113 protein-coding genes (1 of these 113 only partly in view) are annotated in these 113244 nt (G+C 70.1%); 54 read left to right on the top strand and 59 right to left on the bottom strand.

The features are described 5' to 3' along the window. A protein-coding gene (locus H5411_RS05555) for a 3' terminal RNA ribose 2'-O-methyltransferase Hen1 (protein ID WP_183123174.1) crosses the window boundary here: on the bottom strand, positions 1–194 show its 5' portion. Its footprint begins 1216 nt before the window's first position; the window shows 194 of its 1410 coding nt (coding positions 1–194); its start codon is at positions 192–194; its stop codon lies off the left edge, out of view. A gap of 122 nt (positions 195–316) precedes the next feature. Then, on the bottom strand, positions 317–619 hold the full coding sequence (locus tag H5411_RS05550; RefSeq protein WP_183123143.1) for a hypothetical protein: 303 nt from the start codon (positions 617–619) through the stop codon (positions 317–319). A 279-nt stretch (positions 620–898) separates the two neighbouring features. Between H5411_RS05550 and H5411_RS48350 the strand changes: the two genes are divergently transcribed. Next, on the top strand, positions 899–1954 hold the full coding sequence (locus H5411_RS48350) for an FUSC family protein (RefSeq protein WP_183123142.1): 1056 nt from the start codon (positions 899–901) through the stop codon (positions 1952–1954). Here the strand turns inward: H5411_RS48350 and H5411_RS05540 are convergent. Then, a complete protein-coding gene (locus tag H5411_RS05540; RefSeq protein ID WP_183123141.1) occupies positions 1932–4202 on the bottom strand; it encodes an FdhF/YdeP family oxidoreductase in 2271 nt (756 codons plus the stop codon). The two genes, H5411_RS48350 and H5411_RS05540, sit on opposite strands and share 23 nt — an antisense overlap. A 213-nt stretch (positions 4203–4415) precedes the next feature. Here H5411_RS05540 and H5411_RS05535 point away from each other — a divergent pair, with 213 nt between their 5' ends. The 3 genes from H5411_RS05535 to H5411_RS05525 are packed head-to-tail and all read left to right on the top strand — an operon-like array spanning position 4416 to position 6257. Further along, the gene (locus H5411_RS05535) at positions 4416–5639 is read left to right on the top strand and encodes a PucR family transcriptional regulator (protein ID WP_183123140.1); all 1224 of its coding nucleotides are present in this window, start codon (positions 4416–4418) and stop codon (positions 5637–5639) included. Next, positions 5632–5814: a hypothetical protein gene (locus H5411_RS05530; protein WP_183123139.1), complete on the top strand. Its 183-nt coding sequence runs from the start codon at positions 5632–5634 to the stop codon at positions 5812–5814. The genes H5411_RS05535 and H5411_RS05530 overlap by 8 nt, the downstream gene beginning before the upstream one ends. Next, a complete protein-coding gene (locus tag H5411_RS05525; protein ID WP_183123138.1) occupies positions 5796–6257 on the top strand; it encodes a CBS domain-containing protein in 462 nt (153 codons plus the stop codon). The genes H5411_RS05530 and H5411_RS05525 overlap by 19 nt, the downstream gene beginning before the upstream one ends. Here H5411_RS05525 and H5411_RS05520 read toward each other — a convergent pair. From H5411_RS05520 to H5411_RS05495, 6 genes are all read right to left on the bottom strand, one after another. Next, a complete protein-coding gene (locus H5411_RS05520; protein ID WP_183123137.1) occupies positions 6238–8589 on the bottom strand; it encodes an alpha-L-fucosidase in 2352 nt (783 codons plus the stop codon). The two genes, H5411_RS05525 and H5411_RS05520, sit on opposite strands and share 20 nt — an antisense overlap. A gap of 202 nt (positions 8590–8791) precedes the next feature. Further along, positions 8792–10384 carry a glycoside hydrolase family 13 protein gene (locus tag H5411_RS05515; RefSeq protein WP_183123136.1) on the bottom strand — a complete coding sequence of 531 codons (1593 nt, stop codon included), beginning with the start codon at positions 10382–10384 and terminating at the stop codon, positions 8792–8794. Between the two features lie 47 nt (positions 10385–10431). After that, on the bottom strand, positions 10432–11301 hold the full coding sequence (locus tag H5411_RS05510; RefSeq protein ID WP_183123135.1) for a carbohydrate ABC transporter permease: 870 nt from the start codon (positions 11299–11301) through the stop codon (positions 10432–10434). Then, entirely contained in the window at positions 11298–12272 is a 975-nt protein-coding gene (locus H5411_RS05505) for a carbohydrate ABC transporter permease (protein ID WP_183123134.1), read from the bottom strand. The genes H5411_RS05510 and H5411_RS05505 overlap by 4 nt, the downstream gene beginning before the upstream one ends. After that, positions 12250–13629: an ABC transporter substrate-binding protein gene (locus H5411_RS05500; RefSeq protein WP_183123133.1), complete on the bottom strand. Its 1380-nt coding sequence runs from the start codon at positions 13627–13629 to the stop codon at positions 12250–12252. Before H5411_RS05500 ends, H5411_RS05505 begins: the two co-directional genes overlap by 23 nt. Positions 13630–13751: 122 nt before the next feature. Further along, positions 13752–14759, bottom strand: a complete 1008-nt coding sequence (locus H5411_RS05495; protein WP_183123132.1) for a LacI family DNA-binding transcriptional regulator — start codon at positions 14757–14759, stop codon at positions 13752–13754. 366 nt (positions 14760–15125) lie between these two features. Between H5411_RS05495 and H5411_RS05490 the strand changes: the two genes are divergently transcribed. The 4 genes from H5411_RS05490 (at position 15126) to H5411_RS05475 (ending at position 22663) form a co-directional block, all read left to right on the top strand. Further along, the gene (locus H5411_RS05490) at positions 15126–18713 is read left to right on the top strand and encodes a CARDB domain-containing protein (protein WP_183123131.1); all 3588 of its coding nucleotides are present in this window, start codon (positions 15126–15128) and stop codon (positions 18711–18713) included. A 273-nt stretch (positions 18714–18986) separates the two neighbouring features. Then, complete coding sequence (locus H5411_RS05485; RefSeq protein WP_183123130.1) at positions 18987–19268, top strand: DUF1905 domain-containing protein; 282 nt, start codon at positions 18987–18989, stop codon at positions 19266–19268. A gap of 116 nt (positions 19269–19384) precedes the next feature. Next, complete coding sequence (locus tag H5411_RS05480) at positions 19385–20407, top strand: LLM class flavin-dependent oxidoreductase (RefSeq protein WP_183123129.1); 1023 nt, start codon at positions 19385–19387, stop codon at positions 20405–20407. A 144-nt stretch (positions 20408–20551) separates the two neighbouring features. Then, positions 20552–22663, top strand: coding sequence for an acyltransferase family protein (locus H5411_RS05475; protein WP_183123128.1), 2112 nt, complete (start codon positions 20552–20554; stop codon positions 22661–22663). A gap of 221 nt (positions 22664–22884) precedes the next feature. Here the strand turns inward: H5411_RS05475 and H5411_RS05470 are convergent, their stop codons facing one another. Continuing rightward, positions 22885–23094, bottom strand: coding sequence for a CsbD family protein (locus tag H5411_RS05470; protein WP_183123127.1), 210 nt, complete (start codon positions 23092–23094; stop codon positions 22885–22887). Between the two features lie 184 nt (positions 23095–23278). Here H5411_RS05470 and H5411_RS05465 point away from each other — a divergent pair, with 184 nt between their 5' ends. From H5411_RS05465 to H5411_RS05445, 5 genes are all read left to right on the top strand, one after another. Further along, on the top strand, positions 23279–23740 hold the full coding sequence (locus H5411_RS05465; protein ID WP_183123126.1) for an Asp23/Gls24 family envelope stress response protein: 462 nt from the start codon (positions 23279–23281) through the stop codon (positions 23738–23740). 61 nt (positions 23741–23801) lie between these two features. After that, entirely contained in the window at positions 23802–24308 is a 507-nt protein-coding gene (locus H5411_RS05460) for a hypothetical protein (protein ID WP_246368802.1), read from the top strand. Between the two features lie 3 nt (positions 24309–24311). Next, a complete protein-coding gene (locus tag H5411_RS05455; RefSeq protein ID WP_183123125.1) occupies positions 24312–24704 on the top strand; it encodes an Asp23/Gls24 family envelope stress response protein in 393 nt (130 codons plus the stop codon). Positions 24705–24807: 103 nt separating this feature from the next. Further along, a complete protein-coding gene (locus H5411_RS05450) occupies positions 24808–25335 on the top strand; it encodes a DUF6286 domain-containing protein (RefSeq protein ID WP_183123124.1) in 528 nt (175 codons plus the stop codon). Further along, on the top strand, positions 25332–25904 hold the full coding sequence (locus H5411_RS05445; RefSeq protein WP_183123123.1) for an Asp23/Gls24 family envelope stress response protein: 573 nt from the start codon (positions 25332–25334) through the stop codon (positions 25902–25904). The genes H5411_RS05450 and H5411_RS05445 overlap by 4 nt, the downstream gene beginning before the upstream one ends. 48 nt (positions 25905–25952) lie before the next feature. Here the strand turns inward: H5411_RS05445 and H5411_RS05440 are convergent, their stop codons facing one another. The 4 genes from H5411_RS05440 to H5411_RS05425 form a co-directional block, all read right to left on the bottom strand. Further along, entirely contained in the window at positions 25953–26447 is a 495-nt protein-coding gene (locus tag H5411_RS05440) for a nitroreductase family deazaflavin-dependent oxidoreductase (RefSeq protein ID WP_183123122.1), read from the bottom strand. Between the two features lie 27 nt (positions 26448–26474). Further along, positions 26475–26990 carry a pyridoxamine 5'-phosphate oxidase family protein gene (locus tag H5411_RS05435; RefSeq protein ID WP_183123121.1) on the bottom strand — a complete coding sequence of 172 codons (516 nt, stop codon included), beginning with the start codon at positions 26988–26990 and terminating at the stop codon, positions 26475–26477. A gap of 7 nt (positions 26991–26997) precedes the next feature. Then, positions 26998–27654: a TetR/AcrR family transcriptional regulator gene (locus H5411_RS05430; RefSeq protein ID WP_183123120.1), complete on the bottom strand. Its 657-nt coding sequence runs from the start codon at positions 27652–27654 to the stop codon at positions 26998–27000. A 110-nt stretch (positions 27655–27764) separates the two neighbouring features. Next, on the bottom strand, positions 27765–28700 hold the full coding sequence (locus H5411_RS05425) for an NADP-dependent oxidoreductase (protein ID WP_183123119.1): 936 nt from the start codon (positions 28698–28700) through the stop codon (positions 27765–27767). 128 nt (positions 28701–28828) lie between these two features. Between H5411_RS05425 and H5411_RS05420 the strand changes: the two genes are divergently transcribed. From H5411_RS05420 to H5411_RS05395, 6 genes are all read left to right on the top strand, one after another. Further along, complete coding sequence (locus H5411_RS05420) at positions 28829–29338, top strand: MarR family winged helix-turn-helix transcriptional regulator (protein ID WP_183123118.1); 510 nt, start codon at positions 28829–28831, stop codon at positions 29336–29338. Positions 29339–29382: 44 nt separating this feature from the next. Beyond that, complete coding sequence (locus H5411_RS05415) at positions 29383–30027, top strand: helix-turn-helix transcriptional regulator (protein WP_183123117.1); 645 nt, start codon at positions 29383–29385, stop codon at positions 30025–30027. Between the two features lie 32 nt (positions 30028–30059). Beyond that, positions 30060–30527, top strand: a complete 468-nt coding sequence (locus tag H5411_RS05410; RefSeq protein WP_183123116.1) for a DUF3291 domain-containing protein — start codon at positions 30060–30062, stop codon at positions 30525–30527. 109 nt (positions 30528–30636) lie between these two features. Next, on the top strand, positions 30637–31116 hold the full coding sequence (locus H5411_RS05405; RefSeq protein ID WP_220816551.1) for a DoxX family protein: 480 nt from the start codon (positions 30637–30639) through the stop codon (positions 31114–31116). 46 nt (positions 31117–31162) lie between these two features. Next, a complete protein-coding gene (locus tag H5411_RS05400; protein WP_183123115.1) occupies positions 31163–32395 on the top strand; it encodes a hypothetical protein in 1233 nt (410 codons plus the stop codon). A gap of 121 nt (positions 32396–32516) precedes the next feature. Next, positions 32517–33110: a dihydrofolate reductase family protein gene (locus tag H5411_RS05395; protein WP_220816567.1), complete on the top strand. Its 594-nt coding sequence runs from the start codon at positions 32517–32519 to the stop codon at positions 33108–33110. Positions 33111–33323: 213 nt separating this feature from the next. Here the strand turns inward: H5411_RS05395 and H5411_RS05390 are convergent, their stop codons facing one another. Next, entirely contained in the window at positions 33324–34310 is a 987-nt protein-coding gene (locus tag H5411_RS05390; RefSeq protein WP_183123113.1) for a nitroreductase family protein, read from the bottom strand. A 420-nt stretch (positions 34311–34730) separates the two neighbouring features. Here H5411_RS05390 and H5411_RS05385 point away from each other — a divergent pair, with 420 nt between their 5' ends. Then, positions 34731–35195, top strand: coding sequence for an SRPBCC family protein (locus H5411_RS05385; RefSeq protein WP_183123112.1), 465 nt, complete (start codon positions 34731–34733; stop codon positions 35193–35195). Here H5411_RS05385 and H5411_RS05380 read toward each other — a convergent pair. Together H5411_RS05380 and H5411_RS05375 are read right to left on the bottom strand one after the other, a co-directional pair. Then, a complete protein-coding gene (locus H5411_RS05380; RefSeq protein ID WP_183123111.1) occupies positions 35186–36766 on the bottom strand; it encodes a phytoene desaturase family protein in 1581 nt (526 codons plus the stop codon). The genes H5411_RS05385 and H5411_RS05380 overlap by 10 nt on opposite strands. 4 nt (positions 36767–36770) lie before the next feature. Next, positions 36771–37841 (bottom strand): NAD-dependent epimerase/dehydratase family protein, encoded by a 1071-nt coding sequence (locus H5411_RS05375; RefSeq protein WP_183123110.1) that lies wholly within the window; start codon positions 37839–37841, stop codon positions 36771–36773. Between the two features lie 257 nt (positions 37842–38098). On the opposite strand from H5411_RS05375, the gene H5411_RS05370 reads away from it, so the two are divergent. Together H5411_RS05370 and H5411_RS05365 are read left to right on the top strand one after the other, a co-directional pair. Next, positions 38099–38428, top strand: a complete 330-nt coding sequence (locus H5411_RS05370; RefSeq protein ID WP_183123109.1) for a hypothetical protein — start codon at positions 38099–38101, stop codon at positions 38426–38428. 98 nt (positions 38429–38526) lie between these two features. Then, positions 38527–39351: a DUF72 domain-containing protein gene (locus tag H5411_RS05365; RefSeq protein WP_183123172.1), complete on the top strand. Its 825-nt coding sequence runs from the start codon at positions 38527–38529 to the stop codon at positions 39349–39351. Between the two features lie 23 nt (positions 39352–39374). On the opposite strand, the gene H5411_RS05360 is transcribed toward H5411_RS05365, so the two are convergent. Next, positions 39375–40139, bottom strand: a complete 765-nt coding sequence (locus H5411_RS05360; protein ID WP_183123108.1) for a helix-turn-helix domain-containing protein — start codon at positions 40137–40139, stop codon at positions 39375–39377. A gap of 74 nt (positions 40140–40213) precedes the next feature. Here H5411_RS05360 and H5411_RS05355 point away from each other — a divergent pair, with 74 nt between their 5' ends. Then, a complete protein-coding gene (locus H5411_RS05355) occupies positions 40214–41155 on the top strand; it encodes an amidohydrolase family protein (RefSeq protein ID WP_183123107.1) in 942 nt (313 codons plus the stop codon). Between the two features lie 306 nt (positions 41156–41461). On the opposite strand, the gene H5411_RS05350 is transcribed toward H5411_RS05355, so the two are convergent. Then, the gene (locus H5411_RS05350) at positions 41462–41713 is read right to left on the bottom strand and encodes a RidA family protein (RefSeq protein ID WP_312877686.1); all 252 of its coding nucleotides are present in this window, start codon (positions 41711–41713) and stop codon (positions 41462–41464) included. Positions 41714–41846: 133 nt separating this feature from the next. Next, entirely contained in the window at positions 41847–43316 is a 1470-nt protein-coding gene (locus H5411_RS05345; RefSeq protein WP_183123106.1) for an FAD-dependent monooxygenase, read from the bottom strand. A 100-nt stretch (positions 43317–43416) separates the two neighbouring features. Between H5411_RS05345 and H5411_RS05340 the strand changes: the two genes are divergently transcribed. Beyond that, positions 43417–44064 (top strand): TetR/AcrR family transcriptional regulator, encoded by a 648-nt coding sequence (locus H5411_RS05340; RefSeq protein ID WP_183123105.1) that lies wholly within the window; start codon positions 43417–43419, stop codon positions 44062–44064. Between the two features lie 7 nt (positions 44065–44071). Here H5411_RS05340 and H5411_RS46935 read toward each other — a convergent pair whose 3' ends face one another. After that, positions 44072–44368 (bottom strand): hypothetical protein, encoded by a 297-nt coding sequence (locus H5411_RS46935; protein ID WP_220816549.1) that lies wholly within the window; start codon positions 44366–44368, stop codon positions 44072–44074. A 241-nt stretch (positions 44369–44609) separates the two neighbouring features. Here H5411_RS46935 and H5411_RS05330 point away from each other — a divergent pair, with 241 nt between their 5' ends. Beyond that, positions 44610–45035 (top strand): hypothetical protein, encoded by a 426-nt coding sequence (locus H5411_RS05330; protein WP_183123104.1) that lies wholly within the window; start codon positions 44610–44612, stop codon positions 45033–45035. 191 nt (positions 45036–45226) lie between these two features. Next, a complete protein-coding gene (locus H5411_RS05325) occupies positions 45227–45745 on the top strand; it encodes a hypothetical protein (protein ID WP_183123103.1) in 519 nt (172 codons plus the stop codon). Between the two features lie 213 nt (positions 45746–45958). Here the strand turns inward: H5411_RS05325 and H5411_RS05320 are convergent, their stop codons facing one another. From H5411_RS05320 to H5411_RS05310, 3 genes are all read right to left on the bottom strand, one after another. Then, the gene (locus H5411_RS05320) at positions 45959–46516 is read right to left on the bottom strand and encodes an isochorismatase family protein (protein WP_183123102.1); all 558 of its coding nucleotides are present in this window, start codon (positions 46514–46516) and stop codon (positions 45959–45961) included. 19 nt (positions 46517–46535) lie between these two features. Next, positions 46536–46976, bottom strand: a complete 441-nt coding sequence (locus H5411_RS05315) for a MarR family winged helix-turn-helix transcriptional regulator (RefSeq protein WP_183123101.1) — start codon at positions 46974–46976, stop codon at positions 46536–46538. 68 nt (positions 46977–47044) lie between these two features. Beyond that, positions 47045–48391: a CynX/NimT family MFS transporter gene (locus H5411_RS05310; protein WP_183123100.1), complete on the bottom strand. Its 1347-nt coding sequence runs from the start codon at positions 48389–48391 to the stop codon at positions 47045–47047. A gap of 98 nt (positions 48392–48489) precedes the next feature. Between H5411_RS05310 and H5411_RS05305 the strand changes: the two genes are divergently transcribed. The 3 genes from H5411_RS05305 (at position 48490) to H5411_RS05295 (ending at position 50950) form a co-directional block, all read left to right on the top strand. Continuing rightward, the gene (locus H5411_RS05305; protein ID WP_183123099.1) at positions 48490–49398 is read left to right on the top strand and encodes a LysR family transcriptional regulator; all 909 of its coding nucleotides are present in this window, start codon (positions 48490–48492) and stop codon (positions 49396–49398) included. Positions 49399–49476: 78 nt separating this feature from the next. Continuing rightward, positions 49477–50100, top strand: a complete 624-nt coding sequence (locus tag H5411_RS05300; protein ID WP_183123098.1) for a TetR/AcrR family transcriptional regulator — start codon at positions 49477–49479, stop codon at positions 50098–50100. Between the two features lie 160 nt (positions 50101–50260). Further along, positions 50261–50950, top strand: a complete 690-nt coding sequence (locus H5411_RS05295) for a hypothetical protein (RefSeq protein ID WP_183123097.1) — start codon at positions 50261–50263, stop codon at positions 50948–50950. A 71-nt stretch (positions 50951–51021) separates the two neighbouring features. On the opposite strand, the gene H5411_RS05290 is transcribed toward H5411_RS05295, so the two are convergent. Further along, on the bottom strand, positions 51022–51636 hold the full coding sequence (locus H5411_RS05290; RefSeq protein ID WP_183123096.1) for an NIPSNAP family protein: 615 nt from the start codon (positions 51634–51636) through the stop codon (positions 51022–51024). Between the two features lie 53 nt (positions 51637–51689). Here H5411_RS05290 and H5411_RS05285 point away from each other — a divergent pair, with 53 nt between their 5' ends. Next, a complete protein-coding gene (locus H5411_RS05285; RefSeq protein WP_183123095.1) occupies positions 51690–53021 on the top strand; it encodes an MmgE/PrpD family protein in 1332 nt (443 codons plus the stop codon). On the opposite strand, the gene tcuA is transcribed toward H5411_RS05285, so the two are convergent. The 8 genes from tcuA to H5411_RS05245 are packed head-to-tail and all read right to left on the bottom strand — an operon-like array spanning position 53009 to position 61341. Beyond that, on the bottom strand, positions 53009–54457 hold the full coding sequence (gene tcuA / locus H5411_RS05280) for an FAD-dependent tricarballylate dehydrogenase TcuA (protein WP_183123094.1): 1449 nt from the start codon (positions 54455–54457) through the stop codon (positions 53009–53011). The two genes, H5411_RS05285 and tcuA, sit on opposite strands and share 13 nt — an antisense overlap. A 50-nt stretch (positions 54458–54507) precedes the next feature. After that, complete coding sequence (locus H5411_RS05275; RefSeq protein ID WP_183123093.1) at positions 54508–55437, bottom strand: beta/alpha barrel domain-containing protein; 930 nt, start codon at positions 55435–55437, stop codon at positions 54508–54510. After that, the gene (locus H5411_RS05270) at positions 55430–57046 is read right to left on the bottom strand and encodes an AMP-binding protein (RefSeq protein WP_183123092.1); all 1617 of its coding nucleotides are present in this window, start codon (positions 57044–57046) and stop codon (positions 55430–55432) included. Before H5411_RS05270 ends, H5411_RS05275 begins: the two co-directional genes overlap by 8 nt. After that, positions 57043–58065 (bottom strand): LLM class flavin-dependent oxidoreductase, encoded by a 1023-nt coding sequence (locus tag H5411_RS05265; protein WP_183123091.1) that lies wholly within the window; start codon positions 58063–58065, stop codon positions 57043–57045. The genes H5411_RS05270 and H5411_RS05265 overlap by 4 nt, the downstream gene beginning before the upstream one ends. 10 nt (positions 58066–58075) lie before the next feature. Beyond that, positions 58076–58543 carry a PaaI family thioesterase gene (locus tag H5411_RS05260; RefSeq protein ID WP_183123090.1) on the bottom strand — a complete coding sequence of 156 codons (468 nt, stop codon included), beginning with the start codon at positions 58541–58543 and terminating at the stop codon, positions 58076–58078. Beyond that, entirely contained in the window at positions 58536–59525 is a 990-nt protein-coding gene (locus H5411_RS05255) for an Ldh family oxidoreductase (protein WP_183123089.1), read from the bottom strand. The genes H5411_RS05260 and H5411_RS05255 overlap by 8 nt, the downstream gene beginning before the upstream one ends. Next, positions 59522–60820: an MFS transporter gene (locus H5411_RS05250; protein WP_183123088.1), complete on the bottom strand. Its 1299-nt coding sequence runs from the start codon at positions 60818–60820 to the stop codon at positions 59522–59524. The genes H5411_RS05255 and H5411_RS05250 overlap by 4 nt, the downstream gene beginning before the upstream one ends. A 44-nt stretch (positions 60821–60864) precedes the next feature. Beyond that, on the bottom strand, positions 60865–61341 hold the full coding sequence (locus tag H5411_RS05245) for a flavin reductase family protein (protein WP_183123087.1): 477 nt from the start codon (positions 61339–61341) through the stop codon (positions 60865–60867). Between the two features lie 78 nt (positions 61342–61419). Between H5411_RS05245 and H5411_RS05240 the strand changes: the two genes are divergently transcribed. Next, positions 61420–61941 (top strand): MarR family winged helix-turn-helix transcriptional regulator, encoded by a 522-nt coding sequence (locus H5411_RS05240; protein WP_183123086.1) that lies wholly within the window; start codon positions 61420–61422, stop codon positions 61939–61941. A gap of 667 nt (positions 61942–62608) precedes the next feature. On the opposite strand, the gene H5411_RS05235 is transcribed toward H5411_RS05240, so the two are convergent. Both H5411_RS05235 and H5411_RS05230 read right to left on the bottom strand, forming a co-directional pair. Further along, the gene (locus tag H5411_RS05235) at positions 62609–62911 is read right to left on the bottom strand and encodes a colicin immunity domain-containing protein (RefSeq protein WP_183123085.1); all 303 of its coding nucleotides are present in this window, start codon (positions 62909–62911) and stop codon (positions 62609–62611) included. Between the two features lie 200 nt (positions 62912–63111). Further along, complete coding sequence (locus H5411_RS05230) at positions 63112–63408, bottom strand: DUF1905 domain-containing protein (protein WP_183123084.1); 297 nt, start codon at positions 63406–63408, stop codon at positions 63112–63114. A 243-nt stretch (positions 63409–63651) separates the two neighbouring features. On the opposite strand from H5411_RS05230, the gene H5411_RS05225 reads away from it, so the two are divergent. The 3 genes from H5411_RS05225 to H5411_RS48860 all read left to right on the top strand — a co-directional run bounded on the left by H5411_RS05225 (position 63652) and on the right by H5411_RS48860 (position 67256). Next, entirely contained in the window at positions 63652–65421 is a 1770-nt protein-coding gene (locus H5411_RS05225; protein ID WP_183123083.1) for a dihydroxy-acid dehydratase domain-containing protein, read from the top strand. 210 nt (positions 65422–65631) lie between these two features. Then, positions 65632–65940 (top strand): hypothetical protein, encoded by a 309-nt coding sequence (locus H5411_RS05220; protein ID WP_183123082.1) that lies wholly within the window; start codon positions 65632–65634, stop codon positions 65938–65940. Further along, positions 65937–67256: a DUF4474 domain-containing protein gene (locus H5411_RS48860; RefSeq protein ID WP_183123081.1), complete on the top strand. Its 1320-nt coding sequence runs from the start codon at positions 65937–65939 to the stop codon at positions 67254–67256. Before H5411_RS05220 ends, H5411_RS48860 begins: the two co-directional genes overlap by 4 nt. Before the next feature lie 7 nt (positions 67257–67263). On the opposite strand, the gene H5411_RS05210 is transcribed toward H5411_RS48860, so the two are convergent. Then, positions 67264–67503, bottom strand: coding sequence for a hypothetical protein (locus H5411_RS05210; protein WP_183123080.1), 240 nt, complete (start codon positions 67501–67503; stop codon positions 67264–67266). Positions 67504–67759: 256 nt separating this feature from the next. Here H5411_RS05210 and H5411_RS05205 point away from each other — a divergent pair, with 256 nt between their 5' ends. After that, positions 67760–68953 carry an amidohydrolase family protein gene (locus H5411_RS05205; RefSeq protein ID WP_183123079.1) on the top strand — a complete coding sequence of 398 codons (1194 nt, stop codon included), beginning with the start codon at positions 67760–67762 and terminating at the stop codon, positions 68951–68953. Between the two features lie 102 nt (positions 68954–69055). Here H5411_RS05205 and H5411_RS05200 read toward each other — a convergent pair whose 3' ends face one another. Next, a complete protein-coding gene (locus H5411_RS05200) occupies positions 69056–69658 on the bottom strand; it encodes a TetR/AcrR family transcriptional regulator (RefSeq protein ID WP_183123078.1) in 603 nt (200 codons plus the stop codon). A 98-nt stretch (positions 69659–69756) separates the two neighbouring features. Between H5411_RS05200 and H5411_RS05195 the strand changes: the two genes are divergently transcribed. After that, complete coding sequence (locus H5411_RS05195) at positions 69757–70800, top strand: NAD(P)-dependent alcohol dehydrogenase (RefSeq protein ID WP_183123077.1); 1044 nt, start codon at positions 69757–69759, stop codon at positions 70798–70800. A 51-nt stretch (positions 70801–70851) separates the two neighbouring features. On the opposite strand, the gene H5411_RS05190 is transcribed toward H5411_RS05195, so the two are convergent. Next, positions 70852–73161 (bottom strand): beta-xylosidase/alpha-l-arabinosidase, encoded by a 2310-nt coding sequence (locus H5411_RS05190; RefSeq protein ID WP_183123076.1) that lies wholly within the window; start codon positions 73159–73161, stop codon positions 70852–70854. Beyond that, entirely contained in the window at positions 73158–74201 is a 1044-nt protein-coding gene (locus tag H5411_RS05185; RefSeq protein ID WP_183123075.1) for a LacI family DNA-binding transcriptional regulator, read from the bottom strand. Before H5411_RS05185 ends, H5411_RS05190 begins: the two co-directional genes overlap by 4 nt. Before the next feature lie 150 nt (positions 74202–74351). Between H5411_RS05185 and H5411_RS05180 the strand changes: the two genes are divergently transcribed. The 3 genes from H5411_RS05180 (at position 74352) to H5411_RS05170 (ending at position 77406) form a co-directional block, all read left to right on the top strand. Continuing rightward, entirely contained in the window at positions 74352–75653 is a 1302-nt protein-coding gene (locus H5411_RS05180; protein ID WP_183123074.1) for an extracellular solute-binding protein, read from the top strand. An 89-nt stretch (positions 75654–75742) separates the two neighbouring features. Next, positions 75743–76585 carry a carbohydrate ABC transporter permease gene (locus H5411_RS05175; protein WP_081655446.1) on the top strand — a complete coding sequence of 281 codons (843 nt, stop codon included), beginning with the start codon at positions 75743–75745 and terminating at the stop codon, positions 76583–76585. Continuing rightward, entirely contained in the window at positions 76585–77406 is an 822-nt protein-coding gene (locus H5411_RS05170; RefSeq protein ID WP_183123073.1) for a carbohydrate ABC transporter permease, read from the top strand. The genes H5411_RS05175 and H5411_RS05170 overlap by 1 nt, the downstream gene beginning before the upstream one ends. On the opposite strand, the gene nicT is transcribed toward H5411_RS05170, so the two are convergent. After that, complete coding sequence (gene nicT / locus H5411_RS05165; protein ID WP_183123072.1) at positions 77384–78532, bottom strand: Nickel transporter NicT; 1149 nt, start codon at positions 78530–78532, stop codon at positions 77384–77386. The genes H5411_RS05170 and nicT overlap by 23 nt on opposite strands. Positions 78533–78968: 436 nt before the next feature. On the opposite strand from nicT, the gene mdo reads away from it, so the two are divergent. From mdo to H5411_RS05140, 5 genes are all read left to right on the top strand, one after another. Continuing rightward, positions 78969–80261: an NDMA-dependent methanol dehydrogenase gene (gene mdo / locus H5411_RS05160; protein WP_183123071.1), complete on the top strand. Its 1293-nt coding sequence runs from the start codon at positions 78969–78971 to the stop codon at positions 80259–80261. 65 nt (positions 80262–80326) lie between these two features. Further along, positions 80327–81514 carry an AAA family ATPase gene (locus H5411_RS05155; RefSeq protein WP_183123070.1) on the top strand — a complete coding sequence of 396 codons (1188 nt, stop codon included), beginning with the start codon at positions 80327–80329 and terminating at the stop codon, positions 81512–81514. Positions 81515–81524: 10 nt separating this feature from the next. Further along, complete coding sequence (locus H5411_RS05150; RefSeq protein ID WP_183123069.1) at positions 81525–83036, top strand: VWA domain-containing protein; 1512 nt, start codon at positions 81525–81527, stop codon at positions 83034–83036. After that, positions 83033–83953: a mycofactocin oligosaccharide methyltransferase MftM gene (gene mftM, locus H5411_RS05145; RefSeq protein ID WP_183123068.1), complete on the top strand. Its 921-nt coding sequence runs from the start codon at positions 83033–83035 to the stop codon at positions 83951–83953. The genes H5411_RS05150 and mftM overlap by 4 nt, the downstream gene beginning before the upstream one ends. A gap of 40 nt (positions 83954–83993) precedes the next feature. Continuing rightward, on the top strand, positions 83994–84635 hold the full coding sequence (locus H5411_RS05140) for a GPR1/FUN34/YaaH family transporter (protein WP_183123067.1): 642 nt from the start codon (positions 83994–83996) through the stop codon (positions 84633–84635). A gap of 53 nt (positions 84636–84688) precedes the next feature. On the opposite strand, the gene H5411_RS05135 is transcribed toward H5411_RS05140, so the two are convergent. Genes H5411_RS05135 through H5411_RS05125 form a run of 3 tightly spaced genes read right to left on the bottom strand, consistent with a single transcriptional unit; the run spans position 84689 to position 87991 of the window. After that, positions 84689–85345 carry a MadR family response regulator transcription factor gene (locus H5411_RS05135; protein ID WP_183123066.1) on the bottom strand — a complete coding sequence of 219 codons (657 nt, stop codon included), beginning with the start codon at positions 85343–85345 and terminating at the stop codon, positions 84689–84691. Next, complete coding sequence (locus H5411_RS05130; protein WP_183123065.1) at positions 85335–86717, bottom strand: MadS family sensor histidine kinase; 1383 nt, start codon at positions 86715–86717, stop codon at positions 85335–85337. Before H5411_RS05130 ends, H5411_RS05135 begins: the two co-directional genes overlap by 11 nt. Beyond that, the gene (locus tag H5411_RS05125; RefSeq protein WP_312877677.1) at positions 86714–87991 is read right to left on the bottom strand and encodes an iron-containing alcohol dehydrogenase; all 1278 of its coding nucleotides are present in this window, start codon (positions 87989–87991) and stop codon (positions 86714–86716) included. Before H5411_RS05125 ends, H5411_RS05130 begins: the two co-directional genes overlap by 4 nt. 163 nt (positions 87992–88154) lie before the next feature. Here H5411_RS05125 and H5411_RS05120 point away from each other — a divergent pair, with 163 nt between their 5' ends. From H5411_RS05120 to H5411_RS05110, 3 genes are all read left to right on the top strand, one after another. Next, positions 88155–89417, top strand: coding sequence for a GAF domain-containing protein (locus tag H5411_RS05120; protein WP_246368780.1), 1263 nt, complete (start codon positions 88155–88157; stop codon positions 89415–89417). An 87-nt stretch (positions 89418–89504) separates the two neighbouring features. Then, on the top strand, positions 89505–89858 hold the full coding sequence (locus H5411_RS05115) for a DUF779 domain-containing protein (protein ID WP_183123064.1): 354 nt from the start codon (positions 89505–89507) through the stop codon (positions 89856–89858). 240 nt (positions 89859–90098) lie between these two features. Then, complete coding sequence (locus tag H5411_RS05110) at positions 90099–91088, top strand: DUF4185 domain-containing protein (protein WP_183123063.1); 990 nt, start codon at positions 90099–90101, stop codon at positions 91086–91088. 120 nt (positions 91089–91208) lie between these two features. On the opposite strand, the gene H5411_RS05105 is transcribed toward H5411_RS05110, so the two are convergent. The 4 genes from H5411_RS05105 to H5411_RS05090 are packed head-to-tail and all read right to left on the bottom strand — an operon-like array spanning position 91209 to position 94329. Then, entirely contained in the window at positions 91209–91535 is a 327-nt protein-coding gene (locus tag H5411_RS05105) for a putative quinol monooxygenase (RefSeq protein WP_183123062.1), read from the bottom strand. Positions 91536–91553: 18 nt separating this feature from the next. Further along, positions 91554–92579, bottom strand: coding sequence for an NAD(P)-dependent alcohol dehydrogenase (locus H5411_RS05100; protein ID WP_183123061.1), 1026 nt, complete (start codon positions 92577–92579; stop codon positions 91554–91556). After that, the gene (locus H5411_RS05095; protein ID WP_183123060.1) at positions 92576–93307 is read right to left on the bottom strand and encodes a metal-sulfur cluster assembly factor; all 732 of its coding nucleotides are present in this window, start codon (positions 93305–93307) and stop codon (positions 92576–92578) included. Before H5411_RS05095 ends, H5411_RS05100 begins: the two co-directional genes overlap by 4 nt. Continuing rightward, entirely contained in the window at positions 93304–94329 is a 1026-nt protein-coding gene (locus H5411_RS05090; RefSeq protein WP_183123059.1) for an amidohydrolase family protein, read from the bottom strand. The genes H5411_RS05095 and H5411_RS05090 overlap by 4 nt, the downstream gene beginning before the upstream one ends. Before the next feature lie 181 nt (positions 94330–94510). Between H5411_RS05090 and H5411_RS05085 the strand changes: the two genes are divergently transcribed. Continuing rightward, on the top strand, positions 94511–95959 hold the full coding sequence (locus H5411_RS05085; RefSeq protein WP_183123058.1) for an AAA-type ATPase lid domain-containing protein: 1449 nt from the start codon (positions 94511–94513) through the stop codon (positions 95957–95959). Between the two features lie 332 nt (positions 95960–96291). Here the strand turns inward: H5411_RS05085 and H5411_RS05080 are convergent, their stop codons facing one another. Beyond that, positions 96292–96933 (bottom strand): TetR/AcrR family transcriptional regulator, encoded by a 642-nt coding sequence (locus H5411_RS05080; protein ID WP_183123057.1) that lies wholly within the window; start codon positions 96931–96933, stop codon positions 96292–96294. A gap of 61 nt (positions 96934–96994) precedes the next feature. Between H5411_RS05080 and H5411_RS05075 the strand changes: the two genes are divergently transcribed. The 3 genes from H5411_RS05075 to H5411_RS05065 all read left to right on the top strand — a co-directional run bounded on the left by H5411_RS05075 (position 96995) and on the right by H5411_RS05065 (position 98887). Then, positions 96995–97498 carry a cupin domain-containing protein gene (locus tag H5411_RS05075; RefSeq protein ID WP_183123056.1) on the top strand — a complete coding sequence of 168 codons (504 nt, stop codon included), beginning with the start codon at positions 96995–96997 and terminating at the stop codon, positions 97496–97498. Further along, positions 97425–97892 (top strand): VOC family protein, encoded by a 468-nt coding sequence (locus tag H5411_RS05070; RefSeq protein WP_183123055.1) that lies wholly within the window; start codon positions 97425–97427, stop codon positions 97890–97892. Before H5411_RS05075 ends, H5411_RS05070 begins: the two co-directional genes overlap by 74 nt. Positions 97893–98056: 164 nt before the next feature. Next, the gene (locus tag H5411_RS05065) at positions 98057–98887 is read left to right on the top strand and encodes a methyltransferase domain-containing protein (RefSeq protein ID WP_183123054.1); all 831 of its coding nucleotides are present in this window, start codon (positions 98057–98059) and stop codon (positions 98885–98887) included. Between the two features lie 220 nt (positions 98888–99107). Here H5411_RS05065 and H5411_RS47385 read toward each other — a convergent pair whose 3' ends face one another. Next, positions 99108–99314, bottom strand: a complete 207-nt coding sequence (locus H5411_RS47385) for a substrate-binding domain-containing protein (protein ID WP_312877673.1) — start codon at positions 99312–99314, stop codon at positions 99108–99110. A 15-nt stretch (positions 99315–99329) separates the two neighbouring features. On the opposite strand from H5411_RS47385, the gene H5411_RS48855 reads away from it, so the two are divergent. Further along, the gene (locus H5411_RS48855; protein WP_312877672.1) at positions 99330–99710 is read left to right on the top strand and encodes a GMC oxidoreductase; all 381 of its coding nucleotides are present in this window, start codon (positions 99330–99332) and stop codon (positions 99708–99710) included. Positions 99711–100102: 392 nt separating this feature from the next. Here the strand turns inward: H5411_RS48855 and H5411_RS05050 are convergent, their stop codons facing one another. Then, the gene (locus H5411_RS05050) at positions 100103–101350 is read right to left on the bottom strand and encodes a hypothetical protein (protein ID WP_183123052.1); all 1248 of its coding nucleotides are present in this window, start codon (positions 101348–101350) and stop codon (positions 100103–100105) included. A 350-nt stretch (positions 101351–101700) separates the two neighbouring features. Between H5411_RS05050 and H5411_RS49245 the strand changes: the two genes are divergently transcribed. Next, on the top strand, positions 101701–102273 hold the full coding sequence (locus H5411_RS49245) for a recombinase family protein (protein ID WP_376772093.1): 573 nt from the start codon (positions 101701–101703) through the stop codon (positions 102271–102273). On the opposite strand, the gene H5411_RS05040 is transcribed toward H5411_RS49245, so the two are convergent. The 9 genes from H5411_RS05040 to H5411_RS05000 form a co-directional block, all read right to left on the bottom strand. Beyond that, on the bottom strand, positions 102245–102634 hold the full coding sequence (locus H5411_RS05040; protein ID WP_183123050.1) for a hypothetical protein: 390 nt from the start codon (positions 102632–102634) through the stop codon (positions 102245–102247). The two genes, H5411_RS49245 and H5411_RS05040, sit on opposite strands and share 29 nt — an antisense overlap. Before the next feature lie 502 nt (positions 102635–103136). Then, entirely contained in the window at positions 103137–103394 is a 258-nt protein-coding gene (locus tag H5411_RS05035; protein WP_246368779.1) for a hypothetical protein, read from the bottom strand. 12 nt (positions 103395–103406) lie between these two features. Then, a complete protein-coding gene (locus tag H5411_RS05030) occupies positions 103407–104360 on the bottom strand; it encodes a sigma-70 family RNA polymerase sigma factor (protein ID WP_183123049.1) in 954 nt (317 codons plus the stop codon). 200 nt (positions 104361–104560) lie between these two features. Then, positions 104561–105265, bottom strand: a complete 705-nt coding sequence (locus tag H5411_RS05025; protein ID WP_183123048.1) for a hypothetical protein — start codon at positions 105263–105265, stop codon at positions 104561–104563. Positions 105266–105333: 68 nt separating this feature from the next. Beyond that, a complete protein-coding gene (locus H5411_RS05020; protein ID WP_183123047.1) occupies positions 105334–106125 on the bottom strand; it encodes an SDR family NAD(P)-dependent oxidoreductase in 792 nt (263 codons plus the stop codon). 20 nt (positions 106126–106145) lie between these two features. Continuing rightward, positions 106146–106979, bottom strand: a complete 834-nt coding sequence (locus tag H5411_RS05015) for an SDR family oxidoreductase (RefSeq protein WP_183123046.1) — start codon at positions 106977–106979, stop codon at positions 106146–106148. A 341-nt stretch (positions 106980–107320) separates the two neighbouring features. Beyond that, the gene (gene betA / locus H5411_RS05010) at positions 107321–108988 is read right to left on the bottom strand and encodes a choline dehydrogenase (protein WP_183123045.1); all 1668 of its coding nucleotides are present in this window, start codon (positions 108986–108988) and stop codon (positions 107321–107323) included. Positions 108989–108997: 9 nt separating this feature from the next. Further along, on the bottom strand, positions 108998–110566 hold the full coding sequence (locus H5411_RS05005) for an amino acid permease (RefSeq protein WP_183123044.1): 1569 nt from the start codon (positions 110564–110566) through the stop codon (positions 108998–109000). 35 nt (positions 110567–110601) lie between these two features. After that, complete coding sequence (locus H5411_RS05000) at positions 110602–112068, bottom strand: aldehyde dehydrogenase family protein (RefSeq protein ID WP_183123043.1); 1467 nt, start codon at positions 112066–112068, stop codon at positions 110602–110604. Between the two features lie 92 nt (positions 112069–112160). Between H5411_RS05000 and H5411_RS04995 the strand changes: the two genes are divergently transcribed. Then, entirely contained in the window at positions 112161–112739 is a 579-nt protein-coding gene (locus H5411_RS04995; RefSeq protein ID WP_183123042.1) for a TetR/AcrR family transcriptional regulator, read from the top strand. Positions 112740–113244: the final 505 nt, after the last annotated feature.

Below are 113244 nucleotides of genomic sequence, written 5' to 3'. Positions count from 1 at the left end.
TTGCCGCGCACCAGCACCACCGGGTCGACCTCGAGCATCAGCGCGGCGGTGCACTGTTCGTCGGACGCTTCGGGGTAGAAGACGTGCGCCTGCCCGGCGGAAAGCTCGAACGACTGCACCCGGCCGGGGTGCTTGTGCAGCAGGAACCCCAGGTCGGAAGCGGGCTGGTGGGTGGTGGTGACGGTGAGGAACACCAGGGGAGTATTCCGCATGGCTTTTGTCCGTGTCGCGGGAGTTTCCGTCCGCTCCGCTCCGCACGCAGCCGATCACCGGGAATGCTCTTCTGAGCGCGCTGGAAACCGCGCTCCGGCACCGGTCACGAGGTGCCGCGAAGCAAAGCGGTCGCGACGGTGGCCGCGCCGATCGCGGTCTCGGCGGCCCGGGTGGACGAGCTGGCCCTCCCCGGGAGCTCTGGACCAGGCCAGCGGCGGCGACTCTCGGGGTCGCCGTCGCCGCTGCTCGCGCAGTCGTGGACCTTGGGGATCAGCCCGCCGTCGGCGAAGGCGGTGCTGGACAGGGCGAAGACGGCTCGTCGTGGGTTCGCCGACGCGGCGGCGGAGCTGACACTCGCGGCGCAGAGGACGGTCAGGGCGAAGAGAGCGATTCTGGTGCGTCTCACTGGAGGCTCCCGTGGCTGCTGGTGGTCTCTTGTCCGTTAGCAGGAAGAGCATGCGCCGGAACCCGCGAGGACCGTCGCGCGAGCGGCAGTGAGTACCACGTCTCCCGCCAAGAGTGCCGTGCGGTCGCGGTCTCCGGCGTCGTCTCGCGGATTGACGACCGGCGCAAACTTCGTTGTGGGGCACCACAATCTGGGCCGTCGCCGCCGTTGGCGCGGGTATTGTGGGACGACCGGCCGATCCCGGTAACGCGACGTCAGAACCATCAAGCGGAGGACAGGGTGCCGGTGGCGACCTCGGCCGCGGCCGCGCGCTCGTTCGACGGCGGCGAATGGTGGCACGCCGGCCGGGTCGCGGCCGGGCTGCTGATTCCGGGGCTGGCGCTGCTCGCGGCGGGCCGCCCGGACTTGATCATTTTCGCCGCGTTCGGTTCCTTCGCCGGAATGTACGGCCGCGCCGAGTCGCGTGCGCTTCGCTTGCGACACCAGCTTCAGGCCGGCGCCGTACTGCTGAGCGGCGTCTCGCTGGGGGTCCTGCTTTCGGCGTGCCACGCGCCGCCGTGGTTGCTGGTGGTCGCCGAGGCCGCGTTCTCGTTCGGCTGTGCGCTGGTGACGAACCGGCTGGACCTGAGCCCGCGCGGGCCGTTCTTCGGGATCTTCGCGCTCGGTGCGATCGCGCTGGTGCCGGCCGGACGGGTCGAACCGTGGGCCGGAATCGCCTTGTGCGCGGGCACGATCGCCGGGTGTGTCCTCATTGGACTGACTGGTCCGGGACGTCGGGCCGCGCCCGCGACGGGGACGCCGCCGTGCGCGCCGGGGTGCGGTGCCGCGTGCGCCGTGGTGCACGCCGGCCGGTACGCGGTGGCGATCGCGGCCGCGGGCGCGGCCGGGCTGCTGCTCGGCATGGACCACGCGAACTGGGCGATGGCCTCGGCGGCGGTTCCGCTGGCGGCGGCCGACCCGCGCAGCCGTTTGCATCCGGGTCTGCGCCGGGTGCTGGACCGCAGTGCGCACCGGGTTCTCGGGACGCTGGCCGGTCTGGTCGTGACGGCTTTGCTGTTGTTGCCGGGATTCGGAGCCGCGCCGCTGGCGTTGGCGGTGATCCTGCTGCTGTTCCCGACGGAGTTGTTCATGTCCCGGCATTACGGGATCGCTCTGGGGTTTTTCACTCCGCTGATCCTGGTGATGACGGAACTGGCCGCACCCGCCGCACCGGTGACGCTGCTGACGGCGCGGGTGGCGGACACGCTGGTCGGGGTCGCGGCCGGCATCGGGGCGGCGGTGCTCGTCCGTGCCCCGTGCCGGACCGCTGGTCTTACGCGGAGCGCTCGACCGTGACCTTCAGGTGCTTCATCAACGGCTGATCGCTCTGCGTGCTGTAATCGCCGATCGCGCACAGGACGTTCATTTCCGGCATGTAGCCGGCCGCGCAGCCGCGCGGGATGTCGTACGGAATCGCCCGGTAGCGCCGCACCGAACGCTTCGTGCCGTCCTTCGCGGTGGCCGTGATGTCGACCTCGTCGAACTCGCTCAGGCCGCGGTCGCGCATGTCGTCGGCGTTCAGGAACACCAGCGTGCGGAGGTTCTTGATGCCGCGGTAACGGTCGTCGTCCGAATAGATCGTCGTGTTCCACTGGTCGTGCGAGCGCATCGTGCCGAGCGCCAGCGTGCCGGCGGCGGGCACGACGTCCGGCAGGTCCGCGGTCGAGAACTCGGCGCGCCCGGACGGCGTGTGGAAGACCCGTTCGCGCGCGGCCTGATGGATGCGGAAGCCCAGCGGCTCCCGGACCCGGGTGTTGAAGTCCTCGAAACCGTCCAGCACGCGTGCCATGGTGTCGCGGATCCGGTCGTAGTCGCCGACGTAGTCCGCCCACGGCGTCGCGCTGTCCGGCAGCGTCGCGCTCGCCATCCCGGCGATGATCGCGGGCTCGGACAGCAGGTGCGGCGACGCGGGCTTCTTCATGCCGGTGGACAGGTGGACCATGCTCATCGCGTCTTCGACCGACGTCGACTGCGGGCCGGCCGCTTGGAAGTCCTTTTCCGTCCGGCCGAGGCAGGGGAGGATCAGCGCCTGCTTGCCGTGTTCGAGGTGGCTGCGGTTGAGCTTGGTGCTGACCTGCACGGTGAGTTCGCACTTGCGCAATGCGGCCGCGGTGTAGGGGGTGTCGGGCGCGGCGAGGGCGAAGTTGCCGCCCATGCCGACGAACACCCGCACGTCGCCGCGGTGCATCGCCTCGATGGCGCCGACCGTGTCGAGCCCGTGGTGCCGCGGCGGGTCGATGCCGCAGACCTCGGCGAGCCGGTCGAGGAACTCCGGCTCCGGGCGGTGGTCGATGCCGCACGTGCGGTTGCCCTGCACGTTGCTGTGCCCGCGCACGGGCGACGGCCCGGTCCCGGGGCGGCCGATGTTTCCGCGCAGCAGCAACAGGTTCACGATCTCGCGGACCGTGTCGACGCCGTGCTCGTGCTGGGTCACGCCGAGGCACCAGCTGATGACCGACCGGTCCGCTTCGCGGTAGATCTTCGCCGCCGCGCGGATTTCGGCCTCGGTCAGTCCGGACTGCCGCTCCAGGTCGGCCCAGGACGTGGTTTCGCAGACGACGCGGTACTTCTCGACGCCGGTGGTGTAGGTCTCCAGGAATGCCGAGTCGATCGCCTCGGGATCGGTTTCCGCCATCTCCAGCAGCGCTTTCGCCATTCCCCGGAGGAACGCCAGGTCGCCGCCGATGCGCGGCTGCAGGTTGAGCGTGGACGTCGGGGTCGCGCGGAAGGTCGCCATCCGGGCGAAGTCGTGCGGGATGATCGTGCGCGTGGCCCCGGCCTCGACCAGCGGGTTGACGTGCACGATTTGCGCGCCGCGCCGGTGCGCTTCGGCGAGCGCGGTGAGCATCCGGGGCGCGTTCGACGCCGCGTTGACGCCCATGATGAACAGCGCGTCGGCGGCTTCCCAGTCGTGGATGTCCGCGGTGCCCTTGCCGGTGCCGAGGGCCGCTTGCAGCGCGCGGCCGCTGGCCTCGTGGCACATGTTCGAGCAGTCCGGCAGGTTGTTCGTGCCGAACTCCCGCGCCCACAGCTGGTACAGGAACGTCGCCTCGTTGCCGAGCCGCCCGGACGTGTAGAACGCCGCCTGGTCGGGCGAGTCGAGGCCGCGCAGCGTGGCTCCGACCAGGTCGAACGCCTCCTCCCACGAGATCGGCACGTACCGGTCGGTCCGCTCGTCGTAGCGCAGCGGTTCGGTCAGCCGGCCTTGCGCCTCCAGCGCGGTGTCGCTCCAGCTGTCCAGTTCGGACACGGGGTGCGCGGCGAAGAATTCCGCGCCGACGCGTTTCCGCGTCATCTCCCAGGTGACGTGCTTGATCCCGTTTTCGCAAATGTCGAGATGCAGGCCCTTGGTGTCGTCCGGCCAGGCGCAACCGGGGCAGTCGAATCCGCCGTTTTCGTGGTTCATCTTCACGATCGCGCGCGGACCGGCCACCAGTTCCCGTTCCCGGACCAGGAACTGCGTCACGCTTTTCGCCGCGCCCCAGCCCGCGGCGGGATGGTGATACGGCTTGAACTCCGGCTGGTCCTCGCGCTGCTCGTCCACCGTCGCCCTCTCGCCCGGAATTGTGCTTCTCTTTCCTTATTCAAGCACGGCGGCCCGAGCCGGGCATCCGGGCGGGGAGCGCGACCAGCCCTATTGTGGACGGCGACAAACAATTCTGTGACCGCCCACAAAATCCCCGGGAAATCGGCGGTCGGGTCCGCGGCGGGAAATCCGCGCGGGCGTCGGGCGCGGGGCGCGGGTAGCATCCGGGGCGTGGCCGACCGGGAGGAAAGCGCTGTGCGGACCGCCGCCCTGACCGAACTCGTCGCCTGGGCCGACGACCGGCTGCCCCGGCTGATCGACGACGTCTGCGCGGCGAGCTGCGAGCGGATCGCGATGTACCGGGACGAGAAGATCGTCCCGCGCGCCGATCTGCACCGCTCGATCGCGGTGAACCTCCGGTTCATGGTCGACGCGCTCAGCGGCGGCGAGGCTCCGGACCAGCGCGCGCCGAAGGAGACCGGCCGCCGTCGCGCGCATCAGGGCGCGCCGCTGCCCGAGGTGCTGCAGGTGTACCGGATCGCCTGCGCGATGCTGTGGGACCTGCTGGTGGGCCGCGCCCGCGAAACGGGAAGCACGGACGTGCTGATCGACGTCGCGAGCCTGCTGTGGCAGGTCACCGACGAGCACGCGGTCCGCGTGACCGAGGCGTACCGGGCGGCGAGCGCGGAACTGCTGGTCGCGCAGCAGCGGCGGCGATCGGCGCTGGCCGAGGCACTGCTGACCGGCCAGCGCGGGTCCGATTCCGGGCCGTGGGAGGCGGGACGGCTGCTCGGCCTGTCGCTGGACGGCAAGCTGGCCGTGGTCGCCGCCGAAACGCGCGGGCTGGCCGAGGAGAGCCTGGTCGGCGTCGAGAGGCGGCTCGGCCAGCTCGGCATCGTGTCGGCGTGGCACCTCTCGCCGACGCTGCAAGCCGGGGTGGTGTCGCTGCGCGAGGAGCAATACGACGCGATGCTCGCGCTGCTGCGCGAACTGGCGCTGGCGCGCACCGGCGTCAGCCCGCTGTTCCGCTCGCTGACCGATACTCCGCGCGCGGTCCACCTGGCGCGGACCGCGCTGTCCCGCATCCCGCCGGAGCGCGGCGAGGTCCGCGCGTTCGATCCGAGCCCGCTGGCCGCGTTCGTCGCCTACGATCCGGACGAGGGCCGCCGGCTGGGGGAGCAGGTCTTCGGCGCGGTGCTCGAACTGCCCGCCGAGGAACGCGACGTGCTGCTGGAGACCCTGAACGCGTACTTCGCGCACGGCGGTTCGTCCGAACGCGCGGGGCAGGTCCTGCACTGCCACGCCAACACCGTCCGGTACCGGTTGCGCCGGATCCGGGAACTCACCGACCGGTCGCTGACCGACCCGCGGGACCTGGCCGAACTGGTCACCGCGATGCAGGCGCTGCGGGTCGATTCGGCGCGCTCGATTCTCTTGGGAGCTGACGATGCCTGACGAGTGGTACTACAACACGCGCACGAACGAGGTCGAGCGCGGCCGCCAGTCGCGCGGCGTGGACCGGCTCGGCCCGTACCCGGACGAGGCCACCGCGCGGCGGGCGCTGGAACTGGCGCGGGAGCGCACGAAGGCGGAAGACCAGGCTGACGCGGAGTGGAACAACCCGAAGTGACCGAACCGGATTTCCGCGGCGCGTCGACCGTCGGCGAGGCGATGCTCCGGGCGCCGAAGGTGCTCGTCGCGTCGGCGACGGTCGGCGAGGTGCGCGCGCTCTTCGAGGACGATCACGTGCACGCTGCGCTGGTCGTCTCCGGGGAAACGCTGCTGGGCGTCGTGGAACGGCCGGATCTGGAGGGGCTGCCGGACGCCCTTCCGGCTCATCGGGCGGGTCGGCTGACCGGCCGGGTGGTCAGCCCGGAGGCGGATCTGTACGCGACGTGGCTGAGCATGTCCCGGCGCAGGCTGGCGGTGGTGGACGGGAACGGGCAGTTGCTGGGCCTGTTGTGCTTGAAGCGCAGTGGCCGCGGGTTCTGTTCGGACGCGGATGTGGCGGCCCGGGGCGCGGAGAACGCCGGCCGGGCCGCCACCTCCGGGATCAGCGCCAGTCCACTTTGAACACCCACGCGTGCTTCCCGGCCGCACGCGCCGCCGCCGGAACGTCGATCACCAAGCGTCCGTCGCTCTGACTCCAGTGCAGCGGGCCGCCGTAGCCGAGCATGCTCATCCGGTCGCCGGGGCGGATCGGGACCGGGGCGTCGACCACGAGCTGCGAGCCGGGCGCGACGAGCGACATGAGGTAGAACGCCGAGCCGGGCTTCACGGTAAAGCGCAGGTCGCCGAGCTGGGCCATTCGCGACCAGTAAGTGGTCCCGTAGATCGCTTCCCCGTTGGTGCGCAGCCACTCCCCGGTCTCGCGCAGCCGCTGCTGCATCACGGCCGGGATGGTGCCGTCGAAGTCGGGGCCGATGTCCAGCAGGAAGTTGCCGTTCTTCGACACCACGTCGACCAGCGTGTGCACCACGTCGTCGGTCGTCATGTACTTGTCGTCCGGCGTCGCGCGGTTGTAGCCGTAGGAAAACGGGTCGAGACCCCGGCTCGACTCCCACTTCGCGACGACCGTGTTCGGGTACGTCGTGTACTCGGGCGTGGTGAAGTCGTGGTCCGGGATGCCGCCGCGGTCGTTGTACGTGACGTCCTTGGGTCGGCGCCGGTTCTTGGCCCGGTTGAAGTACTCGGTAAGCACGTCGCGGCTGTCGTTCACCCCGCCGATGTCGAACCACAGCACGTCCGGGTCGAAGCCGGAGATCAGCTCAAGCACCTGCGGCGCCTGAAGGTCCTTCACGAAATCGCGACCGGCGGTGTAGCCGGTGTAGGGCACCGGCGCGCCGGTGTACGGATTGCGCGGCGCGTGGCCCATCCACGGGTTGTCCGGGTTGAACCATTCCGGCAGCGAGAAGTACAGGCCGTTGCGCAGGCCCGGCGTGTACGTGCGCGAGGCGGCGAACAGGTCGGCGACGAGGTCGCGGCGCGGCCCGAGCTTCTTCGCGTTGCGGCCGCTGACTTTGGTGTCCCACAAGGCGAATCCGTCGTGGTGCTTGGACGTGAGCACGTAGTACTGCGCGCCCGCGTCCTCGATCAGCTGCACCCATGAACGCGGATCGAACCGCGCGGCGGTGAACTTCGGGATGAAGTCGTCGTAGACGAACGACTCGCCGTAGGTCTTGGCGTGGTAGGCGTAGGTGGGGCCGTTCGGATCTTGCTGGTTGTTCCAGTACCACTCGGCGTACTGCTGCCCGACCGGAGCCCACGCGGGCACCGAGTATACGCCCCAGTGGATGAAGATCCCGAATTTGGCGTCGCAGAACCAATACGGCGCGCGGTGCGTCGACAGCGACGCGTCGGTCGGCCGGAAATCCGGGATGCCGAGCGGGACCGGCAGGCTCCGCGTGGCGATCGTCGACCGGTCGGAGAGCACGCGGATCCGGCCGGTGGCGGGCGTTCCCGCGGGCAGGCCGCGGTCGGGGACCAGGCCGAGCCGCACCGTGGTCTGTTCGCCCGGCGCGAGGCGGGGGATCGGCGCGGGAGTGCGCACCTGGCCGCCCGGGACGTCGAGCGTGACGGTGATCCGGTCGCGCGTTTCGAGCCATACGGTGCCGGTGTTGACGATCGTCGCCTCGACCGCCTGCGGACCGCCGTCCTGCAGGAGATTCGCGGTCGCCCGGGCGTCGAGGACCGTCGCCGAACGGCCTTGCGCGACCGGTTGCAGCGTCAAGGCGAACACGTGCAGGCTCGCCACATTCGCCGCCGGCGACGCGGTCTTGGGCAGGGTCAGCGCGACCGCTTCGCGGGCAGGGTCGATCCACACCTGCGCGGTGCCGATCGACACCGGGTTCTGGTCGGTGCTGCCGCCCGGGCCGTAGCGGAAGGTCGAGACGACGGCACCGCCGGAGCCGTACCAGTCGGAGCCGGACAGAGTGGCGGTGCTGGTACTGCCGTCGGCGTAGTGGACGGTCGCATCGCCTCCGGTGCTTCCGTAGCTGCACGCGACGAGGAACGCCGCGCCGTAGTACCGGCCCTTCGGCAGGTCGATGCGCTGGCCGAGCGCGACGACGTTGTTCTTGGCCCCGGCCGCCGCCGAGCCGAGCAGATACGGCACCCCGCCCGCGGTGACCGTGCTGCCCGCCGGGATCTGTTCCGCCGGGAAGGTGTAGCCGGAACCGTCGAAGTTCCCGTCGTGCGCGCTCGCGGAGTCGATGCCGTCGTTGTCGAACCACGCGTCCAGCGCGACGGGCACCGGCGGAGGCGGCGGCACGACCGGCGTGCCCGACCCGTCCGCGACCACCGGCCGCGCCGTCCCGCTCGCCGCTGCCGCGGTGCCCGGCAGTCCGAGCAGCACCACGCCGCCGAGTGCCATGCCGAGTGCGTGCCGACGAGGATAGGTCGTCATGGAACCTCCACGGTGAAGTCCAGTGGTCCGATGCCTGGCGGGGAATTTCTGGATCATCAGGGAAATCGAGCGAACGAGCGGCCGATACATCTGATGAATCATCGTCGGCGTGCACGGGAGTGCTGTCAAGGAGATCCCGCTCAGCGGGGCAACGCGAAAAGCCGGCCACCCGAGGCTCCGGATGGTCGGCTTCTCGCGAGGGTCAGGACCGCAGCCAGACCGCCGTGTCCGTCGGCAGTTCGGCGGTCACCGCGTCGCTGGCCAGCAGGATCTCCGCATGCGGCGGCAGCGCGATCGGGGAACCGGAGAAGTTGAGGACGAACGTGAACCCCGGTTCCCGGCGGAAGGCCAGTACGTCGTCCCCGAGCGACAGCCACTCCAGATCCCCGGTGAATTCCGCGCGCAGGCGGAGTCCCGCACGGTAGAGGCTGAGCATCGACGCCGGGTCCGTCGCCTGCGCTTCCGCCGTGTACGCCTGCCATTCCGCGGGCTGCGGCAGCCACGCGCCGCCGGGGCCGAAGCCGAACGGCGGTTCTTCGCCGGACCACGGCAGCGGCACCCGGCATCCGTCGCGGCCGGGGTCGGTGCCGTTCGTGCGCGCCCACACCGGGTCCTGCCGCAGTTCGGCGGGGATGTCCTCGACCTCCCACAGCCCGAGCTCCTCGCCCTGGTAGACGTACATCCCGCCGGGCAGGGCCATGGTCAGCAGCGCCGCCGCACGCGCCCGCCGGGTGCCCAGCACCAGGTCCACCGAGCTGCCGTGCAGCCGGTCGGCGAAGGAGAACCCGGTGTCGCCCGACCGTCCGTACCGCGTGACGTGCCGGGTGACGTCGTGATTCGACAGGACCCAGGCGGGCGGCGCGCCGACGGCGTCGTGCGCTCGCAGCGTCCGCTCGACGACCTTTCGGAACCGCGCCGCGTCCCACGGGCAGACCAGGAAGTCGAAGTTGAACGCCGAGTGCAGCTCGTCGCGGCGCAGGTAGCGCGCGGTGCGGGTCATGTCCGGCAGCCACATTTCGCCGACCAGCACGCGCTCGCCCGGGTAGCTGTCGGCGATCTTCCGCCACGACCGGTAGATCTCGTGCAGCCCCTCCTGGTCGGAGAACGGGGTCTCGTCGCCGTCGGCGACGTCCGGGAGCCGCGCGTCCTTCACGAGCCCGTCGGCGACGTCGATGCGGAAGCCGTCCGCGCCGCGGTCGAACCAGAACCGGAGGATGTCCTCGAACTCCGCGCGGACGTCCTGGTTGTCCCAGTTGAAATCCGGCTGCCGCGAGCTGTAGAGGTGCAGGTACCACTCGCCGTCCGGCACCCGGGTCCACGCGGACCCGCCGAAGCGCGACCTCCAGTTGTTCGGCGGTTCCGCGCCGTCCGGCCCGCGGCCCGGGCGGAACCAGAACCGTTGCCGCTCAAGCGAACCCGGGCCGGCGGCGAGTGCTTCGCGGAACCAGCGGTGCTCGTCCGAGCAGTGGTTCGGGACGATGTCGACGATCACCCGCAGGCCCCGTCCGTGCGCCTCGGAGATCAGCGCCTCGGCCTCGGCGAGCGAGCCGAAAAGCGGGTCCACGTCCCGGAAATCGGCGACGTCGTAGCCGCCGTCGTCCATCGGCGACGGGTACCACGGGGTGAACCAGAGCGTGTCGACGCCCAGGGCTGCCAGATGGTCGAGCCGCGCGCGGACCCCGGCGAGATCGCCGACGCCGTCGCCGTTGCCGTCGGCGAAACTGCGGACGTAGATCTGGTAGATCGCCGCGGTGCGCCACCAGCCGGCGGCAGCTTGTCTTTCCGATGCGGTCACGGAAACAACCCTCCTCGTGGTGGGGGAAAGCCAGGAGCGGGGCGGGCTCAGCCCTTGAGGCCGCCCGCGGTGAGCCCGGAGAGGAGCTGCCGCTGGAACACCAGGAACAGCGCCACCATCGGCAGGCTGGCGAGCACCATCCCGGCGGTCAGCACGTTGAGCGGCATGTCGATCGCCACGCGCTGCAGCATCACCGAAAGGGTCTGCTTGCCGGTGTCCGGGAACACCAGCAGCGGCCAGATGAAGTCCTTCCACGCGGTGACCACCGCGAGGATCGACACCACGGCCAGGATCGGCCGCGAGATCGGCAGCACGATCCGCCAGAGCGTGCGCACCGGTCCGGCGCCGTCGAGCCGCGCGGCTTCGATCAGCTCGTCCGGGATCCGGTCGAAGAACCGTTTCAGCACATAGACGTTGAACGCGTTCGCGGCGGCGGGCAGCCACACCGCGGCGGGGGAGTCGATCAGGTTCAGGTGCAGCAGCGGCAGATCGCTGATGGTGACGTAGGTCGGCACCAGCAGCGCGGCGGCGGGCAGCATCAGCGTGGCGAGCATGAGCCCGAGAACGGCGTTGCCGAATTTCGGCCGCAGCTTCGACAGCGCGAAGGCGGCCGGGACGTCGACGGCCATCTGCGCCAGCCACGCCCCGCCGGCGACGACCAGGGTGTTGAGGAAGTATTTGCCGAGGTTCAGCTGGCCCCAGGCCTCGCCGAAGGTCTCCGGATGCCATTCGTGCGGGACCAGCGTGGCCGGGGTCTGGGCCAGTTCCTGCGGCGTCTTCATCGCCCCGGTGACCGCCCAGTACAGCGGGAACAGGAAGGCGAGCACGAACACCAGCAGCGTGCAGGCGAAAACGACGGCGTAGACCACCTTGCCGCGGCGGCTGCGCAGCGCGCCGGGCGAGACGAGGGTCCTCATGCCTGGTCCGCCTTCCTGGTCAGCCGGACGTACAGCGCCGAGAACACGCCGAGCGCCAGGAACAGCAGCAGGCTCATCGCGCTCGCCGAGCCGAAGTCGTTGTAGACGAAGGCGTAGCGGTAGAGCAGCAGGAGCACGGTCACCGTCGAATCGTCCGGGCCGCCGCCGGTCATCACGTACGGTTCGGTGAACACCTGCATGGTCGCGACGACCTGCAGCAGCAGGAGCATCAGCAGGACGAACCGGGTCTGCGGGAACGTCACGTGGCGCAGCCGCTTCCACATCCCGGCCCCGTCGAGTTCGGCGGCCTCGTACAGCTCGCCCGGGATCGTGCCGAGCGCGGCCAGGTAGATCAGCGTGGTGCTGCCCATGTTCGCCCACGTCGAGACGAACACCAGCGAGAGCGTCGCGGTGCCGCTCGAGTCCAGCCACTGCGGACCGGACAGGCCCACCGCGCCGAGCGCGGAGTTGAACAGGCCGGATCCCGGGTCGTAGAACCACTTCCACATCAGCGCGGTCACCACCGGCGGAAGCATCACCGGCAGATAGACCGCGAGCCGGAAGAACGCTTTGGCGTGGCGCAGTTCGTTGAGCAGCACCGCGGTCAGGAACGGCACCGCGAAGCCGAAAACGAGCGCGAGCCCGGTGAACAGCAGCGTGTTCCGCCAGGCGACGCCGAACAGCGGGTCGGCGAACAACCGGGCGAAGTTGTCGAGGCCGACCCAGGTCGGCGGGTTGACGAAGTCGACCTGCTGGAAGCTGAGCAGCACCCCGCGCACGATCGGGTACCACGAGAACATCGCGAACACGACCAGCGCGGCGCAGAGCAGGCCGTACGCGGTCAGATTTTCCTTGATCTTGCGGCGAAGCCGGGCCCGGCGGCGCGCGGACGGGGAGGCGGCGTGGCGCCTGGCCGGCGACGAGGACGTCGCGGGCCAGGCGAGCAGGCTACTTGACCTGGGCGAGGACACTGGTGACCTTCGAGGCGGCCGAGGAGAGCAGCTGGTCGATGTTGGCGTTCCGGTCGGTGAGCACCGCCTGCATCACGCTGTCCAGGATCGCGTAGACCTGCTGGGCGTTCGGCGGTTCGACGCTGCCCTTGATTTTGCTCGTGGTGTCCACATAGGACTGGTAGTTCCGCGCGGGAACGTTGGCGTACTTGGCTTTCAGCGCCATCTGCTGGTCGCGCACCGCGCCCTGCCAGACGTCGGGAGTCGGCTCGGCGGGCAGGCCGACCGGCTGCTTGCCGTCGACGTACTGCTTGATGTGCTTCTCGAAGCGGTCCGGGTTGAGGTACTTCCACTGGATCCACTCGAGGCCCGCCTTGATCTTCTCCGGCGTCGCCTTCGGGTTGATCATGTAGCCCTCGCCGCCGAGCAGCGTGCCCTTGCCGTCGGGCATCCCGGCGATGCCGTAGTCCTCGTACTTGCCGTTGAACTGCTTGACGAGCACCGGCACGTTGTCCGGGGCGGCAAGGTACATGCCGAGCTGGCCCGCGCCCATCATCCGCTGCGCGTCCTGGGCCTCGAGCAATTGCTTGCTGCCCATGGAATCGTCGGTCCAGCGCAGATCGTGCAGGGTGTTCAGGGCGGCCTTGCCCTTCTCGTTGTCGAAATCGGCGACCCACTTGCTGCCGTCCTTGCGCGCGACGGAGCCGCCCATCGAGGCGAGCCAGGCGGTCAGGTGCCAGCCGCCCTGGTTGTTCTTGCTGTAGTCGGCGTACCCGACGATTCCGTTGCCCAGCGCGGAAATCTTCCTGGCCGCCGCGCGCACCTCGTCCCACGTCTTCGGCGGCTTGTCCGGGTCGAGCCCGGCTTTCTGGAACAGCGGGCGGCTGTAGAGCAGGCCCATCGTGTAGTTCATCGTCGGCAGGCCGTAGAGCTTGCCGCCCGGGCCGCGGAAGTTGTCGAGCAGTTCCGGTTTGAGGTCGTTGACGTGCGGGACGTTTCTGACCGCCTCGGTGATGTCCGCGGCCTGGTGCCGGGCGATGATCTGGGCGGGATCGGTGAAGTAGACGTAGTAGACGTCTTCGAGCTGCCCGCCGGCCAGCTTCGCGCCGAACGTCTTCGGGTCCATGAACCCTTCGTGGGGTTCGATCCGGATGTTCGGGTGCGTGGCCTCGAATTCCTTGACGTCGGCGTCGAACACCCCGCGTTCGAACGGCTGGCTGGTCGGCGGCTGGCCGGTGACGGTGATCGTGACCTTGCCCCCGGCGGAACTCCCCGGATCTCCGCCGCTCCCGCAGGCGGTTGTTCCCAGAACCAGGCCCGCGGCGGCGAGCAAGGCGAACGTCCGGCGGGGAACGGCGGGGGACCAGGGTCTGCTCATCTCAAGCCTCATCTCGCAGGGGAGCACAACACGTGATGGCGGTCACCCTAGAGCCGCGAAGCACGTCTCCGCAAGAACTCGACGAGAATCTGCAACTTATGAACAGCAGGGAGGCAACGGTTTTAGCCCGGCCGGCGGGCGGTGGACCCCCGTACCACCAGCTCCGGCGCGAACAGCAGTTCCTCCACCGCGACCTCGCCGCCGTTGATGCGTTTCACCAGCAGTTCGACCACCGCCCGGCCCATCGCCTCGATCGGCTGGCGCGTCGTCGTCAGCGGCGGGTCGGTGCAGTTCATCAGCGCGGAGTCGTCGTAGCCGACCACCGAAATGTCGCCCGGCACGGACAACCCCTGCCGGCGGGCCGCGCGAATCGCGCCCAGCGCCAGAGGATCGCTCGCGCACAGCACCGCCGTCGCGCCCCGCGGGTACAGCCGCGCCGCGGCCGCGTGGCCGCCTTCGATGGAGAACATCCCGTGCTCCACCAGTTCGTCCAGCACCGGGAGGCCGAGTTTCGCGGCGTGCTCCCGGAACGCCTCGAGCTTGCGCCGCGACGGCACGTGGTCGCTGGGCCCGAGCACCAGGCCGATCTTCTCGTGGCCGAGGGAGCTCAGATGCCCGACCGCCTGCTCGACGGCCACCGCGTCGTCGCACGAGACCTGCGGCAGGCCGAGATGGTCGACGGCGGCGTTGATCAGCACCGTCGGCAGCCGGCGTTCCGCGAGGTGGTGGTAATGCGTGTGCACGGCGTCGGCCTGCGCGTACATCCCGCCGGCGAACACCACGCCGGACACCTGCTGCTGCAGCAGCATCTCGACGTACTCCGCCTCCGACACCCCGCCCGCGGTCCGCGTGCACAGCACCGGCGTGAAGCCCTGCTGGGCCAGCGCGTTGCCCATGACCTCGGCCAATGCCGGGAAAATCGGGTTCTGCAGCTCCGGCAGCACCAGCCCGACGAGCCGGGCCCGTTCGCCGCGCAATTGCGTGGGCCGCTCGTAGCCCATCACGTCCAGCGCGGTGAGCACGGCGGCCCGGGTGCTCGCGGACACCCCGGCCTTGCCGTTGAGCACCCGGCTGACCGTGGCTTCGCTGACCCCGACCTGGCGGGCGACTTCGGCAAGACGACGTGTCATAGGTGAAATTTACCGCAAAGGAGCGCAAGTTTCCGACTGGACGCGCACGCGGCTTGCCCTCCCGAAGAAACCGCTGGTCGAGCGGGCACCTTGTCGATGAGCGGCGTTGACTTCCCGGCGATAGTCGGCTGTAATTCTTGAACGAATCAGTGAAAATATCTGACGACGTCCCGGGCAAACGCGACAGCCGTCCCGGTGATCCGGCTCGGCCTCAACGAAGAGGTGCCATGTCGACTGTTCCGCGCTGTTCTCGTGCGCCCCCCAGCCGGTGCTCCCGCCGGTCCGCTCCCTGGTCCCTGCCGTCCCGCGCCGCGCGGGGCGCTCCTGTCCGAGTCGTCTCCCTCCTCCTTGGATCAGAGGAAACCCATGAGAACGAAGCGACTTCTCCTGCGCGCCGCGATCTGCGCCGCCTTGTCCACGCTGGTGGCAGTGCCCGCCTGGTCGGCGAGCGGTGCGCCGGCCGGCCCCGCCGCCCCAGCGCCCGTCCAGCCCGCCGCCCAAGCCGCCGCCGCGACGTACACCGCCAGCAGTCAGCTCCCCGGCTACCCCGTCTCGAACGTCGGCGACGGCAACCAGGCCACCTACTGGGAAAGCACGAACAACCAGTTCCCCCAATGGATCCAGGCCGATCTCGGCACCTCGGCCACCGTGGCCCAGCTCGTGCTCAAACTGCCCGCGAACTGGGAAGCCCGCACCGAAACCTTCGCGGTGCAGGGCAGCACGAACGGCGCGAGCTTCAGCGATCTCGTGCCGTCGGCCGGCTACCGGTTCGACCCCGCCACCGGCAATACGGTCACGGTGAACGTCACCGGCAGCACCCGCTACGTCCGGCTGAACATCACCGCCAACACCGGCTGGCCCGCCGCGCAGCTGTCGGAGTTCGAGGTGCACGGGCCGGCAGGCGGCGACACGCAGCCGCCGTCCGCGCCCGGCAATCTCGCCTACACCGAACCCGTGAGCGGCCAGATCCGGCTGACCTGGTCGGCGTCGACAGACAACACCGGTGTCGTCGGTTACGACGTCTACGCCAACGGCCAGCTTCGCGGCAGCGTTGCCGGGGATGTGCTGACCTATACCGACAATCAGCCGGCCAGCGCGAGCGTCTCCTACTACGTGCGCGCACGCGACGCAGCGGGCAACCAGTCGGCGAACAGCAACACCGTGACCCGCAACGGCACGCAGAGCGGCACGAACCTCGCGCTGCACAAGCCGATCACGGCGTCGTCGACCCAGCAGACCTACGTCGCGGCCAATGCCAACGACGACTCGGTGACGACGTATTGGGAAGGCAGCGGGGCGTACCCGCACCTGCTCACCGTGGCGCTGGGCGCGCATGCCGACCTCGACCGGGTCGTCGTGAAGCTCAACCCGGACCCGGCGTGGAGCACACGGACGCAGACAATCGCCGTCGAAGGCCGCGACCAGGGCGCGACCGATTTCACCACGCTGGCGCCCGCGCAGAGCTACAGCTTCGACCCCGCGACCGGCAACACCGTGACCATCCCGGTCAGCGGCCGGGCCAGTGACGTCCGCCTGCGCTTCACCGCCAACTCCGGAGCGGGCGGCGGTCAGGCGGCCGAATTCCAGGTCTTCGGCGTTCCCGCGCCGAACCCGGATCTGACAGTCTCGGACGTTTCCTGGTCGCCGCAGAAACCGGTGGAGACCGACGCGATCACCGTGTCGGCGACCGTCCGCAACATCGGGACGGCAGCCTCCGGTGCGACCGACGTGAACCTGTACCTGGGCAAGACGAAGGTCGGCACGGCGGCGGTCGGTGCGCTCGCGGCCGGAGCGTCCACGACGGTGTCGGCGAACATCGGCACCCGGGACGCGGGCAGCTATGACGTGACCGCCAAGGTCGACGAGGCCAACGCCGTCATCGAAACGAACGAGGACAACAACTCCTACACCAGCTCGACGCCCTTGGTCGTCAGCCCGGTGCAGAGTTCCGACCTCGTCGCGGCCACGGCGTGGTCGCCGAACAACCCGTCGGCGGGCAACACGGTGACCTTCACCGCGAACCTGCGCAACCAGGGCACGGTCGCTTCGGCAGATGGCGCCCACGACGTCACGGCGACTGTCGCGGACCAGAACGGGACGGTCGTCAAGACGCTGAACGGTTCCTTTGCGGGGGTGCTCGCGCCCGGAGCCACCGCGCCGGTGAACCTCGGGAGCTGGACCGCGGCGAATGGCCGGTACACCGTGAAAACGGTCGTCGCGAACGACGCCAACGAGCTGCCGGTCAAGCAAGGCAACAACACCAGCACCCAATCGCTGTTCGTCGGCCGCGGCGCCAACATGCCGTACGACATGTACGAAGCCGAGGACGGCGTGGTCGCGGGCGGTGCGTCCGTGATCGGTCCGAACCGGACGATCGGCGACCTCGCGGGCGAGGCGTCGGGCCGCAAGGCCGTGACATTGAACGCGACTGGCGCGTCAGTGGAGTTCACCACCCGCGCGGCGACCAACACGCTCGTCACGCGGTTCTCGATACCGGACGCTCCGGGCGGCGGGCAGAACTCGACGCTGGACGTGTACGTCGACGGCACTTTCCTCAAGGCCATCGACCTGACCTCGCATTACGCGTGGCTCTACGGCGACGAAACCTCTCCGGGCAACTCGCCGAGCGCCGGACCGGCGCGGCACATCTACGACGAGGCCAGCATGCTGCTCGGCACGACCGTGCCCGCCGGGCACAAGATCAAACTGCAGAAGGACGCGGCGAACAGCTCGACCTACGCGATCGATTTCGTGAACTTCGAGCTGGCCACTGCGATCGCGAACCCGGACCCGGCGCACTACGCGGTCCCGGCCGGGTTCGGCCAGCAGGACGTGCAGGCCGCGCTGGACAAGGTCCGCCAGGACCCGAACCTCACCGGCGTCTACCTTCCCGCCGGGCAGTACTCGATGACCGGCAAGGTCACCGTGTACGGCAAGCCCGTCACGCTGCTCGGCGCCGGGCCGTGGTTCACGAAGTTCACCGCGCCTGCCGGGCAGGAGAACACCGACATCGGATTCGACGCGCAGGCCAGCGCGAGCGGATCGACCTTCAGCGGATTCGCCGTGTTCGGGAACTACACCTCCCGCATCGACGGACCCGGCAAGGTCTTCAATTTCACCGGCGTCACCAACATGACCATCGACAACATCTGGGTGGAGCACCAGGTGTGCATGCTCTGGGCGACCAATGTGGACAACTCCACGGTGAAGAACTCCCGCATCCGCGACACGTTCGCCGACGGCGTCAACTTCACCAACGGCAGCACCGGCAACCACGTCACCAACAACGAGGCCCGGTCCACCGGTGACGACAGCTTCGCGCTGTTCGCCGCCACGGACATCAACCAGGGCAACCAGTACGACAACGTGTTCGAGAACCTGACCGTGCTGCTCCCGTGGCGCGCGGCGGGCATCGCGGTGTACGGCGGGTACAACAACACCTTCCGCAACCTCTACATCGCGGACACGCTGACGTACTCCGGGATCACGATCAGCTCGCTCGACTTCGGCTATCCGTTCCTCGGGTTCGGGCCGCAGCCGACGACGGTCGAGAACGCCTCGCTCGTCCGCACCGGCGGCCATTTCTGGGGCAAGCAGACGTTCCCGGCGATCTGGATGTTCTCCGCGTCCAAGGAGTTCCGCGGCATCCGGGTGTCCGATGTGGACATCCAGAGCCCGACCTACAGCGGCATCATGTTCCAGACCAAATACGACGGCAGCCAGCCGGAGAACCCGGTCCAGGACACGGTGCTGACGAACGTGTCGATCAGCGGGGCGCACCGCAGCGGCGACGAGTTCGACGCCAAGTCCGGGATCGGGATCTGGGCCAACGAGATGCCGGAACCCGGCCAGGGCCCGGCGGTCGGCTCGGCGACGTTCACCGGGCTCACCTTGAGCGACAACGACCAGGACATCCGGAACACGACGACCACGTTCACGATCAATCGCACCTGAGCGCACGGGCGCCCGCCGGTTCTTCCCGGCGGGCGCCCGTTCCCTTCCCGCAAGGGATCCAGGCCGACCTGGTCCCGTCGAACCGCGGAAGCGCGACGCTGACGAACGCGACGATCACGAACTCGTCGGCCGGCGACATCGTCCGCGAGCCGGGGGCGCGGTTCACGATCACCGGCGGACCGGTCCCGGCGGCGGGCGGTACCGTGTCGAAATTCCGCGGCCAGGTTCGTACCTCGAGGTGAGCGGCCACCCGAGAAGAAGGAGAACCCGATCATGACCGGCGAACTCAACGAGGAATTCACCGCGACCCTGCGCAAGAGCCCGGCCAAGGGCGGCCACACCTACCTGGTCTGGCCCGGCTCGGCGGAGTTCTTCGGCACCCGCGGCCTGGTGAAGGTCCGCGGCACCGTCGACGGCGAACCGTTCCGCAGCTCGTTCATGGCGCTGGGCGACGGCACCCACAAACTCCCGGTCAACGCCTCGCTCCGGAAGGCGATCGGCAAGGAAGCGGGGGACACCGTGACGGTGGTCCTGCTGGAACGCCTCGCCCGCTGAGCTCATGCGCTGCCCGCCGCTGCCGAGGAACCTGCTCGGCCGTTCCGCGCCGATGCGGTCCTGACCAGGCGGCGGCCGCCGGGAATGAGACCGGGTAGTTGAACGTTTGACGATGCGTGAAGAAGATTGGCTTCCTGTCGTTCGGCCACTGGTCGCCGAGCCCGCACTCCGAGACCCGGTCGGCCTCCGACTTCCTGCACCAGTCGATCGACCTCGCGGTCGCGGCGGAGGAACTGGGCGTCGACGGCGCGTACTTCCGCGTGCACCACTTCGCGCGGCAGGCGGGCAGCCCGTTCCCGCTGCTCGCGGCCATCGGCGCGCGGACGTCGAAGATCGAGATCGGCACCGGCGTGATCGACATGCGCTACGAGAACCCGCTGTACATGGTCGAGGACGCCGGCGCGGCCGACCTCATCTCGCGGGGCAGGCTCCAGCTCGGCGTGAGCCGGGGGTCCCCCGAGCAGGTGATCGACGGCTGGCGGTACTTCGGCTACGCGCCGGCGGAGGGCGAGACCGACGCCGACATGGCCCGCGAGCGCGTCGAGGTCTTCCTGAAGCTCCTCGAGGGCGAGGGCTTCGCGCAGCCGAACCCGCGTCCGATGTTCGCCAACCCGCCGGGCCTGCTCCGGCTCGAACCGCACTCCGAGGGTCTGCGCGACCGCATCTGGTGGGGCTCGGGCTCGAACGCGACGGCCGCGTGGGCGGCGAAGCTGGGCATGAACCTGCAAAGCTCCACGCTCAAGGACGACGAAACGGGCGAACCGCTGCACGTCCAGCAGCGCAAGCAGATCGAGGCCTACCGCGAGGCGTGGAAGGAAGCCGGCCACGAGCGCGAGCCGAGGGTGTCGGTCAGCCGCAGCATCTTCGCGCTGACCAACGACCTGGACCGCGCCTACTTCGGCGGCGACCGCAACTCGCGCGACCAGATCGGCATGATCGACGAGAACACCCGGGCGATTTTCGGCCGTTCGTACGCCGCGGAACCGGACGAGCTGGTGCGGGAACTGAAGGAGGACGAAGCGGTCCAGGCCGCGGACACCTTGCTGCTGACCGTGCCGAACCAGCTCGGCGTCGACTACAACGTCCACGTGCTGGAGAGCATCCTGACCCACGTCGCCCCGGAACTGGGCTGGCGCTGATCGCGTCCCGACGACGAGGGGGCGGATGATTCCAGCCGCCCCCTCGTCCGCTTCCCCGGCGATGACGCACGCCCGTGCCGGGCCCTCCGAGCGGTCCCGCTAGCATCACTGGGTTTCACCGAGGTGGGGACAAAGGGGCGGAAAATGGGCACGGGGACGTTGAGCGGGCCGGTCCGGCCCTCGCAGTCGGCGGACGGGAAGCGAAGACCGGCGTTCCGGCCGGACATCCAGGCGCTGCGCGCCGTGGCGGTCGGTCTCGTCGTGCTGAACCATCTCTGGCCCGCTCGGGTGACCGGCGGCTACGTCGGGGTGGACGTCTTCTTCGTCAATTCCGGCTTCCTGATCACCTCGCACCTGGTCCGCGAGGCCGCGAGCACCGGACGGATCCGGCTCGCGAGGTTCTACGCCCGGCGCGTGCGCCGTCTTCTGCCCGCGGCGTTTCTCGTCCTGGCCTTCGCGATTGCCGCCGCGTACTTCCTGATGCCCTACCCGCGCTGGGAATCCAACGCGCAGGAAGTCATCGCGAGCGCGCTCTACTGGGAAAACTGGCTGCTGGCCGCGAATTCGGTCGACTATTCGCACTTCACCCAGTCGGCGAGCCTGTCCCAGCACTACTGGTCGCTCTCGGTCGAGGAGCAGTTCTACCTGTTCTGGCCGCTGCTTCTCCTGCTGCTGTTCAAGATCCGGTCGCGGTGGGCGCGGCTCTCCGGCATCGCGATCGTCGGGGCCGCCTCGCTGAGGTTCAGCATCTGGTTCACCGGCGTGTCCAAGAGCCAGGCGTACTTCGTGACGCCGGTGCGGGTGTGGGAGTTCGCGCTCGGCGCGTTGCTGGCGTTCGGCGGTGCGAAGCTCGTTCTGCCGAAGATCGCGGCGAATGTGGCCTCGGTGGCCGGCTTCGCCGCTATCGCCGTCGCCGCGATTCTGTTCGACGATCAGACCGCATTCCCCGGCGCGGCCGCGTTGCTGCCCGCGGCCGGCACCGCGCTGGTCATCTTCGGCGGCACCCGCGAAGGACGGCAATGGCACACGCCGCTGTCCTCGTCGCCGCCGGTGCAGTGGCTGGGGAACGTCAGCTATTCGCTGTACCTGTGGCATTGGCCGCTGATCATGCTGGCTCCCTTCGCCTTCCCCGGTGCGCTGGTCGGCGGGGCGCTGACCTGGCAGGTCAAGGCGGGCATCGTGGTCGCCTCCCTGGCCGCCGCGTACGCGTCGAAGCGGCTCGTCGAGGATCCGGTCCGGACCTGGCAGCCGCTGAACCGCCATGCCGGCGTGACCTTCGCCGGCATGGCGGCCGGAATGCTCGTGGTGTGCGCCGCGGCCGGCGGTTTGACGTGGACGTACGAGCGGCACGTCGACCAAGCGGCCCGTGACCTGGCAGCCGAGACGACCGGCCCCTGCCACGGTGCCAGGGCGCTGATGGCGGGCAACGCGTGCGCTGATCCGTTCGGCCCGGCGAAAAGCGTCGCGATGGGCCCGGCCAACCGGTATTACACGCCGCCGGCGGACTGCCCTCCGCTGTTGTCGGAGTACGCGGCGAGCGATGGCACGAAGACGACCACCCAATGCGATTTCAGCCAGGGCGCGGCCAATCCCGCGGTGGTGTGGCTGGTCGGCGACTCGCACGCGCAGCAATGGCAGGGGCCGCTGCTGAGCCTCGCCCGCAAGAACCACTGGCTGGTGTACACCAGCTACCTCGGCGGTTGCCCGTTCGCCGAGATCCAGGCCCTGAACTACCACGGGACCGCGCTCGACCGGCGGTGCATGGCGTGGACGAAGGCGATGGCGGGCGAGATCGCGAAAACGCGGCCGACGTACGTGTTCACGTCGTTCTACAGCAGGCACGAGCGAGCCGACGACCACAGCGGCCGCTCGCAAGCGGAGCAGTACCAGGACGGGCTGAACTCGTACTGGGCACAGTGGACCGGTGCCGGTGCGACGGTATTCGTGCTGGCCGACCCTCCGCTCAACGGACTGGTCCGTGCGACGGACTGTGTCGTGCTGAATCCGGAAGATCCTCGGCAATGCGCGGTCGACCGGTCCGTCGCGCAGCCCGCGGACCCGCTGGCGGCGGCGGCCAAGGCGAGCACCGACGCGAACGTCCGGCTGGTGGATTTGACCGACTACTTCTGCGACCGGCAACGCTGCTACGCGGTGATCGGAAAGGTCAGCGTCTACTACGACGCCGACCATGTCAACCTGGACTACAGCCTGAGCCTCGACCAGGGCATCGCCGCGGCGGCGGGCATCCCGGGCTGAAGCGAGGACGCGGAAACGTTTTGCGCTGGGCCGATAAAGCGCGGCAGCCGCGCCGAAGGGCCGTGCCAACACTTTCGAACCGGCTGCGGAGAAAGGCCTGGCGAACCTTCGCTTCCGCTCGGGGATTCACGCCGGAAGAGGTCTTGAACCGCGGACCGGCCGAAAAGCGAACGCGGGACCCCGCCCTTGCGGCAGGGGATCCCGCGTTCTCGAGGTGAAAGTCAGTCTTTTTTCAGCGCGTTCTTCACTTTGCCCGCGGCGTCGCCGAGAGCGTCCTTCACGTTTTCCGCGGCTTCTTTGATCCCGGCCTTCGCCTGGTCGGCCATGCCCTCGTTCTCCAGCTTTTCGTCGCCGGTCAGGGAACCGGCGGCCTCCTTGGCCTTGCCGCCGAAGTCGTCTGCCTTGGCGCCGATCTTGTCGCCCATCGACATGGGTTTCCTCCTTCATCGCCGAACAACGAACGCGGGAATGCGTCACCGGGAAAGACCACGCGGATCCCGAATCGTCACTCACTCGATGATGTGATCGTCGCCACTCGTTCGGGGAGTGAGTTTCGCGCCGCCGCGGAGTCGAACCGATGAACCGAACAAACGGGAATCGACTGGAGGAGAATCGATGGCTTCGACGACTGACACGGCGGCCAAGTCCCAGGACGTGGAGAAGGTCAACGCCGGTCCGCTGACCAGTTCGCAGGGGACGACCACGGTCGCGGACGTGGTGGTGCAGAAGATCGCCGGGCTGGCGACGCGGGAGATCCCGGGCGTGTACGACCTGGGCGGCGGCGCGGCGCGGGCGTTTTCGGCGCTGCGGGAGCGGATCCCGGGCGCGACCGCTTCGGCCGGGCAGGGCGTTTCGGTCGAGGTGGGGGAGAAGCAGGCCGCGGTGGACCTGCAGATCGTCGTCGAGTACGGCGTCTCGATCGCGGACGTCGCGCGCTCGATCCGGCGGAACGTGATCAGCGCCGTCGAGGGGATGACCGGACTGGAGGTGGTCGAGGTCAACATCAACGTCGGCGACCTGCACCTGCCGTCCGACGACGAGGAGGACGCGTCCGGCGACAGCGGCCGGGTGCAGTGAACGTGCTCGCGGGCCGCCGGGTGACCGAGGGGGCCGTGTCCGGCGACCGCGGGCGGGTGCGATGAACCCGCTCGCGGAGGCCGCCCGGATCGTCGCCGCGGTGCGGGAGTTGGCCGAGGTCGCGGACGTGCACAGCGGCCAGTTCGGCCGGGTCGCGACCCTCGGGCCGAGCGGTCGGGTGAGCGGAGTGCGGGTGACCGAGGAGGACGTGACTGTCGGCGTGACGGTCCGGGCTCCGTTCTCGGCGGGCGACGTGGCGGCCGCGGTGCGCGCGGCCGTCGCGTCGCCCGGCCGTCGCGTCGCCCGGCCGTCCGGTGCACGTGCTCATCGCCGACGTCGAAGTGCCGGCCTCGGCCGGAACCGAGCCAGAAAACCGGAAGGAGACGGTGTCGTGAACGCAACGGGATTGGGGCTGATCACCGGCCTCGCGCTGGGCATTGCCGCCGCGATCGGCGGGTTCGGCGCGTTCGTGCTGGTCCTCGTGCTGGGCGCGGTGGGGCTGCTCGTCGGGCGGCTGCTGGACGGCAAGCTCGACCTTTCGCAGCTCACCGGCCGCGACCGGGGGTGAGCCGTGGCTGTCGCAGCGGAGCGCGCGGGCGTGCTCGCGCCGGAGGAGCGGGGGAGTCTCGCGATCGGCGAGCACGTGCTCGAGCGGCTGGCCGCCCGCGCGGCGAGCGAGGTCGACCGGGTCGGCGGGGCCGCCGGGCGGACGCTCGGGATCAGCCTCGGCGGCGAAGCGCTGGACCGGTCGGCGAAGGCGTCCGCGCGGATCGCGGGCGGCGAGGTGGAGCTGGACGTGCGGATCTCGCTGGAGTACCCGGCCCCGGTCGGCGCGACCACCGAACGGGTGCGCGGCCATCTGCGCGAGCGCGTCGAGGAATTGACCGGGATGCCGGTCCGCCGCGTCGGCATCACGGTGACGGCTCTGCATACCGAGGCCGCCGGGCGGGGGCGGGTCGAGTGAGGCGCCGCATCCGCCGGTGTGCCGCGGCGGGCGTCTTGGCCGCGGCTGGGCGGCAGCCGGTGCCGGCCCCGCCCGCCGGAGCCCCTGGGCGAAGGAGGATCGAGTGAAACGCCGAACCCGCCGGTCGCTTCCGGCGACCTTGACCGCCGGTGTCCTGCTGGCCGCGTGCGTCCTGACCGCGGTCGCCGCGATCCAGCGGCTCACCGGGCATCAGCCGTGGCTGGACTATCGCGCGGTCGCCACGACGGTCCACCACGCGCGGTGGACCGATCTCGTCCCGGCGCTGATCTCGGCGGCGGTCGCCGTGATCGGGCTGGCGCTGCTGTGGGCGGCGCTCCTGCCGGGCAAACGCCGGATCCTCCCGCTGACGGGAGACCCGGATTCCGGTGCCGACGCCACGGATTACCAGGCCGCGTTGCGCGCGGCCGCGGCGGACGTGGACGGCGTCGAACGAGCCCGGCTGTCGACCGGCTTGCGCAAGGTCAAGGTGCGGGTGAAAACCGCGCGCACGCGGACGGACGGGCTGGCCGAGGCGGTCCGTGCGGCCGTCGAGTCCCGTCTGGACCACATCTCACCGGCTCGGCGGCCCGCCGTCTCGGTGCGGGTCCGTGCCCCGAGGGAGACGTCATGACCAGGGTGAACCGTCCGGCCGCGCTCAATCGCTTTCTGCTCGCGGTGATCGGTCTCGTGCTGCTCGCCGCGGGCGGATTCGGTCTGGCCGCCCATTTCCGGGTGCTGCGGCTCGTCGATCCCGCGGCACCGCTCGTGCCGGGCACGGGAGAGCCGCCCACCTGGGTTTTTTACGTGATCGCCGCGGCGGCGGTCGTGGTGGGGCTGCTCGCGTTGCGGTGGCTGCTCGCCCAGCTCGCGCACCGGCCGCGCACGGGGGTGTGGCGGTTCGAAACCGATCCCGCCTACGGCCGCACCGAGCTGCACGCCGACGATGCGGTGGCTCCCTTTGTCGAGGAACTGCGCGGGTATTCCGGAGTGCACAAGGCGAGGGCGTCGCTTGCCGGGACCCGGGAGAAACCGTCACTGGCGCTGATTGTCACGTGCGAGCAGGACGCGGACCTCGGCGAGATCCGCGGGCGCGTCACCGAGGAGAGTCTTCCCCGGCTCAAGGAAGCGTTGGAGCTGAGCGACATTCCGGTCGAGATCGAGTTCCGGTTCACCAGCCGAGCGACGTCCCGCGTCGGGTGAGTGTCCGACGGTTTTGCCGACGGCGTCGGTGCGTTCGAGCACGGTCGGTCAGCGCGGAGTCAGCACCACGACCGGAATCTCGCGATCCGTCCACGCCTGATACTTGGCGAAGTCGGCGTACAGCTCGACCAGCCGCGGCCAGAGTTCGCGCCGCTCCTCCGCCGACGCGACCCGCGCTGTGACCGGCAGGTCGCGGCGTCCCTTGAGATGCACGCGGGTTTCCGGCTCGGCGCGCAGGTTGAAGTACCACTGCGGATGCTGGGGCAGGCCGCCCTGCGAGGCGACGATGACCAGGTCGTCGCCGGAACGCAGGTACAGCAGCGGGGTGGTGAACAGCCGCCCGGACTTGCGGCCGCGGTGTTCCAGCAGCAGCGTCGGCACGGGCTTGCGGAAACCCGCTCCGACGCGCCAGTTGTGGCCGATCCGGCCGTTGGTCAGCGTGAAGACCTTGACCTGGATTCTGGCCATGGACTTCATGAGTGCCGCCGTCACCGGCGAGTCCAGGCCCTTCGGCGCCTGTTCGGGCAGGGAAAAGCGTCCCATCGTGACCTCCTGGCGGGGGCGAGCGCGTCAGCGGGCAGGCGGTTGCGGGCAGTGCGCGGCGGTCGATCCGGCGAGCGGCATCGGGTCCAGCCCGAGCTTGCGGTGGTCCCAGGAACGGACCCGTTCCACGTCGACGCGGACCGCGACCCGTTTGCGCAGCATGAATTCCACCATCGGCTTCACCTCGTCGGTGTACTCGCCGTGGTACCGCTCCCAAACGTTGACCCCGACCGCCCAGAGCGCCTCCGGATCGTCGACGACCTCGGCCCGTCCTTCGAGCGAGGCGCCGCGCAGGACGTCGTAGGTCAGGCCGTCCTCGATCAGCACCGTGACGCGCGGGTCGCGGCGGAGGTTGACCGCCTTCTGCGCCTTGGCTTTCGTTTCGAACCACAGCACGCCGTCGATGACCGCGTACCACATCGCGACCGCGTGCGGATGCCCGTCCGGGCCGAGCGACACCAGCGTCGCGGTGCGCTGGGAAGCGAGGTAGGCCGACACCTCCTCCGGCGTCATCTCGATCTGCGCTCGCTGGTTGGTTCCCATCGATTCCTCACTTCCGGCGGCGGGCCCCGGGCGGGCCGGCGAGTACGGAGGTCACGACGTCGACGAGGTCGTCGACGATCTGGCCGGTGGTCCAGTCCGCCGCGTCCGCGCCGTGCAGGCGGCGGGTGCGGCCGACGTCGCCGAGGACGTTCAGCGTCACGGTCATCGCCTGGGACAGCCGGAAATCGAGCGTCCGGCGGGGGACGCCCGGGCTCAGCCGGTCCAACTGGTCGACGAACGCGGCGTTGCGCTCGAAGAACGACTCGGCGACCGCGTCCAGTCCGTCGCCGCCGGTCGCGAGCAGCTGGCCGACCAGCCGGATCCAGCATTCTCCGCCCGATTCCAGCACCGCGACCACCGGCTGCACGAACGCGCGGGCCAATTCGCGGGCGGTGACGTCTTTCCCGCGGAATTCCCGCAGCACCGCGTTCCGCTCGCCGGTCACCTGGCCCAGCCGGCTGCGCAGGACCGCGTCGAGCAACCCTTCCTTGGAACCGAAGTGGTAGTGGATCGCCGCGACGTTGGTCTGCGCTGCCTGCATGACGGTCCGCAACGACACCGCTCCGACGCCGTGCTCGGCGAAAAGCCGTTCCGCGGCGGCGATCAGGCGCTGCTCGGTCGCCGACCCGCGGCTGGCGGGGATCCGCGCGGCTTCGGTGCCCATGGCGCGGACTCTATCATCCGTTTCAATCAGTTGATAGAGCGTTTCAGGCGCGCCCGGTTCGAGCACCGAGGTCCCTTCGGCATCCGAACCTGCCGAGCTTCCCGGTGCTTTCAGGGAATGAGGACGGTCTTGCCGACGAGCCGCCCCGCAGCCGCTTCGTTATGCACAGCAGGGAGATCCGCTAGCGGCCGCCGGTCGGCGACGGTAATCCGCAACGTGCCCGCATCGACGCGCGAGACGAGCTCCGCCAGCTGCTCCGCATTGCTGACGACGAACACCCGAGCCGTGCGGATCCCGCGCCCAGGATTTTCCGGCGGGGGAGTAGTGGTGCTGACCAGCGCCCCGCCGTCGGCGACCAGGCCGGCGAGCGCCGCGGTTTCCTCCGGGGTGGTGGGCACGAGATTGACCACGACGTCGAACGGCCCGCCGTCGGCAGCGGGCACGCCGGAGGTCAAATCGAGGTGCCCGATGACCTGGTCGGCTCCGTACTCGCGGAGGCGTTCTTCGGTGCGAGGGCTCGAGGTTGCGGTGACGGTCGCACCTGCCTGATGAGCGAGCTGAACGGCAAAGCCGCCGACCGCCCCGCCGGCGCCGTTGATCAGAACTGTCTGGCCCGCGTGCAGGCGAGCGTCGTCGAAGAGCGCCTGCCAGGCAGTGAGCCCGCCGACCGGCAGTGCGGCGGCGTCGGGCAGGTCGACTGTCTGCGGGGCGGCGGCCAGTGCGTCGGCGGGAACGACGGCGTACTCGGCGGCCGCGCCGTCGGCGTTCATCGGCAGGAAGGCCACGACCTCGTCGCCGACCTGATGGCCGTCGACCCGGGGACCGAGTTCGGCGATCGTCCCGGCGACCTCGATGCCCGGCACGTGCGGGAAGGCCAGGGGAAACACCTCCTGCAGGCCGCCCGCGCGGATCCCGAGGTCGACCGGGTTGAACGAAGTGGCGGCCACCTTCACCAGAACCTGCCCGTCGGCGGGCGCCGGACATTCGGCCTCTTCGAGGGTCAGGACTTCGCTTCCGCCGTAGCGGTGGTAGCGCACTGCTTTCATGGCATCCTCCGTAATGTGCTTCGAAGTTGAAGCAATCCGCGGTCCAGTATGCTTCGATGTCGAAGCAAAGTCGCGGAGACGTGAGGACGGCCACAGTGATTCGACTTCGAAGCAATTAGACTGATCGCATGGCGGACGCGCTGGAGCCCAAGCAGCTCAACACCTACTTCGCGCTGATGGAGGCGGTGAGCCTGCTGCAGCACGCCGTCAGCCAGCAGCTGCGGGCCGAGGGCGACCTCAGCTATGTGCAGTTCGAGCTGCTGGCCCGGCTCGCCGATTCCGACGGGCCGCTGACGATGACGGAGCTGGCCGACGGCGTCGTCTACAGCCGCAGCGGCCTGACTCATCAGGCGGGGCTGCTCGAAAAGGCGGGTCTGGTCGCGCGCGGTCCCAGTGCGGACGATCAGCGGGCCACCGTCGTCGGCATTACCGACGCCGGCCGGGAGCTGGTCGCGAAGGTGCTTCCCGGGCACATCGAGGCCGTCCGCCGGTTGCTGTTCGCCCCACTGTCCACTTCGGACTTGGACGCGCTGGGCGGCATCATGGCCCGCGTTCGCGACCACATGCGCGCCGAGCCGCCGCGGTCGGTCGCGACGCGGAGGAGCCCCGGGCGGAACTCGGCGAAGAGCGGTGCCTGACCCGGTTCTCTAACGCATATCCTCGTTGTTCTTAGACTGGCGGCGTGGAAGACATCGAGGCGATCGCCGTCCTGCAGGACCCGGTCCGGCGGCGGCTGTACGACTACGTCGTTTCCCAGGACCACGACGTGAGCCGGAACGAAGCGGCCGAGGGGGCCGGGATCCAGCGCACGCTCGCCGCGTTCCACCTCGACAAGCTCGTGGACGCGGGGTTGCTGGAGACGGAAAGCAAACGGCTGAGCGGACGCTCGGGTCCGGGGGCCGGCCGCCCCGCGAAGCTGTACCGCCGATCCGAAGCCGAGCGGCAATTCTCCGTTCCGGCACGCGATTACCGCGCGGCCGCCGATCTGCTGGCCGAGGTCGCCGAAGTCGCTCGGCTGGACGTCGAACTGCAGGCCGCCGCCCGGCGGGAGGGGCGCGCTGCCGCTTGCCCGCTCGAAGATCTCGCCGCGGCGAAGGAGCTGCTGGCCGCCCGCGGCTACGAGCCCCGCCTGGACGACGACGTCCTGCGCCTCGTCAACTGCCCCTTCCATGTTCTGTCGCAACGGCATCCGGGGCTGGTGTGCGGCATGAACCTGGCGCTGCTGGAAGGGCTGCTCGAAGACGCCGAAGGTCTGCGGGCCCGCATGGATCCGCGCCCCGGACTGTGCTGCGTCGTTGTCGAGCGTTCTAAAAATAATGAGAGTTGACATAGAAGGCCCGGCGATGGTGAGGTGAAGGCGTGACGGAACATCACCTGGCCCAGCTCAACGTGGGCATCCTGAGACATCCCCTCGAAGACCCCCGGATGCACGGCTTCACCTCGATGCTCGACACCCTGAACGAGGTCGCGGACAACGCGCCCGGCTTCGTCTGGCGCCTGGTCGAGGACGGCGGCAACGACGCGACCGCGATCCGGACGTCGCTCGGCGCCGACGTCCTGGTGAACATGTCGGTGTGGGAGAACCGCGACGCGCTGTGGGACTACGTCTACCGCAGCGGCCACCTGGACATGTTGCGCCGCCGTTCGGAATGGTTCGAGCTGCCGAAGTCCCCGTTCCAGGTGCTGTGGTGGGTGCCCGCCGGGCACCTCCCGACTGTCGAGGAGGCTGTAGAACGCCTGGAACTGCTGCGGGAGAAGGGGTCTTCGCCCACCGCGTTCGGTTTCCGGGACAGCTTTCTGCCGGAAAGCGCCGCCTCCGCACCGTGACGTCCGCCCCTTTCGGCGACACGTCCGGCGGGTCGCCTAGGCGGACCGGCGGGATGGCTAGGGTGTCGGCGTGGCGAACATGTCCCGTTGGTCGGATGAGAATGGCGGCTTGGACTTCGGTCTGCTGGTGCTGCGGCTGATGCTGTCGGTCGCGATGGGGGCGCACGGGCTCATGCAGGTCTTCGGCCTGTTCGGCGGCTCGGGCATGACGCACTTCGAGAACCTGTTGCAGGGCTACGGGTTCAGCCACAACATCGAATTCCTGACCTGGCTGACTGGGATCACCGAGGTCGGCGGCGCGGTCCTGCTGGTGCTGGGCCTGCTGACCCCGCTGGCCGCGGCCGGACTGCTGGGCGTGGCGATCAGCGCGATCCGGGTGAAATGGGCGGGCGGCCTGTTCGGCAGCAGCGGCCCGGGCTTCGAACTGGAACTGACGCTCGCCGCGATGGCGCTGGCCCTGCTGCTGACCGGCCCGGGCTGGTACGCCCTGGACCGCCACACGGCATGGCGGCAGAAACCACTGGGCTTCGGCGTGGGCGGGCTGTTCCTGTCGGTCTGCGCGGCGGTCGGGGTGGGCTCGCTGTTCTGACCGTGAACGGTCACCGGCGGCCGGGTCGGTCTGGCAGGCTGGTCTCGTGTTTGCGCGTGATGACAATGGTGATGAGCTGAACGCGGAATTCTCCGTGGTGGCCGACGGCGAGCGGCTGAGCTTGGTCATGGAGAGCGCGGGAGGCCGGGGAGCCGGGCCCCAGCCGCGCAACAACCAATACAACTCTGCCTTGGAGCTGTTGCTCGCCCGGCTTCGCGACCGGCAGGCGGTCGTGGTGTCCGGCGTCGTGGCCTCAACGCGGGCCGCACGCCTGCCGGAGGAAGAGCGCAGCATTGTCCGGGTCCCGATCAACTTGGCCGACGAGCGCGACATCGAGCAGGTGCGGAAACAGATCACCCGGGCGTCCGGGAAGGTCGGCCTGAAAGACGGCACGGCGAAGGAAGGCAACAACCAGAAGCGGATCGAGCTGCGGCTGGAGGTTCCGGGCTACGGCCCGGACGATGCGGAGCGGCTCGAGGCCGAGCTGGCGGCACCTCACTCGGCCGGGGCGTTGCCGCGAGCGGAGGAACTGCTCCGGGGGCTCACCGGCGAGACGATCTCGACTCCGACTGGCAAGGAGAACCGGATCCTCAAGGTCGGGGACGGAGCAGTGCTGGTCGGGACCGACCGGTCGCCGGAAGGGCAGCCCGTACCCCTCGACGACATCCAGCACGGGCTGGACGTGCTCGCCTCGCGAGGCACACTCCAGGTTTCGGTCGAAGAGCTCGGTCACCGGAGCACTTTCGTCGGAGCGGTGCTGGCCAATCTGCCGCACGTCAGCAGAGACCCGTCGTCAGCGACGCTGACGCTGGACAGCTCCGGTGCCGAACCCGACGCGACGGACGTCCACTACGGCGAGCTGGACGTGCAGGCTCAGGTGAAAGTCCGGACCGAACAGGGCCGGCTCCGCCGGTTGCTCGCGAACGGCCGCGAATCCGCGCCCTGCGCGTTGTGCGGCGACGAATTCCCGGTGCAGTTCCTCGTCGCGGCGCACGTCAAGAAACGCGCAGCCTGCACAGATGCCGAGCGACGGAAACTCCGCGACATCGCCATGCTCGCCTGCAGTTTCGGCTGCGACGTCCTGTACGAGGCGGGCTGGGTCACCGTCGACGAAACCGGCTGCATCCGGACCGTCGAACTGGACGGACTTCCCGCCGGGAGCCTGACGCTGCGCATGCACCAGCTGGCGGGCCGCCGCTGCGGGGCTTATCGGGAAGCCTCCGAACCGTACTTCGCGTGGCATCGCACGACCACGTTCCTGGGCAAGCTGGCCGGCTGAGCCGCGCCGTCGGATCCCGCTCAACGCGTAGCGCTCCCGGCTCCGTGCTGCTATGTTCCTCTCAACCGCTTGCAAACCGCAATCACTTGGGAGGCTCACCGTGCCGGACACCACCTGTCACATGTCGATGTCGCTGGACGGTTTCGTCGCCGGGCCGGGGCAGAGCCGGGAGGAGCCGCTCGGGAAGCGGGGGCTCGAGTTGCACCGCTGGCACCTCGGCGATCCCCGGGCCACCGACGCCGACAAGGCCGCGAGCGAGTGGCTCATGCGTCCTCGCGGCGCGTATGTGATGGGGCGGAACATGTTCGGCCCCATCCGCGGCGACTGGGACGAGGACTGGTCCGGCTGGTGGGGCTCCGAACCGCCGTATCACGCGCCGGTTTTCGTCTTGACTCATCACCGGCACGAGCCGATCGAGATGGAGGGCGGGACGACGTTCTATTTCGTCACCGACGGCTTCGACGCCGCCTACGCGGCAGCGTGCGAGGCCGCCGGGGACAAGGGCGTGGACATCGCCGGGGGCGCTTCGGTCGTCCGGCAGGCTCTGCTCGCCGGGGTGATCGACGAGTTCACGCTCGACATCGCACCCGTCCTGCTCGGGTCGGGCGAGAGCATGTTCGACGGCGTGGAATCCTTCGGCTTCGAGCCCGTCGAGGTGCTCCATTCGCCGCTGGTCACCCACATCCGCTATCGCCGCGCCGCTGAGGCCTCGTAGGAGGCGACTCGCTGGCCGGACAGTTTCGACGGGCAGCCGGGCAGGGGATTTTCGGCGCGGTCTAGCGCGACCAGCAGGCGGTCCTCGACCGTCTGATGTGGACTCAGCGAGCCGGACGGGTTCTGGAAGACAGTGTGCAACTCCCGGCGACGTGCTGCTGCTTCGAGGCAGCGCGACATCGGCCAGTGTCCGGGACTCTCGCAGGCGAGGTGGTCAGCGGCTGTGCTTCGCCGGTGCCTGGAGAGGTTCGAGCACGTCGTCGACGCTGGTCTGCGCTCTCGTCATCTGAAGCTGTTTCACGCCAACCGACGGCCGTCCCACCCACAACACCGCCTGCGGCGCGCGACCCAGCGTGACGCGTTCGGCGAGAGTCTCGCGCAGCCGTCGGCTGGCTCGGGTCAACCTGCCCGACGAGAGTCCGTGCACGGTCGCGGTCAGCAGCACCGAACTCAGCGCCTCTCCCGCGCGCAGCCACGAGATGTGATCGTCTCCGGGCGTGCTGAGCACCACCAGCGACGCCCCGTCGCTTCGAGGTTCCGCTTCACCGCGCGAGAGCGGCAGCCGGCTTCCCGCTGTCGCCGTCGCAGCGCGGACGAGAACGCTCTGCGGAGCGGCGAGGGATGCGCTTCGCGCGTACGCCTCTTCGCGGCGTATCTGTGCGGGGACCCGCGCGCCGATCGCAGTCATGAGGTACCTGCGGACTGTGCGGTCTTCCACCGGGTGCAACACCGCGCCTTCGCGGGCGGCTGCTTGCGAAAGCCGGTCAAGGCAGTCCGACGGCACGGGCCGTCCGCCGCACGGCCGCAAATCCTCGCGGCGCCGGGAGATCGACGTCGCCAGGGCGGCTTCCCCGGGTGCCGGTTCGCCCGGCTGCGGCGTCACGACGGCCAGGCGGCCCGGTTCCGCCGGGCACGGCGACCGGTCCACCGCGCAGGACCAGCCGAGACCGGCGAAGGCGATCCGGAGGTGGTGCAGGGCCGCGCCGCTGCTGAGCGTCTGCCATCGCCCGGCGGGGTCGTCGGCAGCTCCCCACCGGATCGGGTCCGCGCACAGGTGAAGGGTGCGGTAGCCGACGCGCCACTGCCAGGGCGGGGCGTCGGAGGCGCCCGGAGCGAGCAGCGCCGCGGCCACCGCCGCCTCGACGTCGGCGGGGCTGGGACCCCGCGAATTCGGCAGGGGGTACGGCCATGAAGGGGGCATTGTTGGTTCCCGCTCGGGTTGGGGGATGCGTCCGGTCGGTGCCAGGCTCTGTGGTGCGCTCCCGCTCCGGCCCGCGATAGGGTCCGAGGTTCATCAATTCGGAGCGATCTGCGGCGGTGGCCGGCAAAACTCGCGGTCTGCGCATACGGGACACCCGGACGCCTATCCGTGATCGCCGCTCAATCCGCCCCGCCGTCTCAGCGCGGCCGCCCACGGGTCGCCGGATCTCCGCGTCGACCTGGTCCGTTGTTTCCACGCAGGCGAGGCGCACCTTCCGCGCCCAGCCGACGCGGCTGCCGGTGCTGGCCGTCCACCGTCGTACCCCCTCGCGCGGCCCGACATCCCGGATTTCCGAGCGGGCAGCCCCGGAGTTTGCCCCTCCCGTCCGGGGGAATCCGGCGGGAGACGAGGAGGAGACACATGGTCGAGGTGAGCCGGACGGTGCCAGCGCCGCCGGAAGCGGTGTTCGAGGTACTGGCGGACGGCTGGTCCTACTCCGGCTGGGTCGTGGGCAGCTGCCACATCCGCGATGTCGACGCGAGCTGGCCCCAGGTGGGCGCGCGGATCCACCACAGCGTCGGGGCGTGGCCGCTGCAACTGGACGACACCACGGTGGTGCTGGCGGTCGAACCCGGGGTTTCCCTGGAGCTGGAGGCTCGGGGCGGCGCGCTCGGGACGGCCAGGATCGAGCTGTCGCTGGACTCGAACGGGGCGGGCGACACGACGGTCCGGATGGCCGAGCGGGTGACCAGCGGGGCGGGCAGCTTGGTGCCGGAAAGCTTGCAGGCCGTGGTGCTCGGGCCTCGCAACAGGGAGTCGCTGGCGCGGTTGTCGGCGTTGGCGCTCGGGCGTTGGCGGGGGACTGGGGAGCCGGGTCAGCGATAGACGGCCCGGTTCGCCGCGCGGATCACCGCGGCGTATCCCGGGCCCAGCGGATGGTTGCGGGCCAGGGCGGCGCGGGCTGCGTTCGCGCCCGGCCCGCCGTGGACCGCCCCGCCCGGATGGGCCGCGGCGCTGGCGAGGTACAACCGGTCGATCGGCGTGTCGGCCCGGCCGAGACCCGGCACCGGGCGGAAGAACAGCTGCTGGTGGATCGCCGTCGTGCCGCCGTTGACCGCGCCGCCGACGAGATTCGCGTCGTGGCCGGCCAGGTCGGCCGGGCCCTGCACGCGGCGGGCCGAGATCAAGTCCCGGAATCCGGGTGCGTTGCGCTCGACCGTCGCCTCGATCCGTTCGGCCTGCCGCCGCACCGTGTTTTGGTCGCTGCCGCGCGGGACGTGCGTGTAGGCCCACACGGATTCCGTGCCGGCCGGGGACCGCGTCGGGTCCGCCGTCGTCATCTGGCCCAGCAGCAGAAACGGCTGCTCGGGCACGCGCTCCCGCGCTAATTCCGCACCGAAAGCGGACAATCCGTCCTCGTCGCAGCCTAAATGGACGGTCCCCGCGCCACGTGCGTCCTTCGCGGTCCACGGGATCGGCTCGGACAACGCCCAGTCGACCTTCACCGTCGCGCTGTCCCATTCGAACACCCGGAGATCCGACAGCAACCGCGAGGGCAGCCGATCCGGCGCGACGAGCTTGCCGTACAACGTCTCCGCCGTGACGTCGGCCAGCACTGCCTTGCGGGCCCGGATCGGTTCGCCGTCCGGGCACCGCACGCCGACCGCCTTGCCGCGCGCCACCAGCACCTCCGTCACGGCGACTCCGCAATGGACAGACCCGCCCTTGGAGCGGAGCCTGCGCGTCAGCGCGGCCACCAGTTCGCTCGCGCCGCCCTCGGGCACCGGGAATCCGACGTCCTGGGCCAGCATCCCCAGCAGCCAGCCGAAAACCGCGCTCCCGGCATTGTCGACGGAAAGGTCGCTGTGCGCGGCGTTTCCGGACAACAGCAGCCGAGCGCCCTCGCCGTCGAAACGTTCACGCGCGAAGCGGCGGGCGGGCAGCGTCAGCATCCGCGCGAGCCGCAGCAGCTCGGCCGTTCCGGTGCGACGCAGGAACCGGGCACCGGCCCGCAGCGGCGGGAACGGCGTGAACAGCGCGTCCAGGAATTCGTCGCGGAACCCTTGCCATTGCGAGAAAAGATCCCGCCATGCGCGGGCGTCGCCGGGAGCGAACTGTGCGACCGATTCCGCGGTGCGGTCGAGGTCGCGGGAAAGAACGGCACAGCGGTCGTCCGGGAAGACGTGCGCGAGCGCGTCCGGTGCGCGGAGCCAGCGCAGGCCGTGCGCGGTCAGATCGAGGCCGCGCAGCACGGGGGACGCCGCGCCGAGCGGGAAAAACGCGGCGCACAGATCCGAGCGGAAACCGGGCGCGGTGATTTCCTCGGTGCGCAACGCCCCGCCCGGAACCGGTTGTTCTTCCAGGACAACGACGTCCCAGCCTTCGTCGGCGAGAAGATTCGCCGCGACGAGGCCGTTGTGCCCGGCCCCGATGACGATCGCGTCGGCGGTGTGCACGGGCTCAGGCCTGCGACTGACGGGTCGGACGGCCCCTGCCGAGCGCCCGCGCGCGGTCGAGCAGGCCGGGCCGCGCCGACGCGAGCGGGGCCGACGGCGCGCCCTCTTTCCGGCGCATCCCGGCGACCAGGTCCTCGACCGCTTCGGCCGAGCTGTACCGCGGCCTCCAGCCGAGCACGAGCCGCGCCCGCGAGGCGTCGACCAGCGCGGCGCGGTCGGCGAGTTCGAGCCAGCCCGGATGCAACGGCTGAAGTCCGGCGAGCCACGCCGCGCGAGCCGCCGTCCGCGCGACCGGCTTCGGCACCGCGACCCGGGTGCCGCCTACCGCGTGCGCGAACGCGGCCGCGTCGAGCACGTCGTCGGCGGCGAGGTTGAAGGGGCCGACCGCGCGCTGCTCGAGGGCCAGCCGGAACGCTTCGGCGACGTCGTCGGTGTGCACGGCCTGCAACCGCAAGCCCTGCCACAACGGGACCGGAGAGAACCGGCCGCCGACCAGCCGGGGCGGCAGTACAGGCGGGAGGAGCCACCGGGTGAATTCCCCGGCCGCGCGCCGCTGCAGGATCGCGCACGGACGCATCCACGCGACGGCGACGTCGGGATGGGCGGACGTGAACAGGTCCAGCGCTTCCTCCAGGTCCGCTTTGCCGCGGCTGTACGCGCTGGCCGCGATCCCGCGGCACGGCCAGTCCTCGGTGACTTTTTCGTCGTTCGGCTCGGGCGCGTAGGCCGCCGCCGACGACGCGCATACCAGGTGCCCGACGCCCGCGTTGCTGACGGCTTTCAGCACGTTCGCGGTGCCGCCTTCGTTGGTGCGCGCCATCGGCGGGTCGCCCCACGCGGGGGAGATGGCCCACGCCAGGTGCACGACTGCGTCCGCGCCGGCGAAGAGTTCGGTCAACACCTCGTCGGCCCCCGGCGCTCCGACGTCCACCGAATGCCACTCCGCGCGCGAATACGGCTCAGCGGCGCGATCCGGCACCCGGCGGGCGATGCCGGTGATCTCGTGGCCGGGTTCCAGGGCGCGCAGCAGCGCGGTGCCGACGTTGCCGCTGGCGCCTGTGATCACGATCCGCATGCGGGCCGTTTACCCGCTCCGCCCACGCGGAAACCCGCCCCGGCCGCTTCCCCTGGACCCGCGCGTGTGCCGTCGCGCACACTGCGGCACCGCCGAAACCCGGGCTGTCCAGCACCGGCGGCGGATGCCGGAATTGCCTGGTCACCCACTGTTGCCTGGGCCGAGTTGACACCTTATGCGAACACATGTTCGACTCCCCTTCCGGACCGCCGGGAACGCGGACGGCCCGGAGCGTGGAAGCGAGCAGGTGACCTGAGGTGAACGAGTGGCCGTCGACGGTGCGGAAAGTGGATCCGCCGATTCCGGTGTGGGTGGGCGTGCGCAAGCTGCTCGTGCTCGGCACCGAGATCCTCGCGCCGCGCGACCGGGCCGGGCTGCGGATCGAGTCCGAGCACCCTGGGCTGCTGTTCGAATGGGCGCGCCGCGAGGACGGCGGGCTGCTCGGCTGGGTCACCTACCAGCTCGTCACCGCCGACGACCAGTGGTCGCGGCCGGTCAGCCACTACGTGCCCGCGCACCTGCTCCGGCGGCGAGGACCCGCCCGGCGGCACCAGTACGGCGGCTACCGGCCCCGGACCCACGGGTGATGAAGGGCCGTGCGCGGAAACCCCCGACAAAGTAGTAATTTCCCCTTGCGAGCGAGGGGAGCGGACGACCAGTGGCACGGCTTCATGTCGGCTGCGCGATGTGGACGCACAAGGCGTGGCCAGGGCGGTTCCTGCCGCAGTCGCTGCCGCCGAAGGAACGGCTGCGGGCCTATGCGGGCTGGTGCAACGCGGTCGAAGGCAACACCACCTTCTACGCGACTCCCGCCCGGACCACCGTCGAGACCTGGGCGCAGCAGACCGGCCCCGGCTTCCGGTTCGTGGTCAAGGTGCCCAAGGCCGTCACGCACGAGCGCCGGTTCGCCGGGGTCGAGACCGAGATGCGGGCGTTCCTGGACGCGATCGAACCCCTCGGCGAGCGGGCGGTCCTGTGGACCCAGATGCCCGGCTCGTTCGGCCCTTCGGACGTCGACGTCCTCGGCCGCTTCCTGCGTCGCCTCCCGGCCAACCTGCGGCGCGCCGTGGAGGTCCGGCACCCCGAGTTCTTCACCGACGCCAGCGCGACCTCGCTGCTGGAGGGGACGCTCGGCGCCGCGGACGCCGAGTGGGTGCCGTTCGACACCACGGTCTTTTTCCAGAGCCCGCCGACCAGCGAGGCCGAGCAGGACGCCTGGGCCAAGAAACCGCGGCTGCCGCGCCGGACGCGGGCGCTGACCGACCGGCCGGTCGTCCGTTACCTGGGCCGGGACTCGGTGGAGGAGACGGTCGAAGGCTGGCAGCCGTGGACCGAGGTGGTCGCCGGCTGGCTGCGCGAAGGCCGCTCGCCGACGGTCTTCCTGCACACGCCCGACAACGACGAAGCCCCGGCGCTCGCCCGCCGGTTCCATGCCGAGGTACGGGCATTGGTGCCCAGCCTGGAGGCATTGCCCGAGCCGGAGCCGGTGGAGCCCGCGACGCTGTTCTGAGGACCCGCGCCCTCGCCAGGCCGCTACCCGGCCGGGACGAACGCGATCAGCCGCTGATGGGCATCGTCGACCACCTGCAGCACCACCTGGTCCCACGTCTCCTCGACCCCGCCCGGCAGCCGGAGCCGCACCCGGAGACGGGTGTGCGGCCGGACGACGTCGTTGCGTTCCCAGAGAGCCTTGAAGCAGGGGTCGGTCCGGAGCAGCTCGTCGATCCAGTCCCCGGACGGCGGACCCGCCGGGGTGCTCGCGCGCACGATGCCGATCACGGTGCGCCGCATCGCTTCCAGGTCCGCGAACCGGCTCTGGAACACCGGATCGGTGAACAGCATCTGCACGTACCGGCGGCCTTCCGGCGGCACCGCGCCGAAATCGGTCAGCAGCCGTGCGGCGGCGGAGTTCCAGGCCAGGACTGACGTCGCCGGTCCGACGAGGATCGCCGGCACCTCGCCCATCCGCTCGACGAGGCGGCGCAGCGGATCGCTCGGCTCGGGGTTCGCCGGAGGCGGGTCGGCGACGGCGACGAGATCCAGCGCGTACCGCGTCTGGTCCGCGTCGAGCCCGAGCGCGCCGGCGATGCGCCGGATCACGTCGGTGCTCGGCAGGACCCGGCCCTGCTCGATTCTCGTGTAGTACTCGGTGCTGACGAACGCCAGCGCCGCGACCTCGCCCCGCCGAAGACCCGGCACCTGCCGCCGTTCCGATTCAGCGGAGGCGGGCGGCGGGGTTTCGTCGCGGCGCGCGTGAAGGAACGCGCCGAGCTGGGCGAGCCGAGGGTCGCGCGCCATCAGCGCGGTGCCCGGGGGAGGGGGATCGGATTCTTCCCCTCCCGCGCCCGGCCGCGGGGAGCGACGGTGGAGACATGATCGAACACGCACGCATCGACGTCCACACCCACCTGGTCCCTCCGTTCTGGGGCGAGGCTCTCGCACAGCACGGCGGCGACCCGTCGGGCTGGACGCTGCCGCCGTGGACGCCCGGCGACCACCTGAAATTCATGGACGCCAACGGCATCGAGACGAGCGTACTGTCGCTCACCGCCCCGAGCGTCGCGGGCTGGCCAGGCGCGGCGCGGCGTGAGATGGCCCGTCGCGTGAACGACTACACCGCGGAGCTGGTGCGGGAACGACCGGACCGGTTCGGGTTGTTCGCCACCGTCCCGTTGCCGGACGTCGAAGGCGCGGTCGCCGAAGTCGGCTACGCGCTCGACGAATTGCGGGCCGACGGCGTGGTGCTGCTCTCCAACTACGACGGGGTCTATCTGGGCGACGACCGTTACGCGCCGCTGTGGGAGGCGCTGGAGCGGCATCGCGCGGTGGTCTTCATCCATCCCGCGCACCCGCTCGTCCCGCTGCTTCCCGAGGTTCCGGGACCGCTGGTGGACTATCCGTTCGACACCACCCGCAACGCGGTGCACATGGTCGCCCGCGGGATCACCGAGCGGTACCCGAACGTCCGGATCATCCTTTCGCACGCAGGCGGTTTCGTGCCCTTCGCGGCGTTGCGGTTCTGCCAGCTGCAGGCCGCGCTGAACCCCGCCGGGCCCACGGCCGAGGACTTCCTGGCCCGATTCCGCAGCTTCTACTGGGACACCGCACTGTCGTCCGGAGAATACGCCTTCGGCGCGCTCACTCGGTTCGCCGACCCCGCGCGGATCCTCTACGGCAGCGACTTCCCTTACGCCCCACCGCAAGTGGGCACCCGCTTCACCGAGATCCTGGACACGGAGAGCGGGCTGACCGCGCAACAATCCCGCGCGATCGACTCCGGTAACGCCCGCGCGCTTTTCCCTCGGCTGAGCTGAATGGGCGATGGTGTCCGCCACCTCGGGCGGGTTGACGCTGGAAGCTCACCTCGCGTGTACGAGATCGACCGCGCCCGCGACGAGGACCAAGACGCGCCTCAAGGTCGTGGTCGCCGAAGAGCAGGTAGCGGTCCAGCCCGAACGGCGGCACTGTCCTGCCCGACGGATCATGCGACATCGCCGCGTCGGTGGACGGTTGCCGCAGCAAGCCAGGACTGGTGAACAGGGGCGCGGCAACGGCGTGTCCCTGGTCGCGGTCCCATACCCAGCCGCCGGATCACGAGCCGTGCACCAGGACGTGGTGGCTCATGGCCCGGGCATCTTCGCGATGACGTCGACCTCGACCAGCACGCCGGGAGCGAACAGCGCCGCGACGCCGACCAGGGTGCTCGCCGGAGCCGCGGGTGCCCCTTCGCGCAGCGGCCCGAAGAGCCTGGGGATCAGTTCGGGGCGGTAGTCCACCACGTAGACGGTTTCCTTGACGATGTCCTGGCGTCCGCAACCGACGACGGCGAGCGCGGTGTCGAGGTTCTGCGCGATCTGCCGCACCTGGGCCACGTGGTCGTCGCCGCACAGGTTCCCGTGCTTGTCCCACGCGACTTGCCCGGAGAGGAAACGAGGTCGGCGACGCGCACGACCGGCGTGAAGGCTCCGGGAATGCGGTGGAGGCCGGCGGGGGTCAGGTATTCGGTCATCGCCGCACCGCCGCGCGCTCGGGGGCCCCGGCCCAAGCTGTGATCGCGGCTTCGCGGAGCGCGGCGTCCGGCGGATCGTTTTCGCGGCGGACCCACGCGATGTGCCCGTCCGGCCGGATGAGAGCTTCGCTGAGGTTCTCCAGCCGGGAGTCGGCGACCGTGATCCGGCCTTTCCAAGCCTCGGCGATCTGCGCGGCATCGTCACCGACGTAGCCGAAGGTGCCGCTGTGCACCAGATCCGAGACTCGACCGCCGCCCGGGCCGAGCGGCCGGTCGGGCACGCGGGTGCCGACGAGGGGGTCGCCGTCCGGCACCGCATAGGACGTCGACAGCGCCGACACCAGACCGGCCAGCCGGGCGTTGACCTCGGGTATTTCGAGCAGCGAGTCCATCAGCCCGCGGAGCGCGGCCACCGGGCGCTGGTAGTCGGGAACGAGGGTGAGTTCCAGCAGCAGCGTTTGGGCCTGGGTGTTGCCGGTGACCAGCCGCCCCACCGGGTAACGCTCCGCGTGGTAGGTGTCGAGCATGCCCGGCGGCGCCCAGCCGTTGATCTCGGCGGCGAGTTTCCAGCCGAGGTTCATCGCGTCCTGCAGACCGGTGTTGAGCCCCTGGCCCGCCGCCGGGAAATGCACGTGTGCGGCGTCGCCGGCGAGGAAAACACGGCCGGACCGGTAGTTCTCGGCCAGCCGCGTGGCGTTTCCGAACCGCGACAGCCAGCGCGGCTCCGCGATCCCGAAGGACGTGCCCGCCAGTTCCACCAGCGTCGCGCGGAACTCGTCGAAGGTCACCGGTTCCGTTGCCGGGACGCGCATCCGCTCCGGACTGGTGACCACAAGACGGGTCAGCCCTCCGGAAAGCGGAGCGATCAGCACGGGAACTCGCCCGGCCGCGGCGATCTCCTCCCGGTCGACGACGGCGAAGTCGCCGAGCATGGAACTCATCGTGCCGTCGGAGCCGGGGAAACCGATGCCGGCGGACTCCCGGACCTTGCTCCGGCCGCCGTCGCAGCCGACGAGGTAGGCCGCGCGAAGCCGGAAATCCCCGTCCGGCCCGATCCCCGCGACCTCAACCCCGTCCTCGTCCTGGGTCAGCGACCCGACTTCGTGCCCATAGGAGATCTCGACGCCCAGCTCCCGCGCGCGTTCTTCGAGCAATTCCTCGGTCCGCGCCTGCTCCAGGAACAGGGTGTAGCCGTGGCGGGTGTCGAGCACGGAGAAGTCGAGTTCTCGGGAGAGCCCAGCGAAATGCCAGCTCGGGACCGTGCGGCCCTGGGCGAGAAACCGGTCGGCGATTCCGCGCAGTTCGAGGATCTCGATGCTGCGCGGATGCAGCGTGAGAGCGCGGGACTGCCCGTGCCGTCTCTTCTGCCGTTCGAGGATCCGGACCCGCACTCCGGCCAGCGCCAGTTCGGTGCCGAGCAACAGCCCCGTCGGGCCTGCTCCGCTGATCACGACATCGGTGTCCACAGTTGCCTCCACTATTTTCCGAACAGCGTTCATTTAAACCTGCCGCCAGTGTCCTGAGGAAGCGCGAAGCTGTCAAACACGCTGGTAGGCTCGGCTCGACATGACCGCGCACCAGCCCCGAACCCGAGGCCGCCCGCCCGCCGCCGACCGGGCCCACGTCACCGCCGCCGCGCTCCGGCTGCTCGACGAAGCGGGTCTTGACGCCCTCACCATGCGGAAACTGGCCACCGCGGTCGGCGTCCAGGTGGGGACGCTCTACGGCTACTTCCCGACCAAATCGGCGTTGCTGACCGCGATGGCCGAGGCGATGCTGAACGGCTGCCGTGCCGCGGCCGACGGAATCGCCGACCCGCGGGAGCGGGTGCTGGCTCTCGCGAGAAGCCTGCGCGCCGCGCTTTTGTCCTATCGCGACGGTGCGCGGGTCTACGCGGGCACGCACGCCACCGGGCCGAACACCCTAGGCTTCGCCGAAGCCCTGAACGGCGCTCTGCGGGAGACCGGGCTCGACGCCGCGGGGGCGATGAAAACCGCGCTCCTGGTCCTGCACTTCGCGACCGGCCACGTCCTCGAAGAACAAGCGGCGATCCAGTCCGGTCCGGACTTGCCCGCCGACATCGGCCACCTGCGCCGAGCGATCCGGGACGGCGACTATCCGCATCTCGCCGAGGCTCAGGACCACCTGACCGGAACGGACCTGACCGCACTCTTCGAGCAGGGCCTGCGTCTGCTCACCGCGGACCTGCCCTGACCGGGTTTCACTGTGCTGGCAACGACTTCGGGGCGTGATGGGCCCGGCGGTAGGCCAGCGGCGACTTGCCCAGGTTGGCGTAGAAATGCTTGCGCAGCGCGACCGGATCGCCGAAACCGCAGGCGGTCGCGTTCTGGGGGCTACGGCCGGAGTTCGCCCTCTTGATACTCGGAGTGGACGACGGCAGGTGTCCGTCCTCCGTTGGCAGCGCATCCGACCAATCCGCGTGCTGTTCGGCCAGCGAGTTGCTGATGACCGCGATGGCACGGTGCCGGTCAATTGCTCGGCAACTCGGACTTCGCACGCTGCTGCTGGGCACCGGAGCGGTGCTGTGCGGCCTGCCGTTCGCCCCACTTCCCGGTGAACACCCCTGGCGTGATCGGGTTTTCCGGCGAATAGTTGATCAGCAGCCGGAAAGGTGCTGGTCCGAGCGGTGAAGGCAGGGGGGCTCAGGAGGAAATGACGCCCGGCGGCGGCGGTTCTTGCGCGCCGCGGGGCGGAATCGGGATCCTGGGTTCTTCAGGGCGCAGGGGAGGAGCCGGGCGATGGACGACGTGGAGCTGACGCATCGCGAATGCGTCCGGCTGCTCCGCTCACCCGAACGGGGCCGGCACGGGATTGTCGCGATCGACGGGCTGAAGCCGGTGCCGCGTGTCTGCCTTCTTCTCGACGCGGGCGACGTGCTGATCCCGACCGGGCCGGACAGCGGGCTGGTGCGCGTCGCGGCGCTGCGTCCGGTTTCGCTGGAGTTCACCGATCGAGGCAAGGACGGGCGGCTGCGGTGGACAGTCCGGGGGATCGGCCTCGCCCGGCCGATGACCGGGCTCGACGTTCCGCATCCGGTGCCGCGCAGCACCGTGCTCGCCGCGATGCCGGACGCGTTCCGCAACGGCGTCCGGGTCGTCGTGGCCCGTTACCGCGGCAACCGGCCCGCGGACGGGGTCGTGATTCCCGCCCCGCGCGTCGGCTGAGCGGGATTCGCGCGACAGCACCCGGCCGGGACTCTGTCGGTGGCAGGTGCGCACTCGCGGAACGGCGCGATCTGGTAACCGGGTGATCAGGAGGGGCTGCGAGGCGGAGGCGGTGCTGGGGACAGACGGCCGGGTTGCCGCGCAGGGGTGTCATTCAGCCGGAAGGAACCATGAGAAGCACCGTCAGGACCTTGACGTTCGTCGCGATCTGGATCCTTGTCGCCGGGGCCGTGCTGCTGGGCGCGGGATTCGTCATGATCATCACCCAGCCGCCGGATACCGGTGCCAACATCGGAGCCGGTGGTGCCTTCTTTTTCGGTTTGGGCTGCACCGGGATGGGCCTGGTGGCCGGCGTGTGGGCGACAGCGGCTTGGCTGCGAGCCCGGAAGCACGAGCCGCGTCCTGCCCCTCTGCCGGCTTGGCAAAAACGTCTCAGGCGCTTGACCGCGGCCGCAGTGGGGCTGATCTCCGCCGGGGCCGTGGTGCAGAGCGCGGGGGCGGTGGGGTTCGCCCACGAAACCGCGGACTCGGACCGGAGCGACAGCTATGCGCTGTTCCTGGTCGGCCTCGGCCTGGTCGCTGTGGGTTTGCTCGCGGGGATCGTGCCCGCGTTGTACTGGTGGGCGAAGCGGAGTCGAACGCTGACCTCGTCCGCGCCCCGGCGTAACGGTCAGCCGGTGCGGGTCAAGCAGGCCACATCGTCCGCATAGTGCGTTCGACTTCCCAAAAGGCGCGTACCGCAAGGATTTTTCCCCGCCACGTCGACCCGGCAGACGAACACCCCCTCAGCCTCGAGCGCCTGGCCGGAAGGGCGTCGCGGCCTCGATGCCCTCGGCCTTCCGGGGTGAATTGCGAAGGGCCGAACGGATCTTCGACAAGGGCATTGCGGTGCGAGGTCGGCCGTGCCAGTCCCCAAAGGACAGTCAGGAGCGCAGTGCGGCGAGGATGTCAGCGGTGGCAGCGGTTTCGCCGAGCCGGGGGAAGATCCGCTCGATGCTGTGCCGGTGTGCTTCGGGGTCGAGGTCGGCCATGGCGTCGGTGGCCAGCACGACGTGGTAGCCGTGCTCGTAGGCGGAGCGTGCGGTGGACTCCACGCCGATGCTGGTGGCGACCCCGGTGACCACGGTCTGGGTGACCCCGCGTTCCTGCAGTCGCTGGTGCAGATCGGTGCCGGTGAAAGCGCCCCACCGTTGCTTGGTGATGTGGATGTCCCCCGGCTGGCGACCGAGTTCGGGAGCGAGCTCGGCCCAATCGGCCGGACGTGACTCCTGGGCCCCGGCGGCGCGCTGCTGGGCGTCGGTGCGTCCGGGAGCGGTGCCGTCGACGGTGACCAGGACGACCGGCAGGTCGCGCGCGCGGAATTCGGCCGCGAGGGCGGCGGCGTTGTCGAGGATTTCCTTGACCTGCGGGAGGCCGGTGAGGCCCTTCTGGAGGTCGACGACGATGAGGGCGCAGCCGGGGTCGACGGTGGTCAAGGGCATGAGCGGTCTCCTTGTGTCATCAGGGATTCGGCTGGTCGTATTCGGCCAGCCGCTGCATCAGTTCGCCCGCGGCGAGGAGCGTTTTCTGCTCGTCGTCGTCGAGCAGTGCCGAGATGGCCCGGCCCAGCCAGGAATCGCGCTCGCGCTGGCTGCGGGCGACGATTTCCCGGCCGTGGTCGGTCAGGACGACGCGGACCTTGCGAGCGTCGTCCGGGTCCTTCGTGCGGGCGATCAGGTCCGCGGCGGTCAGCTCGCGCAGTGCCGCGGACACGTTCGGGCTGCTCATCGTCAGCTGCTCGGCCAGCCGGCGCGGTTGTGCGTCCTCGGGCGACCGGGCGATCGCACCGAGGACGCTGAAAGCCGTGAGCGTCAAACCAGTGACCGGCATGGCCTCTTGACGAAGCCGGCGCTGCAGCAGCTTGACCTGGGTGCGCAAACGCTCGATCTCGTCGTCCCGCATGAAAGTTATCCTACATAATTATGTGACATAAGCAAGTAGGCTCGGCGCGGCCGGAATCGCGGGCCTGTTCAGTGCGAACGGTCGGAGGACCGGGCGGGCTCGGCGAAGTGCTCCCGGCGGTGCTCCGGACGGGCGGCGTTCAACCGGACGAAGCCGGGCCGTGCGGCCACCAGACCGCACGCGAGTTCAGGAACCAGCAACAGAACCAGCAACCAGAGCGGTGCTTCCCAGCCGTCGGTCAGCGTGTGCAGCACTCCGAAGGCGAGCGGGCCGCACGCGGCGAGGAGGTAGCCGCCGCACTGGGCCATGCCCGAGAGCCGCGCGGTGACAGTGTGCGTGGCGGAGCGCAAGTTGAGGAGCGTCAGCGCGATGGGGAACGCACTGCCGGTGGCGACTCCGAAGACTGCGATCCACACCCATCCGGCCCGCGGAGCCAGCAGCAGGCCGGCGAGTCCGACCGCCGTCAGGGCGACCGCTCCGAGGACGAGCGGCCGCTGGTCGCGCAGCCGAGCGGCGATCACCGGCACGACGAAGCCGAGCGGGATGCCGATGACGATGACGACCGAGTTCATGGTTCCGGCGGTGGCGGGGGAGAAGCCCTGGCCTCGCATGATCTCGGGAAGCCACGACGTCAGCGTGTAGAACATCAGCGACGTCATGCCCATGAAGATCATCACGCACCAGGCCAGCGGCGAGCGCAGCAGTGATCCGGCGTCGCTTTGGTCCGGCGTCGTCGCGGACGGACGCGCTGGCGGTCGGCCGCGGAGAGCCAGCGGGCCCAACACGAGAGCCGCGAGCACGGCCGGGACTATCCACGCGGCCAACGTCAGCCGCCAGCCGCCCACGTCTTCGAGCGGTACCGCCAGGCCCGCCCCGGCCGCGCCGCCGACCGACAACAGCATCATCGACAGACCAGTGAGCGGGCCGACGCGGTCAGGGAAGAAGCGTTTGATGACCGCCGGAAGCAAGACGTTGCCCGCGGCGATCCCGGCTCCGCCGAGCACGGTGCCGGCGAACAGCGCTGCCTGAACGGAAATCACGCGCAACAGCAACCCGGTCATGATCGCCAGGAGAGCCATCGTGATCGCGGCCTCAGTGCCGATCCGGCGCGCGAGGACGGGGGCGAGCGCGGAGAAGACGCCCACGCACAGTTCCGGCAACGCGGTGAGCGCGCTGACCCCGAAGCCGCTCAACCCGAACTCGTCCTGGAGTTCGCCCAGGACCGGGGGAACGCCCGTGATGGCCGCCCGCAGGTTGACGGCCAGCAACACCAGGCCGAGGAGAGTCCAAGCCGAGGCGCTGCGGCGTGCTCGCGCGGCAGGTCCTGGCCAGCGGGAGGACCAGCGGGCCAGTCCGGCCGCGACAGCCGTCGCGACAACGGCTTCGGCGGACAACGACAGCCATACCGTGCTCATCGGGGCTCCCTTCCCGGTTGACCTCGCTTCCAGCGTCGTGCGCGAAACCGGACAGGTCCAGGTTGCCTTTCCGGACCTCACCGTGAAGAATCGACTACATGATCGATCTGCGCCGGCTCCACGTGCTGCGCGCGGTGGACCATTACGGCACCGTGACCGCGGCGGCGCGGGCCCTGCATTTCACCCCGTCCGCGGCGTCCCAGCAGATCCGCCAGCTGGGCCGGGAGCTCGGCGTGGCGCTGCTCGAACCGCAAGGCCGCCGGGTGCGGCTCACCCCCGCGGCGCAACGGCTTCTGGCGCACGCGGACGACATCCAGGCGCGCTGGGAACTGGCCGAACTGGACCTGCGAGCCGACGGCAACGAGCCGGCCGGGCTGTTGCGCCTGGCCGGTTTTCCCGTCGCGGTGACCGCGCTGCTCGCCCCGGCCGCCGCGGCGCTCGCCGCGCGCCATCCCCGGCTTGTCCCGAGGATCAGCGAGGCCGAGGCCGCCGACTGTTTCGATCGGCTCTTCGACGGCGAGGTCGACCTGGCCGTCGTCGAGGCCGCCCCGGACGAGCCGCGGCGCGACCGGGCCCGGTTCGATCAGCGGCCGCTGCTGGACGACCCGTTCGACCTGGTGGTCCCCGCCGGCCACCGGCTCGCCGGCCGCGACCGGGTGGATCTCGCGGAAGCGGCCGAGGAGCCGTGGATCGTGCCCAGCGCGACGTGCACGTGCCGCACGCACGTCCTTTCCGCCTGCGGCGCGGCCGGATTCACGCCGGACGTCGCCCACGACTCGCTGAACTGGAACGCCACCTTCGCGCTGGTCGCCCACGGGCTCGGCGTGGCACTGGTGCCCCGGACCGCGCAGGCGCCGGAGAACGCCGCCGTGGTCCGGCTGCCTTGCCTCGGCGAACCGCGGCGCAAGATCCTCACCGTCACCCGGCCCGGCGGCCGCGCCAATCCCGCGATCGCCGCCGCGCTCGACGAGCTGGAGAGCCTCGTGCCCGCTCTGCTGACCGTCTGAGCCAAGGCGTTCGCCCCGCCCGGCGGGCTGGTTTTCCGCTTGGCGGGGGCCAGTGGGTTCGCCAGGTAGGGTGCGTCCATGCATCTTGCGGACGAGTCGGGTCCCCGGCGCCGGCGACGCGGCGCGGAGCTGGAGGCCGCGCTCCTCGACGCCGCGTGGGCGGAACTGATGGAGGGCGGGTACGCCGCGCTGACGTTCGCCGGGGTCGCGGATCGGGCCGGCACCAGCCGTCCGGTCGTCAACCGCCACTGGGCGGCCAAGGCGGACCTCGTCCGCGACGCGATCGTCCGCGCCAGTGCGCGGTTCCCGCTCGAGGACCCGGACACCGGGTCCCTGCGCGAGGACACCGTCGCGTTGCTCGAACAGCTCAACGGCGCGTTCGCGATGTTCGCCGTGGCGATGACCGCCCAGCTGGCCGCCTACTTCGAGGAAACCGGCACGACGGTCGCCGAACTGCGCGGGTCGCTGATCGACGAGCGGTGGGCGGTGATCGACGCGGTGACGCGCCGGGCCGTCGAGCGGCGCGAGATCGACGCGGCGAAACTTACGCCGCGCATCGCGCGGTTGCCGTACGACCTGCTGCGCAACGAAACCCTGATGAACCTGGAGCCGATGTCCCCGGATGCGATCAGGGAAGTGGTGGACACCATCTACCTTCCGCTGATCGCCCGGAAACGGCCGGGGGCCAAGTCCGCTCGGTGACCGCGGCCGCCGCGGCGCGGGTCCGGTCCACAGTGGACTCGGTTATCTCGGCCGAATGCTGAGAGGTGCCTCACCTTCCTAATAAGATGCACAAATGCATCTTATAGTGGAGAGAGGCCGACGCTGACAGCGCGGCCTCGCTCCAGGGAGGAGTACTGCGATGAACGCACGGAACCCGGTGACGGTCGAGGTGCGGACGATGGGCCGCACGGCGGACGAATCCGTTGTGGACCAATGGGAACTCAAGGCTGCGCGCCGGGCGATGCGGAACCTCAAGGCGGTAGCGGGCGGGCAGGTGATGATGGACCTGCTGGCCGACCAGATCGAGGCCGGGGACCGGTTCCACCACGATCTCATCGCGGCGTCGGGCGGCGGCTACCGCGAATCGCGCACCGCCTTCGCCGTGCGTGGGCTAGGCGGAACGGAGCTGGCGGAATGGTTCCAGGGACAGGCCGCCACCGGCCGGTTCCAGGACAAGGCGCTGCTGCTGAACGCGCACCCCGAGCACTACGTCGAGCCGCCGCAGTATCCGGGCGGCATGGTGGAGACGATCGGCGGGCACCTGACGCGGTTCCGCGTCTCAGTAGCGGGGGAGCTGCCCGCGCCGGTCGCGGCGTACCTCGATCCGGCGTACCCGGTGACACTGATGAACGCGGAGTTGACCCTCGACGACGGCACGCCGTTCGCGTATTGCCTGCACCAGGCACGGGATACCGAGACCGGCGCGGACGTGGTCGTGCGCGTCGTTTATCCCGCCGCGGCACCGGATTCGATGATCGAAGGCCACTGCGAACACCTGGCGATCGAGTTCCGCAGCTGGATCCGCAACGCGGCGGCGGCGAAGCGGTAAGGCGATTGCGGCGGAATTCTCAGGGAAAACTGCTCTGCGAACCGCGGGCGTCCGGGACTGAGGACCGCCGCTCAGTGCAACGGCGAGAAAGCAGTCGGAATGGCGATGCTGGACGTGGCACGGGCAATGTTCTCCGGGCCGTTCTCCGGCGGCCAGATTCGCCGCTCGTAGGACTCGCGGCGGATGGCGAGGCGTTCGTCGAGGCTGGGGAACGGCCAGATGTGCGTGATGCGCGGGGTCCCGTCCAGCCCGTACATCGCTGTGGTGAGCGGAAAAAGCTTCGTGCGTTCCGGGAGCGCGGCTTCCCAGCCCGCCATGGTGGGCCGCAGGCCGCCGACTTTGAGGTCGTAGGTGCGGAATTCGTAGACGTCGCCGAAGTGTCCGGTGTGGACAGGCGGGAGGAACGGGAACGGCGCGTAGCTGCTGACGGTGAACGAATCCAGGTGCTCGCCGACCCCGAACGGATCGGAGCTGGCGAGGATCCGCTGCCGTTCGTCGGCGAGCGAGCCCGCGTCCTCGAACTCCCGGAGCACCAGCACGCGGCCGACGATCTCTCCGTGTTCGGTCTCCCAGCAGCCGAGCAGCCTGCCGCGCGCCGATGGGTTCGCGACGTAGTTCTCGAGGGCGGGGAGTGCTCGGGGCACCGTGTACAGCTTCAGTGCGAGATGGGCGAGTTCGTACAGCATCGCGGGCCTCCGTAAGCATGCGTGTTAAAAGCAAGCATGCTTATACTAGCCCGATGAACGACGACCTCATGGACGAACTGGCGGATTTCTGCGTGGCAACCACCACAGAGCGGCTGCCTCGAGACGTCGTCGGCAAAGCCAAGCTGTGCCTGACGGACTTCCTGTCCGCGGCTCTGACGCCCTCCGCCGAAGCCCGGATTGCGTTGCGGGCGCTGGGGAACCCCGGTGCCGACCTGGGCGCACTGCCCCTCTTCTGGACCGCGGCTCCGACGGCGGCGTACCTCACCAGCATTCCCGCGGCGGCGACCGGGCGCACCGACACGCACGTCGAGAGTTCGTCGCATCCCGGCATGGTGCTGTTCCCCGCGCTGTTGGCGCTGGCGGAGCAAACCCAGGCGTCCGGCGGACGAGTGCTGTCCGCGGCGGTGGTCGGCTATGAGGTGATGTGCCGGCTCGGCTCGGCGATGATCACGCCCGACGTGGCCGCGGTTTTCCGGCCGACCGGCGTGCTGGGCCCCGTCGCGGCTGCTGCCGCGTGCGCTCACCTGCTCGCGCTCGACGAGGCCGGGACGCGGGCTGCGCTCGGCATGGCGGCCAACGCGGCTTGCGGGCTCAACCACTGGGCGCGGGCCGCTACGCAGGAGCATGTGCTGCATTCGGCGATGGCTGCGCGGACCGGTGTCGAATCGGCGCTGCTGGCGGCCGCCGGGTTGACCGCGTCCGGCGGGGCGGTCGACGGCGAGGCGGGTTTTCTCGCGGCATTCGGCGCACGGGACCGGGCCCGCCTGCTCGCCGGGAGAACTCCCTTCGCGATCCGCGACATCGTGCACAAGCCGGCACCGGCCTGCATCTATGTGCAGGGTCCCTGCCAGCTCGCCGAGGAGATCGTACGGCGGCACAGTCCCGATCCGGCCCGCGTCGACTCCATTGTCGTCGAACTCGCCGAGCATGCGGTCCGGTATCCCGGCTGCGACAACAGCGGCCCGATCGCCGACGTCGTGGCCGCGCAGCTCAGCGTCCAATTCAGCGTGGCCTCCGTGCTCGTGGCCGGAGGAATCCTCGACCGCAACTGGCGAAACCCGGCCGATGCCGGGACGAACCGGCTCGCTGCCCGGACCCGGCTGGCCGCGGATCCGGAGCTGTCGGCACGGTTTCCGGCCCGCAACGGATCCCGCGTGCGGGTCCTGCTCGACGACGGACGCGTGCTCGCCGCCGAGCAGGACAGCTTTCCCTCGATGACCGCTGACGAGATCGTGCGGCGGTTTCGCCGGGCTGCCGACCCGGTCTATGGCCGCGCCGGCAGCGAAGCGATCCTCGCGTCCATTGACCGCCTCGACCGGACATCGTCCGCAACCGGGCTGCTGCACGCCCTTCAGCCGCGCTGAAGGGCCTCCGTCACCGCGGTGCGACCCGCCGAGCGTCCGAACACCGCGGCCCGCATCAAGGCGGCGCCGCCGGGATAGTCGCCGTAGAACAGGCCGCCGGTGGCCTCGCCCGCCGCGTACAGACCGGGCACGGGTGTGCCGTCGGAAGCCAATGCGCGCCCGTCCGGGTCGATTCGCACGCCGCCGAACGTGAACGTCAGCCCGGCCACCGCGTGGTAGGCGACGAACGGCGGCCGATCCAGCGGCGTGGCCCAGTGCGATTTGGCGGGGGTGACACCGTCGGTGCTCCCGTCGTCCCGGCAGGCGCGGTTGAATTCCTCGACGGTGCGCACCAGCGCATCGACCGGCACTCCGATCTGCTCGGCGAGCTCGGGCAGAGTCGGTGCGGCGACCGGGACCGCGGCCCCGGCGAATTCGTCGGCCACGCGCGCCGCGGTGCGCTGGTCGAAGATCTCGTACGCCTCGCGGCCGGGCTGGCCCATGATCGCCTTGCCCATCTTCGAATAGTTCTTCACCCACGGGCCGGGTCCCTCGTCGACGAAGCGCTCGCCTTCCCGGTCGACGAGTATCCCGAGCCAGAACCCGTGCAGCGGGAACGGCGGCGACGCCTCGCTGCGCTCCGGGGCGGGCATCGTCGGATCCACGGCGGCCGAATGACAGCTCGACCAGGTCCCGGCTGAATCGGCCCCGGCCCGCAGCGCCGCCGCGATCCCGTCGCCGGTCGCCTGCCGGGTGCCGCGCAGTTTCACGTTCCCCCAGTGCGGACCCAGATGCCGGAGCCGCAGCTCGCGACTCGCCTGGAAACCGCCGCTGGCGATCACCACCGCGTCGGCCGGAAGCACGCCGTCGCCGGTCAGCGCGCCCAGGACCCGCTCGCCGTCGCGGACGACGTCGACGAGAGGGGTGGACCACCGAAGCTCGACGCCGATCCGCTCGGCGTGCCGCAGCAACGGCTTGATCACCTCGAACCCGCGCGACATCCCTTCGCCCGTGCTGGTCAGGATCTGCCCGGGCGGGATGTGCAGCACGCCGTCGCGCACGCCCGCGCCGACCGTCCGGTTGAACGTGAACCGCACTCCTTTCGCGGAGAGCCATCGGACGGTGTCCAGCGAGCGTTCTGCGAGCGCCTCCACCAGTTCCGGGTCGGCGCGGCCGTCGCTCATCGCCGTCAGCTCGGCTGCGTAAGCCTCGCGGGTGTAGGGCGGCGCGACGATCTTTTCGGCGTGCATGCCGGGTTCGAAGTCCTGGGTGATCGAGGTGAGATCGTCCGGTCCGTCGTAGCAGAAGAGGAACAGCCCGCCCGAGAAGGCGGCGTTCCCGCCGACGTCGGCACGGCTGCCCTTCTCCAGCAGGACGACGTCCGCTCCGGCTTCGCGGGCGGAAATCGCGGCGGCGAGCCCCGTCAGGCCCGCTCCGGCGACGACAATGTTCGGCACTGGTCCTCCTTGACCGGCTGCGATGATCGGGTGCGGGAGAAGATTCCGGTTCACCAGCGGAAGGCGAGCGGTTGCCCGGGCCGGTCCGGCACCGGCCCGGTGCGCCGGACGAAACCCTTGCCCGGCACGCCGAGTTCGTCCGCCAGCCAGTTCGCGGCGCCGAGCAGGCGCGGCAGGTCGATGCCGGTGTCCACACCGGACAGTTCGAGCAGCTGGACGGCGTCCTCAGTGCAGATCCCGCCGCCCTGGGCACCAGGCATGGCCGGATGCCCGCCGCTCCCGGCGAGCGCGGTGTCGATGTTCCGCACGCCGAGGTCGAGCAAGGGGAGCAGGGCGGCCAGGCCCATGCCGCGCGCGTCGTGGATCTGGACGGTGAGGTTTTCCGCCGGAATGTGGGCGAGCGCGGCGGTGACGAGTTCACGGATCTGCGGCGGTGCGGCGTAACCGGACGAGTCGGCGAGGATCCAGCGGTCCACGCCGATGCCGAGCAGCCGCCGGGCCAGCGGCTCCAGGTCGTCGGGCCCGCGGGCAGGTCCGGTCGGGCCGCCCCAGGCGAAGATCACGTACGTGCCTAGCTGGATGCGGTGGTCGGCGGCGTAAGCGGCCATGCGTTCGAGTTCCGCCAGGGAGTCCATTGTGGAGCGTCCGATGTTGGCGCGGGCGAAGTCCTCGTCCGCAGACAGGAGGAACGAGGCGCTGTCCGCCCCGGCGTCGATCGCGCGGGCCAGGCCGCGGAGGTTGCCGACACAGCAGCCGAGATGGAGGCCTGGTTCGCGGGGGACTGCGGCGAAAACTTCCTCGGCGTCGGCGAGTCCTTTGATCAGGTCGGGCCGCACGAACGAGGAGAGTTCGAACGCGCGAACCCCGGCCTCGACCAGCCGCCGCACGAGTTCGACCTTGACCTCGGTCGGCGCCATGTGGTCCTGGAACGCCAGGCGCGGCGCGATTTCGCGGATGCGCACCGCTTCCCGTTCAGACATGGCGGGTCGGGGCCAGCCCGGCGGCCTGCGCGTCCCACGCCTCGCCCCGGCCCTGTTCGCGCAGGTCGGTCTTGCGGACCTTGCCGGTCGGGGTGACCGGCAGCTGGTCGAGCACGCGGTAGTAGCGAGGGACCATGAAATGCGGCAGGGCCCGGTCGCAGTGCGCGAAGAGGTCGCCGAAATCCAGCTGCCGCCCGGATTCCAGCTGCAGCACGGCGAGGACCTCGTCCTCGCCCAGCTCCGACGGGGTCGCGACCGCCGCCGCCGCGACCACGCCGGAGTAGGCGAGCAGGACCGATTCGACCTCGTGCGAGGAGATGTTCTCGCCGCGCCGCCGCAGAGCGTCCTTCTTGCGGTCGATGAAGTAGAAGTACCCGTCCTCGTCGGTGTAGCCGAGGTCTCCGGTGTGCCACCAGAGGTCTTTCATGGTCGCGAGGGTGGCTTCGGGCTCGCCGCGGTAGCCGGAGAACATGATGTTCGCCTCGCGCGGCCGGTACACGATCTCCCCGGCTTGGCCGGGCGCGGCGCGGTTCCCGGACTCGTCGTGGACCTCAAGGATCGACGACTCCGTGGGCAGGCCGATCGAGCCGATTTTGCGGGCGGCCAAGGGGTTGTAGAGGACGTTCTTGATTTCGGTGAGCCCGTAGCCCTCCACGATGTGCACGCCGAACCGCTCCTCGAACGGTTCCAGCACCTGGGGCGGCGCGGGCGCGGCGAACACGCGCTCGACCCGGTGGTCGCGGTCCCGTCCGGACGGAGGCTGGGCCAGCAGGACCGGCAGGATCGAGCCCAGCGCGTTGAACTGGGTGACCCCGCCGGCGCGGATCTCGTCCCAGAACCGGCTGGCGGAGAACCGGCGGCCCAGCACCACGGCGGCCCCCGCGAACAGGCCGTGCAGGGTGATGTTGACCTGGGCCGCGCCGTGGAACAGCGGCAGGCACGTGTACAGCCGCTCGTCGGCGGTGGTGCCCATCTGCTGCGCGCATTCCTTGGCCGCGACGACCTGCATGCGGTTCGGGTACACGACGCCCTTGCTGCGGCCGGTGGTGCCGGAGGTCAGCATGACGGCCACCGGATCCGCGGGGCCGACCTCGGGAAGCTCGCCGGCCGGGTCGCCGGAGGCGAGCAGTTCGGGCCAGCCCAGCACCCGCACGCCCGGAGGAGTGCGGGCGGGCGCGGCGTCGTCGAGCACGACGACGGTGGTCAGCGTGTGGGGCAAGGCGGGCAGGTCGGCGACGAGGCCGAGCAACCCGGGCTCGGTGACGAGAATCCGCACCCCGGTGCTGCGCAGCGCGTGGTCGAGGAACTGTCCTTTGTAGGCGGTGTTGACCGGGACCTCGACGAGCCCGGCGCGGGCGGCGCCGAACCAGGCGAGCAGGTATTCGACGCGGTTGGGCAGGAGGAGGCCGACGGAGTCGCCCGGCGCGGCACCCGTGGCGAGCAGACCGCGCGCGACCTCGGACACCGCGACGTCCAGCTCGCCATAGGTCAGCTCGGCGCCGTCGACCACGAGCGCGGGTTTTTCCGGGTGCTGCCGTGCCCGCTCGGCGATCAGCCCGCTGACGGTCTCCGTCGCGAGGTCTTCGGATCGCGTGCCGGTTCGGGTCATGCCAGCTCCTTCTTCACCCGGGCGAGGAATCCCTCCAACGCCGGGTCCCATGCCGCTTCGGCGCCGGTGGTCACCAGGAACGCGTCGATTCCGAGATCACGGTAGGTGCCAAACGTGTTCAGGATGCGCTCTTCGGTGCCGACCAGCGCCTGCGAATTGGCGAAACCGCCCAGCAGCTTCGTCAGCCCGGTCCAGAAGCAGTCGTCGTGCAGTTCTTCGTCGGTCAGCGCGAGCGCCCGCTGCCTCCCGACCGAGGTGTCGGTGGACGACGAGCGCAGGAACTTCCCGGACGCTTCGGCGATCTGCCGTTCCGCCGCGCGAGCCTGAGCCCAGGCGTCGTCGTCGGTGTCGCCGAGGAACAGGCGCAGGCTCAAGGAGAACCGCATCTTCCGGTCGTATCCCTCGGCGGCGGCGCGGACGCGGTCGATGCGTTCCTTCGTCCCCGCGAACGGCTCGCCCCACAGCATGTACAGGTCGGCGTGGCGGGCGCCGAAGTCGACCGCGTCGTCGCTTTCGCCGCCCATGAAGATCGGCACCTGCCCCTGGACGGGCTTGGTCAGGATCTTCACCGCGTCGGCGGTGTAGTACTCGCCGTGGTGGTCGAACGGCTCGGGGGAGGTCCAGGTGCGCCGGACCACGTCGAGGTATTCGACCGCGCGCCGGTAGCGCTCGGCCTTGGGCAGGTCGTCGGATTCGCGGCGCAGGTCCTTGTCCGATCCGCCGACGACCACGTTGATGGCGAGCCGTCCGCGGGCCAGCACGTCGAGCGTGGCGAAGTAGCGCGCGGCGGCCGCCGGCGGCATGACGCCGGGGCGGTGCGCGACGATCGGCGAGAACTTCTCGGTGAGCGCGAGAGCGAAGGGCGCGGTCGCGTGGTTGTGCGGCCAGGTCGAGGAATACCCGACCAGGACGCGGTCGATCACCTCCGAGCGGTCCAGCTCCCGGACTCGCGCGGTCATCGCGTCCGGGCCGGTCTCGCCCGCTTCGAGCGGCTGCAGCCCAGTGAAGAATTCGATCATCGGGTCCTCCTCATTCGTGTGCCAGCCAGGCCTGGTGCCTGGCGAAGTGGTCGGGCCGCCGGGTGCGGAGTTCCGCGCTGGCGGCGGCGAGCGTGTCGCCGGCGAGGGTCATCCGCGCGGAAACTTCCCAGCGCCGGTCCGCGTGGTGGTCGATTCGCGCCGTGACCTCGAGCGGCCGTTCGACGGGAACCGGGCGGCGGTAGGAGATGTGCAGTGATTTCGTGACCAGGCGGGACTCATGGCGCAGAGCGACGATGGTGAGCACGTCGTCGAACACCGCCGCGGTCCAGCCGCCGTGTGCAACGCCGGGGCCGCCGTGCCAGTGGCGCGGGCAGACGACGTCGAACGTGATCGCACCCTCGTCGGCGCGTGCGATCTCGACGCCGAGACGGCAGCGGTCGGCCGGGGCGCAGCCGCCGCACAGCAGCCGTCCCGACGGCGACGGGCCGATGCGGAAGTCGTCCGCGCGGTCAGTCATCGGCGGTCTTCCGCAGGGCGGCGACCACCGCATCCGGCACGTCGATCGTCCCGCGCCGCAACGCTTCCTCGCGGGAGGCGACGGACCGGTCGAACGGCACGCGGACGGCGGGACCCCCTTCGACCGGCCGGGTCGCCCGGATCGACGCGGCGTACTCGCTGACGCGCTGGCGGTAGTCGTCCGGGTCGGTGAGCGCGGCCGGATCGACCAGCAGCACGAAGAACCCGCAGTCGGAGATTCCCGGCGGGGCGGCGGACGCGCCGCTCATCATGCCGAGCAGCTGCACCGCCATGGCCAGCCCGGAGCCCTTGTGCCCGCCCCACACGCCGAACGCGCCGCCCAGCGCCGCTGCCGGGTCGAGCGTGGGTGCCCCGGCGGCGTCGAACGCCTGGCCCTCCTCGAGTTTCTCCCCGAGCCGCGCCTTCAGCACTACGTCGCCGTACATCACCGCGGAGGTGCCGATGTCCCAGATGACCGGCGTCGGCGCGGCCGGGAAGCCGAACGCGATCGGGTTCGTGCCGAACCGTCCCTCCGTGCCGCCCTCGGGGGCGACGACCGCGGGCCCGCTGCCCGCGATCATCCCGGCGAGCCCGGCCGCGGCGGCCTTCTCCAGGTAGTAGGAGAACATGCCGGTGTACCAGGTGTTGCGGGCGCCGACGACGGCCATTCCCTGCGCTCGAGCCTTCTCCGTCGCCAGGTCGAGCGCCCGCATACCGACGAGGTAGCCGACCTGGTCGCCGCCGTCGAGGGTCGCCGACACCGGCGTCTCCGCGACGACCCGGATCGGCTGCGGCGCGCTGTCCGCGGCGCGGATTCGCTCCACAATGGACAGTGCGCGCGCCAGCCCGCCGAAGGTAAGCCCGCGCAGTTCGCAGTCGAGCAGGTGGTCGGCGATGACGGCGGCCCCGTCCGGGGTCTGCCCGGCCCGGGTCATGGCGGCCAGGACGAGGCCGTGAGCGTCGGTCAGGGGCAAAGTGGTCATGAGCCGGACTCCGCGGTCAGGGGAAGGGCGGACGGGGAAGGTTCGGGGGCTCGGGCCGCGCGGCGGGTGAGCGCGAACGCGGCGAGCGCGCTGGCGGCGGCCGCGGCCAGCAGCAGGTAGGCGGGGGAGCGGCGGTCGCCGGTCAGCTCGACCAATGCCTGGCAGATGAACACCGCCGAACCGCCGAGGATGCCGACGGTGACGTTGTAGGAGATGCCGATGAGACTGCCGCGCCGGCGCACGGGAAAGAGCTGGACGTAGGTGATCGGAGCGACGCCGGAGTAGAACGCCGGACCGGCCGACAGCGCCACGGTGCACACGATGATCAACCACAGGGGAGGAGCGCTGGCCAACACGGCGAACAGCGGGTAGCTCACCACGAGGACGGCGAGAGAGGACGCCAGCAGGACTTTCGGACGTCCTCGCCAGTCCGAGGCGCGGCCGCCGGCGAGCACGAGAAAGATCCCGGCCAGCAGTGCGAACGCGATCACCGCGGTCGCCGCGACGGCGGACAGGCGCAGCTGGATGAGGTAGCTCTGCACGTAGGTGTAGACCATGTAGATGCCGACGATGTGCAGCACGGACACGCCGACGAGCAGCAGCACCGAGGACCATTGCCGCTCCGCCGCCTGGTCTGATGTGGACGGACGGGCGCGGGCATCGAGGAACTCCGGGGTTTCCCCGAATCGGCTGCGCAGGTAGAGACCGATCCCGCCGACGGGAAGCGCCAGCAGGAACGGCACCCGCCATCCCCACGCGAGCATTTGCGCGGGCGCCAGCGCGGCGTTCAGCGACAGCACGACGACCGCGCCCAGCAGGAACCCGGCGAGGCTGCCGACCTGCACCCGGCTCGACAGCGCGCCGCGGCGGTGCGGCGGGGCGAACTCGGCGACGTAGATGATCGCGGTGGTGAACTCTCCGCCGCCGGCCAGCCCCTGCGTGAACCGCAACAGCACCAGCAGGATCGGCGCGGCGCCGATCGTCCCGGTCGAGGGCAGCAGGCCGATCAGCGTGCTGCCGCCTGCCATCAGCAGCAGCGACGCGACGAGCGCGGGCCGCCGGCCCAGCCGGTCCGCGATCGGCCCGAACACCAGGGCTCCGGCGGGCCGCGCCAGGAACGCCGAACCGAACACCGCGAACGACGACAGCAGTCCGGCCCCGGTGCTCGCGGCCGGGAAGAAAACCTTCGCCAGCACGGTGGAGAGGAACCCGTAGACGGCGTAGTCGTAGGTCTCCACGGTGTTGCCGACCGACGCCGCGAGCGTCGTCCGTCTCACTTCTGCCGAGGTGGTCATGACGTGCCTCTCCGTTGAGGTCTGGGCCGACCGCGGGGCGCGGCTCAGGCCGCGAGGTGGTGGTACTGGCTGCGGAAGAACAGCAGCGGCTCCGCCGTGGCGTCGGCGGCCAGATCGTCGACGCGGCCGAGGACGAGGTGGTGGTCGCCGGCGTCGTGCACGGCCTCGATCGTGCAGGCGATCCAGGCGACGGCCCCGTCGAGCACGGGATCGCCGTGCGGTCCGGGACGCCAGTCCACGCCGGCGAACTTGTCCCCGCCGGAGACCGAAAGCGCGCGGCAGAGGTCCTCCTGCCCAGCGGCGAGGACGTTGGCGCAGAAGGTGCCGCGCCGGGCGAGCGAAGGGAACGTCGAGGACGTTTTGCCGGGCAGGAACGCGACCAGCGGCGGATCGAGCGAGACCGACGTGAACGACGAAACGGCCATGCCCGCGGGCCGCCCGTCCGCGTCCCGCCCGGTGATGGCCACGACGCCGCTGGGGAAATGCCCCAGCGCGGAGCGGAACCGGGTTGATGTAAGCATGCTTAGACTATATAAGCGTGCGGATACGAATGCAAGCATGCTTATGCGCCTCCGCCGGCGGCGCTCTAGGCTGCGGGGGTGACCGATCCCTTGCCCTACATCGACCCGTTCGACGACGGCCGTTCGCCCGCGCGCGCGGCGACCGGCATGGACGAGGCGTCCTCCCTGATCGACGCCGTGTTCCGCTTCGAGCGCGCGGTCTCGCGGATCGGGAACGCGCGGCTGCGGCCGTGGAACATGACGCTCTCGAGCTACACCGCGCTGCGGATCCTGGCCAACCAGCCGCATCTCACGCTCGCCCAGCTGTCCCGGCGTTGCTACGCGCGTCCGCAGACGATGACGCGCATCGTGACCCAGATGGAGAAACGCGGGTTCGTCGCTCGCAGCGCCCACCCGGAAAGCGAACGGGCCCTGTCCCTGGAAGTGACCGCGGCCGGTCATGCGGCGCTCAAGGAGATGGGCGCGGAGGTGCTCCGGATCAGCGACACGCTGGGGTCGGTGCTCGGCCGGGAGGAGATTGTCGCCGCGGACCATCAGCTTCGTCAGGCGGCGCTTGTCGTCGAGGGCGAGCTGCGGGAGATGGAGCGGGGGGACGAGTAGGGGTGTTTGGTGTCGTGGTGGTTCGGTCCATGACGCTGAACGCGCCGTCCGAGAGCGGCCGCGCTCGTCACCGAGGTACTGGCCGCGCACGCCGCGCGGGTCTGCCTACCGAGACGGGCGTCGAGCCTCAGCTCTACGCCGAAGTGGCCGAAGCCCCGGTCAACGAATTCGCCGCCCGGTATGCCGGCTTGCCGGAGTCCGACTAGGACGCGGAGGCAACTAAAGGAGAGGGCACCTTACAGGAGCTAGCGGACGAGCGCGCCGAGGAACCGCGTCGGTACGGACATCTGCCACTCTGCGGGCTGGAGCTTTCCCGACGACCTCTTCTGCGAGATCTACCGGCTTTGTTTCGCCGAGTTCGTCCGCGCGGTCATCGCCGAAAGGGGAAGCGGTCGATACCTCGCGTTTTCCGCGGAAGGTGGAACCCAGCGGACTGCATTCGTGATCAGCTCTCCGATGCTGACTTCCACGATCGCGAGGCTCGCCTCGACTGAGGCGGCACGAGGCCGGTACCGCTCGCGTGTCGAGGAGTTGCACACTGATCACACACGTGCATTCGGCCCCATGACGACGGAGTTCTCGTACCGGAGCGAGCATCCGGTCCCGGCTGTGGCCGATCGTGGATCGGCTGAAACCGGAGTCGGCGGCTGTGCCAGCGGTGCTGGCACTATCCGAGTACGCCGAGCTGCTGCAGGCGTGCCAGCGCAGCAGCGGCATGTTGGCGCAACGCTTCGTCCAGTTCGCGGCGCTCTGCCGCCGAAGCCTCCGGCGATGAGAAGTACTCGTCGACCTCGGAGAACAGTTCGTCGAGGACAGCGAACACGTCGTCGGGGTGCAGGGCCTCGTCGTTCTTCATCAGATCGACGTATTGCTGCTCGAACTGCGCGGCGCTGACAGCGCGGTCGACGAACCGTTCGATCAGTTCGCCGTAGTCCGCCGCGTCGCGCTCGTTCGCTTCGGAAATGCTCATTTTCACCTCCCCAACCCGTCCAGTATGTTCCCTCGGGTCTCAGCAGCTCGCAGGCGCGGGCGTTCTCGTTGTAGGTCAGGATCGCGGGCTTTCCGCGATAGCGGCCGACGTCCGTCGTCTTGATCGAGTTGGCGTGGTCTTCGCGAACTTCCGCAGCGCCTCCTAGCCGTGGCGGTCAGGTTGGATCGGCTTCGGCGAGGTCAGAGGTCGAGGACCGTCACGGTCATCCGGGCGACGTCGCCGGGTTCGAGGTTTTCCGCCTGGCGCACCGCCCGTTTGACTGGCAGCACATAGCCGCGCTCGCTGTCCGGGAAGATCGACGTTCGCCAGGCGGTGCCGCCGACTCGGACCTGTACTCGCATCGATCCGAACCCGCGGCGTGGCCCGCCCAGTTCGCGGATCTCGTCCGAGATGTCTCCGGGCAGGCTGACGAAGGTCCAGGTGTCGGTCCGCCGCGCGTCCCAGATCCACAGCTCAGCGTCGAAGTGCACTTCCACGCCGCCAGCTTCGCACGCGACACCGACAGTTTGGCCGCGGACGTTCGTTCTGTCGTGCGGGGCGCAGTGGGTTGAGAGTCTGGAGTGGACAGCGGCCGTTCTCCGGCGTCCACAGTGGACTCACGGCGGCGAACCGGCGAGGCGCCAATCCCGTCGACAAGCACTTTGCCGGCTCGTCCGAGCTGCGCGGCACGCGGGATCTGCGACGATGGGGAGGACCGCGTCGCCGACGGAAGAGGACCGATGGACGAGTCGAGCCGCCACGAGGTGTGGCATCCGGGGCAGGACTGCCAGGCGGTGGCCACGGCCCGGGCGCTGGGACAGGACGTGGAGAAGGTCCACGGGGCCGCGTGGGGCGTCGTGGGCACCCTGGGGGACAGCGTCTGCTACGTCGGCGTCACGGACAAAGTCACGGCGATCCACGACGCACTGGCGCGCCGGATCAGCGATCGTGACCTGCCGGTCAGGCTGCTGGCGCCGAACTACTCGGGCGGGATCTCCGACGGCCAGCGCAACGGCACGCCGCAGATGCGGTACTCGCTGATCGGCCGCGAGACGACGAACGACGGGTTGTCGCTGCACTTCGAAGGCAGCGAGATCGAGGCCGTCGCCGCGGTGGTGGCGTGCGACAAGCCTCCCGTCGGCGCCACGGCGGCGATCTTGGAACGGAACGTGCCGGCGGTGGTGGTCTCCGACGGGTCCATCCGGCCGGGCACGGACCCCGAGACCGGGGAAACGATCGACCTGGTCAGCTGTTTCCAGGTGGCCGGCGACCCGGACGTCGCCAAGCGCGAACGGTGGGCGCGCCACGCGTGTCCCGGACACGGCAGCTGCGGCGGGATCTTCACCTACAACACGATGCAGTCGTTCATCGCCGTGCTGGGCCTGGAGCCGCTGCACATGGTGTCGCCCGCGTCCGAGGATCCGCGGCGGGTCGAGGAGTTCCCCGAGCAGATCGTGGACTGCCTGCAGGTCATGACCGAGCGGGGCCTGACGCCGCGCGAGCTGGCGACACCGGTCGCGTTGCGCAATGCCACCGTCGTGGCCATCGCGCTCGGCGGCTCGACGAACGTCGTCCTGCACGCGCCGGAGATCGCCCGCGCGGCCGGGCTCGACTTCTGGTCCGAGGTCATGACGCAGAAGGAGTTCAACCAGCTGTCCCGGAACGTCCCGGTGCTGGTCAACGCGCGCCCGTTCGGGCAGTACAGCATGGTGGACATCGACGCGGTCGGCGGCCTGCAGGTCGTGGTCCGGGAGCTGCTCCGGCACGGGATGCTCGACGGCTCCGCCCTGACCTGCACCGGCGAAACGCTCGGCGAGCAGGTCGAGAGGCTCGACCCGCCCGAGCCCGACGGCAAGGTCGTCTTCACCGTCTCCGCCCCGTTCAAGCCCACCGGCGGCTTGCGGCTGCTCTCCGGCAACCTCGCGCCCGACGGCGGCGCCGTGATCAAGCTGGCCGGAGTCGAGACCGGCATCGTCGACAACCGGTTCGTCGGGCGGGCGCGTGTCTTCGACAGCGAGCAGGCCCTGCTGCACGCGCTCATCGAGGCTCCCGACGGGTTCGCCGACCGGGACATGGTCGTGATCCGCTACGAGGGTCCGAGGGGCGCTCCCGGCATGCCCGAGATGCTGGACCCCACTTCCCGCATCACCGCGCTCTGCCGGCGGAAGGGCATCTCCGTCGGGCTCATGACCGACGCGCGGTTCTCCGGCGGATCAGTCGGGCTGGTCATCGGTCACGTCGGCCCGGAGGCCGCGCTCGGCGGCCCGATCGCCCTCATCGAGGACGGCGACACGATCACCGTCGACCTCGACACCGACACCCTCGAGTGCGCCGAACTGGACGATCCGGCCGTCCGCGAGGCGCGGGTCGCGAAGTGGCAGCACGCCGCCGCGGAGAACGGCGGCGTCCATCCGCTGGTCCGCCCGGTGACGACCAGGCTCCTCCGCCGCATGCGCGCCTTGGCCTCCCCGGCGATCGAGGGCGCGGGGATCGCGGTGGCCGCCGAATAGAGAAAGGCGGTTGTCGGCTCGGAGAGGAGCCTGGGGCAGCACCGCCAGCATGCTCGAGCTGATCCGGATCGCCAGGCCGCCGGGTGCGAAAGCTCGGTGAGCGGGCGGCGGACTTTTCTGTGCGCCCGAAAGCGTCGAAGCGGACGTCTGCGCAGGATTCGGGTGTTACATTGCCCGCCTGGGATGTCACTCGGGCGGGGAGGGTGTGCTGTGGGTTTCGAGGTCGATGTCGCGGACATCAAGAACGCGGCGGGCAAGCTCGCCGCCGGGAAACGGCCGGCGCTCGCCGCCGGCGGTCCGCCGAATGTCGGCTCCGCCGGGCGGGCTGCCGGCTACGCGGGGGACTACGACGTCTGGCTGCTCACCCGGCAAGAGGATTTGGAGGCCGCGCAGCAGCAGGTCGCCAGCCTGGTGAAAACCATCCAGGCCGCCGCGACGAGTTACGACAGCACCGATTCCGCCGCGCGCGAGACCTTCCTGAAGGCGCTGGACCGCGGCTTCGAAGGGATCGACCGGTGAGCTCGGTCTTCGACAAGATCCGTCACCTCGCCGATCAGGTGGACAAGGGCAGCACGGACGACCTGGACGCCCGGGCCCGAGCTTGCCGGGCAACGAAAGAAGCCGTCCTGGACGCAAAGGCGCTGGTCGAGGCCGTCCGCGTCCAGCTGGCCGAAGCCTGGCACGGCGGGGCCGGCGAGTCCGCGCTCGCCTCGCTCTCGGACTTCGCGAAGAACCGCGACGACCAGGCCCATGATCTCGAGGAGTCGGCGAAGTCCTTCGAGGTGGTCCGCGACGCGTTGGCCAAGGCACAAGGCGACGCCCGCAGCCGCCGCGCGGACGCCGACGCGCTGGAGAAGAAGCTGGACGGCGCCTGGGACGATCTCTCGCACGGCAAAGGCAACATCGTCTTCGCCTGGGCAGAGGACAAGGCGATCAAGGCACGGGCTCTCGTCGTGCTCGCCGACCTGGAGCGGATTGTCGTCGGCTACGACGCGGTCCTGCTCGCCGAGGGCCTCAAGCTCCGGAACAAGACGGGCCAGGTGTGGGAGCTCGCGGGCTCGGAAAAGCGGAACCCCGCCGAGATCGCCGCGATCATGCTGCGCGAGATCCCGGGCTTCGCCGAACTGGTGGCGAAGGACCCGAGGCTCAAGACCGCCCTGCTGACCGGCAACTGGGAACTGCTTCTGCGCAACCGCGAGATCGCGCAGAAGATCTACGACTACCTCGGCTTCAAGTACGTCGCGGACGGCGACTACTACACGACCGGCGAGCACTCGGTGCAGAGTTTCCTCGGCTGGCACGACTTCTACGACAAGCTGGAAAAGCTCATCGGCGCGAACCTCGACGCGACCGGCGAGGACGGCGACAACATGGAGTTCACCGACCCGAAGAGCGGCAAGCAGTACCGGCTCGAACTGTGGAAGGGCGGCTACGGGTTCGGCGGCGCGTTCGGCGGCGAAGTCGGGTTCTACACCCGCGAACCGGGCTCCTCGGACCCCTCCGGTTACTTCCACGCCGCCCAGGGCGACGACCAGATCAAGGTGACCCAGACGATCTACGACAAGGCGACCGGCGAGGTCTACTTCACCAACGACGGCCAGGGCGCCGACGGCAGCGACAAAAAGCATTTCTGGAACCTGGCGATCCGCACCGACCCGCACGTCGACCCGAGCCAGCTCGCCCAGCGCGCCACGATCGAGGTGCGGGACACCGGTATGCGCGACCAGCTGTACCAGGAGATGACCCGGTGGGCCGCCGCGCACCCGGACCAGCACCTGACCGTCGCCAAGACGACCGACACTCCGCCGGCCCTCAGCTACACCTGGGAGAAGTGAGCCGTGTTCAGGCCGAGGTCGTCGGCTTGAGCTCCCACGGCTCGTCGTCGTTGCCGCCGCGCGGCGAGCTCTTGGTTTCGCGCAGCCCCGCGAACACGCCGTCGACGTCGACCCGTCCGGCGACCTCGTCGGCGACGTGCTGGCCGTGGCGCTCTTCGATCTCTTCGAGTCCCTTGCGCAGGGCGGTGGTCGCGGCATTCCTGGCCGTGGACCGCAGCCCGCGGGCCAGCTCCTCCGGATCAATCATGTGGCCACTCTAGAGAAGGCACCCGCAGCGGACTCGAGGTTTCTCGCACTGATCCCGGCGCCAACGGGTGGTGGGCCCTCTCGCGCGGACGCCCGCTTGGGAAGCGAAGCACGCCGGGCCGGGCGGACGCGCGTCGCGGGCGAGGTCGGCTCGGGTCCACTGTGGACCGGGTTCGGATCCGCGCCATAGCCTCGGCCGCGAAGCGCCGGTGGAACGAAACTGCTCCGTCGAGCGACTGCTGGGGGAGAGGTGGGCGATGGACAGCAGGCTGGCGGTTCGCGCGGAGCAGGCGTTCGACGGTGTGCGGCTGATGCCGCGGGGCGCTCTCGTGCTGATCGAGGACGGCCGGATCGTCGCGGTCGAGTCGGCCTCGGCGGTGGTGCCCGCGGGCTGGCCGCTGCTGGAGGTTCCGGGCGGGACGCTGTTGCCCGGTCTGATCGATGCGCACGTGCACTTGTGCTGCGACAGCCGCAACGGCGCGCTGGAAAGGCTGGCCGGCCACAGCGACGCGAAGCAAGCCGAGGTGATCGAGACGGGTTTGCGGCGGCAGCTCGCGGCGGGTGTCACGGCCGTGCGCGATCTCGGCGACCGGCACTATGCGACGCTCGCGTGGCGGCTGCGGCCGGGGTTGCCGGCGGTGGCGTCGGCCGGACCGCCGATCACGGTGCCGGGCGGGCATTGCTGGAACATGGGCGGTGCTGTGGCGGGAGCCGAGCAGTTGCGTGCGGCGATCGCGGAACGGGTCGAGCGCGGCGTGGACGTCGTGAAGATCATGGGGAGCGGCGGGCTCAACACCGCGGGGACCGACGTGTTCGGCTGCCAGTTCGGCGACGCGGACCTGCGGCTGGTGGTCGAACTCGCTCATGCCGCGAATCTGCCGGTCACGGTGCACGCCCACGCGTTGCCCGCGGTCGAGCAGGCCATCGCCGCCGGGGCGGACGGGATCGAGCACTGCACCTGCCTCACCCCGGCTGGCGTCCGGCTGACCGGAGACGTGCTGGAGCGGCTGGCCGCGGCGGGTGTCCGGGTGTGTCCGACGGTCGGGATCGCGCCTGGCGCGGTGCCGTCTGGGCCGGTCCGGGCGCAGCTGGAGCGGTTCGGGCTGTCGCCGGACAGCCGGGCCAGGGACGCGGCGACGCTGGCCGGTGCGGGGGTGGCGCTGGTGTCGGGCGGGGACTCGGGCATCGCCGAGGGCAAACCGCACGGGGTGCTCCCCTGGTCGGTGCTCGCGCTCGTGTCGGCGGGGGTTCCGCTGGAGCCGGCGCTGGCGACCGCGACGTCGGCCGCCGCGGACACGTGCGGGTTCGGTTCCGCGAAGGGACGCCTCCGGGCGGGTTCCGATGCCGACCTGCTCCTGGTCGACGGCGATCTCGCCCGCGAACCGGCCGCGCTCGCCCGGGTGGCAGCGGTAGTGCTGCGCGGTGCGGTAGTGCGGGCGACGGCTGACTGATCAGAGCGGAGGTTTGTCCGCCCGGAGTATCGGAAGTTGGGTGTTGCCGTCGACTGCCAGGCCTGTGCCGGGGCGGTCGGTATGCCCACGCGCCGGGAAGGATCACTGCGCGGCTGGACCGTCGGGTGCGACTACGCGTCGCACGCTGTCGCGGAGCAGGATGCGGCGTTGTTCGTGGACGTCCGCGGGTTCCTCGGCGGTCGCGGCGTAGACGTTGCTCACCGGCGACCATGCCATGGACATCGCGATGACCATGGCCATGAGGTCGAACGGTTCGCCGGACCGGACGAGCCCGGCGGCCTGCGCGTCGGAAATGGCCCGCAGTTTGGCGTCGTCGACGCGGTCGGCGTCGGCGACGAGATGGCCGGCCGGACGTCGTTCCAGGCGCGCCCAGGTGGCCAGCCGGATCAGGTCGGGGCGGCGGAGGTACTCGTCGTAGAGGCGGACCGCCCAGTCCGCCAGGTCGGTCGCGTCGATCGGGACGACGGTCATGATCCGTTCCAGCGAGCCGAAGAAGATCGCGTCGAACAAGCCTTCCTTGCTGCCGAAATACCCGTAGAGCTGAGCCTTGTTCGTGCGCGCCGCGGCCACGATGCGTTCGACGCGGGCCCCGGCGATGCCGTGCTCGGCGAATTCCTGGGTGGCCACGTCGAGGATGCGCTGCCGGGTGGCGGCGCCACGCGCGGTCAGGGGCTTGTCGGCCATGCCCGGCAGGATAACAACAGACCAGTCGGTTTGCCTGGTCGGCGGAGTGTGGCTACTCTGCAATAGACCGAACAGTCTGTTTGCTTTGAGGGGCGGCCATGAGGACCACCGTGGGCTGGCAAGCCGACCGGCCGGGGGCCGCGCTGCGCCGGGTGTCGTTCGAGCGCCGGGACCTGCGTGCCGACGACGTCGCGGTCCGCGTGGACTACTGCGGCGTCTGCCACACCGATCTGCACGCCATCGGCGCTCTTGCCGAGACCGGGGACGCGCGGTTGGTGCCGGGCCATGAATTCACCGGGGTGGTGACCGCGATCGGGCCTGAGGTCACGCGGTTCTCGGTAGGCGACGCGGTAGCGGTCGGCAACATCGTCGATTCGTGCGGCGGGTGCGCGATGTGCCGGGCGGGCCAGGAGAATTTCTGCGCCGAATTCCCGACGCTGACCTACGGCGGCACCGACCGCCGCGACGGATCGACCACGCTCGGGGCCTACTCCCGCGAGTACGTCGTCCGCGACCTGTTCGCCTACCCGCTGCCGGCCGGGCTCGATCCCGCGGCCGCGGCTCCGCTGCTGTGCGCCGGAATCACCGTCTGGGAGCCGCTGCGCGCTCTCGGCGTCGGGCCGGGGACCCGCGTCGCAGTAGCCGGTCTCGGCGGCCTCGGGCACCTCGCGGTCAAACTCGCCGTCGCGCTCGGCGCCGACACCACGGTCATCAGCCGGTCAGCGGACAAGGCTGACGACGCGCGCCGACTGGGTGCCCACGACCTGATCGTCTCCTCCGACCAACGACAGATGGCCGCTGCCCGCAACCGGTTCGACGTCCTGATCGACACCATCGCCGTTCCGCATGAGCTCGGCCCCTACCTAGGGCTCGTCGCCATGGACGGGACGCTCAGCCAGCTCGGGCAGCTCGCGCCCGTCACTGTGGAGACCATGGACTTGCTCGTCGGACGCAAGAAGCTCAGCTCGGCCGGCAGCGGCGGCCGGCCGGCGACCGCCGCGATGCTGGAGTTCTGCGCCCAGCACAACGTCGCCGCCGACATCGAGCTCGTGCCCTCGTCGCGGGTGAACGAAGCCCTCAGCCGGTTGGAGCGAAACGACGTCCGCTACCGGTTTGTGCTGGACCTGTCCGACTTGGCCTAGACCGCTTAAGGGATTTCTCCGGCCGCAACCGGGGAACTGGCGATCCCTTGCTCACTCGAGCGGAGAGATCGAGACCGGGGTGGACAGGACCCGGTCGGGCCCGGTTTCGCGGACCGGGCCGGTGAGTTCGAACGACGCGGTGCAGGGCAGTTCGCCCGCGGACGGCCCGACCAGGACCTCGATTGTTCCGGGTTCGACGATCCGGCGCAGGTCGAGCCCGGTGAAGCTGGTGCGGTCGGCGTGCACCGCGAAGGTGACACGAGCGGCGCGGCCCGCTTCGAGCGGCACTCGGGCGAATCCGGCGAGCTGCCGGACGGGGCGGGTGACCTGGGCCTGCACGTCGTTCAGGTACAGCTGCACGATTTCGTCCGCCGCGCGCTCGCCGGTGTTGCGCACGGTGACCGAAATGGACAGTTCGCCGTCGGTGGGGATTTCGGTCGCGCTCAGCCGCAGGTCCGAGTAGCCGAACGTGGTGTAGGACAGGCCGTGCCCGAACGGGAACAGCGGCGTCGGGTCGAGGTTGCTGATGCCTTCGCTGTCGCGGCCCAGCGGCGGGGCCAGGTAGGTGCCGGGCGAGCCGCCGGGCGTGCGCGGCACCTGCACCGGCAGTTTCCCGGACGGGGCGATCCGGCCGGACAGGATCCCGGCGACGGCGCCGCCGCCTTCCTCTCCCGGCAGGAAAGCCTGGACCAGAGCGGCGGCGCGGCCGGCGTGGCGGCCGAGGGCGTACGGACGGCCCGAGACCGCCACGACGACGACCGGCGTCCCGGTCGCCAGGAGCGCGTCGAGGAGTTCGTCCTGGACGCCGGGGAGGCTCAGGTCGGGGGCGTCGCAGCCTTCGCCGGAGGTGCCGCTGCCGAACATGCCCGCTCGGTCGCCGACGACGGCGACGCACACGTCGGCGGCTTCCGCGGCGGCTGCGGCGGCCGCGATGCCGGAGCTGTCTTCCTCGAGGATCGGACAGCCTTCGTGCAGCGAGATCCGGGCCTCGGGCAGTTCGAGCCGCAGCGCGTCGGCCAGCGACGGAACGGGCACGCCGAGGCCGAATTCGGGATGGCGCGGCAGGACGTGGTTGGGATAGGAGTAGCAGCCCAGGAAAACCAGCGGGTCGTCGGCGCAGGGCCCGACGACAGCGATTTTCCCGGCGGATTTCCTGCCGGACAACGGAAGCGTGCCGTTGTTCGCGAGCAGCACGACGGACTTCTCGGCGATTTCCCGGGCGATGGCCCGGTTGCGCGGCGAATCCAGGTCGACCGGCGCGGCCCGCGGAACCCAGTCCGCGTCGAGCAGGCCCAGTTCGGCCTTCTGCCGCAGCAGGCGGAGCGCGGACCGGTCGACCAGTTCCTCCGGGACTTCCCCGGACCGGACCAGTTCGGCCAGTTCCTTGCCGTAGCACTGGCGGTCCGGCAGTTCGACGTCGATCCCGGCGGCCAGCGCGAGCGCGCCCGCCTCGCCCGCGCTGCCGGCGACCCGGTGCATGCTCTTGAGGAACGCGATGGCCCAGTAGTCGGAGACCACGACTCCGTCGAAACCCCATTCGTCGCGCAGAATCGCGGTGAGCAGCGCCTTGCTGGCCGCGGCGGGCACGCCGTCGAGGTCGGTGTAGGAGTTCATGACCGACCGGGCCCCGCCTTCGCGGAGCGCCATCTCGAACGGCGGCAGGATGACGTCGCGCAGCTCGCGCGGCCCGATCGACACCGGCGCGTGGTTGCGGGCCGCCCGGGACGCGCTGTATCCCGCGAAATGCTTCAGCGTCGCGATGATCCCGGTCTTCTCCAGCCCGCGGACATAAGCGGTTCCCAGCATGCTGACCAGATACGGATCTTCGCCGAGGGTTTCTTCGGTGCGGCCCCAGCGATAGTCGCGCACGACGTCGAGCACGGGCGAGAGCCCTTGGTGCACGCCGACCGCGCGCAGGTCTTCCGCGATCGCGGCGGCCATGCGCTCGACGAGACCCGGATCGAAGGTCGCCGCCCACGCCAGCGCGGTGGGGTAGACCGTGGCGCCGAGGGTGGTGAAGCCGGTGAGGCACTCTTCGTGCACGATCGCCGGGATGCCGAGCCGGGTCTCGGAGACGATGTCGCGCTGCAGCGCGGTGACCCGGGCGACGCCCTCGGCCGCACTCACCGGAGCCGTGCCGAACGGCCGGGTGAGGTGCCCGATCCCGTCCGCGCGGACCTGGTCGAACGAAGCCCCGCCGCGGGCGAAGACGTCCTGCATCGGGGCGACGTTCCCGCTGATGTCCTGGTTGCCGGGCCACGCGCTGCCCAGCTGGGCGATCTTCTCCTCGAGGGTCATCTCGGCCAGCAGCGCTCCGGCGCGTTCGGCGGGGGACAGGCTCCGGTCGTGCCAGCGGGTCATCGCGCTCCTCGGTCGGGTGCGGGGGCGGTCGAATCGCGCACGACGAGATGGGTCGCGAGTTCGACGTGGTGGGAATCGAGCGTCTGCCCGGAAATCAGCTTGAGCAGGGTGCGCAGCGCGACCCGGCCCATGTCGTGCAGCGGCTGCCGGATCACGGTCAGCGGCGGGGTGGCGAGGCCGGCGAGCATGGTGTCGTCGAAGCCGACGACGCTCAGCTCCTGCGGCACCCGCAAACCCCGCTGCCGCGCGGCTTCCAGTACCCCGAGCGCGGTGGCGTCGCTCGCGGCGAACACCGCGGTCGGCGGATTTTCCATGGCCAGCAAGAGGTTTCCGATCTCCAGCCCCGCCGGGTGGCCGAAGTCGCCGTGGCGCACCAGTTCCGGGTCGAACGCGACGCCCGCGTTCTCGAGCGCGGCGCGGTATCCGTGCAGCCTCGCCTGGCTGCAGGACGCCCCGACCGGCCCCCCGGCGAACGCGATGCGCCGGTGCCCGAGGCTCAGCAGGTGCTCCGCGGCCGCGATCCCGCCGGACCAGTTCGTCGCGCCGACGCTGGCGACCTCCGCCCTCGGCAGGTTGATCGGGTCGATGACCACCAGGGGCAGCTCGGCGCGCTCGAAGCTCTCGACCTGGGCGAGCGAAAGTTCGGAGGTCACGACGATCAGGCCGGCCCGGCCGTCGCCCTTGAGCCGCTGCGTCCAGTGGTCCTCGGGGCTGAGCGGGCCGCCGGGGGCCGCCGCCGGCATCCGGCTCACCACCACGTCGGTGCCGAGTTCGGCGCCCGCGGCGGTCACCCCGCGCAGCACCTCCAGCGCATAGGGGCTGACCAGATCGTCGAACACGACGTCGACGATCCGGGTCGCGGACGCGCTCCGGCTCCCGGTCCGCGGCACGTACCCGGCGTCCCGCAGTGCCTGTTCCACTCGGGCGCGGGTGCGCGCGGCCACGTCGGACCGCCCGTTGAGCACCTTCGAGACAGTCGGCAGCGAGACGCCGGCGGCTTCGGCGACCGCGGCGAGCGTCGCGCCGTTGCGGGGCGGCATCGGCTCTCCTTATCGAAAGATTTCGAACCGTGATTTTGAGGTTCCGGCAGGGAATTTAGCACTTGACGGGCCCGAATCACTACCCTAGATTTCGGCCAGCCCTCGAGAAGTTTTCGAAACTTTTCGAACCTTCGGAGCGGAAGGTGCATCATGAAACTGGGTACTCGCCGGACGATCCGCACGACGCTCGCGGCGCCCGGGCTCGCGGTCCTGCTGGCCTTCGCCGCGGCGTGCGGCACGAGCGGGCCGACGTCCGCCGCCGGCGGGAAAGCGACGGCCTGGGCGTTGACCGGCGGCGACGAGCAGGTGTTCCGCACCTCGTTCGCCAGCGGCGGCGTCGAGGGGCAGTTCTTCGGCAACGACGCGTACAAGCAGAAGATCCGCTCGGCCGTCGGCGCGGACCAGGCGCCCACCCTGGTGTTCAGCTGGGGCAACGGCGGCATGCTGAAATCCTGGGTCGCCGCGGGCAAGATCATGGACCTGACCCCGGAAGTGCGGAAGGACCCCGCGCTGACCGGCCGGTACCTGCCCTCGGTGGCGAAGACCGGAGTGCTGGACGGGAAGACCTACGCCGTGCCGAACAACAGCATGCAGCCGGTTTTCCTGTTCTACAACAAGGACCTCTTCGCCCGGGTGGGGGCCGAGCCGCCGAAGACGTGGGACGAGCTGATGGCGCTCGTGCCGAAGTTCTCCGCGGCCGGGATCGCGCCGTTCTCCCTCGGCGGGCAAAGCAAATGGCCGCAGCTGATGTGGGAGGAGTACCTGGTCGACCGGATCGGCGGGCCGGGCGTCTTCGCCGCGATCGCCGCGAACAAGCCGGGAGCCTGGTCCGATCCCGCGGTTCTGGACGCGAACCGCAAGATCCAGCAGCTGGTGGACGCGGGCGGATTCGCCAAGGGGTTCAATTCGATCAGCACCGACAGCAACGCCGACCTCGCCCTGCTCTACACCGGCAAGGCGGCGATGTACCTGATGGGCTCGTGGGCCTTCCCCACGATCAAGCAGGCCGACCCAGGTTTCGCCGCGGGCAAACTCGGCTACACCGGTTTCCCGGTCGTATCGGGCGGGAAGGGCGATCCGGCCGACATCGTGGGCAACCCGGCGAACTTCTGGTCGGTGTCCGCGCACGCCTCCGACGCGCAGAAACAGGCCGCGGTGAAATACCTGCGCGAGGGCGTCATGAACGACACCTACGTCGACGGGCTGCTCGCCGGGGGCGCGGTGCCGCCGGTCAACGGGATCGAGGCCAAACTGGCCAAGGCTCCGGACCCGGCGTATCTGTCCTATGTGTACGGACTGGCGCGGAACGCCCCGAACTTCCAGCTCTCCTGGGACCAGGCCGTTTCCCCCGGACAGGCGGACGCCCTGCTGAACAACCTGGACCAGCTGTTCCTCAAGCAGATCACGCCCGAGCAGTTCTCGGCGAACATGAACGCGACGATCGGAAAGTGACCGTGTCCGCTCCCGCTCTCGCGCGGCCTCGGGCCGGAAAGCGGACGCGCTCCGTCGCGGCGCCCGGCCGCGCCGGACCGCATCCGCTGATGGCCGCGCCCGCACTGGCGTTCTTCTCGGTCTTCGCGCTGCTGCCGCTCGGCGGAGTCGCGGTGCTCAGCCTGATGAAGTGGGACGGGATCGCCGATCCCGCCTGGACCGGGCTGGGGAACTGGGCGGCGGCGCTGGGCGATCCGGCGACCTATCACGCGCTCTGGCTCAGCGTGCAGGTGATGGCGGCCAGCTGGTTGTTCCAGACGCCGGTCTCGCTTCTGCTCGGGGTGCTCACGGCGGGCCGCGGCCGGTACCGCGCGGTGCTCGGCGTGCTGTATTTCCTGCCGCTGCTGCTGTCGTCGGCCGCGATCGCCATCGCGTTCAAGGCCTTGCTCGACCCGAACTTCGGGATGAGCCGCGCGTTCGGCGCGTCCTGGCTCGCCCAGGACTGGCTGGGCGATCCGACGCTGGCGCTGTACGTGGTGATCTTCGTGATCGGCTGGCAGTTCATGCCCTTCCACACGCTGCTGTACCAGGCGGGCGTGCGGCAGATCCCGGCACAGCTCTACGAAGCCGCGCAGATCGACGGCGCGGGCCCGGTGCGGCAGTTCTTCCACATCACGCTGCCGCAGCTGCGCTATACGATCGTCACCTCGTCGACGCTGATGCTGGTGGGCTCGCTGACCTATTTCGACCTGGTCTTCGTGCTCACCGGCGGCGGCCCGGGCAACGCGACCCGGTTCCTGCCGCTGGACATGTACCTCAACGGGTTCTCCAACAACGACATGGGCCGGGCGAGCACGCTGGCCGTGCTGCTCGTCGTCGCCGGACTGGCGCTGTCGCTCGGCCTGGCCCGGTTCGCCCGCTTCTCCCGCGGCAGCCAGCAGGACGGTGCGTGATGGCCCGGAACCGGCCCAACGTGCTCGGCGGTCTCGCCGGATTCGCCTGGCTGCTCGTCGTTCTCGTGCCCGTGTACTACATCGTCGTGACGAGCCTGCGCCGCCAGAGCGGGTTCTTCGCGGCCAATCCGCTGTCGCTGCCCGGCGATCCCACTTTCGAGAACTACCGGCTGGTCCTCGACAACGGATTCCTGCGGTACCTGGTCAACAGCGCGATCGTCACGGCCGGCACCGTGGTCGTCACCCTCGCGGTGTCGCTCCTCGCGGCGTACTACGTCGTGCGCGGGCGCACCAGGTTTTCCGCGACCACCTACAAGATCTTCCTGCTGGGCCTGGCGATCCCGCTGCAGGCGACGATCATCCCGATCTACTACCTGATCACGCGTGCGCACCTCTACGACACCTTGCTGGCGATCGTGCTGCCGTCGGTCGCCTTCGCGATCCCGCTCTCCGTGGTCATCCTGGCCAATTTCCTGCGCGACGTGCCCAACGAACTGTTCGAATCGATGCGCGTGGACGGCGCCGGGCATTGGCGGATGCTGGGCAGCCTGGTGCTGCCGATGGTGAAGCCCGCGATGGTGACTGTCGCGGTGTACGACGGCCTCAACGTGTGGAACGGATTCCTCTTCCCGCTCATCCTCACCCAAAGCTCCGACCAGCGCGTGCTTCCCATGGCGCTGTGGGCTTTCCAAGGCCAGTTCCAGGTCAACATCCCCGCGGTGCTCGCCGCGGTCGTCCTGTCCACCCTGCCGGTCCTCGCGCTGTACATCCTCGGCCGCCGCTACCTCGTCACCGGCCTCACCGCCGGTTTCGGCAAGTGACGGCGGCTTCGGCCGGCGCGGCTTGCCCGGCCGGGACCGGTCCGCGGCCGGCCTCCGGGGCTCGCTGCCATTTGTCCTCGAGGCGGCCGAGTTTCCACACTCCGATCGCGCACAGCCAGCCGAGCGCGAACAGGCCAGCGATGCCGAATCCCAGCCGGTTGACGTCGAGTCCGGTCACCCAGTCCCACAGCCCGCCGGTGAAGCCCAGTTTGTCGGCGAGGACGGAGAGAAGCTCGACGGTGCCGATGAGCAAGGCCGCGGCCACGGACAGGCCGGTCAGCGTGAGGTTGTAGTAGACCTTCCGCAGCGGCTGGGACAGCGCCCACCCGTACGCGAGGTTCATGAACGACCCGTCGATCGTGTCGAGCAGCGACATGCCCGCGGCGAACAGGACCGGCAGGCACATGACCGCGTACCAGGGGAGGCCCGCCCCGACGCTCGTGCCGGCGAGCACGAGCAGGGCGATCTCGCTGACGGTGTCGAAACCCAGCCCGAACAGCACGCCGATCGGGTAGATCTGCCAGGGCCGGGAAACGGCGCGCATCGCCCGGCGGAGGATCCGGTTGAGGAAGCCGCGGTTTTCGAGGTGGGTGTCCAGCGCGTGCTCGTCGTACTCGCCGCGGCGCATCCGGCGGAACACCCGCACGATGCCGGCCAGCACGACCAGGTTGACGATGCCGAGCAGCCACAGGAACCCGCCGGAGACCAGGGTCCCGACCAGTCCGCCGTACTGCCGCAGCGGGGAATCGCCGTCGGTCAGCTCGACGCCCAGCGCCCGGACCCCGGAGGCGAGCAGCAGCGTCAGGACGACCACCACCGTGGAGTGCCCGAGCGAGAACCAGAACCCCACCGACAGCGGACGCCGGCCTTCCGCGATCAGCTTGCGGGTGGTGTTGTCGATCGCGGCGATGTGGTCGGCGTCGAACGCGTGCCGCAGCCCGAGCAGGTAGGCGGTCACGCCGGTGCCGACGCCGAACACGCCCGCGCCGAGCCGGTAATGGCCGGGGACCACGACCAGCAGAAGCACCCCCCACCCCACGAGGTGCAGCAGGGCGATGAAAGCGGCCATCCCGCCGACGTGTGTCCACTCGCGACGCGACAACCGCGGACGATGGGCCGGGCTCATCGGTGATCACCTCGATCAGGGGTTGGCGACGGCGACGACTGCGCGGTGCCGGACCGTAGCAGTTCGTCCCGACCCTAAGTCCGAGCGGCGCGCCGTTCGCCGTGCGACCGGTCGCGCCGTACCTGCCCGGGTGGACAGGTGCGGCCGCCGCGTGCCCGCGGTATGCGCTGGGCGCGACGCTTCGGTGCGCGGGACGGCGGCCGCGGATTACGCGCCGGAGGTCCGCGCGGCCTGACCGATCGGGCAGGTCCGTCCCGTCCGATCGTGCGGAGCCGGGGCGCCGGTCGGCCGGGATCGGGCCGCACCGGGTTCCCGGAACCGGCGGCCGCGCCTAGCTTTCCGGTTGTCCGTGCTCCGCCGGCCGCTTCCGCCGCCGGTCCCGGAGCAGCCGCCGCAGCACGCACGTCTCGGGCGTGCGGAGAGGACCAGGACCGCCATGCAGGTCGACGAGCTGTTGAAACCGTTCCCCATCAAGGAGTTCCACCCGTTCCCGCGCGCGCTCCTCGGCCCCGGCTCGCACGAGCTGATCGGGCCGGAAGCGAAGAAGATGGGCTTTTCCAAGGTGCTGGTCATGACGTCCGGCCTGCTCGGGACGGACATCGTGCACAAGATCGTGGAGTCGATGAAGTACCACGGTCTCGAGGTCGTCGTGTACGACCAGGTGGAGTCGAATCCCAAGGACTACAACGTCATGGACGCCGTGACGCTGTACCAGGAGAACAAGTGCGATTCGTTCGTCTCGATCGGCGGCGGGTCCTCGCACGACGCCTGCAAGGGCGCGCGCATCTCGGTGGCGCACGACGGCCGCAACGTCAACGAGTTCGAGGGCTTCAACAAATCCGAGAACCCGAAGAACCCGCCGCACATCGCGGTTTCCACCACCGCGGGCACCGGCTCCGAGACGTCGTGGGCGTACGTCATCACCGACACCACCACCGACCCGGAGAACCCGCACAAGTACGTGGCTTTCGACGACGCCTCGGTGACCACGCTGGCGATCGACGACCCGGTGCTCTACTACGACTGCCCGATCGACTACACCGCGCAGTGCGGTTTCGACGTGCTGGCGCACGCCTCCGAGCCGTACGTGTCCCGGCTGAACTTCGAGCCGTCGCTGGGCAACGCGCTGCACGCGATCAAGCTGACCGGGCAGAACCTGCGCGCCGCGGTGTGGAACGGCCAGGACCTGGCCGGGCGCGAGGGCATGATGTACGCCCAGTACATCGCCGCGCAGGCGTTCAACTCCGGCGGCCTCGGCATCATCCACTCGATCTCGCACGCGGTGAGCGCGTTCTACGACACCCACCACGGCCTCAACAACGCGATCGCGCTGCCTCGCGTGTGGGCGTTCAACATGCCCGCGGCGTACAAGCGGTTCGCGGACATCGCCGAGGCGCTCGGTGTCGACACCTACGGGAAGACCGACGTGCAGGCGGCGGACGCGGCACTGGCCGCGGCGATCCGGCTGCTGCGCGACGTCGGCATTCCGGAGAAGTTCACCGACGTCACCGCTGATTCCTACTCGAAGAACCGGCTCGGCCAGGGCCCGACCAAGTACTACGAGCGGGCGAAGACGATCAAGGGCGACGACGCGGACGTCGACCGCATCACCAACCACGTCCTCGGCGACGCCTGCACTCCGGGCAACGCCAAGGAGTGCACGTTCGACACGGTCCGCCCGGTCGTCGACCACTGCCTCAACGGCGACCTCGACGACCTGCTCGGCTGATCCCGCGCGGCGGGGCCCTGGGCCGGCCCCGCCGCGCTTCCCGGCACCGACCTACCGGAGGCGACGTGTCCACCGCATTCCCCGACCACGCTCCGTTCGGCTCGATCGACGAGGTCGTCGACCGCTTCGCCGGCGCCGGCTACATCGCCGGCCGCCGTCTCGCGACCACGGTCTATCTCATGTGCACTTTGGACAAACCGGTGCTGCTGGAGGGTCCGGCCGGGGTCGGCAAGACCGAGCTGGCCAAGACGCTGGCCGAGGTCACCGGCCGCCGGCTGCTGCGCCTGCAGTGCTACGAGGGGCAGGACGAGACGAAGGCCCTGTACGAGTGGGACTACGGCAAGCAGCTGCTCTACATCCAGATGCTGCGCGAAAAAATCGGCGACGTGATCGCCGACGCGCCGGACCTGGCCAGCGCGGTCGCCCGGATCGACGCTCAGGACAGCGTGTTCTTCTCCGACCACTTCCTCGCTCCGCGACCGCTGCTGGACGCCGTGCGCGGGGAAGAACCCGCGGTGCTGCTGATCGACGAGGTGGACCGGGCGGACGAAGCGCTCGAAGCGGTGCTGCTGGAATGTCTTGCGGAGTACCAGGTTTCGGTGCCGGAGATCGGCACGTACACCGCGAAAGTCCCGCCGCTCGTGGTGCTCACGTCGAACAACACGCGCGACCTTTCCGCCGCGTTGAAGCGGCGCTGCCTGCACCTGTTCCTCGACTATCCGGATGCCGGACGCGAGCTGGAGATCCTGCGGTCGAAGAAGACCGGACTGCCCGACGCGGCCGCGCGCACGCTCGTCGACGTGGTGCGGAAGCTGCGGGAGCTGCGGCTGCGCAAGAGCCCGAGCATTTCCGAGACCATCGACTGGGCGCGCACGCTCGCCGTCCTCGGCGCCGAGGAGCTGTCGCCGCAGATCCTCGCCGAGACCGCGAACGTGGTGCTGAAGTACGAACGCGACCTCGGCCGGGCGCTGCGGGTGCTGCCGGATCTCGTCGACCCGAACCGCGAACTGCCCGCCGAGCTCCCGCACGGCCACGGCCATGGGCACGGGCACGGGCATGACCACAGCCACGAGCATGACGCGCACCACGAGGACGACGACGACGGCGGACGCGCGGCGCGGCAGGCCAAGGACCTGCCCGGCAGGCACGACGAGAACTACTACGGTGCGCCGGGTTCCGGGCCGGCGCGGCGCACCGGCTCCGGGCAAGGCGGCCGGGCGTTCGAGGCGTTCACCCGCCGCCGTCCGGTCTGAGGCGGCGGCGATGGAGACCAGTCTGCACCGGTTCGTGCGCCTGCTTCGCTTGTTCGGCCTGCGCATGTCCGTCTCGGAAGCGACGGACGCGATGCGCGCGGCGGCACAGGACGGCGTGCTCGACGAACGCGGCACGCTGCGGGAAGCGTTGCGCATGACGCTGGTCAAGGACCAGCGCGACGACGAGCTGTTCGAAGAGGCCTTCGACGCCTACTTCTCGTTGCGCGAGATCGAGCGGCTGCGCGAGGAAACGGGGCACGGGCACGGCCACGACGACCTGGCCGACACCGGTGAACTCGAGACCTTCACCGTCTCGCCGGAGCCGTCCGAAACGCCCGAACAGGGGCACAGCCACGGCAAACCGGCCGACATCCGCGACTATTTCGACCAGCAGGACCTGGCTCAGCAGTACAACCTGCACCAGGAAGCCAACAAGATCGACCTGGCAGCGATGACCGACGAGATCGTGCTGTCGAAGGACAGCGCGACCGGCGGGACGGCTGCGCCGAGCGTGCAGCTGGAGACGTCCTCGCTGCACAACGCCGGGGTGCCCGGCCAGCTCGCGCCCTCGACGGGGCGCCGGCTCGACGTCGAGCTGACCGTGGCACAGGAGAGCGCGCTTCTCGGCTGGCTGAACTACAACGAGGACGACGGCGAGCAGCTGCCGCCGGCACTGGCCGGCGTCCTGGAGAACCTGCCGGAACTGCTGCGGCGGCATTTGGAGAAGCTGGCCGAACTCGCCGAGACCGCGGTGGAGACCCGCGTGGCGGAGGCGGCCCGGGCCGAGCGGGTCGACGAGCGTGAGCGCGCGCAACTGGAGGAGTCGTTGCGGCGCTTGGCACATACCCTGCGTGGCGCGTTGACCAGCCGCAAGCGCAACACTTTGCGCGGTCGTGTGCACCCGGCCCGCACGATGCGCCGGAACATGCGCTACGACGGCGTGCCGTTCCGCCCGGTGACGGTCACGCGGGCCGAGGACAAGCCGCGGCTGGTCGTGCTGGCGGACGTCTCGCTGTCGGTGCGCGCGACCGCCCGGTTCACCCTGCATCTGGTGCACGGCCTGCAGTCGTTGTTCGGCCAGGTCCGCACGTTCGCGTTCGTCGACGAGCCGAGCGAGATCACCGAGCTGTTCCAGGAACATCCGCTGGAGCGCGCGCTCGGGCTGGTCTTCGACGGCCTGCCCGCGGGCGGTCTGCTCGACGTCGACGCGAACTCCGACTACGGACGGGCGTTCGAGCAGCTGGCGGAAGAGCACGGCGCGGCGCTGAACCGGCGCACGACGCTGCTGGTCCTCGGCGACGGCCGCGGCAACGGCAACGATCCGAAGCTCGAAGTGTTCGAGGAGATCACGCGCCGGGTGCGCCGGACCCTTTGGCTGACGCCGGAACCCCGCTACTCGTGGCGGCTCGGCGGCTGCGATCTGCCCGCGTACGCGGAGTTCTGCGATCACGTGCAGGTCGTGGCGGACTTGGCCGGGCTGGACCGGGCCGCCTTCCGGCTGGCCGAGGACGTGCTGGCATGACGAGCACCGCGCCGGTCGCCGCACCGCGGTACCTCGACCCCTTGGCGCCCGCCCCGGCCGGCGCGTACTTCGCCCGCCTCCTCGCCGTCGTCCGCGAAGCCGCCGGCGCGGACGACTCCGAGCCGTTCGTGCGGACCCGGCATTTCAGCCTGCACAAGGCCGGCCGCCGCGTGGAGCTGCGGCACCGGCTGCGGCCGGACCAGCTCGACAACGACCTGGCCGGACTGCTGGCCGACGAGCTGTTCACGCCCGGCTGGCTTTCCGGGGCCGAGGTCTTCGAGCACGCCTTCACCGGTCTCGTGAAGTCCACTGTGGACGATCCGATGCGAGCCTGGCTGTGCTTTTACGACAACACGCTCGGCCGGATCCGGCACTGCCTGCGCGGGGGAGCGGCCGACCTCCCCGCGCGTTCGGTCATCGCGGGATTCGCCCCGGTGTACGAGCACGCGCTGCGCCTCACCCCGCCCGGACGAGTGCTGGATCTGGGGTCCTGCTTCGGGTTCTTCGCGCTTTTGCTGACCGAGCGCGGCGGCAACGAGGTCGTCGCGTCGGATGTGTCCGCCGGCGCGATGCAGCTGCTGGACGCGGTCGCGGCGCATCGGGGGCATCCGCTCGAGACCTTCGTGTGCGACGCCGCCCGGATGCCGTTGCCGGATTCGTCGGTCGACACCGTGACGCTGCTGCACCTGCTGGAACACCTCGACGCCGACGCGGGGGAGGAAGTGGTGCGCGAGGCGACGCGGCTGGCACGCGGTCCAGTCGTGATCGCGGTCCCGTTCGAGGACGAGCCCGCCGAGGCGTACGGCCATGTGCGGGTGTTCGACCTGCCCGCGCTGCGCCGGCTCGGCGCGCGGTCGGGCCGCCGGTTCACCGTGCACGAACACCACGGCGGATGGCTGGTCCTGCATCCCCGCTGACTGCCGCGCAGGCGGTGCGCGGCGACCGAAGGAGGAAGTGATGACTGCAGCGGAAATCGACGTTCCCGTCTCGCACGCGGCGCCGGAACCGGACCCGGCGTCCGGCCCGCTCGGCGGCGATCCCGCCCTGATCGGCGTGCCGACCTTCCTTGTCGGGTCGATCGCGCTGGGGCTCGCCCTGGTCGGTTTCGTCCCGGCCGCCGCGGTCGGCGCGCCGCTGGCGATCATCCTCGTCGCCACCGGGATCGGCCAGCTGGTGTCCGCGGTGTGGGCGGCGGCGCTCGGGCAGAACGCCGTCGCGTGCATCTTCGGCGTCTTCTCCGGGTTCTGGCTCAGCTACGCGGTGCTGGTGTTCGGCTTGCTGCACGACTGGTTCGCGGTCCCGGCCGCCGACGCGGTGCCGACCCAGGAGCTTTTCCTGATCTCGTGGCTGGTCACCATCGTCCTGCTCACGCTCGCCACGCTGCGGTTGCCGCTGGCGTTCACCGCGCTGTTCGCGCTCGTCGATGTCGCGCTCGCCCTGGTCCTGACGGCGACGGCACAGGGCTCCGCGGCGCTGCAGACGGCGGGCGGCATCGGGGTGTTCGCGTTCGTCGCGGTCGGCGTCTACCTGTTCTTCCACGTCGCCTCGCTGGCCACCGGAGGAAAGGGGCTCCCGCTGGGCCGCCCGCTGGTCGGCTGAACCCGGTCTGGCCGGTCCGTCGCGTGGACACCGTCCGCGGCGGACCGGCCGTTTCAGATCACGCCGGCTTTGCTGGCCTCGTAGACTGCTTCGGCCCGGCTGCTGGCGTCCAGCTTGCGCATGATGTTGCGGACGTGGAACTTCACGGTCGTCTCCGAGATGTACAGCTTCCCGCCGATGACCCGGTTGCTCAGCCCGTTCGCGAGCAACCGCAGCACATTCAGCTCCCGCTCGGTGAACGACGGACGTTCCCGCGCGACCCGCATCGAGCGGACCATCGCCGCCGCGGACCGCGAATCGAACGCGCTTTCGTTGCGCGCGACCGCGCGGATCGAGCGCAACAGCTCGGTGGTGTCGACGTCCTTGACCACGTACCCGCGTGCGCCGTGATGGATCACGTCGACTACCAGAGCGTCGTCGAGGAAGGTGGTCAGCACGAGCACGCCCAGGTCCGGGTAGCGCTCGGTGAGCCGGGCGCACAGGTCCAGCCCCTCGGTGTCCGCGCCGGTCGACAGCTTGAGGTCCAGCAGGACGATCGACGGCCGGGCGGCCTCGATCACGGCGAGCGCCTCGTCCGCCGACCCCGCCTCGCCGACGACCTGCAGATCGGTCTCGCGTTCCAGCAGGGAACGCAAGCCCTGGCGGACGATGGCGTGGTCGTCCACGAGCACGATGCGGACCGCGGCGGGTGCGTGGCGCTCAGCCGTCATCGGATGCCTCCCATTCGGCCGGCACCGGGAGCGGAATCCGGACCTGCAGGCGGATCCCGCCCATCCGGGACCGGCGGATGGTCAGCTCCCCGGCGAGTTCCTCCGCCCTGGCCAGCATGTTCGCCAGGCCGCGATGGCGGCCGGACAGGTCTGCCGCCTTCGTCAGCCGCAGCGCGCGGCGGATCTGCGCGGGATCGCCGTCGCCGTCGTCCGACACGCTGATCACCACGGCCGAGCCGTCCGGCCGGTACTGTAGGCGCACCAAGGCGCGCCGTGCTTTCCCGTGGGCGGCCGCGTTGAACAGCGCCTCGCCCGCCATCCGCACGATGGACTGTTCCGCCTGCGGCGGCAGCGCCACCGGGCTGCCCGCGACCCGCACCTGGACCGACAGGTCGCCCAGACCGTGCACAGTGGACAGACGCTCGAGCAGGACCGGCAACGGGCCGGGTGTTTCGGCGGACGAGTGGTGCAGCGCGTAGATCGACGCGCGCAGCCGTTCGATCGCCTGTCTGGTCAGGTCTTTGGCCGGGGCGAGCTGGTCCGCGATCCGCGCGGCCGGGCCGCCCATCGCGGCGAGTTCGGCCCGGCACAGCTCGATGGTCATCCCCGCGCCGAGCACGGACTGCGCCACGCTGTCGTGCAGTTCGCGGGCGATCCGGTGCCGTTCGTCGTCGAGGACCTGCCGCTGCATCACCTCGACGAGACGTTCCTGGGTCTGCGCCAGTTCGGCGCTGCGCGCGGCGAGGTCGCGGGCCTGGCGCTCGGCGGCCTCGGACAGCCGCTCGGTGCGTCCGCGCAACTGGGCGGCCGCGTGGAAGAGGAACGAGTTGTGCAGCGCGACCGCCGCCTGATTGCCCAGCACGCGCAGGATGGCGAGGTCGGTGGAGGCGACCTCCAGCCCGGGCGCGGGCTTCGCCACGATCCCGCCGACCGGCTCGTCGTCCAGCGTCATCGTCGCGCGCACCAAACCGTCGCGATGCGGCCAGGCGTCGAGTTCCCACGGCCGGGTGCGCAGGACGTCGAGGTGTTCGAGAACCTCGCCCGGCACGTCGGCCCGGTCGTCGACGATCCTCCCGCCGACGTTCAGCACGAACCTCGGGCGCGCGGCGCGCAACGCCCCGTCCGCGACCGCCAGCAGCAGCCAGTCCGCCTGCAGATGCTCCGACGCCGCGCGGAGCACGGCCTCGACGAGCGCGCGCGGCCCTTCCGCGGTGCGCACCAGCGCGCGGGAGATGCCGTCGAGCGCCTCGACCGCCCGGGAGACCCGCTCGGTCGAGCGGATGTATTCGGGGTAGAACGACCGCTTGCCGGAGCGCACGCCGGTGAGCACGCCCAGGTCGGCGTCGGTGCGGTCGGGACCCGGTTCGCTCACAGCGCCGCCCGGAACAGCGCCTCGATGTCTTCCGCCCGCGCCTGTCGCGGATTGGTCGCGAGGCACGCGTCCTTCATCGTGGTGCGCGCGAGCGTGGCGACCTTGTCCTCGGTGACGCCGAGCCCGGCCAGGCCGCGCGGTACGCCGACCTGGTCGGCGAGTTCGCGGGCGCGGTCCGCGAGCCGGTGCGCGGCCTCCAGCGCGGACAACCCGGCGGTGTCGATGCCCGCGGCCGCGGCGAGCGGGACGAACCGGTGCGGCTCCTCGGCGGCGTTGAACCGGATGACGTGCGGCAGCAGCACCCCGTTGACCACCCCGTGCGGCGCGTCGAGCAGCCCGCCGACCTGGTGGCTCATCGCGTGCGTGGCGCCGAGGATCGCGTTGGTGAAGGCCATCCCGGCCTCCAGCGAGCCCTGCGCCATCGCCATCCGCGCCTCCGCCTCGCGCGGTTTGAGCTGGGTGCGCAGGAGGTTGCGGGTGATCAGGCCGACCGCCTGCAGCGCGTGGTTGTCGGTCAGCGGGTTGTGCGCCTTGGAGACGAACGCCTCGATGCCGTGGGTCAGCGCGTCGAGGCCGGTCGCCGCGTTGAGCAGGTCCGGCATCGTGGTGAGCAGCCGCGGGTCGATCACCGAGATCTCCGGCACCAGCGTCCGGCTGATGATGGTGATCTTGATGTGCTGGCTGGTGTCGGTGACGACGGCGAACTGGGACACGTCCGCGCCGGTGCCCGAAGTGGACGGGACCATGACGGTGGGCGGGATCGGGTGCACGACCTTGTCGACGCCCTCGTAGCCGAGGATCCGGCCGCCGTTGCCGGACAGGATCGCCACGCCCTTCGCCGCGTCGATGCAGGACCCGCCGCCAAGGCCGACGATCACGTCGCTGCCGCTTTCCAGGTAGCGCTCGAACGCGCGCTGGATCTCGTGGTCCTTGGGGTTCGGGGTGACGTCGTGCCAGATCACCGGGTGCAGCCCGGCCATCCGCAGGTGCCCGACGGCCTCGTCGACCCAGCCCGCCTCGATCAGCCCGGGGTCGGTGACCAGGAACGGCCGGCGCGCCCCGACCCGCAGCGTGCAGTGCCCGAGCTCGGCCAGCGAACCCGGGCCGAAGACGATTTCGGGCGCGTGGAATTTCGCCACCCGCGCCGGCTCGCGCGGCGAGTGCGCGTCGACGACCTGCGGGCCGGTCAGCTCAGCCGGGGCCGCGCCGGAGCACCGGCCCTCGCCCGTCCCGTGTTCCATGGTGATCGCACGGCCTTCCGCCAGTCGGAGCACCGGGACCTCCCGTGCTGGTGAGGAACCTTCATGCCGGCTCGAGGGTAACCCCGCCCGCCGTCGGACGGACGGCTCTCCAGCATAGGCGCCCGCCGGCGGGGCCGCCCCCTCCTTCGCGGCCGGGGAACCTGTCCGATCGGGCAGGTGCGAACGGGGGAGCGGCTTGGGAGGATCGACGACCGGCACGGAGGACGACGACGTCGGGATGTCAATGCACGGACTCGGTTCGCTTCGACGGCGCAGGCTCGATCTCGAGCAGCAGTGGGCGGAGGTGGTCCCGCGGCTGCGGGATCCCGCGCGCCTGCCGGGCGACGTTCCGCTGCGGCACGAGGTCGCCGAATCGTGGATGCGGTCGCTGCCGACAGTCGATCCCGCCACCGACCGGGCGCCGGTCTCGGACGGCGGCGTCGTGCGGCCGCGCTGGAGCGAGTCGCCGCTGCGCGCGCCGGTGCTGCGCGTGGCCGACGAACTGCGGACGATCGCCGACGACGCGGGATTCATCGCGGCGGTCACCGACGAAACCGGCACGATTCTGTGGACCTGCGGCGGACGGGTGATGCGCCGGCGGGCCGAGCGGGTCAACTTCGCCCCCGGCGGGTGCTGGGACGAACCCGCGATGGGGACGAACGCGCTGTCGCTCGCGCTGCGCACCGGGCGGCCGAGTGCGGTGTTCTCCGCCGAGCACCTGGTCGCGGCTCTGCACGGCTGGGTCTGCTACTGCGCCCCGATCCGGGACGCGCGCGGCCGCGTGCTGGGCGTGCTCGACCTGTCGAGCACCTGGGACCGGTCGCATCCGCTGGCGATGTCGACGGTCCGGTCGCTCGTGTCGGCCATCGAATCCGGCCTGCCTGCGGTCTCGCCGGCCGGGCTGCGGGTCTCGTCGCTAGGAGTCGCCGCGGCGACCCGCGACGGGGTCCCGCTGAACCTGCGTCCGCGGCAGCTGGAAATCCTGACCTTGCTGGCGTTGCAACCGGACGGGTTCTCGCTGGACGCGCTGCGCGAGGCGCTCTACGGCGACCGTCCGGTGACGTCGACGACGGTGCGCGCGGAGGCCTCGCACCTGCGCAACGCGCTCGGCGGCGTGGTGAGTCCCCGGCGGTACGCGTCGACGGTGCCGATCGGCTGCGACGCGGTGGACGTGCTGCGTGCGTTGGAACGCCGCGACCTCGCGACCGCCGTGCGGCTGTACCGCGGTCCGTTGCTGCCGCAGTCGGAAGCGCCCGGAATCGTGCAGTGGCGCGACCACCTGGAGGTGGCCATGCGTTCGGCGGTGCTGGCCAGCGACGCGCCGGAACACGCGTTGGCCTACGGCGAGCGCGCCCTGTACGACGCGGAAATCCACGAGCACGCGCTCGCCGCGCTGGCCCCCGGCGATGCCCGCCGGGCCGTCGCGGCCGGACGGCTCGCCGTCGCGCGCCGGGAGTGACCCGGCCGCGCGCCAACCCCGCCGCAACCTTTCCCCGGGACAGTGAGCCGCGTCACGGCTCATCGTCGAGCGAGGGAAGGGGACGAAGTGGGAGGAGAGAGCGGGGTTTTCGTCCGGGTCGGGCTCACCCCGGCCGCCGAGGACGTGCTTCTCCGGCTGCGCCTGCGGCACGGGCCGCTGATGGTCCAGCAGACCGGAACCGAGCCGTTGTGCTACCCGCACAGCGAACTCCGGGTGGGCCGTTCGGACGTCCTGGTCGGCGAACTCGCCGGCGACACCCAGTTCTGGATGAGCGCCGACCAGTACGAGTACTGGCGGCACACCCGCTTGACTGTCGACGTGGTCCCGGGCCGGGGAGACGGGTTTTCCCTGGAAGCTCCGGAAGGCGTCCGGTTCCAGGTCCGGTCCCGGGCGCTGACCGACGTGGAGGCGCTGGCGTAGCGGCGTTCGGCTTCCTCGGTGGCGAAGGCGCGACAACGCCGAGGCATTCGAATGGCACCCGCACCCGCGGCGCGGCCCGGAAACCGGGTACGGCCCCGGAAAATCACGCCCTTCGTTTGGCAGCTCCCGCCCGGCGGCCCCGCGCACGGCCGTGGCAGGTCGTGGCCCCTACAGTCGGGAGGCAGCCCTCGTGCCGGGCTCGCCTGGCGCGGACGCAGCGATCAGCGCGAAGGATGATGAATGGGGCGTAAGGTCAAGGATTTGACCGGGCCGGGAGTGACCGATCGGTTCGGCGTCGGAGGCACCGACCTCGGCGCCACCACGGTCGCCCCGGACGGGCGGCTGGTGTCGGTGTTCGGGGACACGTTCGAACAGGCCGGCGTCGGCGGTCCGGGCTGGCGCTCGCCGGTCGTGCTTTTCGGCGACCCGGCGACGGCCCGCAGCGGGATCGAGTGGACCGGCTCCGCCGGGCCGGGCGACTACGCCGCGCAGGCAGTGCGGTACCAGCACGACTCGCTCATCCGCTGGCGGCGGGTCAGCACGATCCTCCCTACCGATGTCATCGCCGTGGGCGATGCCTTGTATCTGCACGTGATGGTGTGCCGGCGGCTCGGCGAGGTGCACTGGACGGAGGTGTACCGGTCGCTGGACAACGGCGAGACCTGGGAACACACCGGCGCGCGGTGGCCGGGCGATCTGCACGGCGGGTTGTTTCAGATGCTCACCTGGGCGCCGGGGGACGACGGCTACGTCTACGCGTTCTCCACCGGGTTCCGCCGGGACGCGGGCTTGCTGCTGCACCGCGTTCCAGCCGGCCGGCTGACCGACCCGTCCGCCTGGGAAGGCTGGGGTTTCCGCGACGACCAGTGGGCGTGGGGAAATCCGCCGACCGTGGCGCTCACCGGCGCCTACGGGGAACTGAGCCTGCGCCCGGTCGACGGCCGGTGGTTGCTTTCGCTGTTCGACGCCGGGAACTACCGGATCGACGTGCTGAACCTCGACGTGCCGACCGCGAATCTGTACGAAGCGCCCCGCGACACCGTCTTGCGGGGCAGCGGATGGGACGACGAAGACCACGCCGACGGCCGGGTCGCCCAACTCTACGGCGGCTACGTCGTGCCCGGATCCACAATGGACAATCTGCACCTGATCGTCAGCCAGTGGCATACGGGCCGCAACTGGCCCTACCGCGCAATGCAATTCGCCTGTCAGGCACCTGCGCCCCGATAACGTCGCCGACGCTCACGGTCGCCAAGTCCGGCGCACCGGAAAAGCGACGTCAGGCCGTGAGTGAGCGAGTCGAGGGGCCTCGGCGCGGATACCGGCCGAGGCCCCTCGCTCGTGCCGCAATCAGCTGCGGACCGCGAGTTCGCCCAGCTCGGACCAGTCGTTCTGGTCGACCTTCGCGTTGACGATGCGCGGTGTTTCGGCCAGGTACGGAGGCAGTTCCCGTTGTGCGGCTTTGAAGTGGTCCGAGCCGACGTGCGCGGCGCCCGCGTCGTCGTCGCGGAAGGCTTCGACGAGGACGTATTCGGTGGGCTCGGCGAGGCTGCGGGACCATTCGTACCAGAGACAGCCTGGTTCGGCGCGGGTCGCATCGGTGAACGCGCGCGAGATCTCCGGCCAGTTCTCGGCGTGTTCGGGCTTCACGCGGAATTTCGCGGTAATGAAGATCATCCCATTTCCTTCGACGGGTCAGGGGACGAGGATCGCCCGGCCGCGGATGCGTCCGGCGGCGAGGTCGTCCAGGGCGGTTTGGAATTTTTCGAGCGGGTAGCGCACGGTGTGCAGCCGCACGCGGTCCTGCGCGGCGAGCACCATGAGCTCGCAGAGGTCGGTGTAGGACCCGACGAGGTTGCCGATGAAGTTGATTTCGGCGGAGATGACGTCGATGGTCGGGACGTCGATGTTCTCGCCGTAGCCGACGACGTGGTAGTCGCCCGCGCGGCGCAGCATGGCGATGCCGTCGCGGGTCGCGCCGCCCTCGCCGACGAAGTCGATGACGGTTTCCGCTCCCGCACCGCCGGTGAGGTCCTGGACGGCGGCGACGTGTCCGCCGTCCGCGACGACGCCGTGGTCGGCTCCGATCGATTCGGCCAGCTTGACTGCCTCCGGGTGGTGGTCCACGACGATCAGCTCGGCCGCGGTGAGCGCCTTGAGCACCTGGATGCCGATGTGCCCGAGCCCGCCCGCGCCGATCACCACGCAGCGGTCGCCCGGCCGCAGCCGCCGCGCTGCCTTGGCGGCCGCGTGGTAGGCGGTGAGCCCGGCGTCGGCCAGCGCGGCGACATCGGCCGGTTCCAGGGCGTCGTCGAGTTTCACGACGCTGCGCGCCGAGGTCTTGAGGTACTCGGCGTATCCGCCGGCGGTGTCGATTCCGGGGAATTGGCTTGCCGCGCAATGCACGTCGTCGCCGCTGCGGCAGGCGCGGCACAGACCACAGGTGATCAGCGGATGCACGATCACCTTGTCGCCCTCGGCCACGTTCGTGACCGCGTCGCCGACAGCGTGCACCCAGCCCGCGTTCTCGTGGCCGATCGTGTAGGGCAGCGCGACGCCGGACTTCTCGGCCCATTGCCCCTCGAGGATGTGCAGGTCGGTGCGGCAGACGCCGGCGCCGCCGATCCGCACGATCACGTCGTGGGGGCCGGTGACGTCCGGTTCGGGGACGTCCGCGAGCCGGGGACTCTGGTCGTATCCGACGACCTGTACTGCTTTCACGACGCCTCCTTGGCGGTTGCGTGCTCGCGCGGCGTCTGGTCGGCCGCGGATTCGGGGTAGCGGGTGAGGAGCAGGCCTCGGCAGAAATGCGCGTTGCCGTCCATCGAGATGCGGACCGACCGTGCGAATCGCAACCGCAGCGGCACTTCGTCCCTCGGATACGGCTGTCCGCGGTCGTCGACGAGCACCGGCTGGTCCGGCGCGGTGGCGAGGCCGAGCGCGGCGCGGCGGCGCAGGAGGGCGCTCGTGGCGCGGTCGTCGGGCAGATCCCCGAGCGTGACGTCGTGCAGCGCTTCCTCGGTCAGATCGCGGTCTGCGCGAAGCAATGCGGTCAGGACTCGCTCCATCGCCGCGGTGTGCGCTTTGCGCCGGAAGGTCAGGCGCAGCTCGTCGAGATCTTTCTCCGCCTCGCTGCCGAACGTGCCGCGGTAGCCCGCGTCCGCGGCCAGTCCCCGATTGATCAGGTCCGAATCGTGATGGTCGTCCAACCGCACCTCGACCCGCGCCGCGCCGGGCAACCCGGTCAGCACGTCCTTCGCGTCCGATGCCATCAAGTACGCGAAATTGGGCGAACAGAACGAAGTCGGCAGCCGCAGGTGCACGGTCAGCGTTCCGTCCCGGGCCTCGAGGGACCGCACGAAGCCCAGGTCGGTGATCGGCTCGTCGAGTTCGGGGTCGAAGACGGTGTCCAGGGCGCTGCGGGCGCGCTCTTCCAAATCGGGCGTCACGCGACCGACACCGCCTCCGGCGTCGCGTCGGCCGGGGCGTCGGCCACGCGCAGCTCGGCCGGGACCTCGATGTCGTACATCGCCGCGGCGTTGAGTCCGAGGATCTTCTTCTTGACTTCGGTGGTGAGCGGCGGGTATTCCGTCATGTCCTCGGGAATCTGGAAGTCGACGAACTTCTCCACGAGCCATTTCGGCGTCCAGATCGCGTAGTCGCTGGAGAACTGGATCCGGTTTTCGTCGAGCCAGTACAGCAGTTCGCCGATGACCTGCGCGAAGTAGCGGGGACGAGTGTGGATGAACGGCATCGCGACGGCGAGTCCGGCGTGCACGTTCGGCTCCTGCGTGGCGATCCAGCAGAAGTCCTCCAGCCGGGGCAGGCCGCAGTGCTCGATGACGAAGTTGAGTTCGGTGAAGTCGGTGGCGACCTTGTCCACGTCGGCGACGTCGAACGCGTCGCGGTCCAGCGGCCGGATGGTGGGGCCCTTGTGGATGTGGATGTTGCGGATGCCCAGTTCCTGCGCCGCTTCCAGGTACCGGTAGCTCCACTTGTCGTCGAGCTTCCAGCCGCGCGAGTCGCCGAACCACTCGGCGGTGTAGAGCTTGACGCCCTTCAAATTGAACCGTTTCGCGTCTTCTCGCAGCTGCTTCAGCCCGTCTTCGCCGAAGCGCGGGTCCCAGCAGTGGTTGTAGGTGAGCTTGTCCGGATGCCGCTGCGCGAGCGCGAACGCTTCCTCGGTCTGGCCGAAACCGTTGGTGTAGAAGGCGGGCAGCGCGGCCGGCTGAAAGATCGCGTGGTCCACGTACCCGTCGGCGAACAGGTCCTTCATCAGCCGGTCGCCGCCTTGGTAGAGGTAGTCCTCGTACGGCCACACCTCGGATTCCGGGCTGAGGTTGCGGTGGTAGTCGTAGAAGCAGTCGATGAACTGCTTGCCGTGGATGTTGCGCTGGTTTTCCGGGCGGGCGTCCCACAGCGCCACGTGTGCGTCCAGGATGTAGTAGTTCTCGCCGTCCTTGGTGTACATGGGTTTCCTCTCCGCGTCGTGACCGCGTCGGCACGTCCGGACTCGGACGGTAGAGACGCCGGGGCGGGCGGGGGAGGACCTCGGTGTCTCAGTTTGAGACACCGAGCGGGCCCGCGAGCTACGCTCGCGGGACTAGCCTGAGCCAGGTCGGACGCAGTGCCGCGTCTCCCGGGAGGTCGATGTGCCGCACACTTCGCACAAGTCCGGACCGCCTTCGGCGCCGGGTGCGAACGCGCCGCGGCTGCGCGCGTCGTGGCAGCGCAGCGAGCATTACGGGGTGCCCGAGGACGAGGTGAACCCGGTGTTCAGCGGCTCGGTCGACACGGAGTCGCTGTTGTACGAATGCGGTCGCGAGGTGCTGCAGGGCTTGCAGGCGACGCTGGCGAACGAACCGATCAGCCTGATGCTCACCGACAGCGAGGGCCTGGTGCTCAGCCGGATGTGCGGGGACGCCGGCATCACCAAGTCGCTGGACCGCGTGCACCTGGCACCGGGTTTCTATTTCGCCGAGAGCAACGCCGGAACGAACGGTCTCGGGCTCGCCCTCGCCGACCGCACGCCGTCGCTGGTGCGCGCGGGGGAGCACTACTGCACCAGCTTGCGCGGCTACACCTGCGCCGCGGTGCCGGTTCTCGATCCGCTGAGCGGCGCGCTCGCGGGCAGCGTCAACCTCACCACGTGGTCGGAACAGTCGTCGGACCTGTTGCTCGCCCTCGCGCAGACGGCGGCCGGGCACACGAGCGCGCTGATGCTCGCCCGCGCGTCCGGCCGGCATTCGCGCCCGGCCCCGCGCGGCGAGGTCTTCCGGATGTACTCCGAACGCCTCGACCCGCCGCGGTTGTCGGCAGCCTGGCAGCACCCGCTGGTCGAGGCGTTCGAGGCCATGCGGCAGGGCCGGACGGTCCTGGTGACCGGCGAGCCCGGCGCGGGCAAAACCGCGCTGGCCGCACTCGCGCGGCGGGAACTGCGCCCGCGCGAGCGCCTGCTGAACGCCCGTCCGCCCGCGCCGGACGAGGTGCGCCAGTGGCTGCGAGTGTGGGAGCCCGAACTGGGCAAAGACGAGACCTGCGTCGTGGTGTCCGGCGTGGACACGTTGCCAGCGTGGGCGGCGAGCGAGCTGGCGGACCGGTTCGCCGCACTCCGCGGCGACGGCGTCGCGCCGTTCGTCCTCACCGCGGCCTCGGAAGCGATTCCGGCCGAGCTGACGCCGGTCGTCGACACCGTGGTCGAGGTGCCCGCGATGCGGTTCCGCCCGGACGATGTGCTTCCCCTGGCCCGTCACTTCGCGCACCGGGCACGCGGCCGAGCGGTCGAGTTCACGCCCGCCGCGGCACGGGCGCTGACCGCCTATGACTGGCCGGAGAACGTCAAGCAGCTGCGCCGGGTGATCCAGAAGGCGGCTGCCTGGTCGGAAACTGTCGGCGTCCAGCACCTGCCGGCGGAGGTCTTCGCGAACGCCGGGCACCGGCTCAACCGCATGCAGGCACTCGAGCGGGACGAGATCGTCCGCTGCCTCGCCCAGCCGGGGATGACGGTGGTGCAGGCTGCCGAGCAGCTCGGCATGGCCCGGGCCACGGTTTACCGGAAGCTGGCGCAGTACGGGATCGACGTACGGAAGTTCCGCGCGTAAGGCCAAGCGCGACGCCGCCACCATCCGGGCCCGTCCGGATGAGATGCGCTGCCGCAACCCGAGCACGTTCCCCTCGGACATGTCCCGGCCGGGCAGCACGATCGATGGCACAAGGGAGCTCCGGCGCGGTGCACTTCGCCGAGGTGAGGTGGCTGCGGCTTTGGGCAGCCTGCCGCGTCGCCACGCATGGGTCGGACACACGGACGCCGCCGTCGGCGCGTGCGATGTGATCCTGGTGCGCACGGATTCTCGCGGTCGTCCGGCCGGAGGGGACGAAGCGTCGCTCCGATCCCCGTGGGGACAGGGCACCCGCTGCCGAATGCCAGCCGCCCTCACGCGTCGATGCTGTGGATCGCGGTGTCCAGCATGGTTTCCAGGAACGCTCGGTAACGCTGGGCCGTCCAGCCTCGCCGGTGCACCAGGTCGGCGTAGACGCCGGGCCCGGTGAGCACCCAGATCGTGTCAGCGAGCACGGCAAGCGCCGATTCGTCGGAGCCGGGCCGCAGCAGGCTTGCCAGGCGCCGGTTTTCCTCGAGCCGCCGGTCTGCGCCCGCCGTCGCCATCTCCGCGGCGCTGGGGTCGCTGCGCGCGGCGTCCTGCAGCACGAGGAACAGCGCCGCCGCGCGGTGGTAGGCGTCGGCGGTGGCCGCGGCGTACGCGCGGATGCGTTGCTTCTGGCTCAGCCCGGGTTCGTACACCGCCGCGAAGGACGGGCGGTCGGCGAGCATGACGTCGTCGCCGGAGCCGGCGACCGCGGTCTCCACTGCGCGGATGAGCAACGCTGCCTTCGTCCCCACGGCCTGGTAGACCGCCTGCGGGGTCACCCCGGCTCGCGCGGCGATCGCGGCAACAGTGGTGCCCGCCCAGCCGTGCTCGGAGAACTCCTCTGCCGCGGCTTCAGCGATGCGCGCGCGCGTTTGCGCCGCCTGTCGCTCGCGTAGCGGTGCGTGATAGCCGCGCTTGACAGGTTCCACAGTTCAGTTGTATCACGTACAAATCAATTGATGCTCTATCAAGTGAAATGAGGAGCAGGCCATGACTGTCACGGTGACCGCGCCGGACGCGGCCGAAAATCTCGACCGCGCCGGAGGCAGAGGCATGCGGCTGCTGCACGACAGCGCCGCGACCGGTGGGGCCCTCTCGGTGCTCCTGTGCGAGGCGCCTCCGGCGGAGCCGGGCCCACCGCTGCACGTGCACCCCGGATCCGACGAGACGTTCGTCGTGCTCGAAGGGGCCCTGCTGCTGCACGTCCAGGGCAAGACGCACACCGTCGAGGCGGGCGGCTCGATGTTCGTCCCGCGCGGGACGGTGCACACCTTCGCGACGGGAACCGGCCGCGCGGCCCGGTTCGTCGTCATTCACACGCCGGGCGGCTTCGAGCAGATGCACCGCGACGTGCATGCCGCCGAAGCCGAGGCCGGCCGCGCGCTCGCGCCTGAAGAGATCATCGCGATCGCCCGGCGGCATGACTGGGAACTGGCCGGGCCGCCGCTGCTGCCCACCGGAGAACTGGCCCCGCGCGCCGGCGGACCGCGATGACTGCCGTCCTGCCCGTCCCGGGCTGCATCACGCGAAGATCCCGGTCGCCGATCTCGGCCGCTCGCGCGAATGGTTCGAGTCGCTGCTCGGCCTGCGCGCCGAGATCGAATTCCGCGACGACGACGGCACAGTCCGCGGTGTGGCTTACCTGCCACTCGGCGGACTGCGCATCGCGCTGCGCGAAGACCCGCCGCGCGCGGCCGCACTCGCCGGCTGGGACCCTCTCGCACTTGCCGTGCCGACCCGAGCCGATCTGGACACCGTCGTCGCGTGCCTCGACGAACGCGGGATCAAGCACGGGCCGATCATCCGGGCGACCCTCGGCTGGCTGCTGAGCGCCGACGCACCCGACGGCCTGCGAGTACGCTTCTATACCGAGGAACAGCACGGCTGACACAGGCGGCAGCGGACGCTGCGGGCCGTCGACTCCGAGCGTCGATCACCGGCCCGCCCGCGAACACGCCCCGGCGTCCCCGCTCCGCGGCGACCTGGCGGCAATGACGAAACGAGCCAGAACACCCGGATCCGGTCCCTCTCGGTGCCGGAAGGGAGCCCTCCATGGCTACAGACTCCGCGGCCGCGCGATATGTGCTCGACGGCAGCGACGAGGACTTGCGGCGGCTGCTCAAAATCTCGGCCTTGCTCGACGCCATGACGCGAACCGCTTTGGCCACTGTGGACATCCGCCCCGGATGGCGCGTGCTGGAATGCGGCTGCGGTCCGCTGGGCGCGATGCCGATCCTGTCCGATTTGGTCGGACCGTCCGGACAGGTAGTCGGTGCCGACTTCGCGGCGCCGACCGTGGCGCGGGCCCGTTCGGTCGTGACTGAATTGGGCCTGCGCAACGTCGAGGTTCGGGTCGCGGACATCAACGACCCCGCGTCCAGCATCGGCGATTCGTACGACCTCGTCTTCAGCCGATGCTTCTTGCTGCATCAGCGCGACCCGCTGCGCACGCTGACCCGCATCCGCGATGCCCTGCGTCCGGGTGGATGGTTCGTGGCGATGGAGCCGTTGCCGAATCCGCCGCCGTTCAGCTTCCCGCCCCACGACGACCTGCGCGTGGCCTGGGAACTTCTGCATCGCGCCATCGAGCGGGGCGGCGCGTCTCCCACGGCGATCGACGACCTTCCCGCCACCGCGCGCGAAGCCGGTTTCGACGTGGTGCGCCTCGGCGGCAGCTTCCAGCCCGCTGACCCGGCCACCGGTTTCGGCCTCCACGCCGCGACGACTGTCGCCGTCCGCGCACAGATCATCGCGAGCGGCGTCGCGACGAGCGAAGAGGTCGACGGCGTCATAGACCGACTGCACACCGCGGCCCAAGGCGGGTATCACTGGGTCACCTCGCCGCTGTCGCTCACGGTGACGCTGCGCGCCCCCGGCCCATAGGCGAGCCGACCACCCACCGCTGCCGCGAACATGGTCCATGACAAGGTAATCAGCGGTCCGTGTCGCTCGAACGGCTTGGCAGCCTTACGGAAGCGCGGCGCGGGTCGTGGGAGAAGAGGTCGCGGCCGCGCGGAGAGCAGGCGCGACGGTGGCCTTAGCCGGGTTGCCCGGTGTCCACTGTGGACGCGAGTGCGTTCCCGGACTGGCGAGCCAGCCGTTCCTAGCCCGGCGGACCCGTCGTCCCCCGGACCACCAGTTCCGCCGGAAGTTCGACAATTCCCGCCGGCGCCTGCCCGTTCAACAAGTCGTGCAGCATTTCGGCCGCCAACCGGCCCTTCTCACGCATCGGTTGCCGCACTGTCGTGAGGGACCAGCGTTCCGCCTCGGGCGCGTCGTCGAACCCGATCACCGACAGGTCTTCCGGCACGTCCGGGTCGCGCTGGTGGAGGCCGGCCCGCCGGCGACGGGACGGCTGCTCGAGATCCCGGCCCTGTTCTCCCGGCAGATGAAAACGGCCTACGACAACCTCGCGCCGCACCACGAACTCGTCTCCCGCATCCGGCGGCTCGTGCGCAAAGCCGGGTATCCGCTGATTTTCACGCAGCGCATGGGCATCGAGACCAACTCGCACATGTGCGGCACGTCGGTCGCCGGCACCGATCCGGCGACGAGCGTGCTGGACGCCTCGTGCCGCAGCCACGACGTCGGAAACCTGTCGCTCGCGGATTCCTCGTTCTTCCCCTCCTCAGCGGCGGTGAACCCGGCGCTGACGATCGCCGCGAACGCCTTGCGGATCGCCGAGCGGATCGCGGCGCCAGATTAGGTCAGCTGAGCGTCGAGCCCCCCGGAGCGTGCCTCGGTCCGCGGTGCCCCCAAGGTCGCAGGGCCGGAGATGATTGGCCAGCCGTCTGGCTCATCTCCGGACGTTCGTTCCCGCCAGGAGGCTCAGGCGAACGATGATGTCGCGTACGGATGGGGGCGGTGCTTAGCGGAAATCGGACTTGAACCGCCAATGCCACGTACAGCCCGCCCCCGGGTCGGCGACTCAGCATCCAGTTCAAGTTCGGATATCATGTCGGTGACCGCCCCGGGGCCGCAGGTCGCTGGGGAAGGCCGGTCGGTAAGACCACGTATAAGAGCTGTTGCAGGGCCGTCGTGGCAAGCGCGGATCGCGTGCGTTCCGGGCGTAGGTGGCTCGCGTTGAGCGCGGGCCACCTACAGACCGAACGCCGCACGCACCGCTGCGACCGCCGCGCCAAGGGCGGTTCCTGCCGCGCCTGCCCGGGTGGCTACCTCGGTGAGCGACGACAACCGCGCAAGGACTCCAGGGCGGCGGCGCTGATCCTCGGGCAGGTTGGCCTCGCGCTCCAGGCCGGCAGACGCGTCCTCCGCGGTGACAGCGTCCTCGGGCGGTAACGTCGCCGACATCGAGGCGACAGCCGTCCGGAGTTGTTCCAACGCCTCGCTAAGAGTCGTGGCGTCGGTTCCCGTGTTGTGCTGGTGTGCGCCGCCCGAACCAGTGTTGACGGGGCCATGGAACTCGCCGCCGCTGATCTTGCTCTCGTACTTGGTCATCACGAGCTCCTTGACGTCGATGGTGATTTCGCGGCGGGACGGGGCGATCGCGCCTGAGACGAGGTCGTGATACTCGGCGACGCGAGACTGAATGCGGTCGTTGTCGAGCAGTCCTAGCGCATCCTGCAATGTACCGATGGTGTCCCAATAGACGTCACGCGCATGGCCGATGACCATACCTAGCAGTTGGGCGTTGCCGAAACCGTGCCGTCTCGGGCGCAGCAGCGCGTCGAGTGTCGAGGCGAGGAAGCGCTCCACCGGTGGGTGGTCAGGGTCGAGCTTTCCGTTGACGCACAGGCCGAGCACCGTCTCCGCGGCGAGGAAACCGGCGTGCAGGCGGGACACGTGGGTCTTCAGCCTGCGCATCTCCTCGGGGTCGGCACCACCTCGGTTGAGAGTCCAGGACGCCAACCGCGTGCCCTTGGTGATCCGCCACGTCTGAGCCAGAGACGCGCCCTCAGCCGTCCCGGGAGTCTCCGCGATCACCGCGGGCTCCCCGGCGCGCACCACCCACTCCCGCATTTCCCACCACACCAGCAGTTCCTCACCGAGCAGGGAGCCGGTGGACATGGGATCGCCGACCGTCGTCGCGGCGAGCAGATGATCGGCGAAGCGTGGGCCGAAGTCGACGAGCGGGACAGCGTGGTCCCGGAGGCCGCGCAACCACGTCGGTGCCTGCGTCGCGTAGCGCGACATCAGGCCAGTGCGGCGGTCGTCCCAGCCCTTGAAGGCGAAGCACACTTCCAGACGTCCGACGATGCCATCGGTGTAGAAGTTTCGGTACGCCACCTTTGCGGACGCCTGGTCCGGGGCGAACCGCTCGGGCGTACCGACCCGCACGCGGTTGCGTACGTCGACGTAGGTAGATTCGCTCAGCCACGGTGCCACTCCGCCACGCAGTCTCGGGCGGACCGCGCCAAGCCCACGGACGTAGTCGCTGCGGTAGTGGTCCCGGGAACGGCGGCTGAACCGGTGAGCCGGTACAGGCCAGTTCGGGCGGGCGTCACGGTAGGTGTTCCCGGCAACGAGCGGGCGCACGTCAACGACTGGGAGTTGTACCGTCACGAACATCCTCGAAGCGTATCGAGCCAGTGGCCTCGGCGCGGCTGTATGGCAGCGGACGATCATGGTGACCTTCGAATTGGGCCAGTCCTGGCTCTCTGAAATTCCCCAGTCGGCGTGTCTTGCCGGGAGCGTAGGCCGCTCTCGTCAGGGGTCTCAGGGTGCCGGTCTGGTAGATGCGGGTCCGCATCCGAACCGCGCTTGCGGTGTGGGTGCGTCGGCTAACACGGTTGGATCCGTGCCGGGTGACGGCACCGCGCGGCGAGTCGATCTCCGCGGAACGGCCTGCGTGCCGGAGTGCGGCGGGTATCGTTCGCGAGTTGAACGAGTGGGGCGTTGCGCAGCGGGCATGGTCGCAGCGCACGGTTCTGGAGATCGTTCGGGATCCGCGGTACACGGGCAGGGAGCTGTGTGGTCGCGTCTCCGGCCGCGCTTTCGCCTCCAGCTTTCTGAGTGAGCGGCGCTTCCTCGGCACGCAAGCTGAGTGGATCGGAGGGAGCGCGTCGGACGACACGCGTTGGACGAATGGTCGTGCCAAGTACCGCTACCGGCACGGGTGCACCTGGGCCGGGCCCGGACCTGCGAGGGCCCGAAAAGCCTGTCCTTGTGGGAAGACAAACTTCACTGCGCCTCGCCTTCCTGCCACCCGTCCCGCTGGAGTCGGCGTCGAGGCAGATGAACGTCGGATGGCAGGCAGGGCCGGAAGGCGCGCTCCAGCGTTCACGGGCGATGCCATGACTGTGCTTTGAGCCAGGTCAGGTATTCGTCGAAGATCGCTGCGGTTCCGCTACGCTCCTCCCGCTTCCGGAAGAACTCGTCCAGCAAGGAGAAGAGCAGGTCGTTCGCGACCTGCCGCCCCGCCCCGGCGACCTCGTCGTGCCAGCCGGCGGTGCGGCCCGGGAAGGCGAGGTGCAGCACCAGCGACGGCCAGACGAGGTTGTCGCCGGTGCCGACCTGGGGGACGAGCGACTCCCTGAAACCGGTGAGCAGCTGCCGGTCGTTGCCCGCGTCGACCCCGAGGAGAAACGTGCAGTAGTCGTGGTAACTGCCGTCCAGTCCGTAAAGCTCCGGGCGCCGGTGGATCTCGGCGAACAGTTTCCGGTAGTCCATGGTCCTCTTCTATTTCTGGAAGAATTTAAGTACGCACCAGGATTCGAACTGTTCCTTGAACTCCTGCCGCGGGACTCCCTCGGGGCGGTCCGCTGATGCTCAACCGGTCGTTGGCGGTCCAGCCGAGGGCGGGGAGCAAGGTACTGGCGAATACCTGGTCGGATCGCCGCGAGACTCAGCGGGTCGTGGCGTGCGGTGATGACCTGACTGCGCTGGGTGGCGAGGCACGCGAAACGCCGGTGTCGCGTTCACGACCCTGACGCGACAGGCTCCGCGTGAACAGCACGCAGGTGTCCGACGCGGTCACGGGACCGGTGCCGGATCTGTGCGCGGTGAGGTGTTCCGCGGCAGTGAGCACGTCGCCGGTTCCGATGGCGAATTGGCGGAATTCGGGTTGAGTTCGGCGCGGACCGCGGCGCGGACCGCGGCGAGAGGCGGGTCTGCCGTCATAGCCACGAAGCGTAGTCTCTGCGGCTCGGGCCGGGCGTGTTCCTGGGTCCGGCTATTCATCGCCGATCCCGTCGCCCGGCCCGGAGCAAGGTCTGGTGTGACCCTCCGGGCCCGCCCCGCAGACGTCGGCTGCGATGCGGAACAGTCGGACACGTCGCGCTGGCCAACTCTCTTGCTCGTCGTGGCAGCCGAGTGCACGACGGTCGATCTGCTGCATCATGCGGTCGGCAGCGTCGTCCGAAGCGAGCATGAGTTGGCAGAACAGCCGCAGTTCTGCGCGCAGTGCGGCGATGTTTTCCTGCTCGGACATGCGGTTGCCTGGTCAGAGTCCGAACAGCGGAAACAGCGCGGAGCCGTGAAACGCGACGATGCTGCTGACGCCCTCGGCCGTGGTCGTCAGCACGTGCAGTGCATGCGGCTGGCGCGTGCCGTCGTGGGCGCGGGCGTACACCGCGAAGGCGGGCTGTCCGTTGGCGGAGGTGGCGACCAGCTCGGCTGGACCGATCGTCCGCATCTGTCCGGCCAGGAACGCGAGGATGGTGTCGCGGCCTTCGAACCAGGTCGCGATGGGCGGCATTTCCCATCGGGCGTCTTCGGTCAGTACCGCGACGAGTTGATCGACGTCCGCGGTTTCGAATGCGGTGACGTACCGGTCGAGCAGGGCTCGCTGCCGTGGTTCGGCGGGTTCGGTCAGTGCGTCTTGGCTGAACGGAACCTGGGCTCGCGCGCGCTGCAGTGCGCTGTTGACGGCCGCGGTCGTCATCTCCAGCAGTTCCGCGACTTCGGTGCTGTGCCATTGCAGCACTTCGCGCAGGATCAGCACGGCTCGTTGTCGCGGCGGAAGCTGCTGAAGTGCCCCCATCAGGGCGAGCCGCATGGTCTGACGTTGCACCACGACGGCCGCCGGGTCGGCCGGTGCGGTGGTGAACAGGAAATCGGGGATCGGCTGGAGCCACGGGATCTCCGGAGCGCGCGCGGCCAGCCTGGTGTCCAGGTTCGTCTCGGGGGCGCTCAGATCGGCGGGCAGCGGCCTCCGTCGGCTTTTTTCCAGCGCTTTGAAACACGCCCGGGTCGCGATGCGGTACAGCCACGTGCGCAACGACGACCGGCCCTCGAACCCGCCGTATGCCCGCCAAGCTTCGAGGTAGACCTCTTGTACCACCTCTTCGGCGTCGTCGACCGAACCGAGCATGCGGTAGCAGTAGGCGAGCAGCTCGCGCCGGAACGGTTCGCTCAACCGTCCGAAATCCTCGCCGCCGGGCTTGGCCTCAGTCATGGAGTGCATGATCCGCCGATCCTGGAGTCGGGCGCGCTTCGGGTGGACGGCGACCGGGTCGCCGGCCGCCCTCGGCCGGCCCGTATTCATCGTGTCGGTTCAGCCGCGAGTATCGCGGTGCGTGGTGTCGCGCGCCAACAGCCGCAAGCGCGCGGCCTCCCATTCCGCTGGCGAGACGGCCGGGGCTCGGCGGGTGTTGTTCATCGCGACACGGCGATGTCAGCCATGTCGATGGAGACCAAGACGAGCTGGTCGTCGCCCGCGGTGGTGTAGGCCCGCCGGGCGGCCGGGATGACGATGCCGTCGATGTCGCGGTAGTCGGCGGCGTAAAGGTGCGACTCGGTGGCCGGGTCGACGATGTCGATGGTGAAGTCGTGGCGGCGCAGCAGGCCGTCCGGGCCGAAGCAGAACACCTGCTCGCGGGTGTGGCTCTTGATGTGGTCGGGAAACTTCACGTTCAACCGCCGCCAGGTTTCGCCGTCGGCCTTGACGGGCGCGATCTCTTCGCAGACGAACCCCGGCCACGTGAACAGGAACGGGGCGTTGAGGTACGTCCACAAGGCTTCCCCGGTGAAGTACGCCAGATGCAGGTCGTCCCACGGCGTCTGGAACTCGTGGCCGGCGAACGACCGCTCCGGGTCGTCGCGCACGTCGGCGATCGTGCCGTCGGCGTGCTGGAGGACGACCCGGTTGGGCTCGAACAGCGAGCGCCGGTCCCGGCCGAGAAAGTCCATCGTCAGCCGCTGGCGGGTGGTGTCGACCTCGAAGCGGACGTCCCCCATGTCTTGTCCTTTGATCTGCCAGAAGGCCCCGCCGATGGTGGCGTCGACGGTGATCGCCCGGATGCTGTTCCACCGGGCCGCACCGCCGTGCGCGGCGACCGCGGTCGCGAGTAGATCGTTCACTGCTCGGCTCCTGTATTCGGTTGCCCCGGCCGCCCTTCGATGTGTGGTGGCCGGGGGGCGGTCGTGGGTCAGTCGACGATGACTCCGCCGGTGAGGTTGGCTACGGTTCCGGTCATCGCGGACGCCCGGTCGGACGCGAGCAGTACCGCGGCCGACGCGAGTTCGGCGAGCCCGGTGAGCTGTTTGCGATGGGTCATCTGGGCGGCGCCTGCGGTCAGTTGGTCTTTGTCCATGCCGAGCGCGTCGGCGTGCAGCCCGTACACGGTGTGGACGATCGGTGTCTCGAGCATGCCCGTGGTGCGCAGGCAGATCGAGCGGACACCGTACTGAGCCCATTCGGCCGACAGCGCGCGGTTGAGGCCCTCCATCGCCGCCCAGCCGACGCTCATGCCGCCGACCAGGGGCGCGCCGATGCGGGCGGGCTCGGGAGTGTTCATCATGATCACCCCCGAACCCCGGGGAATCATGTGCCGTGCAGCGGATTTCGCGGTCACGAAGTGAGACCGTGCGTAGGTCGTGATCGGAAGAAGGAAACTGTCGACCGGCAGGTCGGTGAACAGAATTCCCTGCAGTCCCGCCGGTGAGATCCCGGTGGCGTTGAACGACACGTCGATACCGCCGGCGTCCGCGACCACGGCATCGAGATGGCCGGTGACGGATTTCTCGTCCAGTGCGTCGACCACGGCGGTCTCGACGGCCCCGCCCTCGGCGGCGATTTCCTTGGCGACAGCGTTGACGTTGTCGGCATTCCGCCCGGTCATGAAGACCCTGGCGCCTTCATGGGCGAATGCGCGGGCGACCGCTCCGCCGACCGATCCGCCCGCGCCGTAGACGACGACAACCTTGTTCTCCAGCAACATATTCTTCTCTTCCTGGTTGTTCACGCGAGCGCGCGAAGTCCGTGGCCAGTGAGCTGGTATTCCCGCAGTTCGTCCCGGTTGCCGGCATCACCGCACAACCGTGCGATCTCGGCGCCGACGACGGCGGGCGTGAGCAGTGGCTCGAGGGCCGACGAGAACGTGGCCGGGTCGATTCCCTGCCGCTCGGCGTAGGCCGCGACGCCGGCCGCGCCGAGATCGGTGGCGGGCGTGAGCTGTGGCAGAACGGTGGCGAAGCGGATGCCGAGCGCGGCGCGGCGGGATTCATCCGCGGCGTAGGAGACGAGGAATCGGATCATCGCCTTCGCACCCGCGTATCCGCCGCTCAGCGGCGATCCGCGCAGCGCGGCGCCGCTGGACATCGCCACCACCAGACTGTCCGGAGCCAGGGGGAGCCGCAGCGCCGCTCGGATCCAGTGGAAAGCGTGTTGAGTGTCGACGTTCCAGTTGCGGCTGAACGACTCCCACGATTGTTCGTGCACCGGACCGGTGGCGGGCGTGGCTCCGGCGTTGAGCACGAGCAGCGCGGGTCGGTGTTGCGCGATCACGGTGCGGGCGGTCTCCGCGTCGGTCGCGTCGGCGACCACGGGGACGAACCTGGCGCCCAATTCCCGGCGCAGGTCCGCCAAGGCCTCGCCGGTGCGCGCGACGCCGACGACCCGATGCCCTTGGTCGACGAGCGCGGCCGCGATCGCCGACCCGAAACCGCGGCTGGCGCCCGTGACCACCGCCGTGGTCAGCCGCTGCTTCGATGCCCCCTCATCGATCAACGCTTGCTCGCGCCCGCCTGCCTGATCGTCGCGCGCTTGGTCCCGGACAAAGACCGGTTCGGCCATGATGACCACCTCCTGCCAATACAGAGGAGATGGCGGCGCGAAACTCATCGGTGCTCGGTGCAACTGCCTGAGAACGCGGCCCAGTTCGCGGTGACGAACACCGAGAGGCCGGAATTACGAGAGTCCGAATCGGACAACGAGCAGGACTTCCGGCAAGCTGGCGGCCCCGAGCCCGACCAACCGCGTCAGCGACTGCGGCCTCGGTGATCCATAACCGCGCGTCCGCCCCACGCTTTCGCGAACCTCGCCGACGCGCGCCCGCGCGGTTGATCGCATTGCGGGCCCGGGACGCGCCGAAGGCCCGTGCCGGGAATGGCTGCACGGGCCTTCGGCTTCCGGAGCTACTTCGCGGCCTTGTCCCCGTGCCGGTAGAACGGCAGCTTGATCGGAGCCAGCGGCGTGTTGCCGAGGATCAGGTCGGCGGCCTTCTCGGCGGTCATCATCACCGGGGCGTAGATGTTGCCGTTGGTGATGTAGGGCATGACCGACGCGTCGACCACGCGCAGGCCTTCGGTGCCGTGCACCCGCATGGTCTGCGGGTCGACCACGGACTTCTCGTCCACGCCCATCTTGGCCGTGCACGAGGGGTGCAGGGCGGTTTCGGCGTCCTTGGCGACCCAGTCCAGGATCTCCTCGTCCGTCTCGACCGACGGACCGGGGGAGATCTCCCCGCCGTTGTACGGGTCCAGCGCGGGCTGGTTGAGGATCTTCCGGGCCACCCGCACCGCCTCGACCCATTCGCGCCGATCGTTTTCCGTGGACAGGTAGTTGAACTTGATCGCCGGGTGCTGCCGCGGGTCGGTGGAGGTGATCTTCACCGACCCGCGGGTGTCGGCGTACATCGGTCCGACGTGCACCTGGTAGCCGTGCCCTTCGGTGGGCGCCGAACCGTCGTAGCGGATCGCCACCGGCAGGAAGTGGAACATCAGGTTCGGGTACGCCACTTCGTCGTTCGAGCGGACGAAGCCGCCGCCCTCGAAGTGGTTGGTCGCGGCGGGACCGGACCGCAGGAACAGCCATTGCGCGCCGATGTAGGGACGCTTCCACTTGGCCAGCGACGGCTGCATCGACACCGGCTGCTTGCAGGCGTACTGGATGTACACCTCCAAGTGGTCCTGCAGGTTCTCGCCGACGCCGGGCAGGTCCCGCACGACGTCGATGCCGAGTTTCTCCAGCTCCGCCGCGTTTCCGACGCCGGAGAGCTGCAGCAGTTGCGGCGTGTTGATCGCGCCGCCGCACAGGATGATCTCCTTGCCGTACACCTCGCCCGGCACGCCGCGGCCCTGCGCGTACTCGACGCCGATCGCGCGGTTGCCGTCGAAGAGGATCTGCGACACGAACGCGTGCGTCTTCACCGTGAGGTTGGGCCGGTTCTCCACCGGGTGCAGGTAAGCCCGTGCGGCGGACAGCCTCCGTCCTTTTCGGACGTTCCGGTCGAAGGGCGCGAAGCCTTCCTGCCGGTAGCCGTTGACGTCGTCGGTGCGCGGGTAGCCCGCTTGCTCGGCGGCGTCGAAGAAGGCGGAGAACAACGGGTTCGTCGCCGGTCCGCGCTCCAGCTCCAGCGGGCCGTCGTGGCCGCGCCACTTCCCGTCCGGCGGGTCGGCGAGACAGTTTTCCATGCGCTGGAAGTACGGCAGGCAGTGCGCGTAGTCCCAAGTGGACATTCCGGGATCGGCGGCCCAGCGTTCGTAGTCCATCGGATTGCCGCGCTGGAAGATCATCCCGTTGATGCTGGAGGATCCGCCGAGCACCTTGCCGCGCGCGTGGTAGACGCGGCGGCGGTTCAGGTGCGGCTCCGGTTCGCTGCGGTAGCCCCAGTCGTAGAACTTCGACCCGATCGGGAACGTCAGGGCGGCCGGCATGTGGATGAAGACGTCCCACGGGTAGTCCGCCCGCCCGGCCTCCAGGACCAGCACCTTGTTGCCGGGGTCGGCGGACAGCCGGTTCGCGAGCGCGCAGCCCGCGGAGCCGCCGCCGACGATGACGAAGTCGTAGGTTTCGGAACTCATGCGTCCTCCTCAGCCGGGCAGCGTGTCCGGGGTGTCTGCGGGCAGGTGCTCGGGACTGGTGTGCGCGGAACCCCAGGTGCGGCGCCGGACGTAGAGCATGATCGCGCCGATGACGACGATCAGCCCGGTGACGATTACCGCGCCCCACTGGAAGTACCAGTGGTCGCTGCCGTAGACCTCCGGCCGCGGCCAGATGAGGTTGACGGTCATCGCGGCGCCGTAGAGCACCGCCACCAGGTTCACCACGGTGCCCCAGCGGCCGAGCTTGAAGTACGGGCCGTGCTCGGGCGTCGGCCAGTGCCCGCGCAGGCGGCGCACCAGCATCGGGCCGGTGACCATCAGGTACGGGATGTAGAACAGGACGATCGCGGTCGAGGTGAGGATGAAGAACGCCCGCTGGTTGCCCAGGTTGATCAGCAGCACCACGACCGTGAGGCCGCCGGTGAGCAGCGCGGGCAGCACCGGCGTCTTCGACCGCGGCGACACCTTCGCCATCGCGCGGCTGAACGGCAGCCGGCCGTCGCGGGCCATCGCCCAGCTCATCCGGATGGCCGCGGTCTGCACGGCCAGGCAGCACACGGTGATCGCGATCGCGGAGCAGATCAGGAAAGCATCGCCGAGCCCTTCGCCGAGGGTGCTCTTCAGCAGGTACGGCATGCCCGAGGTGGTCAGCTCCTGCGCGTTCAGATTGCCGACCGCCATCATGCCGAACAGCATGATCAGCCCGCCGACGATGAAGGCCGCGGTGAGCGCCCGCAGGATCGCCCGCGGCGCGTGCCGCCGCGGCTGCGTCGTCTCCTCGGCCAGCGACCCAGCGGTGTCGAAGCCGTAGAAGACGTATGCGCTCATCAGGGACGCCACGAGGAATGCCCCGAAGTAGCCCCACGAATGCCCGCTCTCGGTGCCGTGCGTGTCGAAGACGAGGCCGGGGCCGCGCTTGAGGTGGACGACGAGCGCGATCACGAGCAGCAGGCTCGCGCCGAGTTCCACCGCGACGCCGAAGTTGTTGATCTTCGCCATCAGCTTGACGCCGATGATGTTCACGATGGTGGCGAACACGACCAGCACCAGCGCCAGGATGATCGCGTTCTCCGCGCCGCCCGGCGTCGAGGTCTGGCCGGCGTCGGAGTCGCTGCCGACGATCTCGAACGCGGTCGTGACCTGCGGCAGGATGATCTGGTAGGCCACCGCGACCGCGGCCGCCGTCACGATCGCGCCGATGATCATGATCCAGCCGGCCAGCCACGAGGTCGCGGGTTTCGCGATCTGCTTGGCCCACTGGTACACCGAGCCGGCGAGCGGGAACTGGCCCGCCAGTTCGGCGAAGCACAGGGCGACGGCGAGCTGGCCGAGGAAGACCAGCGGCCAGGTCCAGATGAAGGCCGGGCCTCCGGAGGCGAAGCCGAAGAAGAACAGCTGGAACACGCCGGTCAGGATGGAGATGTAGCTGAACCCGGCGGCGAAGCTGGAGAACGAGCCGAGCGAGCGCTCGAGCTCCTGGCGGTAGCCGAACTTGGCGAGCTCGGTGCTGTCGTCGGCGGCGGGCCCCCCGCCCGCCGGTTGGGAGTCTAGGGTCATCGGGTGCGTCCTCACGTGGTGGGGGACAAGGGAAATCAGCCCTTGAACCAGTGCTGCGGAGCGGGATCGATGTTCTGGTAGACGTGTTTGCTTTCCTGGTACTCCGCGAGCCCGGACGGTCCGAGCTCGCGGCCGATGCCGGACCGGCCGAATCCGCCCCACTCCGCCTGCGGCAGGTAGGGGTGGTAATCGTTGATCCACACGGTGCCGTGGCGCAGGGCCGCGGCGACTCGCTGGGCGCGGGACGCGTCCGACGTCCACACGGCACCGGCGAGCCCGTATTCGGTGTCGTTGGCCAACGCGATCGCGTCGGCCTCTTCGGCGAACCGCTCGACGGTGACGACCGGTCCGAAGACCTCCTCCCGGACGATCGCCATGTCCCTGGTGCAGCCGGAAAACACGGTCGGCCGCAGGAAGAACCCGTTGCGCAGCGCGGGTTCCTCGGGGCGTCGTCCGCCGGCGCGCAGCGTGGCGCCCGCTTCGACGGCGCCGCGGATGTACGCCTCGACCTTCTCCCGGTGCCGGGCCGAGACGAGCGGACCGGTTTCGGTGGCCGGGTCGAGGCCGTCGCCGACCCGGATCCGGTCGGCGCGCGCGGCGAGATCCGCGACGAACCGGTCGTGGATCCCGTCCTGGACGATCAGCCGCGCGCCCGCCGAGCACACCTGTCCGGAATGGACGAACGCGGCGGTCAGCGCGTAGTCGAGCGCGGTTTCGTAGTCGGCGTCGGCGAAAACCACGTTCGGGTTCTTGCCGCCCAGCTCGAGAGCGACGCGCCGGACGCCCTTCGCGGCCGCGGTCATGATCTTCTCGCCGGTGGCGTAGCCGCCGGTGAACGAGACGAGGTCGACGCCCGGGTGCTCGACCATCGCCGCGCCGACCCGGCCGTCGCCGAGCAGCAGGTTCACCACGCCGTCGGGCACGCCCGCCTCGGCGAGGAGCGCGACCAGCTTGATCGTGGTCAGCGGGGTGACCTCGCTGGGCTTGAGCACCGCGGTGTTGCCCGCGGCCAGCGCGGGCGCGATCTTCCAGGACATTTGGAGCAGCGGATAGTTCCACGGCGCGATCAGGGCGCAGACGCCGACCGGTTCGTGCACGATCCGGCTGACCACGGTCGCGCTGCCGGCGTCGACCATCCGGCCGGCGTTCTTGTCGGCGAGATCGGCGTAGTACCGGAACACGTTAGTCACGTCGTCGACGTCGATGCGGCCTTCGCCCAGCGTCTTGCCGGTGTCGAGGCATTCGGTGCGGGCGAGCTCCTCGCGGTCGCGGACCAGCAGATCGGCCGTTTTGCGCAGGAGCTGGCCGCGCTCGGCCGCTGTCGTGCGACGCCACGGGCCGTCGTCGAACGCCCGTCTCGCGGCTTCGACCGCGGCGCCGACCTCTTCGGGCCCGGCTTCGGCGACGGTGGCGAGAACCTCGCCGGTGGCGGGATTCAGCACCTCAGAGCGTGTCCCGGCGGAGGCGTCCAGCCAGATGCCGTCGATGTAGAGGTCTTTCATGCGGCCCCTCCCCGGATAGGTAGTGGCGGCTGCGCGTCAAGAGTGCGTACATTTGTACGCGAAGTGTGTACGGATGTCCACAAGGAGATTCGATGGCGAAGAGCGAACCCACCGCGACCCGGCGCCGCGGCCCGAACGATCCGGAACGGCGGGCGCGGATCGCCAAGGCGGCGATCGAGGTGGTCGCCCAGCGCGGCATCGATGGGCTGACCCACCGGGCGGTGGCGACCGCCGCGGGCGTGCCGCTCGGTTCGACGACCTACCACTTCGCGACGCTGGACGACCTGCTGGAAGTCGCTCTGCACGAGGCCGCGGAGAAGAACGTGCAGGCGCTGAAGGAATGGGAAGCCGCTCTTCCTCCCGACGCCGACTTCGCCGCGGCGCTCGCCGATCTGGTCATGGGGTACGTGAACGAGCAGTACCGGGCGACGGTGGTGGAGTACGACCTCTACGTCGCCGCCTTGCACCGCCCTCGGCTGCGCAAGGCAAGCGCCGCCTGGGACGAGGCATTGACCGAGTTGTACGGTTTGCGCACCGATCCGCTAACCGGCCGCCTCCTGGCCGGATTGTTCTGCGGATTGCTCATGCAGGCGGCCCTGGCAGATCCGCGTCCCACCCGCGACGAGATCGAGGCGCTCTTCCGCCGGGCGATCGACGGCCGCCCGTCCTGACGCGTCCCCGGCGGCCTCTGGGTGCGGGCGAGCCGACGACGGGGTTGCGGCATCGGGCTTTGTGGTGCGCTGGTGATTGGTTTTGGCCGAATCGTTGGCGTGCCGGAAAAGTGTGTGCTGGTGTCGATTTCTCCACTGTGCCGCAACAACATCTGAGCAGCTGGCAGGCGTCCGGCAAACCCGTGGCGGCCAAACAGCATTGGCGGTTCTTGTTCGCCGGCTAGGCCACCGAGATCGAGAGGGCGCGCAGTCTCGACACGAAGGCCGCGCTTCGACTGGACGCTGACAACCCGGTCTCACGCGGAATTTCCCCGCGCCGCCTTCGGTTAACGGGGTGGGCGATGACCGACTTCAACGATCCAGGAGGACTGGTGGCCGAGGTGATTTCGGCTCTGGGGCTTGCGGCCCCGGTCGTAGCCGCTCCCATGGCGGGCGGCCCGACCACCCCGCGGCTCGTGATCGCGGCCGCTGCCGCGGGCGGTGCGGGGCTGCTCGCGGGCGGCTA

It is taken from the genome of Amycolatopsis echigonensis (assembly GCF_014174495.1).
Classification (GTDB): domain Bacteria; phylum Actinomycetota; class Actinomycetes; order Mycobacteriales; family Pseudonocardiaceae; genus Amycolatopsis; species Amycolatopsis echigonensis.
Note: the sequence above shows the minus strand (reverse complement) of the source record. Positions and strands in the feature narration are given on the sequence as shown.

Bases quoted from the DNA above. Each gene is read 5' to 3' on its own strand.
- H5411_RS05530 (WP_183123139.1), top strand. From the start codon at position 5,632: ATGCCTGACGAGTGGTACTACAACACGCGCACGAACGAGGTCGAGCGC.
- H5411_RS05520 (WP_183123137.1), bottom strand. From the start codon at position 8,589: ATGACGACCTATCCTCGTCGGCACGCACTCGGCATGGCACTCGGCGGC.
- H5411_RS05510 (WP_183123135.1), bottom strand. From the start codon at position 11,301: ATGAGGACCCTCGTCTCGCCCGGCGCGCTGCGCAGCCGCCGCGGCAAG.
- H5411_RS05500 (WP_183123133.1), bottom strand. From the start codon at position 13,629: ATGAGCAGACCCTGGTCCCCCGCCGTTCCCCGCCGGACGTTCGCCTTG.
- H5411_RS05495 (WP_183123132.1), bottom strand. From the start codon at position 14,759: ATGACACGTCGTCTTGCCGAAGTCGCCCGCCAGGTCGGGGTCAGCGAA.
- H5411_RS05490 (WP_183123131.1), top strand. From the start codon at position 15,126: ATGAGAACGAAGCGACTTCTCCTGCGCGCCGCGATCTGCGCCGCCTTG.
- H5411_RS05485 (WP_183123130.1), top strand. From the start codon at position 18,987: ATGACCGGCGAACTCAACGAGGAATTCACCGCGACCCTGCGCAAGAGC.
- H5411_RS05475 (WP_183123128.1), top strand. From the start codon at position 20,552: ATGGGCACGGGGACGTTGAGCGGGCCGGTCCGGCCCTCGCAGTCGGCG.
- H5411_RS05470 (WP_183123127.1), bottom strand. From the start codon at position 23,094: ATGTCGATGGGCGACAAGATCGGCGCCAAGGCAGACGACTTCGGCGGC.
- H5411_RS05465 (WP_183123126.1), top strand. From the start codon at position 23,279: ATGGCTTCGACGACTGACACGGCGGCCAAGTCCCAGGACGTGGAGAAG.
- H5411_RS05460 (WP_246368802.1), top strand. From the start codon at position 23,802: ATGAACCCGCTCGCGGAGGCCGCCCGGATCGTCGCCGCGGTGCGGGAG.
- H5411_RS05445 (WP_183123123.1), top strand. From the start codon at position 25,332: ATGACCAGGGTGAACCGTCCGGCCGCGCTCAATCGCTTTCTGCTCGCG.
- H5411_RS05440 (WP_183123122.1), bottom strand. From the start codon at position 26,447: ATGGGACGCTTTTCCCTGCCCGAACAGGCGCCGAAGGGCCTGGACTCG.
- H5411_RS05435 (WP_183123121.1), bottom strand. From the start codon at position 26,990: ATGGGAACCAACCAGCGAGCGCAGATCGAGATGACGCCGGAGGAGGTG.
- H5411_RS05430 (WP_183123120.1), bottom strand. From the start codon at position 27,654: ATGGGCACCGAAGCCGCGCGGATCCCCGCCAGCCGCGGGTCGGCGACC.
- H5411_RS05425 (WP_183123119.1), bottom strand. From the start codon at position 28,700: ATGAAAGCAGTGCGCTACCACCGCTACGGCGGAAGCGAAGTCCTGACC.
- H5411_RS05420 (WP_183123118.1), top strand. From the start codon at position 28,829: ATGGCGGACGCGCTGGAGCCCAAGCAGCTCAACACCTACTTCGCGCTG.
- H5411_RS05395 (WP_220816567.1), top strand. From the start codon at position 32,517: ATGTCGATGTCGCTGGACGGTTTCGTCGCCGGGCCGGGGCAGAGCCGG.
- H5411_RS05390 (WP_183123113.1), bottom strand. From the start codon at position 34,310: ATGCCCCCTTCATGGCCGTACCCCCTGCCGAATTCGCGGGGTCCCAGC.
- H5411_RS05385 (WP_183123112.1), top strand. From the start codon at position 34,731: ATGGTCGAGGTGAGCCGGACGGTGCCAGCGCCGCCGGAAGCGGTGTTC.
- H5411_RS05375 (WP_183123110.1), bottom strand. From the start codon at position 37,841: ATGCGGATCGTGATCACAGGCGCCAGCGGCAACGTCGGCACCGCGCTG.
- H5411_RS05365 (WP_183123172.1), top strand. From the start codon at position 38,527: ATGTGGACGCACAAGGCGTGGCCAGGGCGGTTCCTGCCGCAGTCGCTG.
- H5411_RS05360 (WP_183123108.1), bottom strand. From the start codon at position 40,139: ATGGCGCGCGACCCTCGGCTCGCCCAGCTCGGCGCGTTCCTTCACGCG.
- H5411_RS05355 (WP_183123107.1), top strand. From the start codon at position 40,214: ATGATCGAACACGCACGCATCGACGTCCACACCCACCTGGTCCCTCCG.
- H5411_RS05340 (WP_183123105.1), top strand. From the start codon at position 43,417: ATGACCGCGCACCAGCCCCGAACCCGAGGCCGCCCGCCCGCCGCCGAC.
- H5411_RS05330 (WP_183123104.1), top strand. From the start codon at position 44,610: ATGGACGACGTGGAGCTGACGCATCGCGAATGCGTCCGGCTGCTCCGC.
- H5411_RS05320 (WP_183123102.1), bottom strand. From the start codon at position 46,516: ATGCCCTTGACCACCGTCGACCCCGGCTGCGCCCTCATCGTCGTCGAC.
- H5411_RS05315 (WP_183123101.1), bottom strand. From the start codon at position 46,976: ATGCGGGACGACGAGATCGAGCGTTTGCGCACCCAGGTCAAGCTGCTG.
- H5411_RS05310 (WP_183123100.1), bottom strand. From the start codon at position 48,391: ATGAGCACGGTATGGCTGTCGTTGTCCGCCGAAGCCGTTGTCGCGACG.
- H5411_RS05305 (WP_183123099.1), top strand. From the start codon at position 48,490: ATGATCGATCTGCGCCGGCTCCACGTGCTGCGCGCGGTGGACCATTAC.
- H5411_RS05300 (WP_183123098.1), top strand. From the start codon at position 49,477: ATGCATCTTGCGGACGAGTCGGGTCCCCGGCGCCGGCGACGCGGCGCG.
- H5411_RS05295 (WP_183123097.1), top strand. From the start codon at position 50,261: ATGAACGCACGGAACCCGGTGACGGTCGAGGTGCGGACGATGGGCCGC.
- H5411_RS05290 (WP_183123096.1), bottom strand. From the start codon at position 51,636: ATGCTGTACGAACTCGCCCATCTCGCACTGAAGCTGTACACGGTGCCC.
- H5411_RS05285 (WP_183123095.1), top strand. From the start codon at position 51,690: ATGAACGACGACCTCATGGACGAACTGGCGGATTTCTGCGTGGCAACC.
- H5411_RS05275 (WP_183123093.1), bottom strand. From the start codon at position 55,437: ATGTCTGAACGGGAAGCGGTGCGCATCCGCGAAATCGCGCCGCGCCTG.
- H5411_RS05270 (WP_183123092.1), bottom strand. From the start codon at position 57,046: ATGACCCGAACCGGCACGCGATCCGAAGACCTCGCGACGGAGACCGTC.
- H5411_RS05265 (WP_183123091.1), bottom strand. From the start codon at position 58,065: ATGATCGAATTCTTCACTGGGCTGCAGCCGCTCGAAGCGGGCGAGACC.
- H5411_RS05260 (WP_183123090.1), bottom strand. From the start codon at position 58,543: ATGACTGACCGCGCGGACGACTTCCGCATCGGCCCGTCGCCGTCGGGA.
- H5411_RS05255 (WP_183123089.1), bottom strand. From the start codon at position 59,525: ATGACCACTTTGCCCCTGACCGACGCTCACGGCCTCGTCCTGGCCGCC.
- H5411_RS05250 (WP_183123088.1), bottom strand. From the start codon at position 60,820: ATGACCACCTCGGCAGAAGTGAGACGGACGACGCTCGCGGCGTCGGTC.
- H5411_RS05245 (WP_183123087.1), bottom strand. From the start codon at position 61,341: ATGCTTACATCAACCCGGTTCCGCTCCGCGCTGGGGCATTTCCCCAGC.
- H5411_RS05235 (WP_183123085.1), bottom strand. From the start codon at position 62,911: ATGAGCATTTCCGAAGCGAACGAGCGCGACGCGGCGGACTACGGCGAA.
- H5411_RS05225 (WP_183123083.1), top strand. From the start codon at position 63,652: ATGGACGAGTCGAGCCGCCACGAGGTGTGGCATCCGGGGCAGGACTGC.
- H5411_RS05210 (WP_183123080.1), bottom strand. From the start codon at position 67,503: ATGATTGATCCGGAGGAGCTGGCCCGCGGGCTGCGGTCCACGGCCAGG.
- H5411_RS05205 (WP_183123079.1), top strand. From the start codon at position 67,760: ATGGACAGCAGGCTGGCGGTTCGCGCGGAGCAGGCGTTCGACGGTGTG.
- H5411_RS05200 (WP_183123078.1), bottom strand. From the start codon at position 69,658: ATGGCCGACAAGCCCCTGACCGCGCGTGGCGCCGCCACCCGGCAGCGC.
- H5411_RS05195 (WP_183123077.1), top strand. From the start codon at position 69,757: ATGAGGACCACCGTGGGCTGGCAAGCCGACCGGCCGGGGGCCGCGCTG.
- H5411_RS05190 (WP_183123076.1), bottom strand. From the start codon at position 73,161: ATGACCCGCTGGCACGACCGGAGCCTGTCCCCCGCCGAACGCGCCGGA.
- H5411_RS05185 (WP_183123075.1), bottom strand. From the start codon at position 74,201: ATGCCGCCCCGCAACGGCGCGACGCTCGCCGCGGTCGCCGAAGCCGCC.
- H5411_RS05180 (WP_183123074.1), top strand. From the start codon at position 74,352: ATGAAACTGGGTACTCGCCGGACGATCCGCACGACGCTCGCGGCGCCC.
- H5411_RS05175 (WP_081655446.1), top strand. From the start codon at position 75,743: ATGGCCGCGCCCGCACTGGCGTTCTTCTCGGTCTTCGCGCTGCTGCCG.
- H5411_RS05170 (WP_183123073.1), top strand. From the start codon at position 76,585: ATGGCCCGGAACCGGCCCAACGTGCTCGGCGGTCTCGCCGGATTCGCC.
- nicT (WP_183123072.1), bottom strand. From the start codon at position 78,532: ATGAGCCCGGCCCATCGTCCGCGGTTGTCGCGTCGCGAGTGGACACAC.
- mdo (WP_183123071.1), top strand. From the start codon at position 78,969: ATGCAGGTCGACGAGCTGTTGAAACCGTTCCCCATCAAGGAGTTCCAC.
- H5411_RS05150 (WP_183123069.1), top strand. From the start codon at position 81,525: ATGGAGACCAGTCTGCACCGGTTCGTGCGCCTGCTTCGCTTGTTCGGC.
- mftM (WP_183123068.1), top strand. From the start codon at position 83,033: ATGACGAGCACCGCGCCGGTCGCCGCACCGCGGTACCTCGACCCCTTG.
- H5411_RS05140 (WP_183123067.1), top strand. From the start codon at position 83,994: ATGACTGCAGCGGAAATCGACGTTCCCGTCTCGCACGCGGCGCCGGAA.
- H5411_RS05135 (WP_183123066.1), bottom strand. From the start codon at position 85,345: ATGACGGCTGAGCGCCACGCACCCGCCGCGGTCCGCATCGTGCTCGTG.
- H5411_RS05110 (WP_183123063.1), top strand. From the start codon at position 90,099: ATGGGGCGTAAGGTCAAGGATTTGACCGGGCCGGGAGTGACCGATCGG.
- H5411_RS05105 (WP_183123062.1), bottom strand. From the start codon at position 91,535: ATGATCTTCATTACCGCGAAATTCCGCGTGAAGCCCGAACACGCCGAG.
- H5411_RS05090 (WP_183123059.1), bottom strand. From the start codon at position 94,329: ATGTACACCAAGGACGGCGAGAACTACTACATCCTGGACGCACACGTG.
- H5411_RS05075 (WP_183123056.1), top strand. From the start codon at position 96,995: ATGACTGTCACGGTGACCGCGCCGGACGCGGCCGAAAATCTCGACCGC.
- H5411_RS05070 (WP_183123055.1), top strand. From the start codon at position 97,425: ATGACTGGGAACTGGCCGGGCCGCCGCTGCTGCCCACCGGAGAACTGG.
- H5411_RS05065 (WP_183123054.1), top strand. From the start codon at position 98,057: ATGGCTACAGACTCCGCGGCCGCGCGATATGTGCTCGACGGCAGCGAC.
- H5411_RS49245 (WP_376772093.1), top strand. From the start codon at position 101,701: ATGCGGGTCCGCATCCGAACCGCGCTTGCGGTGTGGGTGCGTCGGCTA.
- H5411_RS05040 (WP_183123050.1), bottom strand. From the start codon at position 102,634: ATGGACTACCGGAAACTGTTCGCCGAGATCCACCGGCGCCCGGAGCTT.
- H5411_RS05035 (WP_246368779.1), bottom strand. From the start codon at position 103,394: ATGTCCGAGCAGGAAAACATCGCCGCACTGCGCGCAGAACTGCGGCTG.
- H5411_RS05030 (WP_183123049.1), bottom strand. From the start codon at position 104,360: ATGACTGAGGCCAAGCCCGGCGGCGAGGATTTCGGACGGTTGAGCGAA.
- H5411_RS05020 (WP_183123047.1), bottom strand. From the start codon at position 106,125: ATGTTGCTGGAGAACAAGGTTGTCGTCGTCTACGGCGCGGGCGGATCG.
- H5411_RS05015 (WP_183123046.1), bottom strand. From the start codon at position 106,979: ATGGCCGAACCGGTCTTTGTCCGGGACCAAGCGCGCGACGATCAGGCA.
- betA (WP_183123045.1), bottom strand. From the start codon at position 108,988: ATGAGTTCCGAAACCTACGACTTCGTCATCGTCGGCGGCGGCTCCGCG.
- H5411_RS05005 (WP_183123044.1), bottom strand. From the start codon at position 110,566: ATGACCCTAGACTCCCAACCGGCGGGCGGGGGGCCCGCCGCCGACGAC.
- H5411_RS05000 (WP_183123043.1), bottom strand. From the start codon at position 112,068: ATGAAAGACCTCTACATCGACGGCATCTGGCTGGACGCCTCCGCCGGG.
- H5411_RS04995 (WP_183123042.1), top strand. From the start codon at position 112,161: ATGGCGAAGAGCGAACCCACCGCGACCCGGCGCCGCGGCCCGAACGAT.